General features: G+C 61.2%; 104 protein-coding genes and 1 tRNA gene (2 of these 105 only partly in view). 71 read left to right on the plus strand and 34 right to left on the minus strand.

Annotated elements, in window-relative coordinates; genetic code table 11:
- Window positions 1-331: the start of an EAL domain-containing protein gene (locus HT585_RS04875; protein WP_176351853.1), read on the minus strand. 1,292 nt of this gene lie to the left of the window's left edge; the window shows 331 of its 1,623 coding nt (coding positions 1-331); the start codon lies at window positions 329-331; its stop codon lies off the left edge, out of view.
- Window positions 332-826: 495 nt separating this feature from the next.
- Between HT585_RS04875 and HT585_RS04880 the strand changes: the two genes are divergently transcribed.
- From HT585_RS04880 to HT585_RS31670, 9 genes are all read left to right on the plus strand, one after another.
- Window positions 827-3,187, plus strand: a complete 2,361-nt coding sequence (locus HT585_RS04880) for a putative monovalent cation/H+ antiporter subunit A (protein WP_176351854.1) — start codon at window positions 827-829, stop codon at window positions 3,185-3,187.
- Window positions 3,184-3,603, plus strand: coding sequence for a Na(+)/H(+) antiporter subunit B (locus HT585_RS04885; RefSeq protein ID WP_176351855.1), 420 nt, complete (start codon window positions 3,184-3,186; stop codon window positions 3,601-3,603). The genes HT585_RS04880 and HT585_RS04885 overlap by 4 nt, the downstream gene beginning before the upstream one ends.
- Window positions 3,603-3,980 (plus strand): Na+/H+ antiporter subunit C, encoded by a 378-nt coding sequence (locus HT585_RS04890; RefSeq protein ID WP_176351856.1) that lies wholly within the window; start codon window positions 3,603-3,605, stop codon window positions 3,978-3,980. The genes HT585_RS04885 and HT585_RS04890 overlap by 1 nt, the downstream gene beginning before the upstream one ends.
- Window positions 3,981-3,987: 7 nt before the next feature.
- Window positions 3,988-5,550, plus strand: a complete 1,563-nt coding sequence (locus HT585_RS04895; protein WP_176351857.1) for a Na+/H+ antiporter subunit D — start codon at window positions 3,988-3,990, stop codon at window positions 5,548-5,550.
- Complete coding sequence (locus HT585_RS04900) at window positions 5,550-6,023, plus strand: Na+/H+ antiporter subunit E (RefSeq protein ID WP_176352187.1); 474 nt, start codon at window positions 5,550-5,552, stop codon at window positions 6,021-6,023. Before HT585_RS04895 ends, HT585_RS04900 begins: the two co-directional genes overlap by 1 nt.
- Complete coding sequence (locus HT585_RS04905) at window positions 6,020-6,403, plus strand: cation:proton antiporter (protein WP_176351858.1); 384 nt, start codon at window positions 6,020-6,022, stop codon at window positions 6,401-6,403. Before HT585_RS04900 ends, HT585_RS04905 begins: the two co-directional genes overlap by 4 nt.
- Window positions 6,403-6,762, plus strand: a complete 360-nt coding sequence (mnhG, locus tag HT585_RS04910) for a monovalent cation/H(+) antiporter subunit G (protein ID WP_176351859.1) — start codon at window positions 6,403-6,405, stop codon at window positions 6,760-6,762. The genes HT585_RS04905 and mnhG (HT585_RS04910) overlap by 1 nt, the downstream gene beginning before the upstream one ends.
- Before the next feature lie 403 nt (window positions 6,763-7,165).
- The gene (locus HT585_RS04915; protein WP_065782210.1) at window positions 7,166-7,597 is read left to right on the plus strand and encodes a Ros/MucR family transcriptional regulator; all 432 of its coding nucleotides are present in this window, start codon (window positions 7,166-7,168) and stop codon (window positions 7,595-7,597) included.
- A 249-nt stretch (window positions 7,598-7,846) separates the two neighbouring features.
- The gene (locus HT585_RS31670; protein WP_246707569.1) at window positions 7,847-8,296 is read left to right on the plus strand and encodes a helix-turn-helix domain-containing protein; all 450 of its coding nucleotides are present in this window, start codon (window positions 7,847-7,849) and stop codon (window positions 8,294-8,296) included.
- A gap of 208 nt (window positions 8,297-8,504) precedes the next feature.
- Here HT585_RS31670 and HT585_RS04925 read toward each other — a convergent pair whose 3' ends face one another.
- From HT585_RS04925 to HT585_RS04935, 3 genes are all read right to left on the minus strand, one after another.
- The gene (locus HT585_RS04925; RefSeq protein WP_176351860.1) at window positions 8,505-8,927 is read right to left on the minus strand and encodes a SufE family protein; all 423 of its coding nucleotides are present in this window, start codon (window positions 8,925-8,927) and stop codon (window positions 8,505-8,507) included.
- Window positions 8,928-9,120: 193 nt separating this feature from the next.
- Window positions 9,121-9,855 (minus strand): hypothetical protein, encoded by a 735-nt coding sequence (locus tag HT585_RS04930; RefSeq protein WP_176351861.1) that lies wholly within the window; start codon window positions 9,853-9,855, stop codon window positions 9,121-9,123.
- Between the two features lie 209 nt (window positions 9,856-10,064).
- Window positions 10,065-10,520, minus strand: a complete 456-nt coding sequence (locus HT585_RS04935; RefSeq protein WP_176351862.1) for a DUF5330 domain-containing protein — start codon at window positions 10,518-10,520, stop codon at window positions 10,065-10,067.
- A gap of 636 nt (window positions 10,521-11,156) precedes the next feature.
- Here HT585_RS04935 and HT585_RS04940 point away from each other — a divergent pair.
- From HT585_RS04940 to HT585_RS04950, 3 genes are all read left to right on the plus strand, one after another.
- A complete protein-coding gene (locus tag HT585_RS04940; RefSeq protein ID WP_176352189.1) occupies window positions 11,157-12,734 on the plus strand; it encodes a sensor histidine kinase in 1,578 nt (525 codons plus the stop codon).
- A complete protein-coding gene (locus tag HT585_RS04945; protein ID WP_176351863.1) occupies window positions 12,706-13,671 on the plus strand; it encodes a peptidoglycan-binding domain-containing protein in 966 nt (321 codons plus the stop codon). Before HT585_RS04940 ends, HT585_RS04945 begins: the two co-directional genes overlap by 29 nt.
- Before the next feature lie 158 nt (window positions 13,672-13,829).
- Window positions 13,830-14,189 (plus strand): DUF1491 family protein, encoded by a 360-nt coding sequence (locus HT585_RS04950; RefSeq protein ID WP_176351864.1) that lies wholly within the window; start codon window positions 13,830-13,832, stop codon window positions 14,187-14,189.
- A gap of 79 nt (window positions 14,190-14,268) precedes the next feature.
- On the opposite strand, the gene HT585_RS04955 is transcribed toward HT585_RS04950, so the two are convergent.
- Complete coding sequence (locus HT585_RS04955; protein ID WP_176352190.1) at window positions 14,269-15,339, minus strand: DUF2336 domain-containing protein; 1,071 nt, start codon at window positions 15,337-15,339, stop codon at window positions 14,269-14,271.
- A 294-nt stretch (window positions 15,340-15,633) separates the two neighbouring features.
- Here HT585_RS04955 and HT585_RS04960 point away from each other — a divergent pair, with 294 nt between their 5' ends.
- The 3 genes from HT585_RS04960 to HT585_RS04970 all read left to right on the plus strand — a co-directional run bounded on the left by HT585_RS04960 (window position 15,634) and on the right by HT585_RS04970 (window position 17,300).
- Window positions 15,634-16,377 carry an SH3 domain-containing protein gene (locus HT585_RS04960; RefSeq protein WP_176351865.1) on the plus strand — a complete coding sequence of 248 codons (744 nt, stop codon included), beginning with the start codon at window positions 15,634-15,636 and terminating at the stop codon, window positions 16,375-16,377.
- 152 nt (window positions 16,378-16,529) lie between these two features.
- Entirely contained in the window at window positions 16,530-16,814 is a 285-nt protein-coding gene (locus HT585_RS04965; RefSeq protein WP_176351866.1) for a hypothetical protein, read from the plus strand.
- A 312-nt stretch (window positions 16,815-17,126) separates the two neighbouring features.
- Window positions 17,127-17,300, plus strand: a complete 174-nt coding sequence (locus HT585_RS04970) for a hypothetical protein (RefSeq protein WP_176351867.1) — start codon at window positions 17,127-17,129, stop codon at window positions 17,298-17,300.
- A gap of 264 nt (window positions 17,301-17,564) precedes the next feature.
- Here the strand turns inward: HT585_RS04970 and HT585_RS04975 are convergent, their stop codons facing one another.
- From HT585_RS04975 to HT585_RS04985, 3 genes are all read right to left on the minus strand, one after another.
- Window positions 17,565-18,110 carry a DUF1254 domain-containing protein gene (locus HT585_RS04975; protein ID WP_176351868.1) on the minus strand — a complete coding sequence of 182 codons (546 nt, stop codon included), beginning with the start codon at window positions 18,108-18,110 and terminating at the stop codon, window positions 17,565-17,567.
- Entirely contained in the window at window positions 18,103-18,690 is a 588-nt protein-coding gene (locus tag HT585_RS04980) for a DUF1214 domain-containing protein (RefSeq protein ID WP_176351869.1), read from the minus strand. The genes HT585_RS04975 and HT585_RS04980 overlap by 8 nt, the downstream gene beginning before the upstream one ends.
- Window positions 18,691-18,840: 150 nt before the next feature.
- Entirely contained in the window at window positions 18,841-21,045 is a 2,205-nt protein-coding gene (locus tag HT585_RS04985) for a PBP1A family penicillin-binding protein (protein WP_176351870.1), read from the minus strand.
- 266 nt (window positions 21,046-21,311) lie between these two features.
- On the opposite strand from HT585_RS04985, the gene HT585_RS04990 reads away from it, so the two are divergent.
- Together HT585_RS04990 and HT585_RS04995 are read left to right on the plus strand one after the other, a co-directional pair.
- On the plus strand, window positions 21,312-21,779 hold the full coding sequence (locus tag HT585_RS04990) for a YcgN family cysteine cluster protein (RefSeq protein WP_176352191.1): 468 nt from the start codon (window positions 21,312-21,314) through the stop codon (window positions 21,777-21,779).
- 108 nt (window positions 21,780-21,887) lie between these two features.
- Window positions 21,888-22,397, plus strand: a complete 510-nt coding sequence (locus HT585_RS04995; RefSeq protein ID WP_176351871.1) for a GNAT family N-acetyltransferase — start codon at window positions 21,888-21,890, stop codon at window positions 22,395-22,397.
- Window positions 22,398-22,441: 44 nt separating this feature from the next.
- Here the strand turns inward: HT585_RS04995 and HT585_RS05000 are convergent, their stop codons facing one another.
- Window positions 22,442-22,777 carry an MmcQ/YjbR family DNA-binding protein gene (locus HT585_RS05000; protein WP_077504029.1) on the minus strand — a complete coding sequence of 112 codons (336 nt, stop codon included), beginning with the start codon at window positions 22,775-22,777 and terminating at the stop codon, window positions 22,442-22,444.
- Window positions 22,778-23,100: 323 nt separating this feature from the next.
- Window positions 23,101-23,241 (minus strand): hypothetical protein, encoded by a 141-nt coding sequence (locus HT585_RS05005; protein ID WP_171986894.1) that lies wholly within the window; start codon window positions 23,239-23,241, stop codon window positions 23,101-23,103.
- 1,130 nt (window positions 23,242-24,371) lie between these two features.
- Here HT585_RS05005 and HT585_RS05010 point away from each other — a divergent pair.
- From HT585_RS05010 to HT585_RS05065, 12 genes are all read left to right on the plus strand, one after another.
- Entirely contained in the window at window positions 24,372-24,626 is a 255-nt protein-coding gene (locus HT585_RS05010) for a hypothetical protein (RefSeq protein ID WP_176351872.1), read from the plus strand.
- Window positions 24,627-24,668: 42 nt separating this feature from the next.
- Window positions 24,669-25,340, plus strand: coding sequence for a two-component system response regulator FeuP (feuP, locus tag HT585_RS05015; RefSeq protein ID WP_077504027.1), 672 nt, complete (start codon window positions 24,669-24,671; stop codon window positions 25,338-25,340).
- Window positions 25,330-26,715: an ATP-binding protein gene (locus HT585_RS05020; protein ID WP_176351873.1), complete on the plus strand. Its 1,386-nt coding sequence runs from the start codon at window positions 25,330-25,332 to the stop codon at window positions 26,713-26,715. The genes feuP and HT585_RS05020 overlap by 11 nt, the downstream gene beginning before the upstream one ends.
- Window positions 26,716-26,888: 173 nt before the next feature.
- Window positions 26,889-27,332: a hypothetical protein gene (locus tag HT585_RS05025; protein WP_176351874.1), complete on the plus strand. Its 444-nt coding sequence runs from the start codon at window positions 26,889-26,891 to the stop codon at window positions 27,330-27,332.
- Between the two features lie 91 nt (window positions 27,333-27,423).
- Window positions 27,424-28,572, plus strand: a complete 1,149-nt coding sequence (gene ccmI / locus HT585_RS05030; protein ID WP_176351875.1) for a c-type cytochrome biogenesis protein CcmI — start codon at window positions 27,424-27,426, stop codon at window positions 28,570-28,572.
- Window positions 28,569-29,021, plus strand: a complete 453-nt coding sequence (gene ccmE / locus HT585_RS05035) for a cytochrome c maturation protein CcmE (protein WP_065782179.1) — start codon at window positions 28,569-28,571, stop codon at window positions 29,019-29,021. The genes ccmI and ccmE overlap by 4 nt, the downstream gene beginning before the upstream one ends.
- A complete protein-coding gene (locus tag HT585_RS05040; protein WP_176351876.1) occupies window positions 29,018-31,006 on the plus strand; it encodes a heme lyase CcmF/NrfE family subunit in 1,989 nt (662 codons plus the stop codon). Before ccmE ends, HT585_RS05040 begins: the two co-directional genes overlap by 4 nt.
- Window positions 31,003-31,458: a cytochrome c-type biogenesis protein gene (locus HT585_RS05045; RefSeq protein WP_176351877.1), complete on the plus strand. Its 456-nt coding sequence runs from the start codon at window positions 31,003-31,005 to the stop codon at window positions 31,456-31,458. The genes HT585_RS05040 and HT585_RS05045 overlap by 4 nt, the downstream gene beginning before the upstream one ends.
- Before the next feature lie 218 nt (window positions 31,459-31,676).
- The gene (locus HT585_RS05050; protein ID WP_176351878.1) at window positions 31,677-33,236 is read left to right on the plus strand and encodes a Do family serine endopeptidase; all 1,560 of its coding nucleotides are present in this window, start codon (window positions 31,677-31,679) and stop codon (window positions 33,234-33,236) included.
- Between the two features lie 136 nt (window positions 33,237-33,372).
- Window positions 33,373-34,074, plus strand: a complete 702-nt coding sequence (locus HT585_RS05055; protein WP_176351879.1) for a response regulator transcription factor — start codon at window positions 33,373-33,375, stop codon at window positions 34,072-34,074.
- On the plus strand, window positions 34,071-35,477 hold the full coding sequence (locus HT585_RS05060; protein WP_176351880.1) for a sensor histidine kinase: 1,407 nt from the start codon (window positions 34,071-34,073) through the stop codon (window positions 35,475-35,477). Before HT585_RS05055 ends, HT585_RS05060 begins: the two co-directional genes overlap by 4 nt.
- 33 nt (window positions 35,478-35,510) lie before the next feature.
- A complete protein-coding gene (locus HT585_RS05065) occupies window positions 35,511-38,468 on the plus strand; it encodes a bifunctional [glutamine synthetase] adenylyltransferase/[glutamine synthetase]-adenylyl-L-tyrosine phosphorylase (RefSeq protein ID WP_176351881.1) in 2,958 nt (985 codons plus the stop codon).
- Here HT585_RS05065 and HT585_RS05070 read toward each other — a convergent pair.
- Window positions 38,447-40,807 (minus strand): PAS domain-containing sensor histidine kinase, encoded by a 2,361-nt coding sequence (locus HT585_RS05070; RefSeq protein ID WP_176351882.1) that lies wholly within the window; start codon window positions 40,805-40,807, stop codon window positions 38,447-38,449. The two genes, HT585_RS05065 and HT585_RS05070, sit on opposite strands and share 22 nt — an antisense overlap.
- A gap of 184 nt (window positions 40,808-40,991) precedes the next feature.
- On the minus strand, window positions 40,992-43,640 hold the full coding sequence (gene pepN, locus HT585_RS05075; RefSeq protein ID WP_176351883.1) for an aminopeptidase N: 2,649 nt from the start codon (window positions 43,638-43,640) through the stop codon (window positions 40,992-40,994).
- A 421-nt stretch (window positions 43,641-44,061) separates the two neighbouring features.
- Between pepN and HT585_RS05080 the strand changes: the two genes are divergently transcribed.
- Entirely contained in the window at window positions 44,062-45,000 is a 939-nt protein-coding gene (locus HT585_RS05080; RefSeq protein ID WP_176351884.1) for a DMT family transporter, read from the plus strand.
- Between the two features lie 9 nt (window positions 45,001-45,009).
- On the opposite strand, the gene HT585_RS05085 is transcribed toward HT585_RS05080, so the two are convergent.
- The 5 genes from HT585_RS05085 to HT585_RS05105 form a co-directional block, all read right to left on the minus strand.
- Entirely contained in the window at window positions 45,010-46,302 is a 1,293-nt protein-coding gene (locus tag HT585_RS05085) for an MFS transporter (protein ID WP_176351885.1), read from the minus strand.
- 212 nt (window positions 46,303-46,514) lie between these two features.
- Complete coding sequence (locus HT585_RS05090; RefSeq protein WP_176351886.1) at window positions 46,515-46,670, minus strand: hypothetical protein; 156 nt, start codon at window positions 46,668-46,670, stop codon at window positions 46,515-46,517.
- A gap of 66 nt (window positions 46,671-46,736) precedes the next feature.
- Entirely contained in the window at window positions 46,737-46,913 is a 177-nt protein-coding gene (locus HT585_RS05095; RefSeq protein ID WP_112807130.1) for a hypothetical protein, read from the minus strand.
- 142 nt (window positions 46,914-47,055) lie between these two features.
- The gene (locus HT585_RS05100; RefSeq protein ID WP_176351887.1) at window positions 47,056-47,949 is read right to left on the minus strand and encodes a uracil-DNA glycosylase; all 894 of its coding nucleotides are present in this window, start codon (window positions 47,947-47,949) and stop codon (window positions 47,056-47,058) included.
- Between the two features lie 41 nt (window positions 47,950-47,990).
- Window positions 47,991-49,289 (minus strand): Hsp70 family protein, encoded by a 1,299-nt coding sequence (locus tag HT585_RS05105; RefSeq protein WP_176351888.1) that lies wholly within the window; start codon window positions 49,287-49,289, stop codon window positions 47,991-47,993.
- A 482-nt stretch (window positions 49,290-49,771) separates the two neighbouring features.
- Here HT585_RS05105 and HT585_RS05110 point away from each other — a divergent pair, with 482 nt between their 5' ends.
- Window positions 49,772-51,436, plus strand: coding sequence for an electron transfer flavoprotein-ubiquinone oxidoreductase (locus HT585_RS05110; protein ID WP_176351889.1), 1,665 nt, complete (start codon window positions 49,772-49,774; stop codon window positions 51,434-51,436).
- An 89-nt stretch (window positions 51,437-51,525) separates the two neighbouring features.
- Here the strand turns inward: HT585_RS05110 and HT585_RS05115 are convergent, their stop codons facing one another.
- Window positions 51,526-52,425: an alpha/beta fold hydrolase gene (locus HT585_RS05115; RefSeq protein WP_176351890.1), complete on the minus strand. Its 900-nt coding sequence runs from the start codon at window positions 52,423-52,425 to the stop codon at window positions 51,526-51,528.
- 95 nt (window positions 52,426-52,520) lie between these two features.
- Here HT585_RS05115 and HT585_RS05120 point away from each other — a divergent pair, with 95 nt between their 5' ends.
- The 3 genes from HT585_RS05120 to HT585_RS05130 all read left to right on the plus strand — a co-directional run bounded on the left by HT585_RS05120 (window position 52,521) and on the right by HT585_RS05130 (window position 55,361).
- Window positions 52,521-53,093 (plus strand): CGNR zinc finger domain-containing protein, encoded by a 573-nt coding sequence (locus HT585_RS05120; RefSeq protein ID WP_176351891.1) that lies wholly within the window; start codon window positions 52,521-52,523, stop codon window positions 53,091-53,093.
- A gap of 263 nt (window positions 53,094-53,356) precedes the next feature.
- The gene (locus HT585_RS05125; protein WP_173419392.1) at window positions 53,357-54,355 is read left to right on the plus strand and encodes an ABC transporter substrate-binding protein; all 999 of its coding nucleotides are present in this window, start codon (window positions 53,357-53,359) and stop codon (window positions 54,353-54,355) included.
- Between the two features lie 118 nt (window positions 54,356-54,473).
- The gene (locus HT585_RS05130; protein ID WP_173419393.1) at window positions 54,474-55,361 is read left to right on the plus strand and encodes an ABC transporter permease; all 888 of its coding nucleotides are present in this window, start codon (window positions 54,474-54,476) and stop codon (window positions 55,359-55,361) included.
- A gap of 69 nt (window positions 55,362-55,430) precedes the next feature.
- On the opposite strand, the gene HT585_RS05135 is transcribed toward HT585_RS05130, so the two are convergent.
- Entirely contained in the window at window positions 55,431-56,342 is a 912-nt protein-coding gene (locus HT585_RS05135) for a DMT family transporter (protein WP_176351892.1), read from the minus strand.
- Window positions 56,343-56,492: 150 nt separating this feature from the next.
- Here HT585_RS05135 and HT585_RS05140 point away from each other — a divergent pair, with 150 nt between their 5' ends.
- Both HT585_RS05140 and HT585_RS05145 read left to right on the plus strand, forming a co-directional pair.
- Window positions 56,493-56,960, plus strand: coding sequence for an Lrp/AsnC family transcriptional regulator (locus HT585_RS05140; protein ID WP_053246850.1), 468 nt, complete (start codon window positions 56,493-56,495; stop codon window positions 56,958-56,960).
- A gap of 153 nt (window positions 56,961-57,113) precedes the next feature.
- A complete protein-coding gene (locus tag HT585_RS05145; RefSeq protein WP_176351893.1) occupies window positions 57,114-58,025 on the plus strand; it encodes a diacylglycerol/lipid kinase family protein in 912 nt (303 codons plus the stop codon).
- 206 nt (window positions 58,026-58,231) lie between these two features.
- On the opposite strand, the gene HT585_RS05150 is transcribed toward HT585_RS05145, so the two are convergent.
- The 5 genes from HT585_RS05150 to HT585_RS05170 all read right to left on the minus strand — a co-directional run bounded on the left by HT585_RS05150 (window position 58,232) and on the right by HT585_RS05170 (window position 61,321).
- Window positions 58,232-59,734, minus strand: coding sequence for an AMP nucleosidase (locus HT585_RS05150; RefSeq protein ID WP_176351894.1), 1,503 nt, complete (start codon window positions 59,732-59,734; stop codon window positions 58,232-58,234).
- 77 nt (window positions 59,735-59,811) lie between these two features.
- On the minus strand, window positions 59,812-60,132 hold the full coding sequence (locus HT585_RS05155) for a YnfA family protein (protein WP_176351895.1): 321 nt from the start codon (window positions 60,130-60,132) through the stop codon (window positions 59,812-59,814).
- A gap of 93 nt (window positions 60,133-60,225) precedes the next feature.
- Window positions 60,226-60,402 (minus strand): hypothetical protein, encoded by a 177-nt coding sequence (locus HT585_RS05160; protein WP_176351062.1) that lies wholly within the window; start codon window positions 60,400-60,402, stop codon window positions 60,226-60,228.
- A gap of 13 nt (window positions 60,403-60,415) precedes the next feature.
- Window positions 60,416-60,589, minus strand: a complete 174-nt coding sequence (locus HT585_RS05165) for a hypothetical protein (protein ID WP_115420674.1) — start codon at window positions 60,587-60,589, stop codon at window positions 60,416-60,418.
- A gap of 390 nt (window positions 60,590-60,979) precedes the next feature.
- Window positions 60,980-61,321, minus strand: a complete 342-nt coding sequence (locus HT585_RS05170; RefSeq protein ID WP_176351896.1) for a DUF2147 domain-containing protein — start codon at window positions 61,319-61,321, stop codon at window positions 60,980-60,982.
- Between the two features lie 594 nt (window positions 61,322-61,915).
- On the opposite strand from HT585_RS05170, the gene HT585_RS05175 reads away from it, so the two are divergent.
- Window positions 61,916-62,182, plus strand: a complete 267-nt coding sequence (locus tag HT585_RS05175; RefSeq protein WP_065787316.1) for a sel1 repeat family protein — start codon at window positions 61,916-61,918, stop codon at window positions 62,180-62,182.
- 66 nt (window positions 62,183-62,248) lie between these two features.
- On the opposite strand, the gene HT585_RS05180 is transcribed toward HT585_RS05175, so the two are convergent.
- From HT585_RS05180 to HT585_RS05190, 3 genes are all read right to left on the minus strand, one after another.
- Entirely contained in the window at window positions 62,249-63,373 is a 1,125-nt protein-coding gene (locus HT585_RS05180) for a pyridoxal phosphate-dependent aminotransferase (protein ID WP_176351897.1), read from the minus strand.
- 237 nt (window positions 63,374-63,610) lie between these two features.
- Window positions 63,611-63,985 (minus strand): PilZ domain-containing protein, encoded by a 375-nt coding sequence (locus HT585_RS05185; RefSeq protein ID WP_176351898.1) that lies wholly within the window; start codon window positions 63,983-63,985, stop codon window positions 63,611-63,613.
- A gap of 202 nt (window positions 63,986-64,187) precedes the next feature.
- Window positions 64,188-64,544 carry a hypothetical protein gene (locus HT585_RS05190; RefSeq protein WP_176351899.1) on the minus strand — a complete coding sequence of 119 codons (357 nt, stop codon included), beginning with the start codon at window positions 64,542-64,544 and terminating at the stop codon, window positions 64,188-64,190.
- 317 nt (window positions 64,545-64,861) lie between these two features.
- Between HT585_RS05190 and HT585_RS05195 the strand changes: the two genes are divergently transcribed.
- The 6 genes from HT585_RS05195 (at window position 64,862) to HT585_RS05220 (ending at window position 73,478) form a co-directional block, all read left to right on the plus strand.
- Window positions 64,862-67,081: a caspase family protein gene (locus tag HT585_RS05195; RefSeq protein ID WP_176351900.1), complete on the plus strand. Its 2,220-nt coding sequence runs from the start codon at window positions 64,862-64,864 to the stop codon at window positions 67,079-67,081.
- Between the two features lie 205 nt (window positions 67,082-67,286).
- Window positions 67,287-67,376 (plus strand) — tRNA-Ser (locus HT585_RS05200).
- A gap of 672 nt (window positions 67,377-68,048) precedes the next feature.
- Window positions 68,049-68,309, plus strand: a complete 261-nt coding sequence (locus HT585_RS05205; protein ID WP_173419408.1) for a YMGG-like glycine zipper-containing protein — start codon at window positions 68,049-68,051, stop codon at window positions 68,307-68,309.
- A 326-nt stretch (window positions 68,310-68,635) separates the two neighbouring features.
- Entirely contained in the window at window positions 68,636-70,183 is a 1,548-nt protein-coding gene (locus HT585_RS05210) for an AbgT family transporter (RefSeq protein WP_176351901.1), read from the plus strand.
- A gap of 53 nt (window positions 70,184-70,236) precedes the next feature.
- The gene (locus tag HT585_RS05215) at window positions 70,237-71,439 is read left to right on the plus strand and encodes a M20/M25/M40 family metallo-hydrolase (protein WP_425513715.1); all 1,203 of its coding nucleotides are present in this window, start codon (window positions 70,237-70,239) and stop codon (window positions 71,437-71,439) included.
- 203 nt (window positions 71,440-71,642) lie between these two features.
- Window positions 71,643-73,478, plus strand: a complete 1,836-nt coding sequence (locus HT585_RS05220) for an SLC13 family permease (RefSeq protein WP_176351903.1) — start codon at window positions 71,643-71,645, stop codon at window positions 73,476-73,478.
- A 247-nt stretch (window positions 73,479-73,725) separates the two neighbouring features.
- Here the strand turns inward: HT585_RS05220 and HT585_RS05225 are convergent, their stop codons facing one another.
- Window positions 73,726-75,450, minus strand: a complete 1,725-nt coding sequence (locus HT585_RS05225) for a hypothetical protein (protein WP_176351904.1) — start codon at window positions 75,448-75,450, stop codon at window positions 73,726-73,728.
- Between the two features lie 621 nt (window positions 75,451-76,071).
- On the opposite strand from HT585_RS05225, the gene HT585_RS05230 reads away from it, so the two are divergent.
- Genes HT585_RS05230 through HT585_RS05260 form a run of 7 tightly spaced genes read left to right on the plus strand, consistent with a single transcriptional unit; the run spans window position 76,072 to window position 81,618 of the window.
- Window positions 76,072-76,602: a Na+/H+ antiporter subunit E gene (locus HT585_RS05230; protein WP_176351905.1), complete on the plus strand. Its 531-nt coding sequence runs from the start codon at window positions 76,072-76,074 to the stop codon at window positions 76,600-76,602.
- Entirely contained in the window at window positions 76,595-76,855 is a 261-nt protein-coding gene (locus HT585_RS05235) for an MrpF/PhaF family protein (protein WP_077503993.1), read from the plus strand. Before HT585_RS05230 ends, HT585_RS05235 begins: the two co-directional genes overlap by 8 nt.
- 2 nt (window positions 76,856-76,857) lie before the next feature.
- On the plus strand, window positions 76,858-77,106 hold the full coding sequence (locus HT585_RS05240) for a hydrogenase subunit MbhD domain-containing protein (RefSeq protein ID WP_176351906.1): 249 nt from the start codon (window positions 76,858-76,860) through the stop codon (window positions 77,104-77,106).
- Window positions 77,099-77,443: a monovalent cation/H(+) antiporter subunit G gene (gene mnhG, locus HT585_RS05245; RefSeq protein WP_176351907.1), complete on the plus strand. Its 345-nt coding sequence runs from the start codon at window positions 77,099-77,101 to the stop codon at window positions 77,441-77,443. Before HT585_RS05240 ends, mnhG (HT585_RS05245) begins: the two co-directional genes overlap by 8 nt.
- Window positions 77,440-78,138: a hydrogen gas-evolving membrane-bound hydrogenase subunit E gene (gene mbhE, locus HT585_RS05250; protein WP_176351908.1), complete on the plus strand. Its 699-nt coding sequence runs from the start codon at window positions 77,440-77,442 to the stop codon at window positions 78,136-78,138. Before mnhG (HT585_RS05245) ends, mbhE begins: the two co-directional genes overlap by 4 nt.
- A 22-nt stretch (window positions 78,139-78,160) precedes the next feature.
- Window positions 78,161-78,529: a sodium:proton antiporter gene (locus tag HT585_RS05255; RefSeq protein WP_176351909.1), complete on the plus strand. Its 369-nt coding sequence runs from the start codon at window positions 78,161-78,163 to the stop codon at window positions 78,527-78,529.
- Window positions 78,523-81,618, plus strand: coding sequence for a complex I subunit 5 family protein (locus HT585_RS05260; RefSeq protein ID WP_176351910.1), 3,096 nt, complete (start codon window positions 78,523-78,525; stop codon window positions 81,616-81,618). Before HT585_RS05255 ends, HT585_RS05260 begins: the two co-directional genes overlap by 7 nt.
- 57 nt (window positions 81,619-81,675) lie before the next feature.
- Here the strand turns inward: HT585_RS05260 and HT585_RS05265 are convergent, their stop codons facing one another.
- A complete protein-coding gene (locus HT585_RS05265; RefSeq protein WP_176352192.1) occupies window positions 81,676-82,818 on the minus strand; it encodes an alpha/beta hydrolase in 1,143 nt (380 codons plus the stop codon).
- A gap of 729 nt (window positions 82,819-83,547) precedes the next feature.
- Here HT585_RS05265 and HT585_RS05270 point away from each other — a divergent pair.
- The 7 genes from HT585_RS05270 to HT585_RS05300 all read left to right on the plus strand — a co-directional run bounded on the left by HT585_RS05270 (window position 83,548) and on the right by HT585_RS05300 (window position 93,906).
- Window positions 83,548-84,654 (plus strand): efflux RND transporter periplasmic adaptor subunit, encoded by a 1,107-nt coding sequence (locus HT585_RS05270; RefSeq protein ID WP_176351911.1) that lies wholly within the window; start codon window positions 83,548-83,550, stop codon window positions 84,652-84,654.
- A complete protein-coding gene (locus tag HT585_RS05275) occupies window positions 84,651-87,740 on the plus strand; it encodes an efflux RND transporter permease subunit (protein ID WP_176351912.1) in 3,090 nt (1,029 codons plus the stop codon). The genes HT585_RS05270 and HT585_RS05275 overlap by 4 nt, the downstream gene beginning before the upstream one ends.
- 211 nt (window positions 87,741-87,951) lie before the next feature.
- Window positions 87,952-88,449, plus strand: coding sequence for a DUF1269 domain-containing protein (locus tag HT585_RS05280; RefSeq protein WP_077503985.1), 498 nt, complete (start codon window positions 87,952-87,954; stop codon window positions 88,447-88,449).
- A 177-nt stretch (window positions 88,450-88,626) separates the two neighbouring features.
- Window positions 88,627-89,670, plus strand: a complete 1,044-nt coding sequence (locus HT585_RS05285; protein WP_176351913.1) for an AI-2E family transporter — start codon at window positions 88,627-88,629, stop codon at window positions 89,668-89,670.
- A 563-nt stretch (window positions 89,671-90,233) separates the two neighbouring features.
- Window positions 90,234-91,271, plus strand: a complete 1,038-nt coding sequence (locus HT585_RS05290) for a helix-turn-helix domain-containing protein (protein WP_343213930.1) — start codon at window positions 90,234-90,236, stop codon at window positions 91,269-91,271.
- A gap of 547 nt (window positions 91,272-91,818) precedes the next feature.
- On the plus strand, window positions 91,819-92,199 hold the full coding sequence (locus HT585_RS05295) for a hypothetical protein (RefSeq protein WP_176351914.1): 381 nt from the start codon (window positions 91,819-91,821) through the stop codon (window positions 92,197-92,199).
- A 654-nt stretch (window positions 92,200-92,853) separates the two neighbouring features.
- Entirely contained in the window at window positions 92,854-93,906 is a 1,053-nt protein-coding gene (locus HT585_RS05300) for a porin (RefSeq protein ID WP_176351915.1), read from the plus strand.
- Between the two features lie 225 nt (window positions 93,907-94,131).
- Here the strand turns inward: HT585_RS05300 and HT585_RS05305 are convergent, their stop codons facing one another.
- A complete protein-coding gene (locus tag HT585_RS05305) occupies window positions 94,132-95,013 on the minus strand; it encodes an alpha/beta fold hydrolase (RefSeq protein ID WP_176351916.1) in 882 nt (293 codons plus the stop codon).
- Between the two features lie 545 nt (window positions 95,014-95,558).
- Window positions 95,559-97,631, minus strand: a complete 2,073-nt coding sequence (locus HT585_RS05310; RefSeq protein ID WP_176351917.1) for a lytic transglycosylase domain-containing protein — start codon at window positions 97,629-97,631, stop codon at window positions 95,559-95,561.
- A gap of 297 nt (window positions 97,632-97,928) precedes the next feature.
- On the opposite strand from HT585_RS05310, the gene dapA reads away from it, so the two are divergent.
- Window positions 97,929-98,813: a 4-hydroxy-tetrahydrodipicolinate synthase gene (gene dapA / locus HT585_RS05315; RefSeq protein ID WP_176351918.1), complete on the plus strand. Its 885-nt coding sequence runs from the start codon at window positions 97,929-97,931 to the stop codon at window positions 98,811-98,813.
- Window positions 98,813-99,292: an SsrA-binding protein SmpB gene (gene smpB / locus HT585_RS05320; RefSeq protein WP_065787308.1), complete on the plus strand. Its 480-nt coding sequence runs from the start codon at window positions 98,813-98,815 to the stop codon at window positions 99,290-99,292. The genes dapA and smpB overlap by 1 nt, the downstream gene beginning before the upstream one ends.
- 70 nt (window positions 99,293-99,362) lie before the next feature.
- On the opposite strand, the gene HT585_RS05325 is transcribed toward smpB, so the two are convergent.
- A complete protein-coding gene (locus HT585_RS05325; protein ID WP_176351919.1) occupies window positions 99,363-99,944 on the minus strand; it encodes a LabA-like NYN domain-containing protein in 582 nt (193 codons plus the stop codon).
- Between the two features lie 470 nt (window positions 99,945-100,414).
- Between HT585_RS05325 and rpoZ the strand changes: the two genes are divergently transcribed.
- The 9 genes from rpoZ to HT585_RS05370 all read left to right on the plus strand — a co-directional run bounded on the left by rpoZ (window position 100,415) and on the right by HT585_RS05370 (window position 108,628).
- The gene (gene rpoZ / locus HT585_RS05330; RefSeq protein WP_077503976.1) at window positions 100,415-100,822 is read left to right on the plus strand and encodes a DNA-directed RNA polymerase subunit omega; all 408 of its coding nucleotides are present in this window, start codon (window positions 100,415-100,417) and stop codon (window positions 100,820-100,822) included.
- Between the two features lie 103 nt (window positions 100,823-100,925).
- Window positions 100,926-103,151, plus strand: a complete 2,226-nt coding sequence (locus HT585_RS05335) for a RelA/SpoT family protein (RefSeq protein ID WP_173419504.1) — start codon at window positions 100,926-100,928, stop codon at window positions 103,149-103,151.
- Window positions 103,152-103,354: 203 nt separating this feature from the next.
- On the plus strand, window positions 103,355-103,507 hold the full coding sequence (locus HT585_RS05340) for a DUF3563 family protein (RefSeq protein WP_065787305.1): 153 nt from the start codon (window positions 103,355-103,357) through the stop codon (window positions 103,505-103,507).
- 284 nt (window positions 103,508-103,791) lie between these two features.
- Window positions 103,792-104,256, plus strand: a complete 465-nt coding sequence (locus HT585_RS05345) for a DUF2062 domain-containing protein (RefSeq protein WP_246707571.1) — start codon at window positions 103,792-103,794, stop codon at window positions 104,254-104,256.
- Window positions 104,253-104,672: a holo-ACP synthase gene (gene acpS / locus HT585_RS05350; RefSeq protein WP_176351921.1), complete on the plus strand. Its 420-nt coding sequence runs from the start codon at window positions 104,253-104,255 to the stop codon at window positions 104,670-104,672. Before HT585_RS05345 ends, acpS begins: the two co-directional genes overlap by 4 nt.
- Window positions 104,673-104,836: 164 nt before the next feature.
- Window positions 104,837-105,580, plus strand: coding sequence for a signal peptidase I (lepB, locus tag HT585_RS05355; RefSeq protein WP_176351922.1), 744 nt, complete (start codon window positions 104,837-104,839; stop codon window positions 105,578-105,580).
- Window positions 105,580-106,296 carry a ribonuclease III gene (gene rnc / locus HT585_RS05360; RefSeq protein WP_176352194.1) on the plus strand — a complete coding sequence of 239 codons (717 nt, stop codon included), beginning with the start codon at window positions 105,580-105,582 and terminating at the stop codon, window positions 106,294-106,296. The genes lepB and rnc overlap by 1 nt, the downstream gene beginning before the upstream one ends.
- Window positions 106,293-107,234, plus strand: coding sequence for a GTPase Era (gene era / locus HT585_RS05365; protein ID WP_176351923.1), 942 nt, complete (start codon window positions 106,293-106,295; stop codon window positions 107,232-107,234). Before rnc ends, era begins: the two co-directional genes overlap by 4 nt.
- Before the next feature lie 347 nt (window positions 107,235-107,581).
- Window positions 107,582-108,628, plus strand: coding sequence for a glutathione S-transferase family protein (locus tag HT585_RS05370; RefSeq protein ID WP_176351924.1), 1,047 nt, complete (start codon window positions 107,582-107,584; stop codon window positions 108,626-108,628).
- A gap of 34 nt (window positions 108,629-108,662) precedes the next feature.
- On the opposite strand, the gene HT585_RS05375 is transcribed toward HT585_RS05370, so the two are convergent.
- The gene (locus HT585_RS05375) at window positions 108,663-108,812 is read right to left on the minus strand and encodes a hypothetical protein (RefSeq protein WP_176351925.1); all 150 of its coding nucleotides are present in this window, start codon (window positions 108,810-108,812) and stop codon (window positions 108,663-108,665) included.
- A 111-nt stretch (window positions 108,813-108,923) separates the two neighbouring features.
- On the opposite strand from HT585_RS05375, the gene HT585_RS05380 reads away from it, so the two are divergent.
- The 3 genes from HT585_RS05380 (at window position 108,924) to HT585_RS05390 (ending at window position 113,219) form a co-directional block, all read left to right on the plus strand.
- Window positions 108,924-110,180 carry a cyclopropane fatty acid synthase gene (locus tag HT585_RS05380; RefSeq protein ID WP_176351926.1) on the plus strand — a complete coding sequence of 419 codons (1,257 nt, stop codon included), beginning with the start codon at window positions 108,924-108,926 and terminating at the stop codon, window positions 110,178-110,180.
- A 199-nt stretch (window positions 110,181-110,379) separates the two neighbouring features.
- Window positions 110,380-112,692, plus strand: a complete 2,313-nt coding sequence (locus HT585_RS05385; protein WP_176351927.1) for a Tex family protein — start codon at window positions 110,380-110,382, stop codon at window positions 112,690-112,692.
- 209 nt (window positions 112,693-112,901) lie between these two features.
- Complete coding sequence (locus tag HT585_RS05390; RefSeq protein WP_176351928.1) at window positions 112,902-113,219, plus strand: hypothetical protein; 318 nt, start codon at window positions 112,902-112,904, stop codon at window positions 113,217-113,219.
- Window positions 113,220-113,291: 72 nt separating this feature from the next.
- On the opposite strand, the gene rkpK is transcribed toward HT585_RS05390, so the two are convergent.
- Window positions 113,292-114,588 carry the 3' portion of a UDP-glucose 6-dehydrogenase gene (rkpK, locus tag HT585_RS05395; RefSeq protein WP_176351929.1) on the minus strand. 17 nt of this gene lie beyond the right edge of the window, so 1,297 of the gene's 1,314 nt are visible here — the last part of the coding sequence; the start codon falls outside the window, past its right edge; the stop codon is at window positions 113,292-113,294.

Consider the following 114,588-nt stretch of genomic DNA (forward strand, 5'->3'; position numbering starts at 1 on the left):
GTTTGCCCCAGGAGGTGCACTTCAGCTGGTCGTTCTCGAAATAGCCGATGTCCTCGATAGAGCGCGTGGTGACGACAAGTGTGCGCATCGCCGAGATATGCTCCTGCGAGCAGGGCGCGAATGCGAAACCGTCGGCGGTCTTGAGTGCTGTCGTCGCTTCACCGAACGCCGCATCGGCGCGCTTGATCGCATACTCGGCGAGGCCGGTAAGGCGGGCCTCCTCCCTGCTGGTGGCGACCGACCAGGAGAGATAGAACGCGGCGGCGATCGGCAGGATCGCGCCCAGCGCCGCGAGCACACTGGTCACCGCCACAATGTAGGACCGTTCCAAGCCAGACCTCGTGAGCTCGAGAGAAGCGCTGTGCAATTCGTTGCGTTAATCAATCAGCGATAGCGACCGATCTAGACCAAGACGTGCACGCCAGGAAGCAGGAAGTATGGCCTTGGCCCCCGAACAAGGCCGCACGTGACGATCTCTCAAATGCGCACGCCAGAGGTGTCGGCCGTTGCATCACGATGAAATACCAGATGCGGTCCATGTCTTGCGACCGATACCGCCGGACGTTGCCAACAACACGTTAATCGTGGTCGGCGGCGATGACCGGTACCGTACAGGTGCCTTGCCAGGCGTCGGATGGTTTTGCCCTGGCGAGCGACCGCGGCCACAAATCTCGCAAGGAAAACGGAGGTTTCCCGGGCCTTTGCCGGACTTAACGGCGCATAACGTCGATTTTACCCGAATAAGGCTTGAGGCGCGTGTACCCATCTTTTATGTCGGGTATTCGTTTGATCCGACAATCAAATCGCAAAGGAGCGCGCCCGGACGATGGATGTTGCCGCCCTGACATTGCTGGCCTTATCGCTTCCGTTCGTCGGTGCGCTTGTTGCGCCGCTGCTCACCCGCCTGCTTGGACACAACGCCGCCTGGATTCTCGCGCTTTTTCCGGCGGCGATCGTCCTGCACTTCATGCGCTTTTGGCCTGAAGTCTCGCGTGGCGAGATCGTGACCGGTGGCTATGAATGGATCCCCTCGTTCAATGTCAGCTTCTCCTGGCTGATCGATGGCCTGTCCCTGACCTTCGTCTTGCTGATCGCCGGGATCGGCACGCTGATCGTGCTCTACTCCGGCGGCTACCTGAAGCGGCATCCGCAGCAAGGTCGGTTCTTCTCCTTCATCCTGATGTTCATGGGATCGATGCTCGGGCTCGTCGTGTCCGACAGCTTTCTGATGCTCTTCGTTTTCTGGGAACTGACCTCGATTACCTCCTTCCTGCTGATCGGTTTCGACCATTCGCGAGAGGCCGCCCGGCGTGCCGCCCTGCAGGCGCTTGTGGTTACCGGGGGCGGTGGGCTGTTTCTGCTCGCAGGCCTGCTGGTCATCTGGAATGTCACCGGCGTCACCCAGCTTTCGCTGTTGATGTCCTTCGGTCCGGAGATGCGCGCGAGCCCCTTCTATCTCGCGGCCCTGCTGCTGGTGCTCGGCGGCGCGTTCACCAAGTCCGCCCAGTTTCCCTTCCATTTCTGGTTGCCCAACGCGATGGAGGCGCCGACGCCCGTCTCGGCCTACCTGCACTCCGCGACCATGGTGAAGGCCGGCGTGTACCTGCTGATGCGCCTCAACCCGGTCCTCGGCGGAACGCCGGAATGGCAGCTGTTGCTACCGCTTTTCGGCAGTGCCACGCTCGTCATCGGCGCAGTTCTCGCCTGCCGCCAGACCGATCTGAAGCTGATGCTCGCCTACACGACCATGGCATCCCTTGGTCTGCTCGTGATGCTGACCGGGCTCGGCTTCCCGCATGCGATCGAGGCGGCGGCGCTCTATCTGGTGGCGCATTCGCTGTTCAAGGGCGCGCTGTTCATGGTCGCCGGCATCATCGACCATGAAACCGGGACCCGCGACGTCACCAAGCTCGGCGGACTGCGCTCCGCTATGCCGCTGACATTCGTGATCGCACTCGCCGCAGCGTTTTCCATGGGCGGCCTGCCGCCGTTTTTCGGTTTCCTCGCCAAGGAGGAGATCTACTACGCGCTGCCTAGTCTTGACAGGCGCGCGATGGTTTTCGCAGCACTCGCCATCCTCGGCAACGGGTTGATGTTTGCCGTCGCGTTTGCCGTCGCGCTCAAGCCTTTCATCGGAGCGAAGATCGAAACGCCGAAGTCAGCGCATGAGGCGCCGCTGCTCCTCTGGCTCGGGCCGGCACTCCTCGCCGCAAAGGGACTGTCGGCTGCGCTGTTGTCCAACCTCACCCACCAGTTGGTGTCGTCGCCGATGGCGACGGCGATTGCCGGCGAGCCCAGGCAGATCACGATCTCGGCGATCCCCCATATCGGTATGCCGCTGGCTTTGTCCTGCGTCACCATTGCTCTCGGCGTGATCTTTTATCTCAACCTTGCCCGCCTGCGCGCCTTCATCGCCACCATTCTCAGTGATATCGGCTGGGGACCGGATCTTGGGTTCGACCAGTTCATGCGCGGGCTTGTACGCTTTTCCGTCGCGCTGACCCGCCGGCTGCAATCCGGTCGGCTCGACGTCTATATGACGGCGACATTCGTGCTGGTCGCCGCCGTGCTGCTGGGCGCACCGCTCTATTACGGCGAACTGCCGCGCGCACCGTTCTTCGCCGCTGATGTACCGGTGCACGAGCTTGCGATCATGGCGATTGCCGTCATCGGCCTTTTCGCCGTCGTGCTCGCTTCCGACCGGCTGACCGCGATCGTCTCGCTCGGTATTCAGGGCTTTGCCGTCGCCGTCATCTTCCTGCTCTATGGTGCGCCGGACCTCGCCTTTACCCAGTTCATGATCGAGACCCTGTCGGTCGTCGTGCTGGCACTGGTGATGACGCGACTGAGGCTCTCACCCTCCGACCACCGGCCGCTCGCGCAGACGGTGCCGGATCTTACAATCGCGCTCGCCTGCGGCATCGGCTTCGGGCTGATGCTCTTGAAAGTGACCGGCGTGCCCTTCGACGCCACGTTGACCGACTTCTTCAATCTCTATTCGAAGACGGTCGCGCATGGCGCCAATGTCGTCAACGTCATCATCGTCGACTTCCGCGGCACGGACACGCTCGGCGAAATCGCCGTCGTCATGGTGACCGGTCTCGCCATCCTGTCCTTGGTTCGCCTCAGGGCGGGCGCGTTGCGACGGATCGCCGACAATGACCCGGATGCGGAGGAACGCGCATGAGATCGGTGATCTTCCGGACCGTCGCACCGTTTCTGACCAGCCTGATGGTGCTGTTTTCGATCTTCGTGCTGCTGCGCGGCCACAACGAGCCGGGCGGCGGCTTTATCGGCGGACTGATCGCCGTGTCGGCATTGGCGGTCTACGGTATCGCCTGCGGCGTCGAGACCGTGCGTCGAGCGATCTACTTCCACCCGATGGCGATCGCCGGTGCGGGGTTGTTTGCGGCCACTATCGCCGGATTGATCTCGATCGCAGCCCGCGTTCCCTTCATGACCGGGCTTTGGATCTATCCCTCCTTGCTCGGCGTGGAAGTGCCGCTATCGACAGTGATGCTGTTTGATTGCGGCGTCTATCTCGTCGTCGTCGGAGCCATCAGTTCGATCGCCCTGTCGCTCGAAGAGCGGGGAGGCGAATGATGGAGGCTTGGTTTGCGCTGCTGGTCGGCACCTTCTTCACCGTCGCCATCTATCTGCTTCTGTCGAAGTTCATCATTCGCGTCCTGCTGGGCGTGGCGATCCTCGGCAATGGCGTCAACCTTTTGATCTTTACCGGCGGCCGGCTGACGCGCGGCGTGCCGCCCGTCATTGAGGAGGGCGCCGATGCGCTCGCTGGACCGGCGGCGAATGCGCTGCCGCAGGCTCTCATCCTGACGGCGATCGTCATTTCGTTCTCCTTCTTCGCTTTTCTGCTGGTTTTGGCCTGGCGCGCCTACGAGGACCTTTCGACCGACAATACCGACGAGATGCGCGTCGCCGAGCCGGAAGAAGAGCCGGCTCCGCCGCTTGGATACTGACAGACCCATGGCCGTTTCAACTTCACCCCCCGCCGATCTTTCTGCTGCCCTCGTTCTCGAGCCGGTTGCGGCAGCCGATTGGCTGGTGATCCTTCCGGTTGCCTGGTGCCTGGCGATCGGCGCGTTGCTCGTCATGCTGCGCCGGCCGATCGGCCTGCATCCGTTCATCGCCATTGCGGGCCTTGCGGGCCTGGTGGTGATCGACGCGTTGCTTTTGCACCATGTGATCGTGAGCGGCCCGGTGACGATGGTGATGGGGCGTTGGCTGCCGCCTTTCGGCATCGCCTTCACCGTCGATCTCACCGGCGCACTGTTTGCACTTGCGGCGTCCGTCGTGGCGCTCGCCGGCGGCGTCTACTCGCTCTGCGACATCAATGACAGCGGCCGGCGATACGGTTTCTATCCTTTCCTGATGCTGCTGATGGCCGGCGTCTCCGGTGCGTTTCTGACCGGCGACATCTTCAATCTCTACGTCTGGTTCGAGGTGTTGCTCATCTCGTCCTTCGGCCTGATCGTGCTCGGCTCCGAGCGCGAGCAGATCGATGGCGCGGTGAAGTATGGTTTCCTCAACCTCGTCGCAACGACGCTGTTCCTGGTCGCCACCGGCTATCTCTATGCAAGCTTCGGAACGCTCAACATGGCCGACATCGCCCGCAAGGCGGAAGGCCTGCGCGGTACCGCGCCGTTGATGACACTGACAGCATTGTTTCTGCTGGCCTTCGGGATGAAGGCGGCCGCATTCCCCGTCAACTTCTGGCTGCCGGCGTCCTATCACACGCCGCGCGTCGTCGTGTCGGCACTCTTCGCCGGTTTGTTGACCAAGGTCGGCATCTACGCGCTGATCCGCGTGACAGTGATGCTTTTGCCGATGGAGCGGGAAGAACTCAGCTTCGTCATCGCGGTGGTTGGGGCGTTGACAATGCTCGTCGGTGTGTTCGGAGCGCTCGCACAGTCGGATTTCCGCCGCATGCTCGGCTATCTCGTGATCTCCGGCATTGGTTCGATCCTTGCGGGCATCGCCGTTGGCGGGCCGGGAGGCATCGGCGGCGCGATCTTCTATGCACTGCATTCGATGCTCGTCATGACCGCGCTCTACTTCGCCTCGGGTGTCGCAGCGAAGCTTGGCGGCAGCTTCTCGCTGTCGTCGCTTTCAGGTCTTTACCGCCGCCACGCGGGCTTTGCCGCGATCAGCCTGATGCTCGCCTTTGCCGTGTCCGGCCTGCCGCCGTTCTCGGGCTTCTGGCCGAAGGTCATGCTGGTCAAGGCAGCACTCGACATCGGCGCCTGGTGGCTTGCAGCGGCATTGCTCGTCACCGGCTTCCTGACGACGATCGCGACCGGCCGCTTCTTCCTGCTTGCTTATTGGCGGGACACGGCCGGAGGGCAGGGGGCAGCGGACGAGGCGCAGATCCCGGTGGCCATTCTCCTGCCGTTGGGCGTGCTGACGCTGCTGACGCTTGCGATCGGCCTTTATCCCGAACCACTGCTGGCAACGATCCAGAGCGCAGCCGCCGGCCTCTCCGAACCGTCATCATATCTGAACTCGGTCTTCCCGGGAGCCGCCCGATGATCAAGTTCCTCTGGATCAATCTGGTCTTCACCGCGATCTGGGCCGCGATCAGTGGCAGCCTCAGCGTGCCGAACCTGTTGCTTGGCTTTTCCGTCGGCGCACTGTCCCTGTGGCTGATCCGGCGCGAGTTGCGGCCTGTCACCTTTCCGGTTCGGCCGCTGAAGATCCTGCTGTTGACCGCGTTGTTTTTCAAGGAACTGGCGGTTTCGGCGACCAAGGTCGCGTTCATGGTCGTCCAGCCGAAAATGCGGCTGAAGCCGGGCATCTTCTCCTACCCGCTGACCGTCAAGAGCGACTTCGAGATAGCGCTGCTGGCCAACCTCATCACGCTGACGCCGGGTACACTTTCCGTCGACGTCTCCGAGGATCGCAAGACCCTCTATGTTCACGCCCTCGATTGTGCGGATCCCGGCGGCCTCAGGCGCGATATTGCCAATGGTTTCGAACGTCGGATCAAGGAGGCATTCGAATGAAGCTGCCGGACCAGATACTTTCGGCCGCCACCGGCTTCGCACTTGTGCTTTTGTCCATGGCGCTGCTGGTGACCGTCTGGCGCATCATCCGCGGCCCGACGCTCCCCGATCGCGTTCTGGGCCTCGATATGCTCGTGGCAATCGCCATCGGTTTGATCGCGGTCGTTGCCATCCGCACCGGCTTCAATCTTTACATCGATATCGCCATTGCCCTCGGGCTGGTCGGCTTCCTTGCAACCATCGCCTTTGCCCGCTTTGTTCTGGCGCGCGGTCTGTCGCCGGAGAAGGGCGCGCTGGAGCAGGCTGCGCCAGATGCAGGCAAAGGGCCCCGGTCGTCGAAGGCGAAAGGTACCAGGCGCAAACGCAAGGGGGCACGCTGATGGAAGCGACCTTCGAGACGATCATCACGCTTTCCGTTGCCGTACTGCTTGTCGGCGGCGCCGTCTTTTCCTTGCTCGCAGCGATTGGCATCGTGCGCTTCCCAGACCTATACACCCGCATGCACGCGGCCTCCAAGGCCGGGACAGTTGGCTCGGGCCTGCTGCTTTTGGCCGCGGGACTGCACTCGCTCGATGTGGCAATACTGTTTCGGGCGTTGGCGGGATGCTTCTTCTTCGTACTGACAGCCCCCATTTCCGCCCATCTATTGGCAAAGGCCGCTCATCAGTCGGGTTACAGGCTGACAAAGCAGTCGGTCATAGATCAGCTTCCACAAAGGCAAGAGCCGCGCCGGCATTGAACGGCAACGTTTCTGGTTTTGTATTTCAGAACATTGCGATAGAACCCAACCACGTTAGCAATTTCGAAATAAAGTTGCTAACGACGGCCAAATTTATGTTTGGAATTTTCGCTGATCAGTGTTAATCGAGTAAATGTAAAGTGTCGTCGTGGAAAATACTTAGAGCTGAAATTCCAGCTTGAGTTGTGAATATTGGCTGTTGCTTTGAGAGGTTGGCTGTTCCAACGACTCGGCAATAGGTTTCGTGATCAAAATTCCAACTCTTGATATTGCGGCAAGAATTTGTCCTTGCTGTGCGATTGATGGTCTATCCCAAGGCAGCGAAGGCTTCCCGACGGCATTTGCATGTATTCCTCCCCCTGAATCATTTCGGGCTTGTGCTGAATTCCGATAGGAGAAAGAAATGACTGAAACAACGCTTGGCGCGAGCCATGAACTTCTGGTTGAACTGACGGCCGAGATCGTTTCCGCTTATGTCAGCAACCATGTCGTTCCGGCCGCCGAGCTCTCCACGCTGATCGCCGACGTCCATTCGGCTCTCAACAACACGGCGGCACCTGCACCGGTAGTCGTCCCCGTTGAAAAGCCGAAGCCGGCCGTCTCGGTCCGCAAGTCCGTTCAGGACGACCAGATCACCTGCCTCGAATGTGGCGGTACGTTCAAGTCGCTGAAGCGCCACCTGATGACGCACCACAGCCTGTCGCCGGAAGAATATCGCGAGAAGTGGGACCTGCCGACCGACTACCCGATGGTTGCTCCTGCCTATGCTGAGGCACGTTCGCGCCTTGCCAAGGAAATGGGCCTCGGCCAGCGTCGCAAGCGTCGCGGCAAGTAAGCAGGCCGCCGCCCATCGCCGTGATCACGCTTGGCGCTGGTTTGGTTTGAGGGGCGGAGCGTAAGATCACATAAAGGCCGGGCTGTTGCCCGGCCTTTATGTTTTTTGGCCTGGGAAAATGTGCCTATTCACGAAGCTCGGCTCTCGGAGCTGCGGCGTGATAGCGGGCCGAAAAGTGAGCGGAAAATTTCGTTGTCCCCCTTTCGATAAATGAGTATAGGAATTAGTTCCTATACAAGGGGTTTTCATATGGCCATTATCAAAGGCGATGCGCGAAATGAATATTGCCGCGGCGTGGTCCATCATCTCAAGACGGCCGCTTTGCCGACACGGCGCGTTGCGGCGATGCCGACCGGGCAGGGCGGCGCACGTGCGATGTGCACGCGGTTGACCTGCCGCCTCGTGCAAGATCTGACGGCGGACGCCGTGCTCCTGTCAGCCGACAGGCTGCCGCTATTTCGCGATGCAAGGCGTGCCAGGTGTCATGTGCGCCAGATCGCCATGTATGTTTGCCATGTCGTCCTGCAAATGCCGCAAAGCGAGATCGCCAACGCCTTCGAGCGAGACCGGACGACCGTCCGCCACGCCTGCTGCGTTGTCGAGGATCGACGGGATGTCGCCGATTTTGATGTATTCCTCGAGGCGATCGAGCGCTCGGTGGCATCTGCGTTTGCCGCGCAAATGGAACGAGACGAATAACTTATGCAAGCATCCACCGGTCGCGACCAGGGAGCGAGATGCATCCTGCGGCCGGGTGATTGCGCCGCGCGTCACGTTCAGTGTCCACAGGGCAATGTCAGCGAGTGGGCGCGACAAGGGCCGCGCTACCGACGCCTGTCGGTCGGCGGCGGCTCCTTATTCGTGCAAGGTTCGGCACTTGCTTGAAGCGATGGGAACGACCGTAACCTCAAGCGGCAAGGCGCGTTTCGGCTTCATTCTTGATCCGCCGGATCATCGAGCGCAGTCCGTTCGCGCGCTGCGTCGACAGATGCTCGATCAGGCCGATCTTGCTGAAAGTATCGATCGCATCCAGCCTGGCGATCTCCGAGGCATGCTTGCCGGAATAGATCGTAAGCACGATGGCGACCAATCCGCGCACGATGTGCGCATCGGATTCGCCTTCGAAAATCAACACCGGATCTTCCGGGTCGCCGGTCGCCTGGGTGGCGAGCCAGACCTGGCTGGCGCAGCCTTGCACCTTGTTCTCGCTGGTGCGCTTGGCTTCCGGCATCTCGGGCAGAGCCTTGCCAAGTTCGATCACATAGCGGTAGCGATCCTCCCATTCGTCGAGGAAGGCGAAGTCATCGATAATCTGGTCAAGCGTGGTCATGGTCCGGTCCGATTGTCGGCACCATCAGGCGGCGCCCGTCGCCGCTCGAGAGCGATGCCTCTACCGCGCGATCCTCGCCAGCCCTGAAGGCATCGCGATCGGCGTGACGTTCATATAGGCGATGGTAGCACAGATGAGAACCGCGAATCGCCACTCGGATGCATCAATGCGCAATTCGCTCGAAACTGCTGCGCTAGATCGAAACGCTTGTGGGAATTGTGACGGCACCGGCAGTCGCACCGGCTGTGCCTGCCGCGTCGAGAGATGCCATCGAGGTGGCGAGGGCATTGCTCGCCTTTCTCGCGTCATCCGCATCGTCGCCGGCGCCCTTGGCGCGCAGATCCTGCTCCGCCTTCCTCAGCACTTGCTTGAGCTGCTCGGCGAGCGCCTTGAACTCCGCCATCGTGCTTGCGTCGGAACGGTCCTGCGAGCCGTCGGAGCTGAACTCGCGATAGGCGCGCTCGGCAAAGGACGAAGGCTCTGTCTTGTCGTGGTCGTTGCCTTCTGCGCCTTCGGCGTTTGCCGCCTCGGCTGTACTTGCCTGCATCGCAGCCGTGGCGGCCGTTGTTGCTGCGGATGCAGCCCCTGCGGCAGCGTCGCCGCCTCCGCCCATCATACCGGTCGAGCCGCCACCGGCGAATTGCTGGGCGGCTGCGCCAAGCTGCCGCGCCAGCTGTTTTGCAAGCCTGGCGAGCGTCTCCGGGTCCGAAGCCCAAAACCGCAGCATTCGCAGCTGTTCCTTCAACTCGTCCAGCTTCTTCTTGGCCACGGCCTTGCGGCTGGCAGCGGTTTCGTCATCTGCGCGCAATAGATTGAGAAGAGGAGAGCCGTTCTTTTGCGCCAGCGGTGCCGCGTCGGTGGCGACTGGAGATCCGTTTGTGGTCGCACGTGTGGCGCCCACATTTGAAAAGAACCCGTATATCTGCATCGGGGCAGTCTCCGCTGAATGTGCGGGGACCTAAACAGCCATGTCTTGTGCGAGCCTGTCTCTGGACCGCTCTTCGGTTGCAGCCCGAAAAAGAAAACGCCGCGAGGGGATGGGTTCCTCGCGGCGGCCGCAAGAAGGCGGCAAGTCAGGCAGTGTCAAAGGATGTCTCGGCGGCGGTCGGGTCGACCCGCTGTCACCGGAAGAAATGCTTACTGGACGTGTGACGCCTTGGGGTCGAGGCGCTTTTCCGGAACCGGGGTGCGCTTGAAAACTGGAGCTGCATCCGCAGCGGTCTGCTCGATGGGAGCCGCGAGTTGGTCGGCGACCTCGGCCGCTTGGCCCACGGTTCCGGTCGTTACCTTGGCGTCGGGCTTGATCGCATCGGTTTCGGCGAACTGCGTGTCGAGGAACTCATAGGCAATGCGGGCGCCTTCACGAGCCCGATGGCCGAGAGCGACGAAGGTTTCAGCACCTTTCTCGCAGACCTCGGGCTTCTGGATGCAGATCGCACTGATATACTGGAAAGCCTCGTTGGCGGCAGAAAAAGTATCGCCGAGCTCGACCTTCGGTCCGTGCTCCAGCTTCTGCGCGCTCGACGGATCGAGGAACGGCAGCAGCACCAGTACCATCGAAAACCAGAATGTCGCCTTGATGAGAAACCACATGTTCTGCCCATCCTGTATTCGGCTGCCGCGCCCGCCGGTCTTCTAGCCGGTTTTTCCGCCTTCGGCATCCTGGAGCGCCGCGGTATCCCCTGATACCCGTTCACGCCCGCCGTCGTTTCCATGTGGACCGCCGTCTTTCGTCGTCCGGCCCTTTGTTGAGACAGACATTAGGCAGGGAATCACAAGACCGCTTTTCAAAAACCCGCAGCATTTGTTTCGAATTTTAATGAAATTCCCGATTTTGAGGATTTGCCGGGCATTTGTGTCGCATTTTAGCTTTTGCCGTTAAGGATCGTGGCGACGGGCCGCCGGCAAAGCCTGCAAGCGTGGGCAACGGCACCAGGTCGCCCTGCCCAAATCCTTAACAAGAGGCGGAAAATGCACGAAAATCCGTTGCTTACGCCCCGTTAACCACAAGAAATGAAGGTCGCACGAATTGCCTCAAAACGGGATTTTTCGAGGGTTTGGCGCCGTTTCGAGACTGTCCCGTTTATTCTTTCATTAAGCCGGGGATGCGAGATTCCGACATGTCACGAGGCAGTTCGAATGGCGGCCCGCATGAAGCGGAAAACGGTCACGCTCAGTCTCGCAAGAACAACAAATGTGGCAGGGTAAGGCGTGAGCGTATTGCGTGACATGGTTGGCAGATGGACGTCCCGCGTGGACGAGGCCGCTGCCCTATGGCTGCCCCGCCGCGAGGCCGGCTCCGCCGTCGGCCGCCGGGACCTCAAGCGTCTGCGCACGGTGGCTGCAGTGTCTCTGACCACGCTTCCGGCAGTCCCGCTTGCGCTCGCGCTCGCCATGCCCGTTTCTTCCGCATTGCCGCTCGGCACTGCGCTGTGGGCGTCCGCCTCGCTGCTGGCCGCTGCGGCTGCCATTGCGCGTGGGCGTGGCAAGCAAGGTGCCGAGACGCTTGATCTCGATGCGGCGACATACGAGCTTCCCGATCTTTCAGCCGCCTACGATCTTTTCGCCGGTCTCGTCACCGTGCACGACCTGCGCGGCAATGTTCTCTCCGTGCATGGCCGCGATGCCGCCGAACATCTGACGCTGATGCGCGACCCCGCTGGCCGCGGCTTCATCGAGCAGATCCACGTCTCCGACCGCATCACGTTCGTGAGCGCGATCGACATTCTGCGCCAGGGCGGCGAGCGGGCGACTGTCAACATTCGCATCGAACGCCGGTCGCAGCCGACGGAAGGCGAGCAATTCGTCCATATGTGCTGTGAGCTCGCACCGCTTCTCGATCGCGACGGCGGTCTGAAGGCGATCCTTGCGCAGTCGCGCGATGTCTCGCAGGAAGCGCGGCTGCGCGCCGAAGCGGCGGCGAGAACGGCGGAAGCGGAATCGGCAAACGATGCCAAGACCCGTTTCCTTGCCGCCGTCAGCCACGAGCTGCGTACGCCGCTCAATGCCATCCTCGGCTTCTCCGACGTCTTGACCGGCGAATACTTCGGCCGTCTGGAGAACGACCGCCAGCGCGAATATGTCAGCCTGATCCACCAGTCGGGCGAACACCTTCTGTCCGTCGTCAACACCATGCTCGACATGAGCAAGATCGAGGCGGGCCGCTACGAACTGGTTCCTGAACCCTTCCGCGTGGTCGAAGCGGTCTCCGCCTGCGAAGCAATGCTGTCGCATCAGGCGCAGGAGAAGGGCGTCAAGCTGGCAAGCCGCGTGACCCGCAACGTCGGCGAGATCAATGCCGACCAGCGCGCCTTCCAGCAGGTTCTCATCAATCTTGTCGGGAACGCCATCAAGTTCACCGATCAGGGCGGCATGGTGACGATCGACGCCGAGCTTGACGGTCCTTCCCTGAAGCTGACAGTCAGCGACACCGGTATTGGCATCGCCGCCGACAAACTGCAGATGTTGGGGCAGCCCTTCGTCCAGATCCAGAACGACTACACCCGCCGCTACGAGGGCACCGGCCTCGGTCTGTCGCTGGTCAAGGGGCTTGTGGCGCTTCACGGCGGCGAGATTTCGATCCGTAGCCGTGAACGCGAAGGCACGGTGATTACCGTCACTCTGCCTTGTGACGGCTCCGGCATCGTCGAGGCCAACCGCGAAGAACAACGCTCGGCCGTGACTGTCGAATTTCCGCCGCGGCTAAGAGATAACGACACGCAGGCGGTTGCCGATGGCGACCGATTCGAAAGGACCGGTTTGAACGAGGAACGGGGATATGGCGCCGCGCAAGCGAAAACAGCCTGAACGCAAGAAGGCGGCGCGTCCCGCGCCAGGCCTTGCCATGCGTGGGCTGGCTCTCGCCGGCCGAGGTGTTGCGCTTGCCGGTCGGCTGGTCGCCCGCCACCCCTTGAGTGCCGGCGGTACGGCTGCCTTTGCCGTTGTGTTCTCGTTCGTTGCCGCCAACGCCATGTGGTATCAGCACGGCTCACATCCATCACCTCTGCTTCGCACCCGCGTACCGCTTGTCAGCCCCGAGACGGCCGAGCGTATCGCCGTCGCCAAGGGCGCCGAGATCGAACCGCGCAATGTCACGACCTTCGTCATCAAGCGCGAGGGCGACAAGGACACTGATAACGTCGAAGACGTGATCGCAGCCGCCTCGTCCGAAGCGCCTGCCGAAAAGCCGTCGCCCGAACGGGTCGCCTCGGTACCGGACACGTCGGCTTCGCCGCTGGTAGCCGACATCCAGAAGGAACTGAACCGCATCGGTCTCTACGATGGCGTGCCGGATGGGCGCCCGGGTCCGCGCACGTCGGCCGCCATCCTGCGGTTCGAGAAACAAGCCGGGCACCCGCAGACGGGGATCGCGAGCGCTGAACTGCTGCGCACGCTGCGCGCCACGTCGGGCCCGAAGCTGGCAGCCGCCATGCCTGCAAGCCGGCCCTACGCCGACCCGAAACAGGCCGGTGCCGATGTCGATCCGGTTGCAGCCGCCATCCGTTCAGCCGAGACGGACAAGATGCTGATCCCGCGGGCCGAAATCCCCGTTTCCAGCGAACTGGTGCTGAACATCCAGAAGGGTCTGAGCAATCTCGCCTATGCCGACATCGTCGTCGACGGCGTTGCCGGCGATCAGACACGCGCGGCGATCCGCCATTTCGAGAAGCACTACCGCCTGCCGCAGACGGGCGAGCCCAATCCCAAAGTGCTGAAAAAGCTCAAGGAAATCGGCGCCCTCTGACGAGCCGTCGCAAGCAAAGTCAGGCAACCCAGGTGCCCGTGGCACGGCGTCTTCGATGTGTCGCACAAGCGTGCCAGCCAAGGACTTGGGAGGTCGCGGTGCTTCCTCGCCGCTCATCCCGGTTTGCAAGCCCGCCGCCGCACGTGTACAGCCTCTCCATGCGCCTCAAATCCCACATCTTCGTCTCTGCCTTGCTGCGCCGTGCCTTCGCGCTCGGCGGGTATGCGGCCGTCCTGCGCAAAGGGGCGGAGGACGCCGGCGCGATCTTCATCCGCCAGCGCACACGCATGGGGACCGAGACGCTGTTTGCGCCGGCACCGCAGAATTTTTTCGAAGACGACGCCGATACCGGCCGCAAGTTCGAGACGCGGCTGAAGGATCGCGACGGCGATGCGGTGGAGGATGCACTTGCCCGCGAAATCCGCTTCGATCCGGATTGCTGGATCGTCGAGATCGAACTGGATGATCGTGCCGATCTGTTCGATGTGGTGCCGGACGAGGGAAGAAGCCTCTCTTGAAGCAGCCGTCAGAGGCGCTAGGCTCTCCACTTGGAATGGAGTTCGCTCGGTCGCGCGCAGAGCTGGCTGCGACTGAAAACTATCGGCGGCCGAACACGCGTTGCGCTTTGGCGCCGCCGATGGCCTGGGCGACCTTGCGGATGGCGGGCTGACGGGCATCATTGGCGTGGTCGTCGGCGAGATAGCTCTGGTGCCGCACGGCGGGCGCCTCATCCCGCGCGTCCGACTGCAGCCATGCGTCAAGCCGCTCTCTGCTCGACTTCGGATCCATGGTGCCGGTCAAGGCTTCCGCACGGCTGACCCCGCCGATGCCCTCGGCGAGATGCGGATAGAGCGATTGCAGGACGAAGATGAGATCTTCGGTCGGGAGCGAAAGGGCAATCAGGCTCGTCGCCAGCTGTTGCCCGGAAACGTCGAGAAGAATGCGCTCGACCAGAGGGCCGCCTGCATCGAGCGCCGTCGCCAGCGCGCGCGAGAACAGAATGATCTCACCGCTCCTTGCAAAGCGCACCAGCAGGGCGCTGTGCAGTCCGCTAATCGGTACGATGGTGGACGCGATTTCGCGCGCACCAGCACGCGCAAGTGCCTTGATCTCGGCGCGCAAGCTCTCTTCCCGCGCGGTCCGATCTGCCTGGGCCTCGGCCTCCGGTTCGGCCGGAGCCGAGGGCGCCGCGGCCGGTCGTTGCTGTACGTCAGGGCGGGCGGAAAGGCCGGCGGGATTGTGGTGTTCGACCAGGGCATCGATGACGGACGGGGACAGGGCGGCGCGTCGCGCAATCGCGCTGGCATGCGCCGGGCTCTGCTGGCGTATGATGCCGATGAGCGTTCGATCCGAGAGCGCTTGCGAGCGGGTCAGGAAAATGGCGGCGATCGAGATCGGCATGCTGCCGATCAACGCTGCGACCGGCTCGGGAACATGGGGGCATTGCGACAGCGCGGCGGCGGCCTGACGACGCGCTTCGCTGCTGGAGCCGAGGAACAGCGGTTCGAACAATTCGGAAAACTGCTTCATGTCGGATTTGCGCGGAATTCGCAGGCTCTCGAAACCGCTGACGGTTGCCATCAGGACCACGTCCTTCAAGCGGCCCGTCTGTGGCCTTTCCAACTCACGAAAGCGATCCGTCACGATAAATCCTTGCACGCAAAACATGATTGCCATTGCCGGCGACCCGGAACGGCACACGTCACTAAAAATAAAAGAAAAGCGTTAGCGCACTGTTAACTATGGAGGTTGGGGCTTTATTCAGGCTTGCGGCGCGCAAGCGGCCGACGATTTTGTGCGGTTTCGACGGCAAAGCCCTGCTTGCTGTGGGTTCGACCGCCTCCAGCCTTAAAAAATCCACAAGCGGCTTTAAGTGATCGCGGTGACGGTGAAGGGTTCCGGACGCCCGCCGACGCAAGAAGGCTTAGTGAAGAGGGGCCTTCCGATGGGAGACAGCTTACTGTGAAGAAAATAGTGTTGCGCGCGGCCGCCATATGCGCGCTTTTCCTGGCGCCGGCGATCGCCGAGGCTGCAGAGGGATTTGCAACTGCCAACGTCAATATGCGGTCCGGTCCCAGCACGCGCTATCCGGCGGTGTCGATGATCCCGGCCGGCGAAGCCGTTGAAATTCACGGCTGCCTTGCCGATCTGCCCTGGTGCGACGTTTCCTTTTATGGTGGCCGCGGCTGGGTGGCTGGGCGCTATGTGCAGGCGAACTATCGCCGCAACAGGGTCTATGTCGAACCGCAATATTACCGACCGCTCGGTATCCCGACGGTGGTTTTCCAGTTTGATCGCTACTGGGACCGAAACTATCGCGGCCGTGATTTCTATCGCGACCGTGACCGGTGGCGCCGTGGGCCGGATTGGGTCGACGATAGCCGCCGCCCGCGGGACTGGGAGCGTCAACGCGACCGTGATCGCCGCGATTGGGAACGCGACCGAGCCCGGCAGGAGCGCGAGTGGACGCGCGACCAGGCGCGCGAGCAGCGCGAGCGGGATCGGGATCGCCAGAACTGGGAGCGGAACCGAAGAGATGGTGAACGTTGGGATGACCAGGCAGGTGGCGACAACCGCCGCGAATGGGAGCGTCGCCGCGATCGCGACGGCGTGCGCGTCCGGGAAGATTTCGAGGATGGTTATGGTGTCGTGCGCCCAGCCCCGGCCATTCGATGCCAGGCGATGGACCCATCCTGCGTAGAGTGATGTGCGTGATATCAAGAGCGCGGGGGGGTGCCCTCCCTTCGGACGGGCGGCCCTTCGGTCGCCCGTTTTCTTTTTCGCACGGGCTTTCGGCTTGCCGTCGGAACCATTGTTGTTTCGATGCGTTGAAACCGGGCAAGAGAAGGAGCGTTGCAATGGTAGAAAAAAAACTGCAGGCGGTGGCTGACACGGTCGAAAGTGAAGTGGAAGCATCGGCTGCCCGGGTCGAACTGGAGGCGCAGATTGCCGAGTTGCGCGCCGAGATTGGCCGACTGACCGAAACCGTTTCGGCGATCGGCACGGGTGCCAAGGCGGTGGTGCAGGGTGAAGCGGAATTGATGACGGAGCGGGTGCGCGAGCGGGTCCGCGAAGAACCGATTTCGACACTTCTGACCGTTGCCGGTGTTTCGTTCCTCTTCGGCCTGCTGTCCAGGCGCTAGCCGTCCCCCGTCCGCCGAAGCTGTTACCCCGGATACAGTGTTTTGTTTTTCCGGGGGACATACTGCCCCTAGGTTCGGGGCGCGGATGCGGCGTTAACCATCTGTTAACCAGCCTATGGCTCAATCGAAGCGGACCGTCTATGATTGGTCTGTACCACTCGAGCAAGCCGCAACCTCCGGGCGACCGGAAGAAGGAGAAGATGAGAAAAGCGCGCCTGTCCGGGTTATGCCTGGGAAAATGCGCTGGCCCCGAAAGGGCAGGGTGAAATCTGTACGGTAGTTCATCCGTCTCAAGCCTTTATGGAGACGAGCATGGCAGACGTGATCAGAATGCAGGACCGCAAGGTCCAAATGCCACCACGCAGGCCTCCGGTCATATCGGGCGGAGCGCAAGTGCTTTTGTTTACCGGCATCCGCTACGAGCGCCTCGACGGCCGCGACCCGCAGCCAACCGCGCCTGACGGACGTCGGATCAAGAAGCAGTAGGCTTCCAGCCACCGCCCATGTGTCGGCCCCATCGGCCGGCCTAAGCACGGCTTTGTTCGTGCCGACAACGCTCCGTATGTGCGGACGCGATCATCTTCTTCACGACATTTGAATAGAAGCGGCAAGGTTGAAGGTCGGATCTTCTGACGACCAGATTACGCGGCCCGATGCGTGATCGCTCTGGTTCGCTTGTTGCGATTTAGGGTCGCGTTTTTACATGACGTCGTTGTCGCGAAAATGCTGTCAGCTTTTGCGTGGCATGCGTCAGCGCCGGAACGGCTCGCAGCTTGATTCCGCCAGGAAATTCCGCACCTGGTCCTCGAAGCTGTCAAGCGGCGCCATGGCGCGCAGCACCGCATAGCCATCCTCTTCCTTCATCTCCACCATGATCGATTGCGCCAGGGCTTCCGGCGGCGCCTTGCGCAACTCCACCAGTTGGATCGGCGTCGCGACGACAAGATCCAGCCTGCCATTGACGGCGGTATGGTCGTTCATGCTGAAGACTTCGTTGGAACTGCTGTCGAAAACGGCGAGCGACCAGAAGGGAACGGAGCCGCTGGCGAGGAAACGCGCCGGTCCATCGGCGATGGAAAAGCTGCAAACCGCCGTTCGCAGGTAAGGATCGTCATTGCTGAGACCCGTCGGCCCAGGGGTGCTCGTCAAGGAAAAGAAGCTGTCCATCTCGAGAAGGCCGAGCACACGGGTGTAGGCGTCACGACCGGTAAACTGCGGCAGCACCAGCACGATGATGATGTGCAGCAGAGCCGCGCCCACGAGGCCGAGGATGGAAGCGAACAGAACACTACGCATCGCCGCATCCCGTTTTCACGATCTTCGGCATGGCGAGATCGATGAGGCCGGAGGAGCCTGCAGTTGGTGTATCGAGCAGTGTCAGGACGAGCCGGAAGGTGCCGGAATGTCGCAAGGCCAGCCAATTGTCCGGTTTGGCGTTCGGCGAGACATGGATGGTGAAGGAGCTGTCTTCGGCGCGCAGCACCGTCCAAGAATTGAGCGCTGCAGGCAGATCCGAGCCGGGGCGCAACGGGACGCCGTCGGCATTCGCGGCATAGAGCGTCCAGAACCGTGCCTGCGGCGTCATCCCCGAGACATCGTAGGAGCAGGCCGCGGAGAGCTTGTCCCCCTTGTCATCGACCTGGGCCATGAACATCAGCCCTTCGGCGCCGCCGTAGAGCAGGTCGCCGGCCCGGGCGCGGTGCGCCTTGGCATAGGGGTCGGCCTTCTCGGTCTGTGCCTCGGGAAAGGCAATCCACGGACCGATCGATATGGCACCGAAACCGACCGTCGCTTTCAGCGCCCAGACGGCCGAAGCGATGCCGCCGCCGAAGGCGATGGCAAGGGCAAGGGCGACGAGGAGGGGAATTCGGAACAATGGCGGCTCTATCGAATACGGTTGTGCATCGCCACGCGACGCAGCGCAGCCCATGTCTCGCCCATACGAGCGCGCGACGCAACGGCGATCATTGCGTCTACCTGGCCGCCAGCATCGATCCGGTCTCTCAAATAAACGGTTCGAGCGCGTTCAGTTGCTGGCGGCATTCGGGAGACCCTTTTGGGCAGACCCACCGTCGGCGGCGCCGAGGACGGCCACTTTGCCGCCATTCTTCTCCGGCGCCTTCAAGGCGGGGGCTTTTTCGAAGGTCTCGCCCACGGAACGCAGCAACCGCGTGACATCAGCCGAAAGAGAGCGTGGTCGCACAAGTGGCGGCAGGGCGTTTTCATCCGGCTTGGCGTTGGCGACCTCTGGTTGCTTGCTCGGGGCAGGCGCGGGGTTGGTTATTCCGGGAATCTGGCGGTGCTCGATCCCCTGTTCGGCGTAGTCCATCAGCCTCTTGAAGGTCATGGCCGGCAGCGACCCGCCGGTCATATTGTTGGTCGAGGTATAGTCGTCGTTCCCGAACCAAACCGCCGTCGTATAGTCGCCGGTGAATCCCACGAACCAGGCATCGCGGTAGGCCTGGGTGGTGCCCGTCTTGCCGCCGGTGACGATGCCGTTGTCGAGTGCTGCCTTGCGGGCCGTGCCGATCACGGGGATCTGCGTCAGCATCGAATTCATCGAGGCGTTGGCTTGCTCGGACAGGATGCGCTTGGCCGGCGGTTCGTCGCGGGAAAAGTCGTAGAGGATGTCGCCGTCGTAGTTCAGGATCTGGCTGATGCCGTGCCGGCGCGATTGCAGCCCGCCCGCCGGGAACACGGCATAGGCGGTCGCCTGGTCGAGCACAGTTACTTCGGAGGTGCCGAGCGGCATCGTCTTGTCGGCGCGAAGCGGCGTCTCGATACCCATGTTCTTGGCGGTCTCAACGATCAGGTCGGTTCCGAGCTTGTCTTTCGCGAGACGCACCGGGATCGTGTTGATCGATTTGGCAATCGCCGTCAGGATGGTGATGCGCCCGGCATAGCTGCGGCCATAGTTCTGCGGCGACCAGCCGCGCCAGGTGATCGGCGCATCGACGACGATGGTTTCCGGCGTCATGCCTTTTTCCATCGCTGCCGCGTAGGTATAGACCTTGAAGGAAGAGCCCGGCTGACGCAGCGCCCGGGTCGCGCGGTTGAACTGGCTCTCGCCATAGTCGCGACCGCCGACCATTGCCCGGACAGGTCCGCCGTTTTCGACCATCACCAGTGCACCCTGCTTCACATGGAAGCTCTCGCCATATTGCCGAAGGCTGGACTCGACCGAATCCTCTGCTGCGTTCTGCAGCCCCATGTCGATGGTGGTGCGCACGATCAGCGAATGCTGGGCAAACGGCCGGGCGATGCGCTGCACTTCGTCGAAGGCCCAGTCGAGGAAGAAGTCGGGCGCCTTCACCTGGGCGCGGTCGATGACAGTTGCCGGGTTGAGACGTGCGGCAATCACCTGTCCCTCGGTCATCAGTCCGCCCTGGACGAGGTTCGTCAAAACCTCGTTGGCGCGGCCGCGGGCGGCCGGCAGGTTGACGTGCGGCGCGTAGCGGGCCGGCGCCTTGAACAGGCCGGCGAGCATGGCGGATTCCGCTAGGTTGACGTCGGTGATCGCCTTGCCGAAATAGAACTGTGCCGCTGCTGCCGCGCCGAAGGTGCCGCCGCCCATATAGGCGCGGTCGAGATAGAGCCGCAGGATCTCCTTTTTCGACAGGTTGGATTCAAGCCAGATCGCGAGGAACGCTTCCTTGATCTTACGCTCGATGGTGCGCTCGTTCGACAGGAACAGGTTCTTGGCGAGCTGCTGCGTCAGCGTCGATCCACCCTGGACGACACCGCCGGCGCGCGCATTCTCGGTCATGGCGCGGGCAAGGCCGAGAAAATCGATGCCGTAATGGTCGAAGAAGCGCCGGTCTTCGGTGGCAAGTACCGCCTTGATCAGATGATCCGGCAGCTCGTCGATCGGGACGGAATCTTCGTGAATGATGCCGCGATGGCCGATTTCATTGCCGTAGCGGTCAAGGAAGGTGACGGCGAAATCGCTTTGCGCCCGCCAGTTACCCTTGGTTTCCTCGAAGGCCGGAAGCGCCAGCGCCAACATCAGCACCGATCCGACAGTGCCCCAGGTCATGCCTTCGCCGAGCACCTCGAAAACCACTTTCTTCCAGCCGGTGACGCGAAAGCGGCGGAAGAAAATCGTTGTGTCTTCCCACCATTGTGAGAGTTTGAATCCGGCATTCCAGACCGTCGAATCGATCCAGGAATCGATTCTCAGAAAGATGTGCCGTTTCTTCGGCCGGTTATCGTCTTTCCTCGGTTCCCGCACGGTCGCAACGTCCTGAAGGCTTTTGGCATCATGCCGGCGCCCCGCGATATTTGCACGGCGCCAAATTTCACTCTACTTGCATATCGCGCCGGTGGCCTTAAAAAACCGGCAATTTTCTGCGAAATTTCTCTTCTGCAATGTTTCCATCGATCGTCGCCGATTGAAGGACAGAGCAGGGAGCAACTCAAATCGCTACTGCGACCTTTGCACGTCTGATAAGAACTGCGGCGCAGTAGCGCGACCGATTTGACGAAAGTGTGATGATGATGGGCGAAATGCCTTTCTGGAAGGCGAAGAGCCTTGACGACATGGATGACGCGGAGTGGGAAAGCCTCTGCGACGGCTGCGGGCTCTGTTGTCTCAACAAGCTTGAGGACTGGGAGACGGCCGAGATCGCCTGGACCTCGATCCGCTGCACGCTGCTCGACGGTGAGAGCTGTCGATGCAAGGACTATCCGAACCGTCAGGCGACGGTGCCGGATTGTATTCAGCTGACACCGGATGCGGTGCGCGAGATTACCTGGTTGCCGCCGACCTGCGGCTATCGGCTGGTGGCAGAAGGTCGCGACCTCTATTGGTGGCATCCGCTGCTCTCGGGCGATGCCGAGACGGTGCACGCCGCTGGCATTTCCGTGCGTGGCCGCACCGTCGCCGAAGACGGCATCGACATTGAGGACTACGAGGATTATCTGGTGACCTGGCCGCTGGAAGTCGGAGAGAAAAGCTCAGGTTAACAGCTGCTTAGACGTTCCACCGGAATCGATCTGACAGAGTTGCGCCATTGCGGGTGCCATTAGGAACGACTAGAGATCGGTGACCCTCCATCGTTCCTAGGCATTCCGATGATCAGCACCGACCGTCTCATTCTCCGCAGACCGCAACTGGAGGATTTCGAGCCCTATCGGCAGATGTGGCTCGATCCCGAGATCCTTCGCCATATTGCGCCGGGCCCCTTTTCCGACGAGCAGATGTGGACGCGCTTCCTGCGCCAGGAAGGCGGCTGGCAGTTCTTCGGCTTCGGCTATTTCGTGATCGAAGAGAAAAGCTCCGGGCGTTTTGTCGGGCAGATGGGCTTCCAGGAATTGCGCCGCGAGATTTCGCCCCCACTGACCGGCACGATGGAGACAGGCTGGACGATCGCGCCTGAGGCCCAGGGGCGCGGCTATGCCAGCGAGGCGGCGCAGGCGGCATTCGGCTGGGCCAGGGACCATCACGCCGGGCGTCGCGTCACCGCTATCGTCAGTCCGACCAATTTGGCGTCCATCCGGATCGTCGAGAAGCTGGGAATGCAGCTGTTCGCGCAGACGGAGTATCACGGCAAGCCCGTCACGCTGTTCGACCATATTCTCTAAGGCGGTATCCGCCCGCGGCTCTGGAAGCCACTACGCCAGTTGTGTCAATGGCGGCCGTTCTTCTTCACCAGGCTTTTAGGTGCAACGTTGCGCCAGGCGGTTTCCATCGACTGGCGGATGAGATCCTCGTCGGCCTCCACAAAGTAGAGCGAGGTCCAGCCTTTGTCGCCCCAACCGCCGGGTACCGCGGCACAGACGCCTGGCTCCATTTCCAAAAGCATGCGCTGCTGGTCCGGCGTAAACTTGAAGACCGCCCGACCCGCCTCTGGCAGGGACATGAAGATGCGCTTGCCCACGCGGAAGTCCCGCGTGCCGAAATGGGCATTTTCTTCCGTTCCCGGCAGGCTTAGCGCCAGTTTTTCAATCTCGTCGGTCAGCATGAAAAAAAGAGTAACACGGTTTTTCCGATTGGCCAAAAGGCAGGAAATCGCCACACCCAGAGGCTGAACGGAGCGGTTTTGCACGGTGTCCTGGCGACAAGGTCACGACGCTATTTCACCTCCGGGTGGCCGTCAATTTCTGTCTCGGAGCGCGAGTCGGATGCGGCTTGATCACGCACTGAGTGCGAGAACGCCCCAAGGACCCGGCTGCATTTTTTGCCCACGGCGAATGACAAAGAAAAGCCGCCCGCGGCGCTAACCGTGGGCGGCTCGAAGCTTGATGTGCTGCATTATCGACGGGCGGTGCTCGCCCATCAGCGCGCTTATTCAGCCGGCTGAACGGGCTTCGGTGTCGTCTGGCTGGCGGTGCGCATTTCGCGCCATTCGCTTTCGAAACGGTCCAGCAGCGACTGCGGTACCTTGGACTGCTGCGATGCCTGCTGGTTGTTTACGAGCGTCTGCATCCGATCCTCCCGGGCCTGTTGCAATTTCATGACAAGTTGATGAGCGGACAATTTCACATCGTAAACGCTTTGTAAATCAGTAGGTTAAATCATCTAAACGATTTAAAAATCTTTAAATCGATTTATTTTCAGCTGATCCACAGTTGCGTTCAGGCGGTTGGGGGCGGCGCGGCATTTCGGCGCCGGCTGAGTAGGAGAGGCGCTCCTTTGGTCGGACGAAGCTGTCGAGCGACAGCTGTCTTTCACTCACAACGGCGGGCACGAGTTGAGCGGGGGGGCAAGTTCCTGAGGCAATGGCGTTCAGAGGGCTGCGATAGGAATGCGTAACGAGACAACGCTGTCCGACCGACACGGCCGAACGCCTGCGGTTCGCGCTGCAACGCCAAACAAATGCAGAGGCTTAGATGAGGGAACAGACTCCTCGCCTGACCGCGCTCACTCAACCTCACAGGGTTCGGACTCAACTTTGGAAGATGTGCGGGCAAGCGATTCAAAGGACTCGGATATTCGAGCCCACTTCAAGTCCCGCCGTAAGTCGAGCGAAGCAGCCTGCGCCCATCTCGTCCTCGACCCATTATCGGACGATAGCAAAAGGGCCTTAACAAATGACTGATCGCCCGAGACAGCGGCTGTGTCGCGGCAGTTCTCGTGATCTGTTGCCGAGTTCGTCGTGCGTAAGTAGAGTCTAATATTTCCGTCGACGCTGGACCTTTTCCAGCACCGCCCGAGATATTTGCACAATGCCATCGCGCAGGCGCGCTTTGCTGCCGCCGCGCGACGGGCGGACGCGGTATCCCTCCCACCGCGTCCGCCTGCCTTTTTGCGTGCGGGGGAATATCCGATCACGATGAAAATCACCGACGTGGAGAGGCGCGAACATCGACGCGTTCGTCCGGTTGTCGCCTCCGCACGGCGCGGATCAGGGTTTCGCACGGCTGTTGTCAGGCGATGGATTGATCCCACCCGGGTTTCGTCTTTAAGGGAATCATTGCAATTTGCGGTCGGTTCGCCGTGGATACCGGCATTCACGGATAGCTGATCGCCCGGCTGGGCGGCCGACATTCATTTGCCATTCAGCCTCTATCCGTTATTGCTTTTGCCATGATGCTTCCCAAGTCGAAAGTGCGTTCATGTCTTCACCAGTGATCATAGCCGCGCTTGCCGCAGGCCTTGCGGGCTTTGCTCCGCCTGAGGTCAGCAGGCCCACGGACCTTGTCGTCCGTGTGGCCGGCGATTGCAGCGCCGCTGCACAGCAAGTCGTTTCGGAAACCGGCGGCGAACTGCTTTCGGCGCAACCGACCTCCGACGGCCAATGCGTGATCACGGTGCTTGTGCCAGGCAATGGCGGGCGACCGAAAAAGGTGACCGTAAGGGTGCCGATGTAATTCGCGCGTGACGACGCTGCGAAAGAGGGGAAGTGGGTACGAATGCGCATTCTGATAGTCGAGGACGACGTCAACCTGAACCGGCAGCTCGCCGAAGTGCTGAAGGAGGCCGGCTACGTCGTCGATCAGGCCTATGACGGCGAAGAGGGACACTATCTCGGCGAAGCCGAGCCCTATGACGCCGTCATCCTCGATATCGGCCTGCCTGAGATGGACGGCATCACCGTTCTCGAAAAATGGCGTGGCGGCGGCAAGACCATGCCGGTGCTGATCCTGACGGCACGTGATCGCTGGAGCGACAAGGTGGCCGGCATCGACGCCGGTGCCGACGATTATGTTGCAAAGCCCTTTCACGTCGAGGAAGTGCTTGCCCGCATCCGCGCGCTGATCCGCCGGGCGGCAGGCCACGCCAGCTCGGAGATCGTTTGCGGTCCCGTGCGGCTCGACACCAAGGGGTCGAAGGCAACCGTCGACGGGACCGCACTGAAGCTGACGTCGCACGAGTTCCGGCTGCTCTCCTATCTCATGCACCACATGGGCCAGGTCGTATCGCGGACTGAACTGGTCGAACATATGTACGACCAGGACTTCGACCGCGATTCCAACACGATCGAAGTGTTTGTCGGCCGTCTTCGCAAGAAGATCGGCAACGACCTGATCGAGACGGTGCGGGGCCTGGGATACCGCATGCAAGCGCCCGGCAATGGCAATTAGATCTCTTACGGCCCGCGTATTGGCGGTTTCGACCGTCTGGGCCGTCGTCGCCCTTGTTGTGATCGGGGTGGTCATTTCCGCCCTCTATCGCCAGGGATCGGAGCGCGGTTTCAAGGACCTGCTGCGCGCCCAGCTTTTCAACGTCGTCAATTCGATTTCGGTCAATGAGAAGACAGTGCTCGCCGGCAGCCCCCAGCTCGGCGATCTGCGCTTTTCCCAGCCGCAGACCGGATGGTACTGGATCGTCGATCCGATCGGCGAGTTTGACACGCCGCCGCTGATCTCGACCTCGCTCGGCAATGCGAAGCTGCCGATCGCCAGCGTCGATGAGGTCCCCTTCGATACCGGCTATGTCCGCTTCTACACCACCAAGGATCCCTTCGGAAACGAGGTCGAAGTGGCCGAAACAGAGGTCGTTCTCGACATTCAGGGCCACACCGCTCGTTTCCGTGTTGCCGGCAACCGCGACGTGCTGGAAGCGGACATCAATCGCTTCACCCGCAATCTGACGATCGCTCTTTCCATTTTCGGTTTGGGTGGGCTCGGCATGAACGCGCTGACTATTCTCTTCGGCCTCCGCCCGCTCGACCAGGTTCGCCGTTCTCTCGAGAAAATTCGGGCCGGCGAAAGCGAGAGGCTCGATGGTGCCTTTCCGCGCGAGATCCAGCCGCTTGCAAACGAGGTGAATGCGCTGATCGACAGCAATCGGCGCATCGTCGAGCGCGCACGCATGCAGGTGGGCAACCTTGCTCATTCGCTGAAGACTCCGATCGCGGTCCTGCTCAACGAGGCCCGGGTGCTCGAGGCGTCGCACGGCGAACTCGTTCGCACCCAGGTCGACGCAATGCAGATGCAGGTCCAATCCTATCTGAGCCGCGCCCGGATCGCCGCGCAACGCGAGTCTGTTCTTGCACGCACCGAAGCCCAGCCGGCTCTGGAGCGGCTGGTCAGGGTGATGCGCAAGCTCAATCCGGAAAAGGAAGTTCATCTGTCGATCAACCCACCGGGCCTGGTGCTTGCGATGGAGCTCCAGGATGTCGAGGAAACCGTTGGCAATCTGCTCGAAAATGCTGCCCGCCATGCCAAGGGCGAGGTGTGGCTCAATGTTCGCCCGGCGACGAACGAACAGCATGCGAAGGAGACCGGGCGGCAATGGATCGTGCTTGACGTGGACGACGACGGAGCTGGCCTTGATCCCGATCAGATCGCATTGGCGTTGAAACGCGGCAAGCGGCTGGACGAAAGCAAGCCGGGAACGGGCCTCGGACTGTCGATCGTCAGTGAAATCGTGCGGGAATATCAGGGTACCCTGACGCTGTCGCGTCGGGACGAGGGCGGGCTGCGTGCAGAGCTGGTGCTGCCGGCTGCGGTTTAGGTGTCACACTGGCGCGCGAAAGTATCGCGCCAGCGGCCCTGGCCGTTGCCTCTGTCAACAGGGGATGCCAAAAGAAAATCAAAGGGAAGTCTTCACTCGACCTTGACGGTCGGTACAGTCGGGGCGCCCACAGTAGAGAGTACATGTCGCGGATCATGAGGAACCAGGCAGAAATGACACGAACTATTGTCGTCAGCGGCAGGATCGCGGTGATCGCGTCGGCGATGGCTCTTGCCGGTTGCAGCACCACGTCGGGCGGACAGACCGCGGCGGCGGGGCTCGGCACGACCGCAACCCGCAGCGTGTCTTCGACGACGTACATCGCCGCCCTTCAGGGGGGCGTGATCGGTCGGCTCAGCAATCTCGATATCGGAGCGTCGGACCGCCAGCGCGCGCTCGAAGCCGAGTACCGCGCGCTGGAAGCCGCTCCGGGCGGTCAGCCGGTCAATTGGCAGGGGCGGAGCGTCTCCGGATCGGTCGTTGCCAACGCACCCTATCAGGTGGGTTCGCAGAACTGCCGGCAGTACAGCCACACCGTAACCGTCAAGGGACAGCCGACGACGGCGCGCGGTGCCGCCTGCCGCAATCCCGACGGCAGCTGGACGCCGCTGAGCTGACAGGATTTCCAGTTGCGGCGAAACGCCTCAAATATCTGTCATTGCAGGTTTTCGAGTTGGAATGGCATGGGTGCCATAGTATTGAGCATCCATGTTGTTCTGGATCCTCGTCGCCACGCTGACGGCGGCTGTCGCCGTCGTGCTCATCCTCCCGCTGTTGCGGGCGGCCGCGCCTGCATCGTCTCCCCATAGCCACGATATCGAAGTCTATCGCGACCAGCTCGATGAGCTGACGCGCGATCAGGAGAGCGGCTTGATCAACGGCGACGATGCCGAGCTCGCCCGCGCCGAGGTCGCCCGCCGGCTGCTCGCTGCCGGCGCGATCGACAGTGCCGAGGAGCCGGTCGCAACGGAGCGCCGCGGCGTCAACTTCCTGGCGCAAGCCTTCGTGCTGCTCTGTCTTCCTGCCATCGGGCTCTGTCTTTACTTGTTCACCGGCAGTCCGGGTGTTCCGGCGCAGCCTTTGGCCGCACGCCTTGCCGATCCCGGCGCCGATATCAACATTCTGATCGCGCGCGCGGAAAACCATCTGGCGCAGAACCCGAACGATGGCGCCGGCTGGGAAGTGCTTGCACCGATCTACATGCGCAACGGTCGTGTCGAGGAGGCGGTGGCCGCCTATGACAGTGCGGTCCGCCTGCTCGGGCCGACGCCGGCCAGGCTCGGCGGATATGCCGAAGCTCTGATCACGCTGTCGGGCGGGCTGGTGACGACCGAGGCGCAGGCAGCGTTGCGCAGATCTCTCGCCATCGACCCGAACGATCCGCGATCCGAATACTATCTTGCCCTCGGCCTGAAGCAGGAAGGAAAGAAGAATGAGGCGCTGGCTGCCTTCAACCGGCTCATCGCCGGTTCTCCGGCGGATGCCCCGTGGGTGCCGCTGGTCAGGCAGCACGTGGCCGAGCTATCGGGTGGCAATGCCGGAAATGTTGCTGCCGCTGCACCCGGAAATCCGAGCGCCGACGATATCGCCGCCGCCCAGGACATGAGCGCAGGCGACCGCCAGGAGATGATCCGCGGCATGGTCGAGAGCCTCGCAAGCCGCCTCAAGGAAGATCCTGCCAACCCCGAAGGCTGGGCGCGGTTGATCCGCTCGCATGTTGTGCTCGATCAAAGAGACCAGGCCGCTGCCGCCCTAAAGGAAAGCCAGAAAACCTTCCCGGCGGACGGCGAACAGGGAAAACAGCTGCTTGCGCTGGCCCGCGAACTCGGGATCACGACCGACGGAGAAACGCAATGACGCGCAAACAGAAGCGATTGGCGATCATCGGCGGTGGTGTCGGCTTTCTGACGCTCGCTGTCCTCCTGGTGATGTTCGCCTTCAGCCAGGCGATCGCCTATTTCTACGTGCCGAGCGATCTCGCGAAAGCCGATGTGCCGCCCGGAACCCGCATTCGCCTCGGCGGCCTGGTCGAGGCCGGCTCGGTCAAGCGTGGCGACGGCAAGACCGTGACGTTTACCGTCACCGATACGCTCGGCCAGGTGCCCGTGACCTATACCGGCATCCTGCCGGACCTGTTCCGCGAAGGGCAGGGCGTTGTCACCGAAGGCACTTTCGTCGCCGGCAGCTCCGTCTTCGTTGCGGATTCCGTGCTTGCCAAGCATGATGAGACCTATATGCCGAAGGATGTCGCCGACCGCCTGAAGGCCCAGGGTGTCGAACTCAGCGGGAAGGAAACCGTTCGATGATCATCGAGCTTGGACACTATGCACTGGTTCTGGCGCTGGCGACCGCATTCGTGCAGGCCGCCCTGCCGATCCTTGGCTCCAGGCTCAATGATCGCGCCCTGATGGAGCTTGCCTCAAGCGCGGCGGTTGCCTGTTTCCTGCTCGTTGCCTTCTCCTTCGCGGTCCTGACCTTCGCCTACGTGACCTCGGATTTCTCGGTCCGCAACGTCTGGGAGAATTCGCACTCGCTGAAGCCACTGATCTACAAGATCTCCGGCGTGTGGGGGAACCATGAAGGATCGATGCTGCTCTGGCTCTTGATCCTCGTGTTCTTTTCGGCGCTCGTCGCTACCTTCGGTCGCAATCTGCCGGAAACGCTGAAGGCGAATGTGCTCGCCGTCCAGGCCTGGATTGCCGTGGCCTTCACGCTGTTCATCCTGCTGACGTCGAACCCCTTCGCGCGCCTGATCCCGGCGCCGGGGGAGGGCAAGGATTTGAACCCGATCCTGCAGGACGTCGGCCTCGCCATCCATCCGCCACTGCTTTACCTGGGCTATGTCGGCTTTTCCGTCTGCTTCTCCTTTGCCATCGCCGCCCTGATCGAGGGGCGCATCGACGCCGCCTGGGCACGGTGGGTGCGCCCCTGGACCCTTGCTGCCTGGACGTTCCTCACGGCCGGCATCTCGATGGGCTCCTATTGGGCCTACTACGAGCTTGGCTGGGGCGGCTGGTGGTTCTGGGATCCGGTCGAAAACGCCTCCTTCATGCCGTGGCTTGCGGGCACCGCGCTGCTGCACTCCGCGCTCGTCATGGAGAAACGCGAGGCGCTGAAGATCTGGACCGTGCTGCTGGCGATCATGACCTTCTCGCTGTCGTTGCTCGGCACCTTCCTCGTGCGCTCCGGCGTGCTGACTTCGGTTCACGCGTTTGCGACTGACCCGACGCGCGGCATCTTCATTCTTGCCATCCTCGTCTTCTTCATCGGCGGCGCCTTTTCGCTGTTTGCCTTCCGCGCATCGCGACTGAAGGCCGGCGGCATTTTTGCGCCGATCTCGCGTGAGGGCGCGCTCGTCTTCAACAATCTCATCCTGACGACGGCGACGGCAACCGTGCTCACCGGCACGCTCTATCCGCTGGTGCTCGAAGCGCTGACCGGCGACAAGATTTCGGTCGGGCCGCCCTTTTTCAACATGACCTTCGGGCTTTTGATGCTGCCGCTTCTGTTTGCGGTGCCCTTCGGCCCCCTGCTTGCGTGGAAGCGCGGTGATCTGATGGGCGTCGCCCAGCGGCTGTTTGCAGCCGTTGCCGTCGGCCTCGTCGTCGGCTGCATCTATTATTACGTCATGAACGGCGGGCCTATCCTCGCTCTCTTTGGCATTGCTCTCGGTGTTTACCTGATCGTCGGCTCGCTGACGGATCTGGCCTTGCGATCAGGGCTCGGCAAGGTGACGGGCAACGTCGCCTGGCGACGTTTCTCCGGCCTTCCGCGCTCGGCCTTCGGCACGGCACTTGCGCATATCGGTCTTGGCGTCACGCTGATCGGCATCGTCGCCGTCACCGCGTTCGAGACCGAAACTGTCGTCGAGATGAAGCCGGGCATGACGGTGGATGCCGGCGGCTACACCCTGCGTTTCGATGGCATGCGCAACGGTAGCGGTCCAAACTACTCCGAGGAGTCAGGCCATTTCACCATCATGAGCGGTGGCGTCGTTGTCGCCGACATCTGGTCGTCGAAGCGGCTCTATCAGGCGCGGCGCATGCCCACGACCGAAGCCGGCATCCGCACATTTGGCCTCAGCCAGCTCTATGTCTCGCTCGGAGACCAGATCAGCGAAGGCGGTATCGTCGTGCGCATCTGGTGGAAGCCGATGATCCTGTGCATCTGGGGCGGCACGCTGTTCATGATGGCGGGCGGTTTCGTCTCGCTCAGTGATCGCCGCCTGCGCGTCGGTGCGCCGACCCGCGCCAAGCGACCGAAGACGGTTCCCGTGGGGGCGGCCGAATGAACCGGTTGCTGCTCGCATTCTTTCTGTTTCTGGCGACGCTCGGCCCGGCTTTCGCAGTCAATCCGGATGAGGTCCTGCCCGATCCGGCGTTTGAAGCGCGCGCGCGGGCGATCTCGGCGGAACTTCGCTGCATGGTCTGCCAGAACCAGTCGATTGACGATTCCAATGCCGAGCTTGCCAAGGACCTCAGGGTCCTCGTGCGCGAGCGGTTGGCAAATGGCGACAGCGACGAAGCGGTGATCGACTATGTGGTCTCGCGCTACGGCGAGTTCGTGCTGCTCAAACCCCGGCTCGAAACCAAGACGATGATCCTGTGGGGCATGCCGATCCTGCTTCTGTTCATCGGCGCGATGACGCTGCTGGTGGCCGCGCTCAAGCGTAGCCGCCAATCGCGCGGCACGCCGCTTTCCGACGACGAGAAGGAAAAGCTGAAGAAGCTGCTTCAGCCCTAGAACCGACGGGCAACCTGCCGCTTTCGGTGCCCTTTGCCAACATTACCAAATATTCATTCTCCGGACAGAACTCAGTAAGGTCCCATCCGTTACATCTTTCGTCATCGGCTGTTCCTCCAGTCAGCCAGTAGCGAGATCGCCACCCCCGCGGCGATTTTCGAAATCACGATGTCGAAGCTGCTTGTCTGCGGCTTCAAGGAAGAGAAAAGGCAAAACGGATGTTTACGACCAAATCCCTGCGTCCCTCCATCAAGACTGTGCTGAAGACCTCGACCATTGCGGGTCTTGCAGCTGTCATGCTGACCTCCGGCCTGCCGGCGACGATCAGCCAATCCTTCGCCGAAGCCGTGAAGGTCGATGCGCCCCAGGTGCCGAGCTTTGCCAATGTCGTCGACGCGGTGTCGCCGGCCGTCGTCTCCGTCCGCGTCCAGTCGCGTGCCAACCCTGTCTCCGACGATGGCAACGGCTTCAGCTTCGACTTTGGCGGTCGCGGTTTCGATGAGCTCCCGAACGATCACCCGCTGAAGCGCTTCTTCAAGGAATTCGGCGGCCCGCGCGGCGATGAGCGTGCCGAGCGTGGCCCCGGCCGTCGCGGCCCGCATGGCGAAGGTCGCCTGCGCCCGACGTCTCAGGGCTCCGGCTTCTTCATCTCTGAAGACGGCTACCTCGTCACCAACAACCACGTCGTTTCCGACGGTTCTGCGTTTACGGTCATCCTCAACGACGGCACCGAGCTTGACGCCAAGCTGATCGGCAAGGACAGCCGCACCGATCTCGCCGTCTTGAAAGTCGACGACAAGCGCAAGTTCACCTATGTCAGCTGGGCAGACGACAACCAGGTTCGCGTCGGCGACTGGGTCGTTGCCGTCGGCAACCCCTTCGGTCTCGGCGGTACTGTGACCTCCGGCATCATTTCGGCCCGTGGCCGCGATATCGGCTCCGGCCCCTATGACGACTACCTGCAGGTGGACGCTGCGGTGAACCGCGGCAACTCCGGCGGCCCGACTTTCAACCTTTCGGGTGAAGTCGTCGGCATCAACACCGCGATCTTCTCGCCGTCGGGCGGCAATGTCGGTATCGCCTTCGCCATCCCGGCATCGGTCGCCAAGGACGTTGTTGCCGACCTGATGAAGGACGGCTCGGTATCGCGTGGTTGGCTCGGGGTTCAGATCCAGCCGGTGAGCAAGGATATTGCCGAATCGCTCGGCCTTTCGGAAGCAAACGGCGCCCTCGTCGTCGAACCGCAGGCCGGCTCGCCTGGCGAAAAGGCCGGCATCAAGAAGGGTGACGTCGTCACCGCGCTCAATGGCGACACCATCAAGGATCCGCGTGATCTTGCCCGCAAGGTCGCCGGCATTCGCCCGGGTACCACGGTCGATGTCGCGCTGTGGCGCAACGGCAAGTCCGAGACCGTCAAGCTCGAGATCGGGACGCTGCCGAAGGACGACAAGGAAGCGGCCAAGGATTCCGGTACGCAGTCCGAGGAAGCCCAGCCGTCGAGCGAGCAGGCCTTGGCCGACCTCGGCATGACCGTGGTTCCGTCGGACGACGGTCAGAGCGTGACGATCGCCTCGGTAGACGAGGACTCGGATGCCAGCGATCGTGGCCTGAAGCAGGGCGAGAAGATCGTTTCCGTCAACAATCAGGAAGTGAAGTCGGCGGACGATATCCTCAAGGTGATCAGCACCGCCAAGAAGGACGGCCGCAGCAAGGCGCTCTTCCAGATCGAGGCCGACAGCGGCAGCCGCTTCGTGGCACTTCCCATCGATCAGGGCTGATCGCGGCAGCGAATGAATGACCGGGGCGCCGCGATATCCGAGCGATTTCGCGGCGCTCGCCGTTTGGGGCGAAGTGATCGCCATTCCGGTTATCAGAAAACTCGAAACCGGTTGAGACAGACAGAGGTCCGGGACTATGGTCACGCGTATGAAGATTCTTATCATTGAAGACGATATCGAGGCTGCTGCCTATCTCGCAAAGGCGTTCCGGGAAGCGGGCATTGTCTGCGACCATGCGAGCGACGGCGAAAGCGGTCTCTTCATGGCCAGCGAAAACAGCTACGATGTTCTCGTCGTTGACCGCATGTTGCCGCGCCGCGATGGCCTGTCGGTCATCACTGAGCTGCGCGGCAAGGGTATTCACACGCCGGTGCTCATCCTGTCGGCGCTCGGACAGGTCGATGATCGGGTGACTGGTCTTCGTGCCGGCGGTGACGACTATCTGCCGAAACCCTATGCCTTCAACGAGCTTCTCGCGCGCGTCGAAGTGCTTGGCCGCCGCAAGGGCGCGCCGGATCAGGACATGGTCTACCGGGTCGGCGATCTCGAGCTTGACCGCCTTTCGCACTCGGTTCGTCGCCAGGGCAAGGAAATCCCGCTGCAGCCGCGCGAGTTCCGGCTGCTCGAATATCTGATGAAGAATGCCGGCCAGGTCGTGACCAGAACCATGCTGCTCGAAAACGTCTGGGACTATCACTTCGATCCGCAGACCAATGTCATCGACGTGCACGTTTCGCGGCTGCGCTCGAAGATCGAGAAGGACTTTGACCTGCCGCTGCTTCGGACCGTGCGCGGCGCCGGCTATATGATCAAGGATGACCGGACCGCCAGCGCATGAGCAAGCTCGGCGTCCTGTTCCGGACGACAGCCGTCCGGTTGTCCGCGCTTTACCTCATCCTCTTTTCGCTCTGCGCCGCCTTTCTGGTCTTTTACGTCACCGGCATGTCCGAGCGTCTGTTGCAGCAGCAGACACGCGACGCGGTGACCGCCGAGGTGACGCAGATCGAGCAGGTCTATACTCGCGCCGGGATCAATGGTCTCTTGCGCTCGCTTGAGAGACGCGCGCGCCAGCCTGGTGCCAATCTCTATGTAATCGCCGGGCCGAGCGGCGAAATCCTTGCCGGCAATGTGGCGAGCCTTGAGCCAGGCCTTCTCGATCGCGAAGGCTGGACGGAGAAGCCGTTCGCCTATCAGCGCTATACCGACGAGAGCCGCAAGGACAGCCACGTGGCGCTCGCCCACGTGCTGATGCTCGACAACGGTCTTCGCATCCTCGTCGGCCGTGACCTTCAGGAACCGCAGAAGTTCCGTGCCCTGGTGCGCCAGGCGTTGATGGTGGCGCTCGGCATTATGGGCCTTGGCGCGCTTATTATCTGGTTTGCCATCGGCCGCAATGCGCTGAAGCGCATCGACCGCATGTCGGAGGCGAGCACCAAGATCATGGCGGGCGACCTGTCGCAGCGTCTGCCGACGAGCGGCTCCGGCGACGAATTCGACCGGCTTTCCGAATCATTGAACGCAATGCTCGGGCGCATCGAGAAGCTGAACGAAGGCCTGCGCCAGGTCTCGGACAACATCGCCCACGACTTGAAGACGCCGCTGACGCGGCTGCGCAACAAGGCGGAAGCGGCCCTGGCGCGCAAGGGCACAAGTCAGCGCGGTGCGCTTGAAGAAATCATCGGCGAGTCGGACCAGCTGATCCGCACCTTCAATGCGCTTCTGATGATTTCGCGTGTCGAAGCGGGCTCGGCCGCCGCCGAGATGAGCGAGGTCGACCTTTCGCAGATCGTGTCGGACTGCGTTGAGCTCTATGAGCCGGTCGCGGAAGATGTCGGCCTGCGGCTCGAAGCGGATGTCGCGCCGGGCATGGTCATTTCCGGCAACCGCGAGCTTGTCGGCCAGGCGCTCGGCAACCTCCTGGACAACGCAATCAAGTACGCTGAAGGCGGCGCCGATCCGCTGATCAAGGTCTCGCTCGGCAGGCGCGATGGCAAGGTCGTTCTTTCGGTTGCCGACCACGGCCCGGGCGTTCCCGAAGACAAGCGCGAGGAAGTCGTCAAGCGGTTCGTCCGGTTGGACGAGAGCCGTTCCAAGCCGGGTACCGGCCTCGGACTGTCGCTTGTGGAGGCCGTGATGGAGATGCACCATGGCGCATTGAATCTGGCCGCAACCGATCCTGAGGGCGGCGATAACGGCAAGGGACTGACGGTACATATGGTTTTCCCGGCGTCCGCGACCTGATAGACCGGTTTGCGGAGAACAGGGGGAAACGGCATGCAGGACACGATGGCAGGGCACTGGTGGGGCATGGAGACGGCGCCGATCAAACCGGCAAGCCAGGCCGACGCCAAATCCGCGCTGTCGGTGCTGAAGGACATGGCCAAGGGGCATGACCAGATCAGCCGACTGCTAGCGTCCGAAACACCGTTCAAGGCCTTTATCGTCTCTGCCTTTGCCTTGTCGCCGTTCCTGCGCGACACCGGCGGCAGCCAGCCCGGCATACTCGAACAGATCCTGACCGAACCGCTGCAAGAATTTCTGACCGAGCGGGTTCGGCGGGCTCGGGACGCCTGGGTGCCGGCTGAGCCGGGCGTCGCGTTGCCCGATACCGAGGTCATGACGCGACTTCGAAAGGCCAAGCGAGAGCTTGCTTTTGCCGTAGCGCTGGCGGACCTCTCCCGGCATTTCGATGGTCGCGAGACGACGCGCTGGCTGAGCGAATTTGCCGGTGCCGCGGTTTCTGCAACGATCGATCATCTGTTGCTGAGCGGCCATCAAGCCGGCAAGCTTGCACTCAAGGACGTCACTGCGCCAAGCGCCGGCTCCGGCGTCGTCGTTCTCGGCATGGGCAAGCTCGGCGCCTTCGAGCTCAACTACTCCTCCGACATCGATCTCGTGGTGTTCTACGATCCGCAGTCCGGCATCGTCGTCGATCGCGATGACGCCTCAGAGACCTTCGGCCGGTTGCTGCGACGCCTCATTCGCATCCTCCAGGAGCGCACTGGCGACGGCTACGTCTTTCGCACCGACTTGCGCCTGCGCCCGGATCCCGGCTCGACACCACTCGCGATCCCGGTCGAGGCGGCCATGCTCTATTACGAAAGCAGGGGGCAGAACTGGGAGCGCGCCGCCTTCATCAAGGCGCGTCCCGTTGCCGGGGACGTCGCTGCCGGCGATGCATTTTTGAAGGAACTGACGCCGTTCGTCTTCCGCAAGTATCTCGACTACGCGGCAATCTCCGACATCCATTCGATCAAACGGCAGATCCACGCGCACAAGGGTCACGGCGAGATTGCGGTGAAAGGTCACAATATCAAGCTCGGTCGTGGCGGCATCCGCGAGATCGAGTTCTTCGTTCAGACCCAGCAGCTGATCGCCGGCGGGCGCATGCCCGAGCTGCGGCTGAAGGCGACGGAGCCGATGCTGCATGCGCTGGTCAAGGCCGGCTGGATCGACGAGACGACGGCGGACGAACTGGTCGAAGCCTACTGGTTCCTGCGCGATGTCGAACACCGGATCCAGATGGTGCGCGACGAACAGACTCATGTCTTGCCGGAGACCGAGGCTGAGTTGAAGCGCATCGCCTTCATGCTCGGTTTCGAGGATACGGCCAGCTTTTCCAAGGCGCTGTCCAAGGTCCTGCGCACAGTCGAGCGGCGCTACGCCCAGCTCTTCGAGCAGGAGGCGAAGCTTTCGAGCGAGACCGGCAACCTCGTCTTCACCGGCCAGCGCGACGATCCCGATACGCTCGAGACCCTAAGGAAACTCGGTTTCCAGCGGCCGTCCGACATCTCGCACACGATCCGCACTTGGCATTACGGCCGCTACCGCGCGACGCAGTCGGTGGAGGCGCGCGAGCGGCTGACGGAACTGACGCCGCAGCTCCTGCGCGTTTTCGGCGAGAGCCGGCGGGCCGATGAGGCGCTCCTGCGTTTCGATCACTTCATTTCAGGCCTGCCGGCCGGCATCCAGCTGTTTTCGCTGCTCGGCAACAATCCGCGGCTCCTGTCGCTGATCGTCAACATTATGTCCTCGGCGCCGCGGCTGGCCGAGATCATCGCGGCGCGGCCGCATGTGTTTGACGGCATGCTCGATCCCGGCCTCCTGGCGGAGTTGCCGACCAGGGACTATCTGGCGCCGCGCATCGCCAACTTCGTTGCCGGCGCCCGTCACTATGAAGAAGTGCTCGACCGTCTGCGCATCATCGCTGCAGAACAGCGTTTCCTGATCGGCATTCGCCTGCTGACCGGTTCTATCTCTGGCGCCCAGGCGGGCCGCGCCTTTACCGATCTTGCCGACCTGATCATCGCTGCGGCGGTGGACGCGGTGCTTGCAGAGGTGCGCTCGGTCCACGGTGATTTTCCGGGTGGGCGCATTGTCGTCGTCGGTATGGGGAAGCTCGGCAGTCACGAACTGACGGCGGGCTCCGACGTCGACCTGATCCTGCTCTACGACTATGACGACGCCGCCGCGGAATCGGACGGCGGCAAGCCGCTCGATCCGACGCGCTACTTCACCCGGCTGACCCAGCGCCTGATCGCAGCGCTCTCGGCGCCGACGGCCGAGGGCGTGCTCTATGAGGTCGACATGCGGCTCCGGCCCTCCGGCAACAAGGGCCCGGTCGCCACCCGCATCAACGCCTTTGCCAAGTATCAGCGCGAAGAGGCCTGGACCTGGGAGCATCTGGCGTTGACCCGGGCGCGCTGCATCTGCGGTGACGACAGCCTGAAGAAACAAGCCGACGCCATCTTCGCCGAAGTGCTCGGCCAGAAGCGCGATGTCGCCAAGATCAGCGCCGACGTGATTTCGATGCGCGAGATGATCGACAGCGAGAAGCCGCCAAGCGACATCTGGGATTTCAAGCTAATCCCCGGCGGTCTCGTCGATATCGAGTTCATCGCCCAGTATCTGGCGCTGATCGCACCCGCCAAGGGCGTACCACCGCTTGCAGCCGGCGCTCACACGGCCGATGCCCTGAAGGTGCTTGGCGGCGCGATGATGAATCCGAACGATGTCGATACCACGATGGAGGCGCTGAGCCTCTTCACCGAGCTGTCGCAGATCGTGCGGCTGTGCATCGAGGGAGAGTTCGACCCCAAGGAAGCGCCGGCCGGCCTCGTCGACCTTGTCTGCCGGGCGGGTGACTATCCCGACCTGAAGACGCTGGAGGCCGATATCAAGCGGCTGTCGAAGTCTGTCAGGCGTATTTTTCAGTCGGTGGTTTCGGCGTAGGGCTGTGGGTCGCTGTTGCGATCTGGCATGCGCAGAGAAATGATGGTGCCGACATTCTCGGCGGAATGGATCTTCATCGTTCCGCCGTGAAGGCGCGTCAAAGAGCGCGAGATCGCCAGTCCGAGGCCGGAGCCGCCCTTGCTCTTGGCGTACTGGCTCTGCACCTGCTCGAAAGGCTGGCCGATCTTCTGCAGGGCGTCGCGCGGTATGCCGATGCCGGAGTCTGCAATCGTCAGCGTCACCGCGCCGGTGACCTTGCGGGCGCGCAACGAAATGCGCCCGCCTTCATTGGTGAACTTGACCGCGTTCGACAGGAGATTGAGCAACACCTGCTTCATCGCCCGTCGATCCGCGACCACGGTCAGGCCCGAAGCGATATGCTGCACGACATGGATGTTCTTCTGCTGCGCCGGGATTGTGGTGAAACGTATCGTCTCCTCAATCAGCGGTGCGAGATCGATCGTCTCGCGGCTGATGCGCATGTGACCGGCTTCGATCTTCGACATGTCGAGGATGTCGTTGATGACGTTCAAGAGGTGTTTACCGCTCTCGTGGATGTCGCGCGAGTACTCGTCATACTTCTCCGAGCCGAGCGGTCCGAACATCTGGGTCTGCAGGATTTCGGAAAAACCGAGAATGGCGTTGAGCGGCGTCCTCAGCTCATGGGACATGTTGGCCAGGAATTCCGACTTGGCGCGGTTTGCTGCCTCGGCCCGCTCTTTTTCTGCCTGGTAGTTGGCGTTGGCGATCGACAGTTCGGTCTTCTGTCGTTCCAGGGTCATCCGCGAAGCCGAGAGATCGCCGATTGTCGCCATCAGCCGGCGCTCGGATTCGCGCAGCCGCACCTGGTGGCGCTTCAGAAGCGTGATGTCGGTGCCAACAGAAACGAGACCGCCGTCGCGCGTGCGCCGTTCGTTGATCTGCAGCCAGCGCTCGTCGGCAAGCTGCACCTCGGTCGTCTGAGAATGGTTGCTTCGATCCGGATCCGCGATGCGGCGCTCCACCACCGGGCGGGCTGCTGCCGCATGAACGGCGATGCGCTCCGTGCCCGGCACCAGCACATGGTCCGGCAGCTTGTAGGCTTCCTGATAGTGCGTGTTGCACATGACCAGCCGATCCTGCTTGTCCCAGAGCACGAAGGCCTCGGACGTGCATTCGATGGCATCGGCCAGGCGCTGGTCGGCTTCCGCATAGCGCTGCGCCAACCGATGCTGTTCGGTGACGTCCATGGCAATGCCGATGAGATGGGCGCGGCCGGACACAGTTCGAATGATCTCGGCGCGGGCGCGCAGCCAGACATAGTGGCCGTCCGCATGGCGCATGCGGAACACCTGGTCGATCTGGCGCACATCGCCGCGGGCGATCGTACGGGCAACGCCGTAGATGCCGCGATCGTCGGGATGCATCAGCCTTGCGGCATCGCCGAAGGAAAGCACGCTGCTTTCGCCGGGCATCCCCAGCATTTCATACATCGATCGCGACCAGAACAGCCGACGGTTGGCAAGATCGAAATCCCACAGACCACATCGGCCGCGCGACAGCGCGGTCTCCACCCGCAGGTTGGATTCGACAAACACCGAGTCGGCGTCGCGAGCACGCTTGGCCTGGATGTAGTAGGCGTAAAGCACCACCAGGAGGATCGCCGAAATGCCGGCAAACAGCGTCACGTTCAGCGAAACCTCGTCGCGCCACGCCGTTTCCAGCTGGGTGACCGGCGTTGCCGCCAGGATGACGCCCGCTGCTTCGGGCAACTGCGCGAGCGCGACGATATGGTCGATGCCGTCGATCGCCGTCTTCATGACGCTGGAATGCTCGCCGTAATACTGCAGCGTGGCGATATCGGGTGCGACAGAGGCAAGCGTCCGACCGATCAGCGGCACGCCATCCGGCGTGCTTGCGAAGATCCGGCCGTCCTTGCGCACGGTGAGAAGGAACATGCCGGGATCGAGCATGGCCGCGGGCAAATACTGCGTCAGACGCTGCTCGGCATCAAAACGGCGGCCCTCGTCGAACAGCGTCATGCCATCGGCCTGAAATGCTGCGACAGCGGTGGCGGCTGCGAGCCCGACGGTCTGGCGTGAGCTGTCCTCCATCCGGCTGTGCTCGTCCATGATGCCGGACATGCGTGACACGGCGACGATGATCAGGAACGCGATGATGAGGATCGGGATGGAACGCTTGAGAATAGGCTCAGCACTCGCCAGACGCTGCGACGTCGGCTCGGCGAAAATCTTCGCCTGCGAGATGAACTCGCGGTCCAGGCTGCCAAAGCCTGGAAACCTGAGTCGCAACCGCCCGTCGGCTGCGCTCGCTGGTCGCGCGTCCGCCATCTTACCCAATGTGTAACCCTCTGATGATTCGCCGCGCCGCTCGCCCGAATCTGACTCAATGAATCACAGGGCGATTCGCCTTGTCCAGAGGAAAGGGTAAAGATTTCTTAACCATTTCTTATCGTTGGAAAATAATAGGCCGGGTCGCACAAGCGGCCCGGCCCCTCGATAGCAGCTGTTTTTCCCAGGCTTTTCAGGCCTTGAGCATACGCTCGACGATGTCGCTGACATCGGCTGAAAGCTTGGTTGCGCTTGCAATTTCCTTCAACGCATTGCGGGCGTGGCCGGCGCGCACGTCTTCGAGCGAGCGCCAGGAACGCATCGAGGTCAGGATGCGCGCTGCGAGTTGCGGGTTGCGCGGATCGATGTCGAGGATCTGCTTGGCGAGGAAACGATAACCCTCGCCGTCGGCGCGGTTGAAGCCTGTCGGATTGGCGAAGGCATAGCTGCCAACGAGCGACCGCACGCGGTTCGGGTTGTTGCCATTGAAAAGCGGCTCCGTCATCAGGGTCTTGATGCGATCGAGCGTGCCGGCGCCCGGGATCGTCGCCTGAACCGCAAACCACTTGTCGATGACGAGCGCATTGTCGGCAAACCGCTGACGGAACGTCGCCAGCGCTTGCGCCGTCTCGGTTGCGTCCGGGAACCGGTGCGCAAGCAGTGCCAGCGCATGGCTGAGGTCGGTCATGTTGTCGGCGGCCGCGAAGGCTTCGGCCGCCCGCGCCGGCTTGTCTTCGCCATGGACGAGATAGGTGAGGGCGGCATTGCGCAGAGCGCGGCGTCCCGCACTTTCCGCGTCCGGGCTGAAGGCAGCCTTTGAGGCCATTTCGTCCGCAAGCCGAAGGAAGGTCTCGCGACCGGCAACGGCGATCGCCTTGAGGACCTGCTGCCGGGCGGCATGGATAGCGTCAGGATCGTTGTCGGCGCCGATCTCGCGGGCGATGTCGGCTTCGCTCGGCAGCGACAGCGCCTGCGAGCGGAATGCCGGCTCCAGCCTGTCGTCGGCGGCCGCGCCGATAAGGCCATCGATGAGGGCTCTTTCGACAGTGACGGATTTGCCAGCACGAACGTCGGCCGTCGCTGATACCAGATTGGCAAGCGCAATGGCGTTGAGGGCCTGCCAGCGAGCGAAGAGATCGCTCTCGTGCCGGGCGATCAGCGCCAGATCGTCGTCGGACTGCTCGATATGCAGGTTGATCGGGGCAGAAAAGCCGCGGTTGAACGATGGAACCGGGCGCGAGGTGATGCCGGAGAACACCACCGTCTGCTTGCGCTCCGTGAGATGGAGCACGTCGCCGGTGATATCGGCGCCCGACACGCTCGAAAGGTCGGCTTCCGCACCGTTATCGAGCAGCAGGCCCATGCGCAACGGAATATGCATCGGCTCCTTGGCGCTCTGCCCCGGCGTCGGCGGCAGGGTCTGTTCGAGCGACAGAGTGAAGGTCTGCTTGGCGGCGTCATAGGCGCCGGAGGCGGTCACCAGCGGTGTTCCCGCCTGGTGATACCAGAGCGAAAACTGGCCGAGATCGCGGCCGCTGACCTCAGCGAAGCAGGCGACGAAATCCTCGATCGTAACTGCCTGGCCGTCGTGGCGGTCGAAGTAGAGGTCCATGCCCTTCTTGAACAGGTCGCGACCCAGAAGGGTGGCGAGCATCCGGGTGACCTCGGAGCCCTTCTCATAGACGGTTGTCGTGTAGAAGTTATTGATTTCGCGGTATTTGGTCGGCCGGACCGGATGGGCGAGGGGGCCTGCATCCTCCGGGAACTGTTCCGATTTCAGGTGCCGGACCTCGGCAATGCGCTTGACGGCGCGCGAGCGCATGTCGGCGGAAAATTCGTGGTCGCGATAAACCGTCAGGCCTTCCTTGAGGCAGAGCTGGAACCAGTCGCGGCAGGTGATGCGGTTGCCGGTCCAGTTGTGGAAGTATTCGTGGGCGATGATCGCTTCGATGTTGGCGTAGTCGGCGTCCGTCGCCGTTTCCGGGTCGGCCAGCACGTACTTGTCGTTGAAGACGTTAAGGCCCTTGTTCTCCATGGCGCCCATGTTGAAGTCGGAGACAGCGACGATCATGAAGATATCGAGATCGTATTCGCGGCCGAAGACCTCCTCGTCCCACTTCATCGAGCGTTTCAGCGCATCCATGGCGTAGGACGCGCGCGGCTCCTTGCCATGTTCGACGTAGATCTTCAGCGCGACTTCGCGGCCGGACAGCGTGGTGAACGTGTCTTCGACCACGCCGAGATCGCCGGCAACCAGCGCGAAGAGATAGCTGGGCTTCGGGTGCGGATCGAACCAGGCGGCAAAGTGCCGGCCGTCGCCCATGTCGGCGCCGCCGAGATAGTTGCCGTTGGAGAGCAGCAGCGGAGCGGATTTCTTGTCGGCGATGATGTTGACCGTATAGACGGCAAGAACATCGGGACGATCCGGGAAGTAGGTGATGCGGCGGAAGCCTTCCGCCTCGCACTGCGTGCAATAGACGCTGTTGGTGCGGTAGAGACCCATCAGCTTGGTGTTGGTCTCGGGCGAGAGCATCGTGGTGATGGTCACTTCGAACGGTGCGGTCTCGGGCAGGCCGCGGATCGTCAGCGTGTCGTCTGTCACGTCGTAGAGGGCCGCTGCAAGCTCTTCCTGGTCGACGAGCAGGCCAGTCATGACGAGTTCGTCGCCGTCGAGCACCAGGGGAGCCGATGCGTCCACGCCTTCCCGCCTGTGCAGGATCAGCCGCGCTTCGACCTTCGTTTCCTTCGGGTCGAGTTCGAAGGTCAGATCCACTCTTTCAAGAACGAAGTCGGTCGGCCGGTAGTCTTCCAGATGAATGATCTGGCCAGTATTTGTCCGCATGGTCAGTCCCGCTCGCGCCTTGCTACTGGTGGATTTGTAGAGGGCGCTTGTGATGGTGAAAAGGCCAAAGGGCGAAAAGCCGGATATGCCACACGATTGTGATGCCGGCGACCGCACTTCCGGCAGAAAAGACATGGTGTCCGGTATTCTTCCCGCTCCCTTATCGCTTTGACGTGTATCGAAGTGGGACTAACAAGAAATAAACCGGAAAGGTTTTTTTCGACCTCGCTAAAGAAATCTTTGCGGTTGCCGCAACGACTGCGAATTCATCAAGAAAAAACACAAGTCATCAAGAAGTTTGATCCGACTTTCGCGGGCAGCACGGCTACAGTGACACGGTTCTCCGGTGAGCTCCTCACCCAAATCTCCCAAACTGTCGCCGCTGCGGTCCTTGCCCGCGCAGGCCCGAAAAGTGCTTTCCATGGATGCCGAAGTCGAAAACCCGATGAAAGGGATCCTGCTCAAGGTCCTTTCGGTCGTCATTTTCGTTTGCATGTCGACCCTGATCAAGGCCGCGGGAACCGATATCGCCACCGGCCAGATCACCTTCTATCGATCCGCCTTCGCCATGGTGCCGATCCTCGGTTATCTCGCCTTTCGCGGGCAGTTGCGCGATGCTTTCAAGACGAAGGATATTGGTAGCCACATCGCACGCGGCTTCGTCGGCATCCTGGCGATGAGTTTCGGATTTTACGGTCTTGTGCATTTGCCGCTGCCCGAAGCCATCGCCATCGGCTATGCGATGCCGTTGATCGCGGTTGCCTTTGCCGCGATCTTTCTCGGCGAGACCGTCCGGCTCTACCGCTGGTCTGCTGTCGTCATCGGCCTGGTCGGCGTCATGATCATCACCTGGCCGCGGCTGACGCTGTTTCGCGATGGTGGTCTGGGATCATCCGAGGCGCTCGGGGCGGCGGCGGTCCTGCTTTCGGCGGCCCTCGGCGCGATCGCCATGGTGCTGGTGCGCAAGCTGGTAAAGGCCGAGCGCACCCACACGATCGTGCTCTACTTCTCGCTCTCAGCCTCGGTCTTTTCTCTGGCCACCCTGCCGTTCGGCTGGCCGAGCATCTCGCAGGAGGCGTTCCTCTTGCTGATGGTCGCCGGTTTTTGCGGCGGCGTGGCGCAGCTCCTGTTGACCGAAAGTTACCGCCATGCGGACATGTCGACGATCGCGCCGTTCGAATACACGTCGATCGTGCTCGGCCTGATCATCGGCTACTTTCTATTCGAAGACATTCCAACGGGAACGATGCTGATCGGCACCGCCATCGTCGTCGGCGCCGGCATCTTCATCATCCTGCGCGAACATCGTCTTGGATTGGAGCGCAAGGGCGCGCGCAAGCACGTCACGCCGCAGGGCTGACGCTCGCGCCTATTCAGGCTGGCGTTCCCAGGCCGGCACCGTGTCGTCCGCGATCAGCCCGTCCTGCGATGCCTGCTGCGCGGTCGGGCTTGTGACGTCTGGTCCCGGTGTCGGCACCACCGTGGTCGCCTGGAAGTCGGTCTTGGCGACCAGTCCCTCGTGCTGGCCGCGCCGCAGGATGCGCCAGGCGGCATAACCTCCATAGAGAGCGAAGTAGAACGCAAGCACGATGAACAGGGCGGCCGGTCCGAAACGGTCCATCACGGGCCCGACCATTAGCGGGCCGGAGATCGTGCCAAGGCCGTAGGTGATCATCAGGCCTGAGGAGATCTCGACATATTCGTCCGGTTTGGCGAGGTCGTTGGCATGCGCGACGTTGAGCGCATAGATCGGGAACAGCACCGAGCCGACGAAGGCGGCGATGACATAGAGCACCGTCGGGCTGCTGCCGATGGACGCGGACATCACCAGGCAGGAGATCACGCCGACAATGCCGCAGCCGGCCATGACAATGCGCCGGTCGATGCGATCGGAGGCGCGGCCGATCGGGATCTGCGAAATGGCACTGCCGGTCAAAAGCGACGCCAGCAAGGTGGCGCCTTCGGCCGTCGACAGGCCGATTTTCTGTGTGAACACGCCGCCGAGGTTGAGCCAGGCGCCCGAAAGGGCGCCTGCGAGAAAGCCGCCGACCACGGCCACCGGCGAGCGGCGAAACAGCCCGGGAATGTCGAACCGCGCCTGTGCCGGTGGTGCCGGCATCGGCGACGAGGACAGCGCCGTCGGCAGCAGCGCCAATGAGAACAGCACGCCGCACAGGATGAAGAGCGACGTGTTGGTCGGGTCTCCGAGCGGCACCATGTATTGCCCGCCGATGGTGCCGACCATCGTGGTGATCAGGTAGAGCGAAAACAGCATGCCGCGGTTCTCGTTGGTTACCCTTTCGTTGAGCCAGCTTTCGATGACGAGATAGCTGCCGGAAATGGCAAAGCCGGAGATGGCGCGAAAGACGATCCAGAGACGCCAGTCGACGACAAGGCCGCACAGCAGGATGGCAATCGAAAGCAGGGTGATCAGTGCGGTGAAGACGCGGACATGGCCGACACGCAACACGAACTTCGGCGTAATGATGCAGGAGAGCGTGAAGCCGACCGTGTAGCCGGTGGCAATGACCGAAACCGTCAGTGTCGACCAGTTCTCGGCGACGGATCGGACCGGGATGACATAGCTCTGAAGACCGAAGGCCACCATCATCAACAGGGTGGACAACATCAGGCTGAGGACGGAAGCGAGACTGGCCAGCATCGGCGCTCCTGAAAACAAATACGCGCCGAGTTGACCAACCGGATGGCTGGCAACGAAGGCGCGATGTGGAGCGAGGGCAGTCAGGCGGTGATGCCGGATGGACCGATCGCTTCAAACTCGAAACGAGTGTGGCTCTATCCAGTTTTCAAGGCGCTGTCGATTGCGACAGCCGATAGCAAAAAGACGGTAACGGTCCGTCCCCCGTGGCGCTATCAGTTCGGCAACAGCGGGCTGATTGCCGAGCGATGGGCGCGGCGGGCGTCCTTGGTCGTGCTGAGCGCGGTGAATTCCCGCGAGGCACGAACGGCTGTGCCGATATCGGCGATCGAATCGAACAGGACCCTGAGGCTTGCGATGGGCTTCGTCATGATCGTGTTCCTTGGTCTTTGCGTCGTCTCATTCACGCGGGCACGCCTCGGCGCACCGCGTGGGGATCAGCGCTGGATGAAGTCGGCGAAAAGCTGCGACGGACGCGTGGTCCGGGCAAGGCCGATTGCAGTCATCTGCTCGTTGGCTGCCGTGCCGAAACGGTTGAACGGCGTCCGCAGAGCAGCGCCCGTGTGACGGAGCGTCTCGAAGCTGCTGTGGATCGGGCGAAAGCGGGCAGTCATGGTTCTTGTTCCTTATTCCATTCCTCCCGTTCCGATATATTGCGCTGCAACATGGATTTTGCAATGCATCAGAACGCTGCGCAGATATGCGCAAACCGCATGGCTTTCTTCACACTTTGTTCATGAAAGGGGAGGCCGGCCGTCAGCCGTTGATACGGGCCTTGAAGGCAAGCATATCCTGCCAGGCAAAACGCTTGTTGATCGGCGCTGACACCAGGTCCTGCGGGTGCAGGGTCGCAAGGGTTTGGACCGTGTGTCCGCCCATCTGCAGGTCGCGCCATTCGCCGCGCAGATGGTGGATGGTATCGCTGCCCCCGAAGAAGAAGCGCGCTGTGAAATTGCCGAGCAGCAACAGGTGCTTGGGCTCGGCGAGCGCAACCTGGCGCTCGATGAAGGGGCGGCAGATATCGGCTTCGCGCGCGGTCGGCACGCGGTTGCCAGGCGGGCGCCACGGCACGACATTGCTGAGCAGGACGCCCTCGCGCGACAATCCGATGCCGGCGAGCATGCGGTTGAGCATGTCGCCAAGCCGGCCCGAGAAGGGCTGGCCGTCGCGATCGTCGTCCGCATAGGGCATGGGACCGACGATCATGACGCCGTTCGACGGGTCGCCTTCTGCAAAGACGAGATTGCGGGCGCTGTTTCTGAGATTGCAGCCGACGAAGCCTTCCATGGCGAGCCGCAGCTCGGCAAGCGAGCGTGCCGATTCGGCGGCAAACTGCGCTTCCTTGACGGCCTGGGCATCCGGAATGGCGACCGCCGGGGCATTTGCGGTGGGCGCAGGCGCGCGGGATTCGCGGGCGTGGCCACCGGCTGCGCTGGCCGGTTGCCGCGTTGGAGGCGCAGCCTCCGAACGGGCCGGCGGCTGGCTCGCACTCGCCTGCTGGCGCGATTCGGATCGCGCGGCCTTCATCGCCTCGAACTCGGCCAAGCGATCGACCGGCTCCTCCTCCATCAACCACTCGACGCCCGCATCCGCATGGAAGGCGAGCAGGGCGGCGAGTTGGCCGGGGGAGAGGTTGTCGGCAGAGATCATGGGCGCCAACCTAGCACGTCAGAAAAGTCGGTCCAATGGCTTCATGCCGCATTCGCGGTCCAGTGGCCGATATCGTCATGCTCGCCGATCAGCGCCAGACCGTGGGCGATCGACAGCAGTTCCCCGCCGCTTTCGATCCGGTCCTTTTCGAAGCGGCGCTCGAACAGGTTGCGCACGGCGGGCACGAACGAAGTGCCGCCGGTGAGAAACACCTTGTCGATGCTTTCAGGCGGCGTCTCCGTCGTCGTCAGGACTTCGTCGAGCGCCTCTTCGATGCGGGCAAGCTCAGGGGCGATCCAGGTTTCGAAATCGGCGCGGCGCACGGTTCGGCGCGACATCTCGCCGAGCGGCGAGAAGTAGAACTCGGTCTCCTCCTCCTTCGACAGGCGCATCTTCGTTGCGGAGATCGCCTGGTAGAGCGGGTAACCCTCGTCATGCTCGATCAGGTCAACGAAGGCCTCGAGCTTTTCCGGCTCCAGGCTCTGTCGCACCAGCTTCTTCAATTCCGTGAAGTCTTTCAACGTCTTGAAGATGGAAAGCTGATTCCAGCGGCCGAAATTCGCATAGTAGTTCGACGGCACTTCAAGCAGCTTGTCGAAGCTCTTGAACAGACTCCCCTTTCCAATGAGCGGCGAGATCACATTGTCGATGATGCGGAAGTCGAAATGATCGCCGGCGATGCCCACGCCCGAGTGACCGATCGGCGTCGCCGTCAGCCGTCCCGCCTTGGTCTCGAACCGGATCAGCGAATAGTCGGTGGTGCCGCCGCCGAAGTCGGCCACCAGCACCGTGGCGTCACGCTTGAGGTTCTGGGCAAAATAGAATGCCGCCGCCACCGGCTCGTAGACATAATGGATCTCGGGAAAGCCGAACTCGGCAAGGGCAGCGCTGTAGCGCTCGAGCGCCAATGCCGGGTCGGGGCTGGAACCTGCGAAGCGAACGGGCCTTCCGACGACGATGCGGCTGTATTGGCTCGCCCAATCGTCGCCGGCATAATCCTTCAGCTTCGTCAGGAACACCCGCATCAGGTCTTCGAAACTGTGGCGCTTGGCATAGATCTGCGTGCCCTGGAACAGTGGGCTTGCGGCGAAGGTCTTGATCGACTGCAGGAAGCGACAGTCGCCGGGGTTGTCGATGAACGAGCGGATGGCCGCCTGTCCGGCTTCCACCTTCAACGCTGACGCGCCGAGGTTCGCATCCTTCATGAAGGAGAGTGCCGTGCGCATCGCGTCGGTGCTGCCCGCCAGGCTGTCGAAATTCATCGAATGGGTGGTGTCGCCTGCCGAAACAGCGAGGACCGAGTTGGTGGTGCCGAAATCGAAGCCCAGTGCTCTGGCCATTTGATGTCTCCTGACGTCTTGTGTCTTTGGTGTCGTTGCGCCATGCCCTGTCCAGGGCTGCGCAAAGCGACACGGCTTTTTTCCGTACGCCGTTTTCAAGGCTCTTGCCGGGGAGGTCGGCGACGCCTGGAATGCAGCGAAAGGCATGCCGTTCCGGCGCCGTGGGCGCCTTGCCGAAATGCCGGTTGCGGTTGGGATTGCCGGCGTCTTCCGCCGGAAAGTCGAATGACCGGCCTCGTGACATGGCTATTCGGCAAAAGCAAGGCTGCAAGCCCGGCAGCCCACAATGACATCGGCAAAATGACATGTTTACGTTTACGTTCACGTCATATAGACATTTGTGCTAAACTCATGACCTCATGCGCAAAAGCGGGCATCGTCTGTCGCATCCCGGCTCGACAAGCCAAACGGCATTTGCCATGACGAGATGATATGGCCTGGGAACTGAGCTGGCAGAAGACCGGCGGGACTGGAGAAACGGAATGAGCGAGCGACAAGAGCTACCCGAGCGCGAGAGCATGGAGTTCGACGTGGTGATCGTCGGCGCGGGGCCCGCGGGTCTTTCAGCCGCGATCCGATTGAAGCAGATCAATCCCGAGCTTTCCGTGGTGGTTCTGGAAAAGGGCGCCGAAGTCGGCGCGCATATCCTGTCGGGCGCCGTCGTCGATCCCATCGGCATCGACCGGCTTTTGCCAGGCTGGCGCGACGAGGCGGATCATCCGTTCAAGACAGAAGTCAAGGACGATCATTTCCTGCTGCTCGGCCCCGCGGGCTCGATCCGCCTGCCGAACTTCGCCATGCCGCCCTTGATGAACAATCACGGCAACTACATCGTCTCGCTCGGCAATGTCTGTCGCTGGCTTGCCGGCCATGCCGAAGCGCTCGGCGTCGAGATCTATCCGGGCTTTGCCGCAACCGAAGTGCTCTATAACGACGAAGGCGCTGTGATCGGTGTCGCCACCGGCGACATGGGCATCGAGCGGAGCGGCGAACCGGGCCCGAACTTCGCCCGCGGCATGTCGCTCCTCGGCAAATACACGCTGATCGGCGAGGGCGTGCGCGGCTCGCTCGCCAAGCAGCTGATCTCGAAATTCGATCTCTCCAAAGACCGCGACGTTCCGAAATTCGGCATCGGCCTCAAGGAGCTCTGGCAGGTCAAGCCGGAGAACCACAAGCCGGGTCTGGTGCAGCATTCGTTCGGCTGGCCGCTCGGCATGAAGACGGGCGGCGGCTCGTTCCTCTACCATCTTGAAGACAACATGGTCGCCGTCGGTTTCGTCGTGCACCTCAACTACAAGAACCCCTATCTCTTCCCGTTCGAGGAGTTCCAGCGCTTCAAGACCCATCCGGCCATCCGCAGCACCTTCGAGGGCGGCAAGCGGCTGTCCTACGGCGCCCGCGCCATCACCGAGGGTGGCTACCAGTCGGTGCCGAAGCTGTCGTTCCCCGGTGGCGCACTGATCGGCTGTTCGGCCGGCCTCGTCAACGTGCCGCGCATCAAGGGCAGCCACAATGCGGTGCTGTCGGGCATGCTGGCGGCCGACAAGCTGGCGGAAGCGATCGCATCCGGTCGGGCCAACGACGAGCCGGTCGAGATCGAGAACGAATGGCGCCAGACCGACATCGGCAAGGATCTGAAGCGCGTCAGGAACGTCAAGCCGCTGTGGTCGAAGTTCGGTACGGCGCTCGGCGTGGCGCTCGGCGGCTTGGACATGTGGACCAACCAGCTTTTCGGTTTGTCGCTGTTTGGCACGCTGAAGCACGGCAAGACCGATGCGCAGAGCCTGGAGCCGGCAGCTCAACACAAGAAGATCGATTACCCGAAGCCCGATGGCGTGCTGACCTTCGATCGTCTGTCCTCGGTGTTCCTGTCGAACACCAACCACGAGGAAGACCAGCCGATCCACCTGCAGGTGAAGAACCCGGAGCTGCAGAAGACGTCGGAACTCGACGTCTTTGCCGGCCCGTCGACGCGCTACTGTCCCGCCGGGGTCTATGAGTGGGTGGAGAAGGACGGCAAGCCTGTCTTCGTCATCAACGCGCAGAACTGCGTGCACTGCAAGACCTGCGACATCAAGGACCCGAACCAGAACATCAACTGGGTGCCGCCCCAGGGTGGCGAAGGGCCGGTCTACCCCAACATGTAAGCATGGATTTTCGCGCGACTGTGCGAAACTCAACCTCGGAACAACAAGCATCTGGAGGCGCCGCGCACTTGCACGGCGCCTTTTTCATGTCAATTGCGCGCCGATATCCGATCGACGAACTCGGCAATCAGCGGCGCGATCTCGGGCAGGCGCTCCTCAAGAGCGAAATGCCCGGTATCGAACAGATGAAGCTCTGCGTCCGCCACATCAACCAGAAAGGCGCGGGCACCGGCTTCGGTGAAGAACGGATCATTGCGCCCCCACGTGATGAGGACAGGCGGACGAGCGTCGCGCAACCACTGCTGCCATTCCGGATAGCGTGTCAGATTGCTCTTGTAGTCGAAGGCGAGATCGATCTGCGGCTGGCGACGATCCGGCCGGTCGAGGAAATGCTGGTCCATCATCCAGCCGTCAGGTGCGACCAGTTCCGGATCGGATGTGCCGCCTTCATATTGCGCGCGCGTCATCTCCAGCGACAGCAACTGCCGGATCTGATCTGTTGCGCCGTCATCTTCAGGCCTGAGCGCGATGAAATCGCGCGCCGCGTCCGAAAGACCTTCGTAGTAGGCATTGCCGTTCTGGACGATCAGCCCGGCGATCAGCTCAGGGCGCCGGCTTGCCAGCCGGAAGCCGACCGGTGCGCCGAAATCGAAGGCATAGAGGAAGAAGTGCCGGAGCGAGAGGGTATCGACAAAACCTTCGATCAGGTCGGCGAGACGATCGAAGCTGTAGACGAAACTGCCGCCTTCGTTCGTCGAGGTGGGTGCATCGCTGTGGCCGAAGCCCGGATAATCCGGTGCGATCAGGCGATAATGGCCGCCAAGCACATCCATCAATCGACGGTATTGATGGGAGGAAGACGGAAACCCGTGCAGCAGGAGCAGGGTCGGCGCATCCTCATTCCCCGGCGCGCTTTCCCGGTAGAAGATCTTGACGCCGTCAACGACCGCAAAGCGATGACGAAGGACGGGGACGCTGATCGCACGCATTCAACACTCCTGTTTTTAAAACTTATGCATTAGAATTGCGCCGGAAAAACTAATGTGTCAATGTCGAAATCACGCATTATGTGAATGGACTTGAGATGGAAACGACCCCTTTCGTTGGAGAACCCCTGGCGCTGGACCTCGTCAACACGCGTCCGTTGATGGGGGAGCAGCGCGTGGACTTGATCGGCAATACGCAAGGGCTTGCCGGGTGGCTGCGGCAGCAGGCCGGGCGGTTGCCGAAGTCCTTGCCCGTCGGATTCGACCAGTTCGGTGCGGAGCAATTGGAGCCCGTTCATGCTGTACGTGACCATGTGGCCTCGGCAATACGGCACCTGATGGAAGGTCGGGATGTGCCGGCCGGCGATATCGCCGGACTTAACACGGCAATGCGCTCGGCATCGGTCACCCGGCAGCTCGAATGGGGCGATGCACCTGCTGTGGTCAGCGAAAGGGCGGGGTCGCCGGGTGTTCAGCTCGCGGGATTCCTGGCGGAGGATGCAGCCCTGTTGCTGGCGGGGCCGGATACCAGGCTCATCCGCAAATGCGAGGCCGATGACTGCGTCATGCTGTTCATCGGCAACAATGCCCGTCGACGCTGGTGCTCGGCCGCCCGCTGCGGCAACCGCGTCCGCGTCTCGCGCTACTACAAGCGCAGCAAGTCGTCCTGATCGGACGTGGTCTTTCCTTCCCCCATGCGCCGGCAACGGCGGGAACATTAGGAAAGGCAATCGTTGACGCAAATGGGAAAGTCCTTGCCGGAAAGACCCGATAGCCTGGAGGTGTCGTTGTCGTGCCAAGCGCGTCGACGGATCTGCAGGCCATTCGGTCCCTGTTGTTTTTGCGTTGGACCGGAGCCTGTTGACACGCGGCCGATCACTGCGGTGAGATCGGTCGTCCGACGGGACGTACCGCCAGAACAGAGGGAACAGAAATGAACAAGCTTCTTGCAACGACTTGCCTGGCCGCCGGCCTTCTTGGCCTTGCCGGCACGGCCTCGGCAGCCGAATGCGGCGACGTGACGATCGCCAACATGAACTGGCAGAGCGCCGAGGTTCTGGCGAGTGTCGACAAGATCATTCTGACGGAAGGCTATGGCTGCAACGCCGAGCTTGTCGTCGGCGATACCGTGCCGACGATCACCTCGATGATCGAAAAGGGCCAGCCCGACATTGCGCCGGAAGGCTGGGTGGATCTGCTGCCTGATGTTGTCAATCGCGGCCTTGAAGAAGGCAAGCTGGTCGGTGCCGCCGTGGCGCTTTCCGATGGCGCGGTGCAGGGCTGGTGGGTGCCGAAATATGTCGTCGACGCCAACCCCGATATCAAGACGATCGACGATGTGTTGAAGCACAAGGATCTCTTCCCGGATCCGGAAGACGCCAGCAAGGGCGCCGTCTTCAATGGCCCGCAAGGATGGGGCGGCACGGTTGTCACGACCCAGCTCTACAAGGCCTATGGCGGCGAGGCGGCCGGCTTCACGCTGGTCGATACCGGCTCGGCTGCGGGCCTCGATGGCTCGATTGCCAAGGCCTACGAGCGCAAGCAGGGTTGGGTCGGTTACTACTGGGCACCGACGGCACTTCTCGGCAAGTACGAGATGGTGAAGCTCGGCCACGGCGTTGAGGCTGATGCTGCAGAATGGAAACGCTGCAACACGGTTGCCGATTGCCCGGATCCGAAGAAGAACGACTGGCCGAAGGACAAGGTCCAGACGCTGGTAACCAAGACCTTTGCCGATCGCGCCGGTCCGGCCATGGACTACTTGAACAAGCGCGCCTGGACCAACGACACTGTCAATAAGCTGATGGCCTGGATGACCGACAATCAGGCAAGCGGCGAGGAAGGTGCGAAGCACTTCCTCCAGGAAAACCCTGATATCTGGACCACCTGGGTCTCCCCGGACATTGCCGAGAAGGTCAAGGCCGCGCTTTGATTGCCATCGACTGATTAAATCGGGCGGCTCACTGTTCCGTGCGCCGCCCTTTGGTTGATGGTTGGTGGACGCAAAACAAAAACAAGGTCGCCACCGTGGAAGAGTGAAGGGGAATGAAATGGAATGGTTGACCCAATTTCCACATATGGATGACGACCGCCTGCGGGCATTGAAAAAGGCGATCGACGAGGGGTTTCGCACCTTCACGCGCGCCTATGGCGACGGCATTGAAGCGTTCTTCGAGCCGTTACAGTTCTTTCTGATCCAGTCGGAGCGCTTCATGACGCGCACACCCTGGCCGATCATCATCCTGCTGATTGCTGCTCTCGCCTGGTTTGCCAGCCGGAACTGGAAGATCGTCGCTGGCTGCGTCGGCACGCTGCTGCTCATCGGCTATTTCGACATGTGGGACGATACGATGAAGACGATCTCGATGATCTTCGTCTGTACCGTGCTGTCGATCGCCATCGGCATACCGCTCGGCATTGTCATGTCGCGCTCTGACCGCGTCCAGAATGTGGTCAATCCGATCCTCGACGTGATGCAGACCATGCCGAGCTTCGTCTATCTGATCCCGGTGGTCATGTTGCTCGGCATCGGAAAGGTGCCGGGGCTGATCGCGGTGGTAATCTATGCGATCCCGCCGATGATCCGGTTGACCAACCTCGGCATCCGCCTCGTCGACAAGGATGTGCTGGAGGCGGCTGATGCCTTCGGCTCTTCCGGCTGGCAGAAACTGAAGAACGTGCAGATGCCGCTGGCATTGCCGACAATCATGGCCGGCATCAACCAGACCATCATGATGGCTCTGGCCATGGTGGTCATCGCTTCGATGATCGGGGTTCAGGGGCTTGGGCAGCCGGTGCTGAAGGCGATCGCCAACCAGTATTTCACGCTCGGCATTTTCAACGGCCTGGCCATCGTCGGCATCGCGATCATCTTCGACCGCGTCAGCCAGGCCTACGGCCACCGGCTTCAGAAGCATCGCGAGATCGTTCACGGCTGAAAATGACGGCGCCAACAAACAAAATGGCCCGGAAGCTGTCGCTTCCGGGCCATTTTTCGTTCCGCCCTTTTACGGCTTGCGCGGTGAAAGGATGCCGGTCGAGAGCGCGACGCCGGCTGCCGTGATGATCGCGGCAACGATCTCGAATGGGCCGATCTCTTCGCCGAGAAGGACGGCGCCGCCGATCATCGCCAGCACCGGGGTCAGCGCGGTGAAGGCGGCGGCCTGGGTTCCGCCGAGGCTGCGGACCGCCACACCATAGGCAAGCATGGCGACGAGGCCCGAGAGAAGGCCCTGGCTGGTGATTTGCAGGGCGATCTCGTTCAATGGAACGCTGGCAAGCGTGCTGCCGAAGATGCCGGCAAGTGCCAAATGAATCAGGAACGACCAGACCGCGATCAGCGCACTCCCTTCGAGCGGGCTGAGGCCGGAGCGCCGGAAGGCGTGGGTATAGATTGCCCAGAGTGTGGCTGCGGCCGGAAGCAGCGCGTAACCGGCCCAGCCGGTGCCGGTGATGCCGGCCAGGCTCCGGGCAAGCAGAAGAGCGACGCCGGCGACGATCGCGGCAAAGCCGACGATACGCATGCGGTCGGGCCGCTCACCGAAGACGGTGATGCCGATCAGCGCCGTTGCCAACGGCATCGAGCCGCCGAGCAGAACGCCGACCGAAGAGGCGGGCGTGGCATGAATGGCAAAGGCTGCGACCTGGAAGAACAGCGCGCCGGAACCCGCGACCATCAGGATCAGCAGAAGCGCCGGCAGCTTGGCCGGTAGAAGACGGGTCTTCAGCCACACCGGTGCGAGTATCAGCGCCGGGATGCCGTAGCGGATAAGGCCAAGGTCTATCGTGCCGAGCGCGGTGCCGGCGGTGTGTCGTGTCGCAAGAATCCACCCGGCCCAGATCAGCACTGTGATGAAGGCACCGGCATAGCCCGTGGCGACGGGTGCGGCGCTGCCGCGATCGAGTGTGAGCGCAACCATCTGATTTTCCTTCCCGAATTGGATGCCCGTAGTTGTCGGGGCTGGGAAGAATATTACTGCCCGGGGGCAGGGCATGTCCTTGCGATTTGTGCTTGGAATGGCCTATTGTGCGCAATCATATGCCAATATGGCCTCAATGGAATGTCGTCTATGCCAAATCTGGATAAATTCGATCTCGCGATTCTCAAGATCCTACAGGAGGATGCGCGGGCAACGAACGTGGAGATTGCCGAACGTGTCAATCTGTCGCCGTCTCCATGCCTGCGGCGCATCCGCAATCTGGAGAAATCTGGAATCCTGCGTGGCTATCGGGCTGATATCGACCGTAAGGAGGTTGGGCTTGGGCTGACCGTTTTCGTGGAGATCAAGGTCGGCCAGCACAGCCGGGAGAATGCCCAGCGCCAGCAGGAAGCACTGCTTGCCATTCCAGAGGTCGTGTCCTGCTTCCTGATTTCAGGAAATGCCGATTTCCTGGCCGAGGTGGTCGTGGAAGACCTCTCGGCCTATGAGACGCTACTGACCGAGACGTTGCTGGCCATGCCCGGCGTGACGGACATTCGCTCCAATTTCGCCATCCGCTCGATCAAGACGGGCGGCCCGCTGAAGCTGCCGGAGTAGGGCTGAAGGCAGGTCGGCGCTGGCGGAGCCGGGCTCCCGTCTCCTGCAGGCGGCAGGTTAAGTTTTTGTAAGGGACTGGAAACGGCGCCGATTGCGCTTATCTCATCGCGGTGGCCGCCCCCGTGTCACGGCAATGGAGCCAGCAAGCCTTTCATGAAACTCAAAGCAATCTTCAATCGGGACGGTGGAACCTTCCGAACGACGGACATGACGGCCTACGGCGATAGGGTTGAGGCGATTTTCCGCGATGCCGGCCACCAGATCGAGATCGCGACGGTCTCGGGTGCCGAGATGCAGGAGGCGCTCGAAAAGACCTGCAGGCGCGACGATCTCGACGCGATCGTCGCTGGCGGCGGCGACGGTACGATTTCCGCAGCCGCCGGTGTCGCCTGGAAAACCGGCATGCCGCTTGGCGTCGTCCCTGCCGGGACGATGAACCTTTTTGCCCGCACGCTGAAATTGCCGCTCGATATCTGGAAGGCGCCGGAGGTTCTGGCGCAGGGCACCATCATCGATGGCGACATCGGCAGCGCCGACGGCCGCGCCTTCGTGCACCAGTTCTCGATGGGGCTGCACGCTCGCATGGTGCGCTACCGTGAGTCGTTCAGCTTTCGATCGCGTCTGGGTAAGATTACGGCCAGCACCCGGGCAGCCGTCGGGGTCATCCTCAATCCGCCGGATTTCGAGATCGAGTTCGACGTGGATGGCCATCATGAAAGCCGCCACGTCTCGGCGGTGTCGGTGTCGAACAATCCGTTCGGACGCGACACACTGATGTATGCCGATGATGTGACGGCCGGCCACCTCGGTTTCTACACCGCGCCGCCTCTAAGTCCGCCCGGCGTTGCCAAGCTGGCGCTCGACGTCCTGCGCGGCAAGTTCCGCGACAACCCTGTCATCACCGAAATGCGCGGCCATGCACTGGATCTGCATTTCCCCAAGGTCGATCGGAAGATCAACTGCGTGATCGATGGTGAGCTTCTGCCGATGGGGCGCGACGTTGCGCTCAGGATCCATCCGGGGGAGCTCAAGCTGCTCGTCGGTGCCGATAGGCCCGGTTCCTAAGCCCGGGTCAGTCCGTGTGATCCCAGGCCAATCGATCGATCCAGGGTTCGGCCGACGCGGCTGAGACAGCCGATGCTGTCGTCGTTCTTGTCCTTGCCGTATGGCGCAGGAGCAATTGGCCAGCGCCAACTCCCACCTGCCATGCCTCGCGTCCGCTGTCGCGGACACGATGCAACTGTGGAGAAAGCCGGAAGCGTCGTTGCCGTTTACTGGAACGACGTCTCGTAAAAGCTTCTGAGCTTGCGGGAATGCAGCTTTTCGGGCGGCATCGAAGCCAGCTTCTGCAGGGCCAGGATACCGATCTTCAGATGCTGGCTGACCTGCGTCCGATAGAACGCCGTGGCCATTCCTGGAAGCTTGAGCTCGCCGTGCAGCGGTTTGTCGGAAACGCAAAGCAGCGTGCCGTAGGGCACCCGGAAGCGGAAACCGTTGGCAGCGATTGTCGCCGATTCCATGTCGAGCGCGATGGCGCGCGCCTGCGACAGACGCTTGACCGGTCCGCGCTGGTCGCGCAGTTCCCAATTGCGATTGTCGATGGTGGCGACGGTGCCGGTGCGCATGATCTGCTTGAGGTCATAGTCGCGGTAGCCGGTGACTTCGGCGACGGCGTCTTGCAGCGCCACCTGAACCTCGGCAAGTGCCGGCAGGGGAATCCAGACCGGCAGGTCGTCGTCCAGCACGTGGTCTTCGCGCATATAGGCATGGGCAAGCACATAATCGCCGAGGCGCTGGCTGTTCCTGAGGCCGGCGCAATGCCCGAGCATCAGCCAGACATGCGGGCGCAACACGGCGATATGGTCCGTGATCGTCTTGGCGTTGGACGGTCCAACGCCGATGTTGACCATGGTGATGCCGCCATGGCCCTTTTTCTTCAGGTGGTAGGCGGGCATCTGCGGCAGACGGGCGAGCGTATAATCCGTTTCGGGCTTGTCGGCGCCGGCAGGCGTGATGATGTTGCCGGGTTCGACGAAGGCCGTATAGCCGTTGCCGCCTTCCGCCATCTGCTGGCGAGCCCAGGCGCAGAACTCGTCGATGTAGAACTGGTAGTTGGTGAACAGCACGAAGTTCTGGAAATGCGTCGCACTCGTTGCCGTGTAGTGGCTGAGGCGGGCCAGCGAATAGTCGATGCGCTGGGCTGTAAACGGTGCCAGCGGCGATGGTTCGCCCGGACCCGGTTCATAGGAGCCGTTGGCGATCTCGTCGTCAGTCGTCGTCAGGTCCGGTGCGTCGAACAGGTCGCGCAGTGGAATATCGATGGAATCGCCGGCCGATGCTTCGACATGTGCGCCTTCCCCAAACGCAAAATGCAGCGGGATCGGGGTCGACGATTCGGACACGGTGACGCCGAGGCCATGATTGCGCATCAGGTGCCCCAGCTGTTCCTTCAGATAGTGCCGGAACAGTTTCGGTCGCGTGATCGTCGTGGTGTAAACGCCCGGCGCGCTGACATATCCGTATGACAGGCGGGAATCGACATGGCCGAAGCTGCTGGTTTCGATGCTGACCTGCGGGTAGCAGGCGCGATAGCGCGTCATCGGAACGCCGTTCTTGCCCAGCCCCTCGAAAGCCTCTGTGAGGAACCGGGTATTGCGATCGTAAAGCGCCTCCAGGCAATCGACCGCGGCCGCCGGATCTTCGAAGAACTGCGGCTCGAACGGGTCGGGTGTAGAGACGGAAAGGACGGAGTGTGAAGAGATTCGCTTGTTCATGTCGCATTATAGGCTGAGGCTTCTGACAAGCAAACGACAAGATGCGGGCATGCACAACCGCGCCAATCAGAACAACTTTAGCGCGGTCCGGCGAGAATGATGGCGCTGCCGACGAGGGCGACGGTCATTCCGGTCAAATCCCAGCGATCGGGCTTGATGCCTTCTGCGAGCCACAGCCATAGAAGCGACGCGGCGATATAGACCCCGCCGTAGGCGGCATAGGCGCGGCCGGCCGCCTCGCTGTCGATCAAGGTCAGCAGCCAGGCAAACAGCGCCAGCGACGCCACGCCCGGGATCAGCCACCAGATCGGCCTGTCGAGTTTCAGCCAGCCCCAGAAGGCGAAGCATCCGGCAATCTCGGCAAGGGCGGCAAGCGAGTAGATGGCATAGGCTGGCATGGAGGGCGGATCCTTTCACGCGTGAAAGGACAGGAAGGCGCTTGGCGATGCAAGAGAGGAAGGCAAAATAAAAGGCGCCGGCGGCGCCTTGGGTCAGCTCATGGATTGACGCTGCAGCGTCACGAAGAGAACGAGGCCGGCGCCTTGCTTGCCGATGCCGAGGCCGTTGGCCTTGCTATAGGCGAGTGCCCCAACCGGCGTCATCAGCAGGCTGGCAAGTGCAAGAACGCGCAGCGAGAGAAAGGCGGAAGTGGAAAGGGCGGCCAGCATGTCGGTCTCTCCGTTAGAGCTTGGCTTGGCAGTATTGCGCCGTATGCGCGGTGCAATCGGTCAGCGAGCCGAGATAGGTGTTGGTGCGGCGACGTTCGGTGTCTGCACTGACCGCGGCGGCAAGGGTCATGGCGAAAACAACCATCAGGAGGCTGATAATGGTGAGGCGCCGAGCAAGAATGTCCATGGTTCTTTCCGTTGGTCTGGAGGCGGTTCAAATCGATTGAGTGGGTTTTCGCACAACCAAACTGAACTCTTGCTGATATCGCCGTTCATCTGGCGTTCATCTTGCGATTGATGTCGCCGTCATTCTCGCGGGTAGGGCGCGGCAAACTCGGTAGTCAGGCAGTGGGTGGCGTTGGGTTGACGGCTCGATGGGCCCGTCCTTGCAAAAACAAAACCCGCCGAAAATCTCGGCGGGCTTGTCGATGATCGGAGGGCATCTGAGGGGCACCCATTTTAGAAGGATCGTTCCTGGAGAATCCCGCTCTTCAATAGATTCACCGAGGGCCGATCGGGTATTCTGGAATTCAAGTACCGGAGCGTGCTTTGTGCGCCCTTCTGAAGGCCCGGCGGTCTAGAGGCGCGACCAGGTCTGCGTTTTGCAGAGAACCTTGAGCACGCATCCCTTCATCTTTAGCGAGTTGCCGTCGACCGCACCGGAACCGCTATAGGTCTTGTCGGTTTCCGGATCGGTGATTTCCCCGGAATAGTTGCCGCCCGTGCCGGTCAGGTTGCCGATCCGCTTGCCGACGAATTTGCCGGTCTTCAACGTGACGCAGTAGGCGCCGCCGCAAGGGGCGATTTCGGCCGTCGCGCCGGTTGCGGTCTTCCAGTTGCCGACGATCGGTTCGGCGGCAGCAGCCGTTCCGGCAACGCCGACAGCGAGAGCCGCTGTCATGATCAAGGTACGTATCATTCATTCCTCCAGATAGAAGTCGCCGGCGCGGTCCGCTTCGCCGGCATCTCTGCACATATCCTCGTTTGAAAGGCAGTCTCCTCACCGCCGCGGGCAAGATAGCTTACGCGTACGTAAAGGTAAACTGGCTTGAACGCACCCATTTATGCTTTTTCTTTGCCGGTTTCCGGCGGAGAAAAATCGAGGAAACACAGCATCTGCGGGTTGGGTCCTTTTTTCGTGGTTACCATTTGGTTGAAATCGGCGGTTGAATATTTCGTAAATTTTTATGCGAATGCGCCGAATTTCCGGCCTTTCGATGTTTAACAAAAACTCAAGTTTACCAAGTGTTTGAACTTTGTTTGTCTCAAATTAATCATGCATTTTAAGCGCGTATTGAAGCCCGTGCCGCATAGTAAGACCCATAAGACGAGCGGAGAAATTCACCCCGCCGAATGACCGAAGATGACGCTGCAAAAGACGGCGCGGTTCGGAAAGGCCCTTAAAGAGGCACGGTCGAACAGGGACCAAAAACAAATGCTGATCTGGAGCATGGTCCGCCTCTAAAGGGCGGGCCGCTTCGGAAAACCAACCAGGCAAAACAGGGACAATAAAATGGCACGCTTTGATATGCAGGTTGCTTCGAATACCGCGATGGGTGGTGAAAACCAGGCGGACGTCTTCTGCGAGATGGGTCTGGCCTATGCGACCGGCCGCGGTCGTCCGGTGGATTTGGTGGCCGCCCACAAATGGCTGAACATCGCCGCCATCAAGGGCTGCGATCGCGCCGTCGATCTGCGCGCCGACCTTTCGATGACCATGAGCAAGGCTGATCTGGCGGCCGCTCTTCGCGCCGCCCGCGAATGGATGACGGTTCACTGAGAAACAGGCGGGGCTTGCGCTCCCCTCCAGCGGCGCCCGCGGGCGAGCAGGCGCCGGATATATGACCTACTGGCCGCCAGCCAGTTTCGCCAGAACGTTCGGCAAGGCTGCCTCCAGCAAATCCATCTCCGCTTGCGGGCCGGTGCTGACGCGAATGCAGCGGTTGAGCGGGGCGACGCCGGGCATGCGGATGAAGATGCCGTGGTCGCTCATCAGCGTGTCGACGATCGCGCGCGCATAGACCGCGTCGCGCCCACAATCGATCGCAACGAAATTCGTTGCCGACACGAGCGGCGACAAGCCGTTGCTTTGGGCGATCTCGGCGATGCGTTCGCGCGAATGCGCAATCCGTGCCGTGACCGTTGCCAGATAATCCCGATCCGCGAGTGCCGCGACTGCCGCCGCAACGCCGATCCTGTTCATCCCGAAATGATTGCGGATCTTGTCGAACGCCTGGGCGGTGCCGGGCGTGGTGACAACATAGCCGACCCGCGAGCCTGCAAGCCCGTAGGCTTTGGAGAAAGTCCGGGTTCTCACGACATTGGGCATGTCGATGAACGCGTCGATCGCCGGCAGAGCTTCGGCCGGCGCCGTCTCGCAATAGGCCTCATCCAGAATGAACAGCGTGGTTTCGGGCAGCGCCTTGGCGAATTCGACGATACGCTCGGCCGGCCACCAGCTTCCCATCGGATTATCGGGGTTGGCAAAGTAGACGAGCGGAGCGTTTTCCTTCTTGACGGCAGCAAGCAAGCCGTCGAGATCCTCGCGATCACCGACATAGGGCACCGTCACCAGCCGCCCGCCGTGACCGACGACGTGGTAGTTGAACGTCGGATAGGCGCCGAACGAGGTGACGACCGGCATGCCGGGTTCGATCACAAGCCGCACGATCTGTCCAAGCAGCCCGTCGATGCCTTCGCCGATCGCAATGTTGGCGGCAGAGACGCCAAGCCGAGTGGCCAGCGCCTGCTTCAGATCATGGTTTTCCGGGTCCGCATATTTCCACGTGCCGGTCGCCGCTTCCCGCATCGCCTGCACGACGCTTTCGGCAGGCCCGAAGCCGCTTTCGTTTGCGCCAATACGGGCCGCAATGGCGCGTCCGCGCTGGCGCTCGATGGCTTCGGGCCCGACAAACGGAATTGTGGAGGGAAGGGATTGGATGAGTGGCGTGAAACGAGTAAAGGCGGACATGCTGGATATAGGGCCCCGTTCGAACAAAGTTCGCGGAACTTACTGCATAATTTCCTAAATCGGAATCGATTTGAGGGCGAAACGATGCCGCAACACAAAGTGGTTGCAGCGCCGTTTGCCCGCCAAGGCAGACACGCAGCTCTGCAACGCACGCTCTGGCGAGGCGGAAGGCCTTGATTAAAAAAGGGCGAGGCAGACTGTGGCGCTTTGACGGGCGACAAGCCGGCAGGGCAAGAGCTAGCGGCGCTTGGGTGCTTTGGCGTTCTGGCCGGTAAAGAATTCCTGGCGGATGATTTCGCGCAGCAGGGTCTGTTCGATCGGCTTGATGAACTGCACCCCGATGCGCTCGCCATTGCGATAGACCTCGGCGCAGCCGATGCGAAGCGACGTGCCGATGATGTGGAGATAATAGTGCTGCGGCAGGCCGATCGTGGTCTGCACGGCAAAGCTGGCGCCGCCGCGGGAGATGTCGATCATCCGACAGGTGCGGACCGACACGCTGCCAAGCCCCGGCTGTACCGTTGTCAGGGTGGCGGCATGGCCGATGGAAAAGCGTTCGTAGCGACGCTCGTAGAACGGCGAGGGCACGCAGGAATACATCGTCTGCTGCATCTGTCATTCTCCGCCTGCGCCGGATCGCGAAATGCGATCATTCGGCCTTAGATCGTGGGCAATTCATTTGTCCACGCTTAATCCTCGCGTGAATGCCGAGGTAAGTCGAGTGCAGTCTCGGTGCAGAAGTTTGCAATCCCCTGAAGGAGATCGATAAAAATCTAACTTCGGTTGTTTTCTTTGAGGGGGAAGGTGGTCGCGCTCAAAAACCGCCGCTTGAAAATTGCATGCGGATCAGTCGGCTGACGAAGTCGGGAGCGAGGAGCATGTTGAAGCGCACGCCGAGCTCAGCGCCGTTGCGGTGAACCTGAGAGCAGCCGATCTCTTCCTTGAATCCGTCAATCTCGAGGAAGAAGTGTTTCGGCACCATCAGCGCGGCATTGAAGTCGAGCATGGCGCCGGCGATCGAAATGTGACGCAGCAGACATTGATATTTGGTCTTTGCCTTGAGGTGCTGGCCAATGATCAGAATTCGGCAGGGACGCTCAATGAAGTAATGTTGATACGTGGTTGCCAGCTGCCCTGGCTTCGCTTCCGCGACGTGCATTTTCATCGACATGGCAAGCTCCGAGAACGCATAGCCTTTCCTTGGCGCAGGCGACGCATCGAGCCCGCCCGGAATCACCCTGCGCAAGAGATGCGGCGTCTGAGTTAAGGTTGCCGACTTGCTTCGACCTTGCGGCGCAGGCCGAAAGACGAGGCTCAAAAAATATGGCGATCGGAGACATTGAAAGCCCTTGGCTCATACGTAATAGTTTCATCAGGGCATGACTGTGGGGCGGTGGCATCGTCCCGAAGTGCCGGCAATGGGGTTGTGCGCCTCCCGTCTCCTGCTCCCGAAGAGCCAGGATGTAAGGCAGCGCCGGAGGGAAGAGCATGATTACGGGGCAACTCTCGCGGTGGCGGTCATTCGTCATTCTTTTCGTGGCCGTGCTGGCCTTTGCGCCGACCGATGTCCTGGCCGCAAAACGCGTCGCCCTGTTGATTGGCAACGAGAAGTATGAGGCGACATCGCAACTCAACAACCCCGCCAATGACGTCGAACTGATGAAGGCTTCATTCGAGGAGGCCGGTTTCGATTCCGTCACCACGGTCCACGATGTCGGGCGCCAGGATATGGTCAAGGCGCTGCGGGATTTCGAAGACCTGGCCACGGGCGCCGATGTGGCGATTGTTTACTATTCCGGCCACGGCATGGAAATGAACGGCCAGAATTTTCTGCTGCCGACCGACGTAAAATTGCAGACGGACAAGGACATAGAGGACGAGGCGGTCGGGCTCGATCGGGTTCAGCGATCGCTCGAGGGCGCGACCAAGCTCAAGTTGGTGATTCTTGACGCCTGTCGCAACAACCCGTTCGAGCAGAGCATGACGCGCTCGATCTCGACGCGCGCAGTTTCGCGAGGTCTCGCGCGAGTTGAACCGGAATCGGCCGACCTCTTGGTCGCTTTTGCCTCCAAGGCCGGCACAGTGGCCCTTGATGGCGAGGGCAAGAACAGCCCCTTTGCCACTGCACTTGCCAAATATCTCACCGAGCCGGGCGTCGACGTGCGCATCGCCTTGGGCAAGGTGCGCGATGAGGTGGTTTCGGTCACCAACCGCGGCCAGGAGCCCTTTGTCTATGGATCGCTCGGTGGCGCGCAAATCTTCCTGAACATAAAGGAAGTCAACATCAGCATCACCAACAACGGCGAGCAGCTCTCGCCGAACAGCCAGTCGGCCGCTGCCGCCGACTGGCAGAATATCCGCGATCTCGCCGACAAGGATCTGATTGCCGCCTTCCTCGCCAAGCATGGATCCGATCCGGTCTACAAGATGCTGGCGGAGAAGAAGCTGAAGCTTCTGACGGAGGCCGAACAGACATCGAGCGTGACGCCTGACGAAATCGCCTGGGACGCCCTGAAGCAATCGACCGATGCCGCAGCACTCACACGGTTCCTTGAGCGCTATCCCGATAGCAAGCACAGGCGGGAAGCGGAGCAGCAGATCGCGGCCCTCGAGCCGCAAAAGGGCCTCAACATCTCGCAGACCGGCAAGGACACGCAGGCCTCGCGCGACTGCTATCTGCTGGCAGGCGAACCGCAGTCCATGCCCGGTTTCGTTGGTGTGAATTTCCTGAAGCTCGATTCGGCCCGTGCCCTGACGGCCTGCGCCCAGGCGGTCAACGAGAACCCCGACGACATGATGCTCGTCAATATGCTGGGACGGGCGCAGGACGCCGGACGCGATTACATTGAGGCGCGCCGCAATTACCAAAAGGCCGCCGACGGCGGCAATATGTATGCGTTGACCAACCTGGCCTGGTTCTCCGTCTACGGCACCGACGGGGCCGTCGATGTCGATCAGGGCAAGCGAATGTTCGAGCAGGCGGCAAAGTCCGGCAATGCCTATGGCCAGGCGTCGCTCGGCTGGCTTTATCGCGAGGGTTACGGCGGCATTGCCCAGGACTACGAGGAAGCGGCAAGGTGGTATCAACTGGCTGCCGACCAAGGCTACGCCAATGCCATGGCGACCGTCGCATGGTTCTATAGAGAGGGGCTTGGCCTGTCGAAGGACCTGGCGCAATCGCTCGCCTGGTACAAGAAGGCAGCCGAAAGCGGCGACGTCAACGCGATGTCGTCACTCGGTTGGGCCTATCAGAACGGGCTTGGCACCGAGCAGAACTATGTGGAAGCCAAGACCTGGTATGAAAAAGCAGCCAATGTCGGTGATTCCTATTCGATGGCGTTGCTCGGCTGGTTCTATGATGTCGGCACCGGCGTCGCCCAGGACTATGCTCAGGCGCGCATATGGTACGAAATGGCAGCGAATGCCGGCAGTGCCTACGCGATGGGAAATCTGAGCCGTCTTTATGACTATGGGCTCGGCACCAAGGCGGATGCGAGGGAGGCTGTGCGCTGGGCGGCGGCCAGCGTCGAGGGTGGTGATCCGGCCAAGCTTCAGGAATTGAAGTCCCAGCCGAGCAATTTCACACCTGCCTTCCGCAAGGAAATGCAGGCGCTGTTGAAAGACCGCGGCTTTTACAGCGGTCCCGTCGATGGGGACTTTGGAGCGGCGACGCTCGATGCGATCGACAGGCTCTCTCGGAAGTCATGAATTGATCCCCGGCAGCAGGTCCCTGATCCTGATCAGGTCACCGCTCGCGTTGCCCGCGTCGGTGGGGCGCTGCCGGCGAAGAGGCGTCTCTTCAGGCCGTGACGAGGTCCATTCTTCGGGTGCCCACATGAAAATTCGCTCATTTCCCGGAAACCGACAAAAAAATCTTGCATTGCCCGCGGTCTGACACTAGTCAGGCGCTAACGGAGAGGTGGCCGAGTGGTCGAAGGCGCTCCCCTGCTAAGGGAGTATACCCGGAAGGGTATCGAGGGTTCGAATCCCTTCTTCTCCGCCACTGTTCTTTTGGGTCACAGATGACCCCAATTTCCCCCGCCTTTGCAGAGCTTTAAAATAGTCCCTAATGAAAGGGCTTGTTGTCGCTGTGACCCAGTCGTGTGACCCGGAAATGTTTTGGGACACATTCGGCTAAGATTCCAGAAGACGATAAAGGCTGTTGGCCAGATGTCTGCCCTTCCGAGTCAGCCGCTCGAGACCGCGTGCATTGAACACACCACCCAGTCGCGCACGATCTGCGGGGTCACACTGCCCGATCGGGCGGCATCTGAGCGTGAACCGCCGCATGGATCGAGGCAAGCGCAAAGAGCCGACGAGCTTGGCTGGCATCCTTGTCTGTCGTGCCAAAAGACGCAGCCTCTGCCCATCAAAGTCCGCCCGTAACGAAACCGCTGAACCCATCGCAAACCTCCCGTTTGCATCATCGGTTCAGATTCACCGGCATTTGCGAGCCCCGTCAGTCAACAGCAGTGAGGATTGGTATTACGCGCCAATTCCTTCAGTATCTGCAGTCCGTTAGCTCTGTGGTGCAGCCAAGAGATTTGAACTCAGAGCGTAGTTTTGGGATTCTATGCCGATCACAGGCGGTGTTGAGCGACATAATGCTTTAGTGATGGCGTGTATGGCTTCTGCCGCGACCTTCAGATCTGTGGGCGTTACATAGGGGAGTGTGATGAAGAAGTTGCTGCTGTGCATTTTGGCAGGTTTGGCGCTTGCTGGCTGTTCATCGACTCAACAGGGTGCCGGTATCGGTGCAGCAACCGGTGCAGTCGTTGGTGGTGCTGTGAGAAACGACGTCCGTGGTGCGGCCGTCGGCGCCGCAATCGGTGGCGTGTCAGGGGCGATCATAGGAAATGTGGCTGGCCAGCCGGGCCAATGCCGGTTCCAAGATCGTAATACCGGCCGTGTATATGTTGCGCCCTGCCCACGTTGAACCGGCGTGTCGCGATGACGATCAATCGTGCTCCGCGGCTGCGGAGCACACTTCGAGGATCGTTCAAACCGGTTCTGTGACGCGGGCTCTTCCCGCGCGGCTCCTGTCGTCGGCTTCCCTGAAAAGTGATTGGTGCGGAATGATGGCCTTCAGGCCGGGGAGCCTAGCCGGGCGTTCCGGATAAGACATCAGGTCGGCGGCCGCGGCTGTCGGGCTGGGGTGCATGCCAAATCGGTGTCCAACCACCGCCAAGAGAGCACGCGACCCGAAATGCTAGATTCCAGCGTCCTCTCGGGACGCGCCCTTTGGCTCAACGGAGGCACGATATGGCCACTGCCAATGCCGCATCAAAGACCACGATGCAGAGATTTCTCGACGCCGTCGAGAAGGTGGGCAACATGGTTCCCCACCCTGTGGTCATCTTCCTCATTCTCATCGGCATTGTCATCGTCCTTTCGGCCGTGCTCGGCGCTTTCGGAGCGGCGGTCACCTACGAGCGCATCAACCCGGATACGCACGAAATCGAACAGGCATCGACGGCGATCCGCAGCTTGCTGAATGTGGAAGGCATCCGCTTTCTCTACTCCTCGCTCATTCCCAATTTCATGAGCTTCACCGCCGTGGGGCTGATGATTGCAGCCATGATCGGCGCGGGCGTCGCCGAGGAATCCGGTCTGGTCACCGCGCTGATCCGCAAGCTCGTCATTGTCTCGCCGCGGTGGGCGCTGACCTATATTCTGGCCTTCGTCGGCATCCTTGCCAGCATCGCGGCTGACGCCGGCTATCTGGTGCTGATACCGCTTGCCGGCGTTGCCTATCTGGCTGTCGGTCGACATCCGCTTGCAGGCCTTGCGCTCGGCTTTGCCGCCGTGGCCGGCGCCTTCACGGTTAACATGCTGATCAAGCCTCTCGATGCCGTCCTCGTCGAATTCACCAACGATGCGGCTCATCTCGTCGATCCCAATCGGTCGATCGGCCTGGCATCCAATCTTTGGTTCTCAATCGCTTCGGTGGTGTTCCTGACGGTCGTGATCGCTTTCATCACTGATCGGATCATCGCGCCGCGGCTGGGAGAGTATAATCCTGAAGCCGCCGAAGGCGGTGTTCAAAACCAGGGGGCGACGCTCTCCGAGCAGGAATCGCGCGGCCTGCGGTTTGCTCTTTACGGGCTCCTCGCCCTCCTTGCGGTGTTCCTCCTTCTGACCATCCCAAGCGGCGCGCCGCTGCGCAATCCCACCACCGGCGAACTCATCGGCAATTCACCGTTCATGAACGGTCTGATTGCCCTGATCATGCTGATCTTTCTGGTGACAGGATGGACCTACGGCATCGGTGCCGGAACGATGCGAACCTTGGCGGAGGTGATTGCGGCGATCGAGAAATCGATCAAGAACATGGGCGGAACCATCTTCCTCTTCTTCGTTCTCAGCCAGTTCGTTGCCTATTTCACCTACACCAACATCGGCACGGTCATGGCATTGAGCCTGTCGGGCGCCCTGCAGGCTGCCAATATCGGGCCGCTGCCGCTCTTGATCGGCTTCATCGTCGTGGTCGCGATCATCGACCTGCTGCTGACAGGGGCGATTGCAAAATGGGCAATCTTCGCTCCCGTCTTTGTGCCGCTGTTGATGAAGCTCGGCGTTGAGCCGGAAGCCGTGCTTGCCGCCTATCGCGTCGGCGACTCTCCGATGAACGCCATCACCCCGCTCAACGCCTATTTCGCGCTCGTTGTCGGTTTCGCCCAGAAGTATGACAAGTCTGCCGGTGTGGGCACGATCGTCTCGATGATGCTCCCCTATGTCGTGCTGATGTTCGTGCTTTGGACGGGCCTCTTTGCGGTCTGGAAGGCACTTGGCCTGCCGTGGGGCCTGTAAGGGGGCTTCGGAAAGTCTGATCGAAACACTATGCAAACAATCGGATGGATATCATGAGCAACATCTCAATTCCTCTCGACGTCGCCGCAGCGGAAGAACATCTGATGCGATTCCTCTCGGTAGAGGGCGTTACCGGACAGGAAAAGAACATCGGTCTGGCTGTGTGTGACGCCCTGAAGAAAATCGGGGTGCCGGAGTCTGCCATTCGCTTCGATGACGTCAACAAGCGCATTCCGCTGCCGACCGAAACGGGCAATCTGATCGTTGATATTCCGGGAACACGGCCCGGACCACGGCTGCTCTTTTCCACGCACCTCGACACGGTGCCGCTTTGTGCCGGCGCCAAGCCGCGGCGTGAGGGTGACCGCATCGTATCTGACGGCACAACCGCGCTCGGCGGCGACGCCCGCACCGGCGTTGCCCTTCTTGTGGTTGTTGCGGAGACATTGATCAAGCACAAGCTGCCGCATCCACCGATCACCCTGCTGTTCACCGTGCGTGAAGAGAGCGGGCTCCATGGTGCAAGGGAACTCAACCCCGCTGATCTCAATGGCGCGGTCATGTGCATCAACGTCGATGGCCAATCGGCTTCGGATCTGATCGTGGGTGCGGTCGGGCAGGAGAATTGGGAAGTCGAGATCACGGGCAGGGCGTCGCATGCGGGCGTTGCGCCGGAGAAGGGTATCTCGGCGACGCTGGTCGGAGCGATGGCGCTCGCCGAGGCGAAGCGCAACGGTTGGTTCGGCAAGGTGGTCAAGCCGGACGGCCGAGGCACGAGCAACATCGGCATCTTCGGCGGCAAGAACGACAAGCCTGCCGGCGACGCCACCAACGTCGTCACCGACTATGCTTTCCTCAAGGGCGAGGCGCGCAGCCCCGAAGCTGCTTTCGCGACGAAAATCGCCAACGGCTATAAGGAAGCCTTCACGAAGGCGCAGAGCGAGGTGACGGACGACAAGGGCGACACGGCCGAGGTGAAATTCAGCCACAAGCCGTCTTACCCGCCGTTCGAACTGGGTAAGGACACACCCATTGTAAAGCGCGCGACCAAGGCGATGGGAATCCTCGGCATCGAGCCGGTTTACGTCTTTTCCAATGGCGGCCTGGACGCCAATTGGCTCGACAAGCACGGCGTGCCGACAATCACGATCGGTGCCGGCCAGGCCGAGATTCATACCATCAAGGAGTACGTCAATCTCAAGGAGTACGAGAAAGGCTGCCGCTTGGGTATCCTTATGGCGACCTTGGATGACTAGCTGTTTCGATGGGCTGTTCGCCTGTGGACGAGGGCGCCCTGCGGCCGATCCTTGACCTGACAGTCATCACGGCCACGTCAGGTTCGGAGGCAGATGGCTTCTCGAGGCGAACTCCCCGGACGCATTGCGTATGTCGACGTTGCGTGGTCAGCGCGGCTGTGTGGTTTGGACGGCCCGAAGGGGCCAAATGAGGAGCGGAGCGATTGAGCCCGATAGCATACACCGCCACCATCATCGCCGTTGCCGTCGTTCTGTTCGTCTGGAACAAGCTACCGGTTGTCTTCGTGGCGATGCTGACCGCATTGGCGCTGTGGGCGACTGGCGTTCTCACACTTGGTCAGGCGCTTGGCGGATTTGGTGATCCGGCCGTCATCTTTATCGCATCGCTCTTCGTCGTCAGCTCGGGGCTAGAGGTCACCGGTGTGACGGCCTGGGCCGGGCAACTGCTGATCCGCGGCGCCGGCGAAGAAAGCCGTACGCGCCTCCTGCTACTGACCATGGTGCTCGTCTCGCTTCTCACTGCGCTTATCAGCGTCAACGGTGCCGTCGCGGCGCTTCTGCCCGTGGTGGTCGTCATCGCTGTCCGCCTTCGGCGGAATTCCTCGCAGTTGCTCATGCCGCTCGTCTTTGCGGCGCACGCCGGCTCCATGCTCGCGCTGACGGGAACGCCGGTAAACGTGCTGGTGTCGGAAGCGGCCATCGATGCGGAAGGGCGTGGTTTCAGCTTCTTCGAGTTCGCCCTTGTGGGCGTTCCGCTTCTGGCCGGGACGATGGCGATTATCGTGCTTTTCGGAAAGCAGCTTCTGCCCGAGCGCAACGGTGCAACCATGCCTGCCGACTTCAGTCAGCATGCCAAGACGCTCGTCGAGCAATATGGCCTGGCGAGCGGTATCTATCAGATGCGGGTGCGCGCAAGCTCGCCCTTCGTGGGCGCATCATCGTCCGGGATTGATCTTTCTGCCTACCCAGGACTGCAACTCGTTGCCGTTCAGGAGGGCGAAACGGCCGGTCCGATCAGGCGGGAGCAACTGGCCGAGGGGGATCATCTCCTTGTACGCGGCGAGGCTGAAAGTGCGGCCGTATTCGCCGCCGAGATGCATCTCGCCTTTCGCGACGAGAAGGTGGCAGGTCAAGGCGAGGAAACGCTCTTCAATCGCAGTTCGGGCCTGGCTGAAGTCGTCATCCCGCCACGCTCGGGGCTCATTGGCGAAACGGTCTTTCCGGGCATGGTTACCGACAGCGGCGACTTGATCGTTCTGGCGGTGCAGCGCGCCGGGGCGCAAATCGCAGCCGGAAGCGCGACCAAGGATGCAGGCGGCATGGTGCTGCAGGCCGGTGACACGATGCTTCTGCAGGGAACCTGGAAGGCGCTCGACGTTCACCTGGATGATCCGGACGTGCTGGTGGTCAATTCGCCGGAGCTCGTCCGCCGTCAAGCTGTTCCGATGGGACCGGGCGCACGCCAGGCGGTCATCATCCTGTTCGCTATGGTTCTGCTTCTCGCGACGGGCCTTGTGCCGCCCGCAGTGGCCGGCCTGCTCGCCGCCGGTGCGATCATCTTGTCGGGGATCATGAGTGTCGAGCAATCCTATCGCGCTGTCGGCTGGACGACTGTGATCCTCGTTGGCGCGATGATGCCGCTGTCCACTGCCATGGTGCAAACGGGAGCAGCAAAACTGATGGCCGAGCATTTGGTCAACCTCGTCGGGGATGCCGGCCCTATCGCACTGCTCGCCGGCTTGTTCGTCCTGACGGCGATCATGGGACAATTGATCAGCAACACCGCAACCGCACTAATCGTTATCCCGATCGGCGTGGCGGCAGCGACGGCCATGGGCATTTCCCCGCGTCCGGTGCTCATGAGCACCGCTGTCGCGGCCGCCGGCGCGTTTCTCACTCCCATTGCAACGCCGACCAACCTGATGGTGATGGGGCCGGGTGGTTATGCCTTCACCGATTATTGGAAGCTCGGATTGCCTCTGCTGATCTGGTTCTTCGTCGTTTCCGTCTTCATCGTACCGTTGATCTGGCGCTTCTGATCTTCGGGGGAGCAACCTCGGGCGACTGATCTGCCGTTCGCTCGCTGCAGCCCGCTTGAGTTACCGTCGCTGTTTCAGGGACAGAACATGCCGCAATCAAAGCGCTGCCGCGCCCTTTGCGCATCCAGAAAGGCGCGCGGCGCTGCAGCAGGACGGGGGGTGTTCGCCGCCCGTCTTGTTCGGCTCGAGAGCGGCGAGCGGCGTCGGCCTGAAGCGGGCCGCATCGATCCGCTTGCCCGCGATCAGCCTATTTCGATTTGACCAGCCCTGAGAACCCGGCCACGGCCAGAAGGCTCAAGGCCCAGCCTATGACCGATTGGAAAAAGTAGTATCTCAAGGTGAATGTGCCTGTCGGCTTCAACGAGTTCGCTCGCCAGAATTCCTTTTGTCCGATCGACAGCACCGGCAGGAGAACATCCAGCGAATACATTGTCGGATTGAATTCCGGGTAGCTGGCAGCTTCCGGCTGCTTGCGAAAACAGGAGAGCTGGTTCTCCCCGGCATCCGCACGTCCGGCCAGGACCTGTGCACTTGACGGCATATAGCGGCTTTCGCTCCGCTCGATATCGCACATTGTCCATTCAGGCGACCGCAGGATAACCGGACTGTTCGGTTTCATCGCGCCATTCTGGAAGGCGACAGCAAACACGCCCGTGCCGATCGCCCAGAAAAGCGTAAGCCAGACGAGTGCCAGCAGTGGCTGGCGCCCATAGCGGAGTGTTCCTGCCAGTATGGCGTCTATGGTGGCCAGCATGGCGCGCAACACCGGACTTCGGGTGCGTGCCCGGCGCGCGCGCCGTTGCAGGCGCTCCTTGGTGATCAGAACGGCGCGGGCCTCCTCGTCATGGCCCATCTCTCGCAGCACCATTGAAAGCTGCTCGTACGGCTGCGGCCAGAAATCCGCCTTCCATCGATCCGGGGTTTGCCGTGACAGCCAGTCGAGCCGACTTGCCGCATCGACTGGGCCGCCGATGAAGGCGCCGTATTGGCAACGGTTCAGCAACAGATCACCGCGCTGCGGCCAGCTTGCCTGTTCGTCGTCGATCGCTCCCATCGTCGTGGCCGTCAGGTCGAGCGTACCGACAACGGACGCGTTCTGCCGCAGGAAGAACGCGCCAGCGATCGTCGTGCGGTTGAGGCTCAAGGCATAGCCGCCGGGCTGCGAGAGCGACGTCGCGGTGCAATCGACGTCTCCACCGAAGCGGGCGCCCAGCACGCGAACTTCACCGATGATGGTGGCGCCTCGAAGGGCAAGGTCGCCCCCTGCCACGATCCCGTCGCCGTTCAAGGCAATTTCGCCGGGGCGCTCGATGTTAGCCCCCATCGCGTTGACGTCGCCGTCGAGGCGAGCCGCCGAAAGGTTGATCCCGCCGCGCACATTCGCGCCGCGCAGGAGAATGCCGCCTCGGGTTTCCAGTCCACCAGCGTCAAGCGCGATTCCTGAAGATCCCGAAATCGACGCGCCGTCCGCCTCGATGTTGCCGCCGATGCGCGCGCCCGGGATCCGGATTTCGCCGGTTATCGTTGCGCTGCGCAGGGAGAGGCAGCCACGTGCTTCGAGCCGCTCGGCCTGCAATCCAGGCAGGGCCGAGCCATCCAGGAACAGGTTGTCGATGATGGCGGAGCGCAGCACCGGGGATGCTTCGAAGTGGCAATCCTTAAGACCGATGTCGCGGGGAATTCGGCATCCCTCGAGGTCGAGAATGCCGGTGATCCAGGCTCCGCTCAACCGCAGCCCCTTCTCGTGCAGACGCAGGCCGTCCTTGCCAAGAATGAGCAGTCGCAGAAGATCCGCGCGCACGATCCGCTCGGGGTCCTCCCGCTCCGGCCGCAAGCCGTCACCCAGCCTGTCGAAGTCGCCGAGCTGCAGGTGCGCAACGACCTTGGCTTCGGCTGCGCTAAGGGGATGGAAACTGGCAGCGGTCGGGGCGACGGGAACGGCAGAAGCATTCTCCGGGGCTTTTTCGTTCATGAGCCTCGCATCCGTGTTGCGCAACCTGTGGAGGCTTGCCGCTCGGTCGGCCGACGCGAGCCCGCTTGTGGCATTCGCTCCGGCTGGCAGGCAGTCATGACGCGTCTGTTCATGCGATCGTTTCCTCCGCCATGGCGCTTGCCCTATCCCCTATCACCTATCCCTACCGGATCCCGGGCGCGGTCTTGCCGTAACGCAGACCGCATCGATGCAGGCGATGCGAACCGCAGTTGTCCCGAACAGGCCCTCCAACGCAGCGGGCTGCGACGACCGAACCATTTGATCGCGCGGCGCGTTGCCGGTTCGCTGCTGGTATTGTCAGCGATTGATTTCCCCGTTTTGAGGGCGGGTCAAGAGGTGTTGGCTGCCGCAGGCGACCTTGGGTGTCGAAAAGCGCAAGGATGCGGCGGCGTATCGGACCAGAAGCAAAGTTTCTGGATTCAGTGCCGATCACAGTTCGACCCAGGCGATGCTAAGCTACCGAAATAATGCATCAATGCCCATCCGGACCGCCTCATGCGCGCCATTCGGATTAAGGCCAGCCGGTAGGGGAGCGTGAGTTGAGTTGCCTGCCTTGAGTGCGCGCTACCAATCCTTCATCACCTGCCGAAAGCCTGCGCGATGCAAGAAGACCAAGGAACAACGCAGCGACAACCAGTGGGATTTCCGGAGAGCCTGATCGTTCTCTGGGGCTTTCTGTTCGTTGTCTGGCTGGTGATCAATTCCTCCGTCGAGCCGCCGATCGTCGTCACCGGCGCGCTGGCCTCGCTGGCCTTGGCCGCGATATTCGTGCGCCGCGGCGATGTCTGGAGAATTGGGCTGACGCCGCGCAAGGCTTTCCATTTTCTCGCTTACACCGGCGTCTTCCTGGTCGAGCTGGTCAAAGCCAATATCGAGATGCTGCGCTACGTCTACTCGCCGCGGATCGATATCCGCCCCGGCATCGTCAAGGTCAAGATGCCGCTCAGGTCGCCGATAGGCCGCCTGGCTTTGGCCAATTCGATCGCGCTGACACCCGGCTCGCTTGTCATGAACCTGCAGGGCGATGCGTTGTTCATTCACTGGCTTGACGTGAAGACCACCGACCCGGATGAGGCGACCCGAATGATCATCGGACCCTTCGAGAAGCACCTGGGAGCGGTTTTTGGCTGAGATCATCCTGCAGATCGCTGTCGTTCTGATTTTCTTCAGCATCGTCTTTGGGGTGGTGCGGCTGGTTGTCGGGCGGACCACGATCGACCGGGTCGTTGCCATCGATATGCTGTCGGTGGTGACGATCTCGCTGATTGCGCTCTACGCCCATATTTCGGGGCGCTTCGTCTACATCGACGTCGCCCTTGTCTATGGGTTGCTGAGCTTCCTCGCGGTCCTCGCCATTGCTCGCTATCTGGAGAAGGGGCCCTGATCATGCTCGAAACGCTGATCCTTTTGGTCTGTGGCAGCATTCTGGTGAGCGGCGTTCTTGCAGTCGTGCTCAACAACCTCATGGCTGCGATGGTCAGCGCCGGGCTCGCAAGCCTGTTTGCTGCCGCCTCTTATGTTCTCCTTGCCGCGCCTGATGTCGCCATGGCCGAGGCCGCAATCGGCTCGGGCCTTGCGACCTTGATTTTCCTCTATGCGATCCGCAAAACCGGCGGGGACGTGACGGATGAGTGAACTGATCGGCAGTATCGTGATCCTCGCCGGCGCATTCTTCCTGTTCTCCGCGGGTGTCGGCCTTTTGCGCATGCCCGATGTCTTCACACGCATCCAGGCGGGAACCAAGGCTTCGACGCTGGGCAACATCCTGGTTCTTGCCGGTCTCGGCATTTACCACCCCGACTGGTCTCTGAAACTGCTGATCATCGCGTATTTCGTTCTGATGACGAATCCATTGTCGTCGCATGCGCTGTCACGCGCCGCCCATTCGATCCGCACGCCGATGGCTCGCACAACAGTCGTTGACGCGCTGCGGGACGAGAATGACGCCTCCGCGGCAAAGGGTTCCTCATGAGGCGCCTGTTCATCCTGTTCGTTGTCGCCGGGTTTGGCGTCATCTTTGCCGGGCTGGTCGCCGGTTATAGTGAGCGCCAGACATTGTCGGCTCTGGCGACGTTCTACCTGACCGAGGTTCCGGCAGACCTCGGTGCCGCCAATGTCGTCACCGGCATTCTGATCTCGTTTCGGGGCTTCGATACGCTGGGTGAGGTCGCGGTACTTTTCATGGTGGCGGCGAGTGTCGGCGTCATTCTGGCAAGCGAACCGGGTGACAAGCCGCACTTGATGTCCGCAATGGGCGGCAAAGGGCAGGGGCCGAGCGAACTGGTGCGCAACGGTGCCGAGGTGGTGCTTCCGCTCATCTTCCTTTTCGGTATCTACGTGATCATGAACGGTCACCTTTCGGCAGGCGGTGGCTTCCAGGGAGGGGCGGTGGTTGCCTCCGGCGTGATGCTCATGATGCTCGCCTATCCCACTGGGCCTCTCCACCATGGTTTTCTCAGCATCACGGAAACGCTTGCCGGCGTTTTCTATGTCTGCATCGGTATCCTGGGCATGGTCTTCGCCGGTGGCTTTCTCGACAGCCATATTCTGCCGCTTGGCGACTTCGGGACACTAGTGAGTGCCGGGGCTATCCCGCTGATATCGATCCTTCTCGGTATCAAGGTCGGCGCGGAATTGAGTGTCATCATCGACCGGTTCCGCAACTGAGCCATGGGAGGCAAGGGTCAGCATGGGAGTGCCGATATCACAGATACTTCTCACGACCGGGTTTCTCCTCGTGCTGATCGGCTTTTGGGGCATACTGAGGCATCGCAACATCCTGCGCATCATCATCGGCTTTTCGCTGATCGATACCGGCATGCACATTGTTCTGGTGGCGACAGGCTACATCACCGGCGGCACCGCACCGATCATCGATGAGGCGCTCGGCATAAAGGAAGCGGCCACGCGCACGGTCGATCCAATCCCCGCCGCCCTGGTCGTGACCGCCATCGTCATCGGCTTTTCGGTGACGGCGATCATGCTGTCCTTCGCGATCCGGCTTCACGCCACGCGAAAAACCCTTTCGATCGACGCGCTGACGGAGTCGAAATGGTAGACAGCCTGTTCCAGCCGCTGAACATTTTTCTGCTTGGCCTCGGCGGCGGCTTTCTCATTCCCCTTCTGTACAAAATCGCCAAGCCGCTGCCGGCGGTCGGGTTTATCATCGCCCTGTTGGGAATGACGGTCATATCAGGCGTCTGCCTGTGGAGCGTCCATCATGGCGGATCGACAATCGAGGTGTTGACCGCCGGCAGCGTGCCGCCGTTCTCGATCAACTTGCGTTTCGGTCCGTGGGAGGGATTTTTCTCCGTCTGCGTCAACGTCGTTGCAATGCTTGGCGCCTGGCATCTTTGGGGACGTCTGCACGCGAGCTATCCGGCCCTGCTGCTGTACCTGATCCTGACCATGGGCATCAACGGCATGGTCATGACCCGCGATCTGTTCAACCAGTTCGTCTTTCTGGAGATCGTATCGATCGGCACATATGGGCTTCTCGGATTCGAGCGGACGCCGGCAGCGCTTGCTGCGAGCTTCAAATACATCATGGCGACGGTGCTCGCCTCGTCCTTCTTCCTGCTCGGCGCGGGTCTGCTCTACCATGTGACAGGTACGCTCAACATCGATGACATGATTGCGAACCGAGCATTGATCATCGGCCCCATCGGGGTAACGGCGCTGCTGCTTGTTCTTTCCTGCCTGGTGCTCGAGCTGAAGCCATTCCCGGCAAATGGTTGGGGGCTCGATGTCTACGAGACTGCGAACAGCGGGATTGCGGCACTTGTCTCCGTTGGGGTATCGGCCGGCGTGTTCTTCGCGCTCTTCAAGCTGCTGCCGCTTTTTGAAGACCATCTCGGAATGCTCGCTCTGTCTGGCGGGATAACCTTCCTCTTCTCCAATCTTGTCGGATTGAGGCAAACCAGCGTCCAACGGATGCTCGGTTATTCCTCGATCGCGCAAATGGGCCTTCTCACGCTTGCACTCGCGTTGCTGCAACAGCTTGGCGCTGAACAGGCGTTGCCGCTGGTCGTCGGTGGCCTTTTCATCAACCATCTCATTGCCAAGGCCGGCCTTTTCTGGCTCGCCGGGATTGTCGAGAGGCGCGAGGTCGACGGCTGGTCCGATGTCGCAGGCAATCCCGTCCTGCTTTCCATCCTTGCGGTGTTCGTAGTCGCGATTGCCGGCTTGCCGCCATTTCCCGGCTTCTGGGCGAAATGGGAACTCGTGATGCAGGCAGCGGCGGGCGAGCGATACATATGGATTGCCGTCATCCTGGTCGGGTCGTTGCTCGAGGCAGCCTATATGTTCCGCTGGTTCAAGCAGGCAACGCGCCCGCTGCCGGGCGAAACGAAGATCAGTCCGACGCCGGGTCGGCTGGTGCCCGTGCTGGTCTGCGCGGCTTTGCTGTTTGCGGGCGGCTATGCTGCGGCGAGCCTGGCCGGTGCGGCGTCGCTGCTGCTGGTTGCTCCGCTTGTCGTCGGGGTGGGTCTCTACATGCTCGATTGGCTTCCCGGGCGGGCCAAGTGCGTGCTGATGTTGGCGGCCGTGCTGGTTGTCGGCTGGTGGATCGTTCGTGATATCGACGGTTTGCGCCGGCTGTTTGCCGTGCTCCTTCTTGCCGGCGGGCTGGTCATCGCCTTCGCAAGCCTCTATCGCTCCGATGCTCGTGGCGGGTTCTATCCGATGATGGCCATCCTGCTGCTGTCGATCGCCAGCCTGCTGCGCGCCGCCACCAGCCTGGAATTCTTCTTCCACTGGGAATTGATTACGCTTTCCTCCTATTTCCTGATCGCGCAGAGGCGCGAGGCGCATCCCTATGTATTGCAGTTCCTGCTGTTCTCGCTGGTGTCGGCCTTCTGCCTGCTCGCCGGCTTTGGCATTGCCGCCACCGCCAACGGCACCACCGCGCTCGCGGCTTTTGCCACGGCCGGCCCGGATGCGGCTCCGGCCTTCATGCTCCTGGCAATCGGTTTCCTGATCAAGGCCGGCGCCGTCGGCGTTCATGTCTGGCTGCCGGGGGCCTACGCCGAGGCCGATGATGATCTGTCGGCAATGCTGTCTGCCGTCATCAGCAAGGTCGCTGTCTTCGGCCTGTTCATGGTCACCTATCTTGCCATTCGCTCGCAAGTCGGGCTCGAGATGGCGCATGTGATGGGGTGGATCGGGCTTCTGACGACCATTGCGGGTGCCGTCATGGCGCTTCAGCAGAGCGACATCAAGCGCATGCTCGGTTATTCCAGCATGAGTCAGATCGGCTATATCATCACGGCGATCGCGCTGATGAGTCACCTCGGCTGGGTAACGGCGTTCTATCTCGTCGCCAACCATCTGATGGTGAAGGGCATCCTGTTTCTCGCCGCCGCCGGCGTCATCCTGGCAACCGGCACCAGGTTGCTCGATCAGACCGGCGGCCTTGCCCGAAAGATGCCACTCACTTTTGCAGCCGTTGTCATTGCCCTGATCTCGATGTCCGGCCTGCCACCACTGGCCGGCTTCGGCGGCAAATGGTTATTGTTGAGCGCGATGACGGACAGGGGCTGGTATGGCTTGGCAATCGTTGGCGTTCTGGCGACGTTTATCGGTTTCCTCTACATGTTTCGCTTGGCCTATTCGATCTTCCTCGGACCGCAAAAAACCGCTTATGAGGAGGTGCGGGAGGCGCCGTGGCCGTTGCTCGTCCCGCAGTTCGTCCTGATTTTGGCAATTTTCGTGCTGTCCTTCTTCCCGAAGCTGCTGATGGATCCCGTGTCCGCGGCCATTGACCCCTATTTTGCTTCAACGCTGGTTTGGCAGGGCATGTCGCTCGAGACGATCTATGGCTACTGGAACCCAGTTCCCGTCATGGCGTTCAGCGTGGCGGCCGCTGTCGTTCTGCTCGCGCTGTTCCTGTTGATCTACAGAGCCGGTTGGGGGCGCTCCATTCCGGTGAGCACCTCGCATTTCTACGGCTTCTATCGGCTCGTCTTTGCGCCGCTCGTGACACCGGTTGCCAACTTCGTGTGGGACGGGGTCTGCAGTCTAACCATCGGTTTGGCCGGACTGGTCCGCAGGATCTACACCGGCAATGGCCAGACCTATGCGCTTCAGGTGCTCTGCTACGTGATTGTTCTGTATCTGCTCGGCACTCTGCGACTGACGGCGGGCTGAAAGGCAAGGGCTCGTCGTAAGGGCGGAGCCGCAGCGAGCCAATTGCACAAAGTTCGGTTACTGCCCGGCGGCGGCTTGCGCCATCCCGCCGAGAAGTCGGCTCGGAAGAAAGATCACCAGCCTTGCTGCGCCCTCGATGACGGATGCGCCGTCGGCGAGCATGGTCTGTCCCGCCGGAGCCCCTTCCTCCCTGAGCACGTTGCGCATCAAGGCATCGTTGTTTACGACATCCATCAGCGTCTGCGACGTGGCAAAGACGCTGTGCGTGCCGCCGTCGACGTCCGAAACATCGATTACCGCGATCTCCTTGTCCTGCAGCATTTCGATATCGGCACCGCTACCGACCCGTGGGTGACCGCCTGCCAAGCGCCGCGAAATTCCAAGCGCGCGATCACGCCGTGAAACGACGATCGTGAACGGCCGGGGGATGTCGCCGATGTCTTCAAGCTGGCTCTGAAACACATCGACGTCGATATCCGGCCCTGCCAGGACCACGCCGCCCAGGCGCTTCAAAGTGCTGGTGCGGCCTCTGAGGGCCAGATCGCGCAAGGCTTCGGTGACGACATAGGCACCCATCGAATGACCGACCAGGATGATCCTCTTGGCATTGGTCTGTGCAGCGATCTCGATTGTTTCGGCAAGTCCGCGCCGACCGACCAGGGCGCTGTCGCGGTCGAACACATACAGAGGGATTGCCGCTCCCGATGGCCAGGCGTAGTGGAGCGAAACCGACTTGATGTTGTAGTCGTAGATGATCTGAGCATTGCGGAAGACGCTGTCGGCGAAGTTGTTGTTGTAACCGTGGACGAAGATGAAGATCTCGCGGTTTTCGGGCGCGCGCCGCGCCAGCGCCACGTTCAATTGTCTGACGAATTCCTGGCGCTGGTCGATCGGCTGGAACGTCCTTGCCGAGAAATGCTGTTTTGGATCCGGGACGCGGCCACTTTTCTCGACGTTTCCGGCAACATGGTTTTGTGGAATTCCGATATCGAGCTTCGCAAAATTCAGCTTCTTCGACCGCTCGGCGGAAAAGGGCAGCGAAAGATTGCCGGATGGCGCGCGTGTGGTTGCGACGAAGATCGGCACGATTGCCTTGGGCTCTGCACCGGATGAAGCTGCCACGGGAAGACCGAGCACTGCACGTGGTCCGCCACAGCCGGCGAGGGCCAAAAGCATGATCACGATGACGGAAAATCGCATCGAGGACACGGCTCGTCTCAACTCCACCGGCAAGCTCTCCAGATCTGTGAACAGCAAAGCGCCTCGCAGACAATTGGTTCGGATCGCTCTCGCGCGGGCTATGCGCACGGGGCGAAGCAGTTCGTAGTTCTAAGCTATCCGCGCCGGGTGCGGAAGATGAGTTCCGTGTGCATTCTCCGTATCCGGCGTTTTGTGTCGTTCGGATGAAAAAATTACAATGTTTCAATCCTGTGCGAGACGAACTCTTCTCCGCAGGCGACCCGAATATCTGGACGGCATGCCTGTTTGCGGGATTCTATGCTGATCACTTCGCTTCTTGATGCGCACTATAGTTCTGGACGGAACAGTGCGCCTTCGGCCTCCAGGGAGAGGGGCGAGCGGATCCGGGCGTTTAAGGGAGCATCATGACTTGGGTTCCTACTCACGACTTCCACCTTTCGCATTGATCACCATGACAGACGCATTGATGAACGACGGGCGCGGTTTCTCGCAGCCTCGTTTCTTCGCAAATGCGGCTCTGCGGGCCAGGTCGTTCCTGGCGCGGGTGATCGCCGGCTCCGGCCCTCCGCTGCGATCTCAGTCGTCGAACGGTTTCAACGCTCACCGCGTAAGACATGATGCATCCCGCTCTATGAGCCGCCATTATCAAATTGGTTTTATTTTATTTCTTCAATCATCCACGCGTGGCGGCGAACCGTCGCGCCAGTAAAGCATTCGGGGAAATAGCGCATGAAAATACGTCCTGCTGCATCGAGATCTCGCGCTGCGTTCGGAGTGTCTGCCGCGGTGCTGGCTGCCTTTTTTCTGGTCGGCTGCCAGGGCGAGGACGACGTCGCGGAGCGGCCGCCACGGCCTGTCAGAACCGTGGCCGTTTCGTTCAATCCCGAAGATACGTACGGATCGCTTGTCGGCGAGATTCGGCCACGCACCGAAACCAGCTTCAGCTTCCGGCAGGGCGGCGAGATCCGGGAGCGCGACGTTGAGGTCGGCGACCTTGTCGATGTCGGGGCCGTTCTCGCGCGCCTTGATGCCGAGGATGCTCAGGACGCGGTGCGCAAGGCCGAAGCGAACCTGTTCTCGGCCGAGGCTCAGTTCCAGAATGCCGAGGCCGACCGGGCACGGCAGCAGCAACTTTACCCGCGCACCACGACCCGGCAGGTCCTGGAGGCCGCGACTGCTCGGGCGAGCATGGCACAGGCTGGCGTCGATGCCGCGAAGGCTGGCCTGCGGATCGCCCAGACCAATCTCGACAACCGCATACTGAAGGCAAACGCTGCCGGCGTCGTCACCGCGGTCGGCGGCGAAGTGGGACAGGTTGTCGGCGGTGGGCAGATGGTGGTGCGCGTTGCGCAGCTCGGAACACGCGATGCCGTCTTCCAGGTGCCCGAGGCCACGATCCAGTCCACCGGAGGCGACGCGCGCGTCAACGTGCAACTGCTGAGCAATCCCAACATCAAAGCAACGGGAACGGTTCGGGAGATCTCGCCGACAGCTGATCCAATCACGCGCAACTTCACGGTGCGCGTCGGGCTTGACACCGCGCCAGATGAATTCCGTTTCGGTAGTGCCGTACGCGGTTCGATCCGGCTTTCCGGCGAGCCGGCGGCGCGGCTGCCGATCTCGGCGCTGTTCAGCGAGGGCAACCAGAGCGCCGTCTGGATCGTCGACGACGCAAGCAAGACGACCAAGCTTGTGCCGGTCGAGGTGCATCGTTTCGACACGAAGGATTTCCTCGTGACCAAGGGTCTTTCAAGCGGAGACCACGTCGTCGTTGCCGGGGTGCAGCAGCTTCGTCCCGGCATGCCTGTCCGCTTGCTTGAAGGAAGCGCAGAATGAACGAGGGCTTCAACCTATCGGGCTGGGCGATCCAGCGGCAGAGCCTTGTCATCTTTCTCGTGCTTCTGAGCGCTCTTGCGGGCATTCTTGCCTATGTCAATCTGGGTCGCGACGAAGACCCGGAGTTCACATTCAAGACGATGATCGTCTCCGCGGCATGGCCGGGCGGGACGATCGAACAGACCATCGACCAGATTACCGACCGTCTCGAGCGGACGCTGGAAGAAGTGCCGAACCTCGACAATCTGCGCAGCATGACAGCGGCCGGCCAGTCGGTCATCTACGTCACGCTCGACGATGCGACACCGCCTGACCAGGTGGGCGAATCCTGGTATCAGGCCCGAAAGAAAGTCGGTGACATGGTGTCGACGCTGCCGGCTGGCGTGCGGGGGCCATTCTTCAACGATGACTTCGGCGATACGTTCGGCATCATCTACGGCCTCACCTCGGAGGGCTTCAGCGATCGCGAAGTGCGCGATTGGGCCTATGAGGCTCGCAATCGCTTGCTCAAGCTTGAAAATATCGGCAAGGTTCAGCTCATCGGCACGCAGGACGAGACGATTTACATCGAGTTCTCGACCGAGCGGCTGGCAAGCCTCGGCCTTAGTGCGGCAACTGTGATCGGTACGATCCAGGCGCAGAACGCGGTTCTGCCTGCCGGCCTCATAACCTCCCCTCAGGATCGCACCATTCTCCAGGTGTCCGGCAGCCTTGCCGACGAGGCCACTCTCCGCCAGTTGAACATACCGACGACGTCTGGGTTCGTGCGCCTGGGCGATATAGCCAGCGTGGTACGGGGAACGGTGGACCCGCCGCAGCCACGCTTTCGCGTCAAGGGCAAGCCGGCAATCGGCATCGCCATTTCCATGGCGTCGGGCGGCGACATTCTGCAACTCGGCCAAAACATCGATGCAACGATGCGAGGGTTGGAGGACGATCTGCCGATCGGTATCAACCTTTCGCATGTGGCGAGCCAGCCAACCGTGGTCAAGACGGCTATTCGTGGCTTCACCACATCGCTGGGTCAGGCGGTCGTGATCGTTCTCGGTGTCAGCTTCCTCGCTCTTGGCGTGCGCGCCGGCATCGCGGTTGCCGTCTCCATTCCGCTTGTCCTGGCCTTGACCTTCCTGTTCATGGATATTGCCGGGATCGCGCTGCAGCGCGTCTCGCTCGGCGCGCTGATCATCGCTCTGACGCTGATGATCGACGACACCATGGTGACCGTCGAGACGATGATGGCGAAGCTCGAGCAGGGCTATGAGCGCATTCAGGCAGCGTCTCACGCCTATACGTCGACCGCATTTCCAATGCTTGCGGGCACCCTGGTGACGATCGCCGGCTTCATTCCAGTCGGCTTCGCAAGCAGTTCTTCGGGCGAATATGCGCGATCGCTGTTCCTGGTGATCGGCTTCGCGCTCATCGTCTCCTGGCTGGTGGCCGTGCTTTTGACCCCGATCATCGGTCTTGCCGTTCTTAAATCGGGAACCGCAACCGGTCCCAAGCCCGATGGCGCGGTGCTGCGAGGCTTCAAGAATTTCCTCTATGCCTGCATGAAGATGCGCCTTGTGGTGGTCCTTGCCACTGTCGCAATGTTCGTGGTGGCGCTGATGGGATCGTCTGCCATGAAGCGGCAGTTCTTTCCGGCGTCCGACAGGCCCGAGCTTATCCTGCAACTGACGCTGCCGCAGAGCGCATCGCAGGAGGCCACTGCCGACTACGTGTCGAAGGCCGAGGAGATTCTCGCCGCCGACGAGGATGTGGCAGACTGGAGCTTTTACATTGGCTCCGACCCGGTTCGTTTCTATCTGTCTATGGCGCTGCAGCCTCCGGCGCCGTCCCGCGCCCAGGCCATCGTCATCGCCAAAAGCGTTGGCGCACGCGAGGCGTTGCAGGCACGCCTGCAGGAGGCACTCGAAGAAAGGCTGCCGGATATCCTGGTGCGCGTCTCGCCGCTGGAAATGGGGCCGCCGGTCGGCTGGCCCGTTCAGTATCGCGTGATCGGACCGGATATTCCCGGTGTCCGCAACGTCGCCTGGCAGCTTGCCGATGCGCTCAGCAAGGTGCCTGGTGTGGTTCAGCCCAATCTCGATTGGAATGAACCGATCCGCAAGATTGTCATCGATGTCGACCAGGACCGCGCCCGGCTGGTGGGGCTCAATTCCTCCGTCATTGCCCAGACCCTGTTTGCGACGGCCTCCGGCCTTCCGATCACACAGGTGCGCGACTCGATCTATCTCATCAACGTCGTTGCCAGGGCAACGGAAGAGGAGCGCGTCGATATAGGCACGATCCGGTCGCTACAGATCCCGGTCGGCCCCAATCATACGGTGCCGCTCTCCAGCATCGCCACGATCGACTACCAGACGACACAACCGATCATCTGGCGTCATGACAGCTCGACCAACATCACCGTCCAGGCGGACACGGCCTCGGGCGTGACGGCCGCCAGTGTCGTTGAGGCTGCGGCAGGCAAGATCGAGGAGTTGCGCCAGGCCAATCCGCGCTACCAGATCGAGGTCGGCGGGGCGGTCGAAGGCGCAGACGATGGGCTTGCGTCGGTCGTCGAGATGCTTCCGGTGATGGGGGTCATCATCCTGATCGTGCTCATGTTCCAGTTGCAGAGCGTTCAGCGGCTGCTGCTTGTCATCAGCGTCGTGCCTCTGGGGCTCATCGGCGTGGTGTTGATCATGCTGTTGACGAATACACCGGTAGGCTTCATCGCCGTTCTCGGGATGATCGCACTCATCGGCATGATCACCAGAAACTCCGTGGTGCTGATCGACCAGATCGACCTTGCGATCGAAGAAAAAGGCCGGACCTGGCAGAGTGTCATCGACGTCACTGGGCAGCGTTTGCGGCCGGTCTTCCTGACGGCAGGTTCGACCGTCCTCGGGATGCTGCCGATCATCCGCGATCCGTTCTGGTCGCCCCTTGCCTTTACCGTCATCGGCGGTCTGGTGGTGGCTGCGGCGCTGACACTGATCTTTCTGCCGGTGCTCTACGTCTTGTGGTTTCGCATTCCCGCCGAGGCTGAGCCCGACCGGGCAGAGCCTGCCAAGGCCGAGCCGGTTGCGGCCGGGGCGTGACGGTAAGTGGGATGTTGACCGGCCTTGGTGCAAGTATGGACCCTCCGTCGGTTTTGTGCCCGGTGCGATGAGCGCCGAGGCGCAGCCACGAGGGCAAGAGAAAGAGACGCAATGCCAAGCCGCGGGATTTTATGCTAATTCCGTCGATACATTCCCGGCTATGATTTGATTTCATTTTTTCTTTTAAGAGTGTTGTTTAAGGGGAGTAACCATGTCGGATTTGATTGCAGTTGTTTACCCAACCGAAGCGAAAGCTGAGGAAGTGCGCCAGCGCTTGTTCGAACTGCAGAAGGAATACTTGATTAAGGTCGGGGATGCTGTCATCGCCACGAAGACCGAAGGCGGTAAGATCAAGCTGAACCAGATGGTCAACATGACCGCCGCCGGCGCAGCGTCGGGGAGTTTCTGGGGGCTGCTGATCGGTGTTCTGTTTCTCAATCCTCTGGTGGGCGTCGCGGTCGGCGCTGCATCCGGCGCCATTGGTGGCGCCTTGACCGACGTCGGTATCAACGACGCCTTCATGAAGGATCTCGCTGCCAATCTTCAGCCCGGCAACGGGGCGTTGTTCGTGCTGATCAAGGAGATGACCGCGGACAAGGTGCTGAAGGAACTGGCACCCTACGGCGGTGTCGTGCTCAAGACCTCGCTCGACGAAACGAAGGAACAGGTCTTGCGCGACGCGCTGGAAAAGACCGCCGCGGCCGGCTAGTTTTCATTGATCGAATTTATCGCGCGTTCCGCGGGGGCGGGTCAGGACACTGGCGCGGTTCCCGCGGGGCGGGATTTCTGTCGCGCCACGCCTGCTCTCTGGGTCGGCTCGTGCGACGACAACCTCCTGGTTCCCTGAAGCGGACTCGGGAAATCGGAACAAGTTTTAGGGGCGGGTATGGTGGAAGCAGGTGGCAGTCGCACGATCGGTTCGGCAACGACCGGTATCCTGGTACTTGCTTTGCTTTATTTCGCGCAATCCATCTTTGCGCCGCTCATCTTTTCCTTGCTGACCATTGCGCTGGTCTGGCCGTTCCAGGCCACGTTACAGCGCTGGTTGCCAAAGCTTCTGGCCCTTCTGATCACACTTGTCGCAACGATGGTCGTGATCGTCGTCATCGGGTCTTCGGTGGCGTGGGGGTTCGGCAAGCTTGCTCAGTGGCTCTTCGTCAACGCTGACCGCTTCCAGGCGATCTATGTCGACTGGACAACATGGCTGGAAGGGCATGGCGTCGCCGTCGCCGGCCCCTTGGCAGACCGTTTCGATGTCACCTGGCTGGTCCGCTTTGTGCAGGGTATGGCCGGGCGACTAAACAGCTTCGCCGGTTTCGCCTTGCTGGTCTTCATCTTCATCATGCTCGGCCTGCTCGAGGTTGAAGATTTCAATGCACGCCTGCTCCAGCCCGCCGCTCAGCCTTACGGAATGCGCATCCTGGCTGCCAACCGGGTGATCGGAGCAAAGCTGCGCCGCTTCATGATCGTCCGGACGTTTGCCAGCATTCTTACCGGGTTGGTGGTATGGCTCTTTGCGCTGGGCGCGGGACTTGAGCTTGCCACTGCGTGGGGCGCGATCGCATTCGCTCTCAACTACATCCCTTTTCTCGGGCCGTTCGTTGCCACAGCACTTCCGACGCTGTTCGCCATCGCCCAATTTGACTCGTGGCAGACCGCGGCGGTCATCTTTGCGAGCCTCAACGTCATCCAATTCATCATCGGCAGCTACCTGGAGCCGAGGCTGACGGGAGCTTCGCTGTCAATATCCCCGTTTGCCGTTATTTTCGCGGTATTTTTCTGGAGTTTCATGTGGGGTATCGCAGGTGCCTTCATAGGCGTGCCGATGCTGATCGCGTTCATCGTCTATTGCGCGGGCACGCCGTCTGGAAAGTGGATCGCGACATTGCTGTCGAGCAGTTCAAAGGCCGCAACGGAGAGTGGGTCGTGAAGGCGCGCGCGTGATCGATTTGTCGCGAACAAAGCCACGTCGTAGCGATGCTAATAAAGTAACCCTGCATCTGACGGTTGAGAAGCACGGCCGAAAAGGTTAGGTTACAGGGGGGAGGCAAAGCGACTGCCGGAGAGGGGCACGTCCAATATGCGGAGACGTCGGCTGAGAGCCTGGCGGGGATATCTGTCGCGGGTAAATGACAAATCGCCTTAGACACCCGTGGAAAACAAACAGCCGGCTCGACGACCTCAGCGCGATGAGCCGAAATCGATGGTGTAAAATGCTAGGCAGGCAGGCTGCGTACCAACTGCGCTTATGAGGCGGGCGAAAATTGGCTGCAGCACCATGATGTAGCGACGGGGGGTGGGGTCAAAGACGACTTATTTTCAGTAATCGAGAGTTCTTCGACGTTCTGCGGCCGATCGCGTCTTGCCATCGGCCAACTGGAAGGTGACGCGATGACAACTGAAAGTGCCATGACGTATGCCCCGTTGCTTGAGAGACGACTTGACGACGAGCGGCACGAGACATCCGCTTGCGAAACGGTTAGCGCGAAACCGGTGAAGAAGAAGGCACAGTTTTTACCGTCCTTCGAATTTTCGACCGCTGGCCTACCACGATCGGATCAATTTGCCGCGTGGCGCAACAGCTTCTCGCCCATGCTTGAACTAACCGAGATCGACGAAACGACGAGCGACTTCCAGGGGCGACAGAAACTTTGGGACCTCGGCAGTCTTGTCCTTGCAGAAATCAGCACCGACCGCCTCGCATTTTCCAGTCTGCCTGGACATGTTCGGCGGGATCCCGTCGACCACTGGACAATGACCGTCCTTTTGTCCGGATCGATCCGGACCGACGCGGCAAGGAGTGCGTTTACGGCGGGTCCGGGTGAAGTACAGATTCATTCGCTTGGTCGCTCCTTTGCCGGTGTGGTCGACAAAAGCGAGATGCTCATGCTTTTTGTGCCGCGCGACCATTCCCTTGAGACGGCGGCCATCCTTGGCTCGGCAGAATTTTCCGCGGTTGGGACCGGCATGGGGCGGTTGCTCTCGGACTATCTTGTCGATGTGGCCAAGCGTCTGCCGATGCTCACTGAGGCCGATCTTCCTGGACTTGTCGCAGCCACGCGCGCGATGATCCTTGCTTGTGTGTCGCCATCCGCCGAGCATATCGAAGCGGCGGAGGGGCCGATCGCCAATGTCCTTCTCGAAAGAGCGCGGCAACTGATACAAAGCCGGTTGCTCGACCCGAAACTCGGTTGCGAGATGGTGCGCAGGGAGCTCGGCATTTCGCGCACGCGGCTCTACAACCTTTTCGAGCCCTTCGGCGGGGTGATGCATTTCATTCAGCACCGTCGGCTGCTCAGCGCCTGTGCCGCGCTGACCGATCCCAACGATCGGCGCCTCATATTCCAGATCGCTGAAGAGCGTGGTTTCAGCGACGGGGCGGAGTTCAGTCGTGCATTCAAGCGAGCCTTCGGCTCCAGCCCGAGCGAGGTGAGAAACCGAGGCGGAGGTAGCGTCCCTATTCGGCGATTCCTTGAGGATTGCCCGTCGGCCGAACAATTGGGTGTGCTTCTGCGCCGATTGCAGGGCTAACCTGAAACGAAGATTGCCTACCCCGGTATTGCCCGAGGCATTCAATAAGCGCGCGCGAGCTGGAATCTGGTCGCAGAAGCTGTGGAAGAATTTGGCGACGTAATCGTCTCCTAATCCGCTCACGCCATCGGCTCAGCGAGCGGAGTTATCAGCGCGATTATTATGCCCCTTGTGGAGACGGGGTCCGGCGCCGACGCGATATCCCGCTTGGCGGCATCTTCGTATCGATTCTTGAGCGGAAGCGGCGCGTACGATCTGCAGTAACCACGGATATTACCAAACCTCACTGCTATTGACTGACGGGATTCGCAAAACCCGACGAATCTGAAGCGGCAGTGCAAACGGGAGGATTGCGAAGGGTTCAGCGGCTTCTTTGCGGGCGGACTTTGATGGAGGCTGCGTCTTCTGCCCGACAGACAAAGGATGCCAGCCAAGCTCGTCGGCTCTTGGCTCTCGCCTCAATCCATGACGGCGGTTCGCGCTAAGACGCCGCCCGATTGGGCAGTGTGACCCTGCAGATCGTGCGTGACTGTGGGGATGTGCTTCAATGCACGCAGTCTCGACGGGTTGGCCAACGGGCAAAGCTCCCGACAAGTCGTCGCTGTTGAACCACGATCAGCGTGCGGCTTTGGCTCAAGCCATCGAACGCTGCCCCACACGACCAGCCTCCATCCCAGGTGCGATCTGCCCGAGGCCCGGCAAGGCCGCAGCCCTGGTCACGCCTTGGTGTGATGCCCACGCCATGAACCAGCATCTGGTCGAGATATCCCGCCATGGCGCCGACAATGCCTATGCTATCCTCATTATGGACAAGGCGGGCCGGTATGCGTCGGCAAAGCTCGTCGTGGTCGAGCGCATGGCAAAAGCTCCAGAACCAGCCATCCAAAATCATGTGCATCGGCATGTGGGCCTGGGCGCATGGGTCTGACCAATGAGCTTTGGTATAAGTGAGCGGCTTGTTGCTTCGACGCATCCCGGACTTCTCGTGTGGCATCTGCTCGATCATCAGCCGGCATGAATTCCTGGTGCGCTATGCGTTCGTCTTCATGAAACTTCTTCTTTCGGTGAGCCCGTCGCTTCCGATCGAGAATCAGACGTCGCGAGTGGTTGCCAGCGAATCTCGCTTTTGATTCTTGTGAATTCGGTCGCGGCCAGAGCCGTCGGCAACCTCGATTCTGAAAAATAGGACGACGCAGCACGGGGTCTATTCCAAGCAAATTGATGCCCGGATGGGCCTTTCCCCTTAATTTCGGCCGCATTCTGCCTCTTTCTGAAACAGGCAGTGTTCCTTTCGCATAGGCTAAACCCAAGGGAATAAAGAGCTTTCTTAATCCTTTGTTAATTTCCTCGGGCCGCCTGCGGCGATTTTGTGTCGTTTCAGCAACAGGGTTCTGCGAAGGGCGATGCAAAGCACCTGATCTCGCCAGTTGGACGTTGCGCCGATGACCGCGTCTTGTATTTTCAACTCCGGAAGCAAGGGCGGTTGATCGTCCGACTTCTTGAACGTTGGGGATGGGGCAGGGAACGCTGTCCTTCAGCAAAATACCCAGACCCGTTTGAAACTTTTGACTGGAGGTCAGAAATGAACATCAAGAGCCTTCTTCTCGGCTCCGCTGCAGCTCTCGCAGCAGTATCCGGCGCACAGGCAGCCGACGCAATCGTCGCAGCCGAGCCGGAGCCCATGGAATACGTTCGCGTTTGCGACGCTTTCGGCACTGGCTACTTCTACATCCCGGGCACCGAAACCTGCCTCAAGATCGGCGGCTTCGTTCGTTTCCAGACCGACTTCGGTCGTGACAAGGTTACGAGCAAGTGGAACCCGGCAAGCGTGCCTGGTAACCAGGCAACCTCTGACTGGGATGCATTCTCGCGCGCTTACATCTCGTTCGATGCCAAGAGCGACACCGAGTACGGCACGCTCACCGGCTTCTTCGCTGCTGAGTTCAATGCTGATGCAGACAGCGACGCTGGCGACAGCCTGATCGACGTTGATGAAGCCTACATCCAGCTCGGCGGCCTGAAGGCTGGCTTCTTCTACAGCTGGTGGGATAAGGGTCTGAACGGCGAAACCGACACGCTCGGCAACAACACCGAGTTCAACTCGATCGCCTACCTCTATGACGGTGGCTCGTTCCAGGCTGGTATCTCGCTCGACGAACTCGAAGCTGCTACCACCAAGGCTAACGGCCTCGGCGTTGCAGGTATCGTTTCGGCTTCGGTTGGCGGCGTTTCCTTCGACCTGCTCGGCGGCTTCGACACCGAACTTGAAGAAGGCGCGATCCGCGCTCTGCTTTCGGCAGACCTCGGTCCGGGCACCTTCCAGCTCGCTGGTATCTGGGCTTCCAACCCGAACGCTTACTGGGCTGAATCCGAGTGGACCGTTGCTGCGTCGTACGCCTTCAAGGCAACCGACAAGCTGAAGATCACCCCCGGTGCCCAGTACTTCGGCGATCTGCAGAATGGCAACGACTTCGACAGCGGCCTCGACAAGTGGCGCGCTGGTCTGACCCTCGACTACGCGATCACCGAAGGTCTGGCGACCCGCGTGTCGGTTCAGTACGAAGACAAGGACACCATCAACGGTGGTTCCGAAGACCAGGTATTTGGTTTCGTCCGCCTGCAGCGCGACTTCTAATCTGATCTGACCTCGGTCAGATTAGAGAAGCCCGGCTTTCGAGCCGGGCTTTTTCATTTTTGTGCAAAGGTCGGTGGAGCCGGCTTCGTTGCGATGAATGTCACGACCCTCCTTGAGCACCGCCTACATTACAGCGCCGCGCGTCAAGTATGACGCGCAAAGGACGCTGTAACGCTTTACATTTGCTGCATAATTTTCTCCGTAAATCGATTCCGATTTATGGAGTTATGCAGTAGTCTCCAGAAATTCAGCGATGTCTTGCTTGAGGTCGCCGACATGCAGCAGTGGTGCGTGTCCCTGACCAAATGCGGTAACCAAAGTCATTTTTGGATGCCGACGGTGCATTTCGGTGGCTGTTTCTTCGGCCAGCAACCGCGTATTTTCTCCTCGGATGAGTAACAAAGGGTATTGGCCGAGCGCCTGAAAGGGCTCCCAGAGATCGGGCAGGGGAGTGCTGGCGTCGAGCGGCAGCAGCTGCTTTGCAATTGCCTGATCGAAGTCGGGGGCCGGATATCCGTTTTCATCGCGGTAAATGGCGTTCGTCATGTCGCGCCAATCGATTTCGCCAAGTGCCGGAAACTCGGTGCCGTGCAAGGCCCGAAGATGAGCCGGCGCATCTTCCCAGGTCTGCGGTCTGCTGCCGTTATTGAGGTAGTCGCGGATTGCCAGCAATCCGCCACGTTCGATCACGGGGCCGATATCGTTTAGCACGACGGCTGCAATGAGCGACGGCATCTGTTGTGCGAGCAGATGCAGTATCAAGCCGCCGCGGGAAGTTCCGATGAAAACCGCTCTCTCAATTCCGAGCGCATGGCAGGCCGTGATAACGTCGTTGGTTTCGACGGGAATGCTGTAGTGGCTCTTGTCCGGATCGCGCTCCGATTGTCCACGGCCGCGGTAGTCGAGGCAGACGACAGTGCGCGAGCCGCCGACCGGGGATGAGAGATGCAGTGCGAGGCAATGGAAATCGCGACTGTTGCGCGTGAGGCCGGCAAGGCAAACGACGGGCAAAGAGCCGCCAGCTTCGAGTGATCTGTGACCATAGATACGCCCGTAGAGCCGCAAGCCGTCGTTCGATGGAAAAAAGTGCTCGCTAAAACTGTCCATGCCCGATGGCTCCTGACCTTTACTCTGTCGTCAAAGGAAGAATAGAGCGCTTTTGGGGAAAGTGCGAAGAGCTTTCTCGTCAGAAAATTCGTGAAAACAAAGAGATAGAGTTGTTTCGGTGACCCCGTTTGAGCCTAAAACACTTTAAAGCATGTCGGGCAAAGTGTGCCGCAGTTTTGCGGTAGCGACATGCGTAACAACAAGAGCCTAGAGCGCGACAAGCGAACCCTAGAGATCGCTACACGCAATAGTGTCCGGGCTTGGGTCGCCATGCCATGATGGCACGACCTTTGTCAGTGCGGCGGGCGTAAACAGGGGGGCCAAAAATGGCGCGCCCCCAGTTCGCCGAGCATGGATTTGACCGTGCAGATGTCTTGCTGCAGTGGCTTGAGTGCACGCCGGTCTTGGGCGTTTACCAGGGGGCACTGCCGTCTCTTGTTGCTAAAGCATATCGCGCAAAATTGTTCCGCGGTTTTGCGATAACGACATGCGTCAAAACAAGAACTTAAAGCGAGACAAGCGAATCTGAAAGATCGCGACGCGCTTTAAGACGGTGAACGTCCCATCCTGAGATCTTCGACGATATCAGCGCTTTGGCCGAGCCGCACCTTGTAGACCTGGTAGTTTTCCATGACACGCTGGACGTAGTTGCGCGTCTCCTGGAACGGGATGCGCTCGATCCAGTCGACGACCTCGTCGATTGGCTTGCCGCGGGGATCGCCATAGCGGCTTAGCCAGTCCGGGACCCGCCGCGGGCCGGCATTGTAGGCGATGAAGGTGAGAATGTAGGACCCGCCGAAGCTGTTGATCTGTTCACCGAGGTAATGCGCGCCGAGGGTGGCGTTGTATCCGGCATCGCTCGTCAACCGGTCCTTGGAATAGGCAAGACCGTAGCGGCTCGCCACGCCTTTGGCTGTTCCCGGCAGCAGCTGTAGCAGGCCGCGCGCGTTGGCCGTCGAGACGGCGGCGGGATTGAAGGCGCTTTCCTGGCGCGCGATCGCATAGGCGAGCGCCTTGCCCGAGCCGTCGATGTTGGCGGTCGGCGGGATGACGCCGACGGGAAAGGCAAGCGCTGCGACGTCGATGCCGCGGCCGAAGGCCGTCTTGCCGATCTGAAGGGAAAGCTGGTGATTGCGGGTTTTTTCTGCGCGGGCCGAAAGGATGGCCAACTCGCCGGGGCTCGTCAGTTCCTCAGCCAATGCTCGGTAGATACTGTCGGCGCGCCAGCTGTGGCCCGCGGCTTCGAGCCGTGAGATGGCGCGAACTGCTTCACGGCTTTCGAAACGGGCGCGGTCTTCAGCCGAGGGCGCGGGATAGGTCACGTTGAGGACCTTGCGGCCGAGCCGTGCGGCCGCGAGCTGGCCGAAGAACGTGCCTGGAAACCGGGCGGCATTGGCGAAATAGTCCTTGGCATTGCCCGGTCCACCGGCTTCCGCCGATCGTCCAAGCCAGTACCAGGCGCGCGATGCGGAAAGCGGTCTGGTGGAAACATCGAGAATGCGTCGGAAATGCCGCGCGGCGGCCGCCGGGTTCTCGTTGCCACGCAGTGCGTACCATCCGGCATGGAACTCCGCATCGACGATATCGGTCGCTTCGGTTGCTCTGTGGTTGGCGGCAACCTGATAGGCGCCACGGAAATCCCCCTTGTCCAGCAGCCCGCGGCTGATAATCCGCTGCTCGGTCCACCACTCTCCGGGATTGATCAGCGCGTCCTGCTCGCTCGGCATCGTCGCCAGCAGCTTGGCGGCCTCGGCATAGTTATCCTGCTTGCGGAGGTTCTCGATGCGGATGAACAGATAGGATGGGTCCTTATGCCAAGAGGGGTCGACCGCCGATATCAGCGCCGTGGCATCGGCGCTGCCACGGTTGACTGCCGCCCAGGCGTGATAGAGCGACTGAGCCTTGCCGAGATCGCTGAAGCGTTCGGCCTGCTCGACGCGATTGCGATAAAGCAGCATCGCCATTCGCCGTCTGTGGTCGCCGACTGTCAGCAAGCCGGAAAATTCGGAAAGGATCTGGGTCTCCACATCCTTGTCGAGGCCTTGCTTGAACCAGAGCGTGCGCAAGCGCGTGGCAGCCGCCGCACTTTCCCCCTGGGCCACAAGCGCGCGGGCAAGGATGATCGTGCCTTCCGTGGTCTCAGGCTGTGTCTGGCCGAAGGCAGCAAGAACGTCTGCTGGCCGCGGGTTCTCGCGATAGAGCGCGCGTTCGGAGTTTGCACGCAGCGATTTGAGGCCGGGCCACCCCTGCAGTTCACGCTGGGCACTGGCGATTTCGAAGGAGGGGATGTCGCGTTGACCCGAGACGGCGATCGCCCAGGTCAGAATGTGACGGTCGAGCGTGCCGTCAGCGATGCGGTTTCGAACGGCGATTGCCGTGGCGGGGTCCTTGTTGGAAAGCGCATCCAGCCCGAGTTTCAGCTCACCTTGGATCGGCGATGCCGTCGCGGGGATCGCGCCGGTGATGTCCTTGCCGGATACGCGCTCAGCCTTGTCGGAGATAGCCGGTTTGGCGCCTGGTACCGGCACTTTGTTCGGGGGCTCGGAAGAAAGGGCCGACGAGGCCAGAAGCGCTGCGCCGGTCATGGCGGCGACAGGCAGAAGAATTAATCCGCGCATCAAGAGCCCCGTGTTTCCCCGTGTCTCGCATTCATTTGCCGCCGGATTGCCTAACGAAAGGTTACCGGGATTTACCGATCATCGCAATTGCACCTCCCGGCACCTTCACCACCGGATGGCAGGCTACAAGGATTATGCGGCTTGAACGTCAAGCTTTTACGTGAAAACCGGCATGAAATGCCGTGTCACGGCGCTTGCCGCAGCCCCCTCACATGATTATGGTGCGGCAGTTTTTTAACCGTCGATTACGGCCAAAGCGTGAGTGTGCTTGCGTCTTTGAGCCGTCAGGAGTTGTGCATGTTCAAGGGTTCCATTCCCGCTCTCGTAACACCGTTCACCGCCTCTGGCGCTGTGGATGCGGAAGGTTTCGTCGCGCATGTGGAATGGCAGATAAAAGAGGGCAGCACCGGCCTCGTGCCCGTCGGCACGACTGGTGAATCCCCGACCCTTTCGCATTCCGAACACAAGCAGGTCGTCGAACTCTGCATCAAGGCGGCCGCTGGGCGCGTGCCGGTGATTGCCGGCGCCGGCTCCAACAACACCATCGAAGCCGTCGAGCTTGCGCAACACGCCGAAAAGGCGGGTGCGGATGCGGTGCTTGTCGTCACGCCTTACTACAACAAGCCGACGCAGAAAGGCCTGTTCGCCCACTTTTCGGCGATCGCTGAAAGCGTGAAGCTGCCGATCGTCATCTACAATATCCCCGGCCGCTCTGTCGTCGACATGAGCGTCGAAACGATGGCAGCCCTTGCCAAGGCCTACCCGTCGATCGTTGGCGTCAAGGACGCGACCGGCAAGATCGAACGCGTATCCGAGCAGCGCATGGCCTGCGGCAAAGATTTCGTACAGCTTTCTGGCGAGGACGCCACCGCGCTCGGCTTCAATGCCCATGGCGGTGTCGGCTGCATCTCGGTGACGGCAAACGTCGCGCCGCGGCTTTGTGCCGAATTCCAGCAGGCCACGCTTGCCGGCGACTATGCGAAGGCGCTTGACTATCAAGACAAGTTGATGCCGCTGCACAAGGCCATCTTCATGGAGCCTGGCCTTTGCGGCGCCAAGTATGCGCTTAACCGTCTCGGACGCATGAGCCGCGCGGTTCGTTCGCCGTTGCTTTCGACACTCGAGCCAGCCACGGAAGCCGCAATCGACGCGGCGCTCAGGCATGCAGGATTGATGAACTGATGGCACCCAAGGGAAGCCAGCGCACGGTCAAGAAAATCGTGGCGGAGAACCGAAAGGCCCGCTTCAATTACGAGATCGTCGATACCTACGAGGCCGGTCTGGTTCTGACCGGCACCGAGGTCAAATCGCTGCGCGAAGGCAAGGCAAACATCGCTGAATCCTACGCCACCGACGAGGGCGGCGAGATCTGGCTGATCAATTCCTATCTACCGGAATACCTGCAGGCGAACCGCTTCAACCATGAGACCCGTCGTCGTCGCAAGCTGTTGCTGTCCAAGCGCGAGGTTAACCGGCTGCAGGGTGCCGTCAACCGTGAAGGCATGTCGCTCATTCCGCTCAAGATCTATTTCAACGATCAGGGCAGGGCCAAACTTGAGCTGGCGCTGGGCAAGGGCAAGAAGCTGCATGACAAGCGCGAAAGCGCCAAGGAACGCGACTGGAACAGGCAGAAGAGCCGGTTGCTCAAGGACCGTGGCTGAACGCAGCCCCGCGCTCGTCAGGGCGCGGACGCGGCTCATTCTTCACTGATTGGCGGGTGGCGGGGTTCGCTCAGCTCTCGACGGGGTCTGCCACTGGCTCGATATGCTGGCGGGGGGTGCGCTCGGACGGGTCGCGGCCGATTTCCGCGCGCAGCGTGACAAGGTCGATGAAGTGATCGGCCTGGCGGCGCAGGTCATCGGCGATCATTGGCGGCTGGGTCGACATCGTCGACACGACCGAGACTTTCCGACCCTTGCGCTGTAGGGCCTCGACAAGGGTGGTGAAATCGCCATCGCCCGAGAAGATCACCAGATGATCAACGGTTTCCGATTGTTCCATCGCGTCGATCGCGAGTTCGATGTCCATGTTGCCCTTGATCTTGCGGCGGCCGAGCGAGTCGGTGAATTCCTTGGCGGGCTTGGTAACGACCTTGTAGCCGTTGTAGTCCAGCCAGTCGATCAATGGACGGATTGAAGAATACTCCTGGTCCTCGATGAGGGCGGTATAGTAGTAGGCGCGCAGCAGGTAGCCGCGTTTCTGAAATGCCTTGAGCAGTTTGCGATAGTCGATGTCGAAACCGAGGCTCTTCGAAGCGGCGTAGAGATTGGCGCCGTCGATAAAAAGAGCGATCTTCTCGCGTGGATCAAACATCGTTATTCCTTTTTAGTGCGCATCTCGCTCGGCTAAGCGACCCTTCGGCGAATGCGCGAAAATACGTCGATTACATTAATAATTGCTGATATTGCAAATAATGTAGTTAACCACTTGCATTATTCCAAGCGGCTTCCCGCGAATATAGCTAGTTTTAGCAGTTGCTGCAGTTCGTCCACATCGCAAGTCTGCAGTTTCTACCAGACGTTTCCGGTCGGCATTTGGAAGTGCAACCAGGATATGTATTCGCGAAGTCTAGCCCGTCCGCGTGGCATTTTACCATGCAACACGGGGTGATGTGAGCGCTCAGTGCAGGAAAAACTTGAACTCCTGTTGTTTTGATTGTATCCGAGCGGCTAATTCCAGAAATCGGAGCCGATGAGGCCGTCATCCGGCGGCCGTTCCGGTCTCGTGTCGTTAATCCGTGCTGCGGCGATGATCGCCGCGCTTTGAGCCCAAAAGGACAGGCAATGGCCCGCGTCACCGTCGAAGATTGCATTGACAAGGTCGACAACCGTTTCGAACTCGTGCTGCTCGCCAGCCACCGCGCCCGCCTGATCTCGCAGGGCGCAGCGATCACCATCGATCGCGACAATGACAAGAACCCCGTGGTCGCACTGCGCGAAATCGCCGACGAGACCCTCTCGCCCGGCGACCTCAAGGAAGACCTGATCCATTCGCTGCAGAAGCATGTCGAAGTGGACGAGCCCGAGCCCGATCCGGCTTCGCTGGTTCAGGCCGACGCCGATACGACGTTTGCCGCGACGGCGGAAGACGACGATCAGCCGGAAGCAATCACCTTCGACCGCATGTCGGAAGAAGAGCTGCTGGCCGGCATCGAGGGCCTCGTGCCCCCGGAAAAGAGCGACGACTACTGAGATCCGTAACGGAACAAACGTTCCCGCGTGTTATCAAAGCAGTGCGCCACTCGTATGATTGGCGCACTTTTTTTATTGTCTTTTCCCACGGAGCCGCCCGCGAATGATGCGCCAATACGAGCTCGTTGAGCGCGTTCAGAAGTACAAGCCCGACGTCAATGAAGCCCTGCTGAACAAGGCTTACGTCTACGCCATGCAGAAACATGGGCAGCAGAAGCGGGCAAGCGGCGACCCCTACATTTCCCACCCGCTGGAAGTGGCGGCGATCCTCACGGAAATGCATCTGGACGAATCGACGATCGCGGTCGCACTCCTGCACGACACGATCGAGGATACGACGGCGACCCGGCAGGAGATCGACGATCTCTTCGGCGAGGATATCGGCGCCTTGGTCGAGGGCCTGACCAAGATCAAGAAACTCGATCTTGTCACCAAGAAAGCCAAGCAGGCCGAAAACCTGCGCAAGCTGTTGCTGGCGATCTCCGACGACGTGCGCGTTCTCCTGGTCAAACTCGCCGATCGCCTGCACAATATGCGCACGCTCGACCATATGACGGCCGAGAAGCGCGCCCGCATCTCCGAGGAGACGATGGACATCTATGCGCCGCTCGCCGGGCGCATGGGCATGCAGGATATGCGCGAGGAACTGGAAAACCTCTCGTTCCGCCACATAAATCCGGAGGCCTTCGAGACCGTCACTCGGCGCCTGGAAGAATTGTCCGAGCGCAACGAGGGCCTGATCAAGAAGATCGAAGACGAACTGACCGAGTTGCTCCAGGCGGAAGGCTTGAAAGGCGCACAGGTCAAAGGGCGGCAGAAGAAGCCCTATTCGGTCTTCCGCAAGATGCAGTCGAAGTCCCTGTCCTTCGAGCAGCTATCCGACGTCTGGGGCTTTCGAATCGTCGTCGACGATATCCCGTCATGCTATCGCGCGCTCGGCATCGTGCACACGCGCTGGCGGGTCGTGCCCGGTCGTTTCAAGGATTACATCTCGACCCCGAAGCAGAACGACTATCAGTCGATCCACACGACCATTGTCGGCCCTTCGCGTCAGCGCATCGAGCTGCAGATCCGCACACGGCGGATGAACGACATCGCTGAATACGGTATTGCCGCCCATTCGCTCTACAAGGACGGCGAGGGGGCGTCGACAGAGACTGCCCTGTCGCCGACATCGAATGCCTATTCCTGGCTCAGGCGCACGATCGAGTCGCTGGCCGAAGGCGATAATCCGGAGGAGTTTCTCGAGCACACCAAGCTCGAGCTTTTCCAGGATCAGGTGTTCTGCTTCACGCCGAAGGGGCAGCTCATTGCGCTGCCGCGCGGCGCGACGCCGATCGATTTCGCCTATGCGGTCCATACCAACATCGGCGACACCTGCGTCGGTGCCAAGATCAATGGCCGCATCATGCCGCTGGTGACGCGCCTCAACAACGGCGACGAAGTCGAGATCATCCGCTCGGGCATCCAGGTGCCGCCGCCCGCATGGGAAGAGATCGTCGTCACCGGCAAGGCGCGCTCCGCCATCCGGCGCGCGACACGGGCCGCCATCCGCAAGCAATATGCAGGTCTCGGCTACCGTATTCTCGAGCGAACCTTCGAGCGCGCCGGCAAGACGTTTTCTCGCGAGGCCCTGAAGCCCGCACTGCATCGGCTTGGACATAAAGAGGTCGAGGATGCGATCGCATCGGTCGGGCGCGGCGAGCTGTCGTCGCTCGATGTGCTGCGTGCGGTGTTCCCCGACCACCAGGATGAACGCGTTACCGTCAAGCCGAACGCCGACGACGGCTGGTTCAACATGCGCAGCGCCGCCGGCATGGTCTTCAAGTTGCCTGGTCGATCCAAGGAAGCGGGCGAGCCGGCGCAGGCGGAAGGTCCGGAAGCGTTGCCGATCCGCGGGCTCTCGGGCAATGCCGGTGTGCATTTCAGCGCAGCCGGCGCCGTCCCCGGCGATCGTATTGTCGGCATCATGGAGAAGGACAAGGGGATCACCATCTATCCGATCCAGTCGCCGATCCTGCAGAAATTCGACGACGAGCCGGAACGCTGGATCGACGTGCGCTGGGACCTCGATGAGGCCAACAGCAGCCGTTTCATGGCGCGCATCGCCATCAGCGCGTTGAACGAACCCGGCACGTTGGCGGAGGTCGCGCAATCGATCGCAACGAGCGACGTCAATATCCGCTCGCTCTCCATGGGGCGCGTGGCGGCGGACTTCAGCGAGTTGCAGTTCGATCTCGAGGTCTGGGACCTCAGGCAGCTGAACCATCTGATTACCCAGTTGAAGGAACTGCCGAGCATTTCCACGGTCAAGCGCCTCTTCGAATGAAGGGGCGCTGGTCGTCGTCATCGCTCTGCCATCGGCTCGGCATGCGCGTCCGATTTGCGCAGTTGCCTTGAAATCAGGCAGGCCAAGGCTTGAAAAGCGGCAAGGCATGCTTGTTGCGCATGGCTGCCGTCTTTTCATGGCTCTGGTGGAACAGTGACCTCTAAACTATCTTCTGCATCGGGAGGTAAACGAAGAGGTTTGCCATGTTTAATCAGTTGAAGAAGATCACCCGCGCTCTGCGCGTTGCCACTCAGGAAGAGCGCGAGCTTGCCTATCTCAACGGTTCGGTCGATCGCATCGATCTCGAATACCGTCAGCGCCAGATCGATCGCGGCCTGTTCCGCAACGGCTACTAAGCCGTTGCCTGTTCCCGCATGAGGGTGGGAATGGCGAGCCATGCGTCAAGCGAATGGCTCATTCGTGATCGCTGCACCACACGCCACCGGGTTGCAAGCAGCAGGCATGACGCCTATCTTGCGGCCTTCAAACAGGCGGACACGCCGTCTTGTGCCGACTGGCGGTGTCAAGATGCGGTCATGACGGCATAATGTTATTCAGACGTAGAAAACCGGTAACGATTTCCGAAAGGCTTCGCGCGCTTGTTTGGCCGCGCAAGGGCTTTCGGCGCGGCCCGCGATACATGGCGCTGCGTATTCTGCGCCTGTCGTCGTCACCGCATTCGATCGCGGTCGGGGTTGCCGCAGGTGCGGCGTCGTCATTCACGCCCTTCTTCGGGCTGCATATCATCATTGCGGTCGCGCTTGCTTCCGTGTTCTCCGGCAATCTGCTTGCTGCAGCGATCACGACGGCGCTTGCCAACCCGGTGACGATCCCGATGATCCTGACGGCGTCCTACGAGCTTGGCAGCGTCATCATCGGTCAGCAGGCGGCAGAGGTGGCGACTGGCGCGGATGTCGCGCATATGATCGAACACCTGGAGTTTTCGGCCCTTTGGGGCCCCGTGTTCAAGCCGATGCTGATCGGATCGGTTCCACTTGCCGTCGCCGGCGCCCTGATCTTCTATCCCCTGGCCTATCAGGCCGCCCGTCTTTTCCAGTCCCGCCGTCGACGCGCACGCTCGCCCGGCGAAGGGTCCGCACCATGATTATCGGTATCGGCAGCGACCTCATCGACATCAGGCGCATCGAAAATTCGCTCGCGCGTTTCGGCGAGCGTTTTGTCAATCGCTGCTTCACCGAAGTGGAGATCGCCAAGTCCGAGGGCCGAAAGAACCGCGCCGCCTCCTATGCCAAACGCTTTGCGGCCAAGGAGGCCTGCTCCAAGGCGCTCGGTACGGGGATAGCGCACGGCGTCTTCTGGAAAGATATGGGCGTCATCAATTTGCCCGGTGGCAAGCCGACTATGCATTTGAGCGGCGGTGCTGCCGAACGGCTTCAGGCGATGGTGCCTAAGGGGCATCGCGCGGCAATCCATCTGACGATCACCGACGATTTCCCGCTGGCGCAGGCCTTCGTGATTATCGAAGCACTCCCCGTTGCCCCGCCAGAAGGAACGGTTTAGAGCATTCCGTTGACAAATCCTGAAGTGCCCGATTGCTGGGGCAGGGTGCCCTTGCGGCATGGACACGAAATCGCGCATCCGCCTTCAAGGCTGGAACCGAAAGCGTAAACGACAGTTGATTGAGCGGCACGCCGAGCGTGTCGATGACAAAGGAAGACAGCAGCGTGGCAGAAAAGACAGAAGCGAAGCAGAGCGGTCTCTGGGAGAATGTGAAGGTCATCATCCAGGCGCTGCTCCTGGCCGTGGTCATTCGCACCGTCTTCTTTCAGCCCTTCACCATTCCGTCCGGCTCGATGATGCCCACCCTGCTTGTCGGCGACTACATCTTCGTCAACAAGTTTGCCTACGGCTACTCTAAGTACTCCCTGCCGTTCTCGCCGGATCTGTTTTCGGGCCGAATCTTCGCCAGCGAGCCTGAGCGCGGCGACATCGTCGTCTTCCGCTTCCCGCCGAACCCCGATATCGACTACATCAAGCGTCTGGTGGGTCTGCCGGGCGATCGTATCCAGGTGCGCAACAGCATTCTCTACGTCAACGACAAGCCCATCGACCGGGTACCCGACGGTGTCTTCCGCGCGGACGACCAGTACGACACCGGCGGCGACGTACCGGTCTACCGCGAAACCATTGACAATGGCGTTTCCTATGACACGCTCGATCAGTTCCCGGATTCACGCGGTGACAACACCCGCGAGTTTATCGTGCCCGAAGGTCATTACTTCATGATGGGCGACAATCGCGACAACTCGGCCGACAGCCGCTTCGACGTCGGCTTTGTGCCCGCCGAAAACCTTGTCGGCCGCGCGAGCCTGATCTTCTTCTCGCTCGGCAACGACACTTCGTTCCGCGAGATCTGGAAGTGGCCGGCAAACCTGCGTTACGACCGTCTGTTCAAGGCGGTTGAATGATGAAGGCGCGGTCGCTAAGCGCGGAGGATCGGGCCAAGCTCGAGGCCGTGATTGGCTATCAGTTCAGCGAGAAGGAACGGCTTGACCGGGCGCTGACCCATTCCAGCGCCCGCAATGCCAAGGGCTCGAACTATCAGCGGCTCGAATTCCTCGGAGATCGGGTGCTGGGGCTTTGCATCTCCGAGCTTCTGTTCCAAACATTTCGCGACGCCAACGAGGGCGAGCTTTCGGTGCGGCTGAACCAGCTCGTCAGCGCCGAGAGCTGCGCCCTGGTCGCTGACGAGCTGGAACTGCACCAGTTTATCCGCACCGGTTCTGACGTGAAGAAAATCACCGGCAAGGCGATGATGAATGTGCGCGCCGATGTGGTAGAGTCGCTCATTGCCGCGATCTATCTCGACGGCGGGCTGGAAGCGGCGCGCAAATTCGTGCTGCTTCACTGGAAGGAGCGGGCGACCCGCGCCGACGGCGCCCGTCGTGATGCCAAGACCGAATTGCAGGAATGGGCGCATGCCAAGTTTGGTATCGCGCCGACATACCGGACGGATGACCGTTCCGGCCCCGACCACGATCCGCGCTTCACCGTGACCGTCGAGGTCGCCGGCGTTGCGCCTGAGACGGGGACGGATCGATCCAAGCGCGGCGCCGAGCAGGTGGCCGCGACGAAATTGTTGGAACGCGAAGGCGTGTGGCGGAAAATCTCCGCAGGAAAATGACGGAAGACATGACGGATATGGAAAAAGATACGGCCGCCGAAAGCGCGCCGACCCACTCGGGTTTCGTGGCGCTGATCGGCGCCACCAATGCCGGCAAGTCGACGCTGGTCAACCGCCTCGTGGGCGCCAAGGTTTCGATCGTCAGCCACAAGGTGCAGACGACCCGGGCGATCGTGCGCGGCATTGCCATCCACGACAACGCACAGATTGTCTTCATGGATACGCCCGGCATCTTCAAGCCCCGGCGCCGGCTCGACCGGGCCATGGTGACGACCGCCTGGGGCGGCGCCAAGGATGCCGACGTGATCATGCTGTTGATCGACAGCGAGCGCGGCCTGAAGGGCGATGCGGAAACGATCCTGCAGGGCCTGAAGGAAGTCCACCAGCCGAAGATCCTGGTCTTGAACAAGATCGACCAGGTCAGGCCGGAGGATCTCTTGAAGCTTGCGGCGGCGGCCAACGAGACGATCCAGTTCGAGCGCACCTTCATGGTCTCCGCGCTGACAGGCTCTGGCTGCACGGACATGATGGATTATCTTGCCGAGACGCTGCCGGAGGGTCCCTGGTACTATCCCGAGGATCAGATTTCCGACCTGCCGATGCGCCAGCTCGCGGCCGAAATCACCCGCGAAAAGCTGTTCCTGCGCCTGCACCAGGAGCTTCCCTATGCCTCGCATGTCGAAACCGAGAAGTGGGAAGAGCGCAAGGACGGGTCCGTCCGTATCGAACAGGTGATCTACGTCGAGCGCGAAAGCCAGAAGAAGATTGCGCTCGGCAAGAACGGCGATGCGATCAAGGCGATCTCTACCGCGTCGCGCAAGGAAATCTCAGAGATCCTCGAGCAGCCGGTGCACCTCTTCCTGTTCGTGAAGGTCCGGGAAAACTGGGGCGATGATCCCGAGCGCTTCCGTGAAATGGGTCTCGAGTTCCCGCGCTGATCGGCGCGTTTCACAAACTGCATTGACGCCGCTCGCCAGCCTCGCTGGCGAGCGTTTTCATTTGAAACGTGAACCCCGCTTCGCAGGCATTCTCCGGGCCATCAAGATGGAAGCCGTCCTTCTGCCAGCAGCGGCCCGATCGTCTCGGCACGGTTGGTCCAGACATAGCCTGAGAAACTCTCCCGCGCCAATTCAAGATCTTCGGCACTGTCGACCCCTGTGGTGACGCCGCTGCTCTTTGCACGTGGTCGTCATATTGCGAACGATCTGTCACCCCACGGTCGAATTGACCGGCTCGCGTGCGCGTGAGAGGGAAATGGCGTTCCCGCAGGTTCAGGAGAGAAGTCATGCCGCAGCTCGTCGATGGAAAATGGGTCAAGGGCGACGTCGCCGCGAGCGAGATGAAGGGTGGGGCCTTTCATCGCGAGCCGACCCGTTTCCGCAGCTGGATCACGGCCGATGGTGGCACCGGGCCGAACGGGCAGCCAGGCCTTCCGGCGGAAGCCGGTCGCTACCGCCTGTTCGTTTCCTATCTCTGCCCCTGGGCGTCGCGCACGATCGCCTTTCGCAATCTGAAAGGGTTGGAGGACGTCATCGGTCTGACGGTGTCCAGCCCCATTCTCGGCGACGACGGCTGGGTCTATGACGAGCCTGTCGATGCCGGCGCGCGCGTCGGTCTGATCCGCTACCATCACGAACTCTATACGGCGAGTGACGCTGCCTATACCGGTAAGGTATCTGTTCCTGTCCTCTGGGATATGAAGGAAGGGCGTATCGTCAACAACGAATCCGCCGACATCATCCGCATCCTGAACTCGGCCTTCGACGAACTCACCGGCAACCGTCTCGATTTCTACCCGGATGGGTTGCGCGCGAAAATCGATCGCTGGAATGGCCCGATTTACGAACGCGTCAACAACGGCGTCTATCGCGCCGGTTTTGCCAAAACACAAGGTGCGTATGACGAGGCGGTCGCGAACCTGTTCGAGATGCTGGATGAACTCGAGCGCCACCTGACGGCCAATCGCTATATCGCCGGCGAATATCTGACCGAGGCCGATATCCGTCTGTTCGTGACATTGGTGCGCTTCGACGCGGCCTATCACGGCGTGTTCAAGTGCAACATCCGACGGATCGAAGACTATCCAGTACTGTCAAACTATCTCAGAGAAATCTACCAATGGCCGGGGATCGCCGAGACGGTGCGCATCGACCATATCAAGCAAGGCTACTATGGCATCACGCATGTCAATCCGACCCACATCGTGCCCGCCGGCCCCTTGCTTGATTTCACCCGCCCCCATGATCGCCGTTCGCTACCAGGGCGTGGGATCGTCGGAGCTGATGCGATGCCGGCCGATTTGCTAAGCAAACAAATCTTTGAGGGCGCATAAAAGGCCCATTGCCAATCGATTGAAGCTTACTACGTTAGTGGAAGTTCTGATGGATTGGAGCCCGATGGCGGCTGGCATCGGCGGTTTCCGGCAACGCGCGCACGAGGAGCGCGGGATTGTTGCCGGGCGCCCTGAGGCCAAGATCGAACCGGCTTTCGTCGCTTCCGGACGTACGCCGCGTCATGCCCCGTGTTCCGCGCCATGCCGCATCGCCCCTCGGAAGCCCCGATAGAACCCGGCCACGCCGCCGTGCCCTTGCGCCAGGACAGATGTGTCGGTCTGGCAGGGGATGGATATGAATGCGGCATTGTTGAATTTGCTTCGCCGTCTGGTGCGTAAGGGCAATCTGACGGTGTTCTCTTCTTCCGGTGAACAGGTCATTCTGGGCGACGGCTCGGGAAAGCCGGCAACGGTCCGTATTGTCGATGCAGAGGCTGAAAAGGCGATCGCCGTCGATCCGAGCCTTCGTTTTGGCGAACTCTATATGGATGGAAGGGCCATCATCGAGCACGGCGATATCTTCGACGTGCTCTCGATAGCCAAGGTAAACGGCCTTGAGCATGCAGCGACCGTTTCCAACATGCTCGTTGCGCTTCAGCATGTGTTGCGCCAGCAGGTGATGAGCCGAATGCCGGTCAATCGCAACCGGCATAATGTTGCCCATCACTATGATCTCGACCGCAAGCTCTTCAATTTGTTTCTGGATCAGGACTGGCAATATTCCTGTGCCTATTTCGAGCCGCCGGGCATCTCGCTCGACGAAGCTCAACTGGCCAAGAAGCGCCATATCACTGCCAAGCTGCTGCTGGAGCCCGGTCAGAAGGTGCTTGAGATTGGCTCCGGTTGGGGCGGGATGGCCATGTATCTGGCGGAATCCTCCGGCGTCGAGGTGACGGGCATCACACTCAGCGAAGAGCAGCTGAAAATCTCGCGTGAGCGGGCAGCCAAGCGCGGCCTGTCCGATCGCGTCCGCTTCGAACTCCAGGATTACAGGACGGTGCAGGGGCGGCAGTTCGATCGCATCGTCTCGGTCGGCATGTTCGAACATGTGGGCATCGGCAACTACAGCCGGTTCTTTCGCAAGGTCAGGGAGCTGCTGAAGCCGGATGGTGTCATGCTGCTGCACTCGATCGGGCAAGTCTGCAAACCCTGGGCGACCAATCCTTGGATCGAGAAGTACATTTTCCCCGGCGGTTACATTCCCGCGCTTTCCGAAGTCCTGCCGTCGGTCGAAAAGACCCAGCTTCTCGTCAAGGATGTCGAGATCCTGCCGATGCACTATGCCTGGACATTGAGAGCGTGGCGGCAGCGCTTCCTAGCGCGGCGCGAAGAGGTGGTAAAACTGTTCGACGAACGCTTTTTCCGGATGTGGGAGTTCTATCTTGCCGCGTCCGAAGCGGCCTTCCTGTATGATAAACACTTCATCTTCCAGCTGCAGCTGTCGCCGTCGCTTGAAGCTGTGCCTTTCGCGCGCGGTTACATCGAGGCGAAGGAGCGGGAACTGATCGAATTCGAGAAGACCCGTCCGCCGCTCGAGCCGGTGGATATATAGGGCATGCCGCCCGAAGGCACCGCGCCTCCGGAAAGGCGACACGCATAAATGCCAATGTCCATGACACCTCGCATGGACCGTTTCATGGCCGGCGTGTTCTCTCCTGTGGAGTTCCGGTTTTGCCGCGCAGGCCTTCACTTGGCCTTGAAGGCCTGCGCCTTTATGGTCGCCCACTGAAAACAGGAAAGACGGATCCCCCATGGCCAGCCCAGCAAAACCCATCGCCGCCATCATTGCCAGCGAGATCAAGGCGACGATCCCTCAGGTCATCGCCGCCGTGGAGCTGCTCGACGAGGGCGCAACGGTGCCGTTTATCGCCCGTTACCGCAAGGAGGTGACCGGCGGCCTCGACGACACGCAGCTGCGAACGCTGGCCGAACGGTTGACCTATCTGCGCGAACTGGAGGCAAGGCGGGGTTCGATCATCGAATCCATCCGCGGACAGGGCAAGCTAACCGACGAACTCGAAGCCAAGATCGCCGCTGTCGAAACCAAGGCCGAGCTCGAGGATATTTATCTGCCGTATAAGCCGAAGCGGCGCACCAAGGCTGAAATCGCCAGGGAGCGTGGCCTTGGGCCGCTTGCCGAAGCCATTCTCGCCGACCGGACGATCGCACCGGCTGATCGCGCCGGCGCGTTCCTGACTGCGGAGGTGCCCGATGTGAAGGCCGCACTCGACGGTGCCCGCGACATCATCGCCGAAGGCATGACGGAGAATGCCGACCTGCTCGGGCGCCTTCGCAACCATATGAAGGGGGCGGCGTTCCTCAGGGCCAAGGTCGTCGACGGCAAGCAGGACGCGGGCGCCAAGTTCTCGGACTATTTCGACCATTCCGAACGCTGGGCGACGACGCCCGGTCACCGGGCGCTGGCCATGTTGCGCGGCTGGAACGAAGAGGTGCTGTCAGTCGACATCGTCGTCGATCAGGACGATACGTCCCCGATCAAGCCGGTGGAGCGTATGATCGCCGCCGCCTATGCAGTCGGCGGTCAACTGCCGGGCGACAAGTGGCTGTCGGAAGTCATCGGCTGGACCTGGCGCGTGAAGCTGTCCATGTCGCTCTCGCTCGACCTGATGCGCGAGCTGCGCGAGCGCGCCGAAGAGGAAGCGATCCACGTTTTTGCACGCAACTTGAAGGACTTGCTGCTGGCGGCTCCTGCGGGCTCGCGCGCCACGATGGGCCTGGACCCGGGTATTCGCACCGGCGTCAAGGTCGCCATTGTCGATGGCACCGGCAAGCTGCTGGAGACGACGACCGTTTATCCATTCCCGCCGAAGAACGACGTCCGCGGCACACAGGCGGAACTCGCATCGCTGATTCGCAAGCACAAGATCGAATTGATCGCGATCGGCAACGGCACCGGCAGCCGCGAAACGGAAAAGCTGGTCGCCGACATGCTCGTGCAATTGCCGGCGCCCAAGCCGACCAAAGTCATCGTTTCCGAAGCCGGTGCTTCGGTCTATTCCGCCTCGGAGACGGCAGCACTTGAATTCCCGGGCCTCGACGTTTCGCTGCGTGGTGCCGTCTCGATCGCCCGGCGCCTGCAGGATCCGTTGGCCGAACTCGTCAAGATCGAGCCAAAGTCGATCGGCGTCGGTCAGTATCAGCACGACGTCGACCAGTCGAAGCTCAGCCGCTCGCTGGATGCGGTGGTGGAAGACGCGGTGAACGCGGTCGGCGTCGATGTGAACACGGCGTCTGCACCGTTGCTCGCGCGTGTGTCCGGTCTCGGCAAGTCTTCGGCGGAAGCGATCGTTGCGCATCGCGATGCCACCGGACCGTTTGCCAGCCGCAAGGAATTGCTCAACGTGGCGCGCCTCGGCGCCCGCACCTTCGAACAGTGCGCCGGCTTCCTGCGCATTCCTGATGGCAAGGAGCCGCTCGATGCGTCCTCCGTCCATCCGGAAGCCTATGGGATCGCCAAGAAGATCGTTGCTGCCTGCGGGCGGGACGTTCGTTCGCTGATGGGCGACAGCGCGGCGTTGCAAAGGCTCGACCCGCGCGTCTTCGTCGACGACCGTTTTGGTCTGCCGACGGTCAAGGACATTCTGGCCGAACTCGAAAAGCCGGGCCGCGACCCGCGCCCGAGCTTCAAGACCGCAACATTCGCCGAGGGCATTGATGACATCAAGGACCTGAAGGTCGGCATGCAGCTCGAAGGAACGGTGACAAATGTTGCCGCCTTCGGCGCCTTCGTCGACATCGGCGTCCATCAGGACGGCCTCGTCCATGTCTCGCAACTGGCCGACCGGTTCGTGAAGGACCCGCACGAAGTGGTCAAGGCCGGCGACGTCGTAAAGGTGCGGGTGACCGAAGTGGACGTGCCGCGCAAGCGCATCGGGTTGACCATGCGCAAGGACGCAGGTGCCGACACGGGCCGCGAGGCGAGGGCACCTTCGCCCACCAGCGGCAATCGCAATGCACCGTCGCGGCCGCAGAAGCAGCCGCAACCGCAACCGTCACAGGGCGCGTTCGGCGCCGCGCTCATGGAGGCGATGAAGCGCAAATAATGCGGGTAGCCCGGAAGTCGTACGGACTACCGGGCTATTCTCTATAAATTAGGTAATTGTAATATATCGGGCGTGCCGCCATACTGATCTCGTGGCGGCACCTGTATCGTGTCGCGAGCAAGTGCCGATCATAACCATGCCGGTCTACGGCGGACGAGGTCAGCGGAAACTCCTTTTCCGCCGGGTTTCCCGGCGAAAGGAGGTGCGTCATGGGACGCAATGTGATCCGTGGCCTCGCTCGAGCCGTCATATTGGCGGCCGCAGTGACGGCACATCCAAACCCGGCAAGTTCGCAAGCTGTCGCGAATTGCGCACAGCGATCTGAAGTGATCGAATTTCTCCTGCGCCAGTATCAGGAAAAGCCTGCGGGGATCGGATTGATCAACCCGCACGCGGTGATGGAGATTTATGCCGCCGACAGCGGCACCTGGACCCTTATTGTCACCGACGTGACCGGCCGAAGCTGCGTCATCCTTGCGGGGAAAAGCTGGGAGGCGCTGCCGCCTCAGCCCGTACCGAAGGCGTGACGCTATTGCCGCCTGCCGGAGCTGGTCGCCGGGTGCAGTACCCGGCGAGATATGTCTTCTTGTCTGACGGTTTCAGCTCGGTCGCCCGATGCTGGCATAGGCAAAACCGTGCTTTGCCACTTCGTCCGGCCGATAGATATTCCTGAGATCGACCAGAACCGGTTCCTTCATCACGGCCTTCAGCCGCCGGAAATCGAGCGCGCGGAACTCGTTCCATTCGGTCACGATCACCAGCACGTCGGCGTCAGTGGCGGCCTCATAAGGATCCTTGGCGAAGTCGAGCCCGTCCATCAGCTTCTTGGCATTTTCCATGCCTTCCGGATCGTAGCCGACCACATGGGCACCGGCATCCTGCAGGGTCTGCACCACCGTGATGGCCGGGCTATCGCGCATGTCGTCGGTGTTCGGCTTGAAGGTTAGGCCAAGCACGGCGACCTTGCGGCCGCGCACGTCGCCGCCGGCAGCCGCGATCACCTTCCGACCCATGGCGCGCTTGCGGTTGTCGTTGATCGCGACGGTGGTCTCGACGAGGCGCACCGGGCTGTCGAAGTCCTGGGCGGTCTTGACCAGCGCCAGCGTGTCTTTCGGAAAGCAGGAGCCGCCATAGCCGGGACCCGCATGCAGGAACTTGCCGCCGATGCGGCCGTCGAGGCCAATACCGCGGGCGACGTCCTGCACATTGGCATCGACCTTCTCGCAGAGGTCGGCCATCTCGTTGATGAACGTGATCTTCATCGCGAGGAACGCGTTGCCGGCGTATTTGATCAGTTCGGAGGTGCGGCGCGAGGTGAAGACCAGCGGCGCCTGGTTGAGGTAGAGCGGACGGTAGACCTCGGTCATGACCTCGCGTGCACGCGCATCATCGTCGGCAAGGCCGATGACGATGCGGTCGGGACGCTTGAAGTCCTCGATCGCAGCACCTTCGCGCAGGAACTCCGGATTGGAGACTACGGCGAAATCCGCGTCCGGGTTGGTTTCGCGGATGATGCGCTCGACCTCGTCGCCGGTGCCGACCGGAACCGTCGACTTGGTCACGATGACGGTGAAGCCCTTGAGGTTGACGGCAATCTCGCGCGCTGCGGCGTAGACGTAGGAGAGGTCCGCATGGCCGTCACCGCGGCGCGACGGGGTGCCGACGGCGATAAAGATCACGTCGCTGTCGGCAACCGCCGAAACGAGATCGGTGGTGAACGATAGGCGGCCGGACTGTACGTTGCTGGCGACGAGATGGTCGAGACCCGGTTCGAAGATCGGGATCCGTCCCTGCATCAGGGCGTCGATCTTGCTTTCGTCCTTGTCGAGACAGACCACGTCATGGCCGAAATCGGCAAAACACACACCCGATACAAGGCCGACATAACCGGCGCCG

This window comes from Ensifer oleiphilus (genome assembly GCF_013371465.1).
Classification (GTDB): Bacteria; Pseudomonadota; Alphaproteobacteria; order Rhizobiales; family Rhizobiaceae; genus Ensifer; species Ensifer oleiphilus.

Coding starts and splice junctions, on each gene's coding strand:
- HT585_RS05370 (WP_176351924.1), top strand. CDS start 107,582: ATGCCGCAGCTCGTCGATGGAAAATGGGTCAAGGGCGACGTCGCCGCG.
- ccmE (WP_065782179.1), top strand. CDS start 28,569: ATGACGCGCAAACAGAAGCGATTGGCGATCATCGGCGGTGGTGTCGGC.
- dapA (WP_176351918.1), top strand. CDS start 97,929: ATGTTCAAGGGTTCCATTCCCGCTCTCGTAACACCGTTCACCGCCTCT.
- HT585_RS05280 (WP_077503985.1), top strand. CDS start 87,952: ATGTCGGATTTGATTGCAGTTGTTTACCCAACCGAAGCGAAAGCTGAG.
- HT585_RS05190 (WP_176351899.1), bottom strand. CDS start 64,544: ATGTCGATGAAAATGCACGTCGCGGAAGCGAAGCCAGGGCAGCTGGCA.
- HT585_RS05390 (WP_176351928.1), top strand. CDS start 112,902: ATGGGACGCAATGTGATCCGTGGCCTCGCTCGAGCCGTCATATTGGCG.
- HT585_RS05255 (WP_176351909.1), top strand. CDS start 78,161: ATGGGAGTGCCGATATCACAGATACTTCTCACGACCGGGTTTCTCCTC.
- HT585_RS04905 (WP_176351858.1), top strand. CDS start 6,020: ATGAAGCTGCCGGACCAGATACTTTCGGCCGCCACCGGCTTCGCACTT.
- HT585_RS05270 (WP_176351911.1), top strand. CDS start 83,548: ATGAAAATACGTCCTGCTGCATCGAGATCTCGCGCTGCGTTCGGAGTG.
- HT585_RS05100 (WP_176351887.1), bottom strand. CDS start 47,949: ATGATCTCTGCCGACAACCTCTCCCCCGGCCAACTCGCCGCCCTGCTC.
- HT585_RS05345 (WP_246707571.1), top strand. CDS start 103,792: ATGGCGCTGCGTATTCTGCGCCTGTCGTCGTCACCGCATTCGATCGCG.
- HT585_RS05055 (WP_176351879.1), top strand. CDS start 33,373: ATGGTCACGCGTATGAAGATTCTTATCATTGAAGACGATATCGAGGCT.
- HT585_RS05130 (WP_173419393.1), top strand. CDS start 54,474: ATGGAATGGTTGACCCAATTTCCACATATGGATGACGACCGCCTGCGG.
- HT585_RS04995 (WP_176351871.1), top strand. CDS start 21,888: ATGATCAGCACCGACCGTCTCATTCTCCGCAGACCGCAACTGGAGGAT.
- HT585_RS05060 (WP_176351880.1), top strand. CDS start 34,071: ATGAGCAAGCTCGGCGTCCTGTTCCGGACGACAGCCGTCCGGTTGTCC.
- HT585_RS05265 (WP_176352192.1), bottom strand. CDS start 82,818: ATGCGATTTTCCGTCATCGTGATCATGCTTTTGGCCCTCGCCGGCTGT.
- HT585_RS05150 (WP_176351894.1), bottom strand. CDS start 59,734: ATGAACAAGCGAATCTCTTCACACTCCGTCCTTTCCGTCTCTACACCC.
- rpoZ (WP_077503976.1), top strand. CDS start 100,415: ATGGCCCGCGTCACCGTCGAAGATTGCATTGACAAGGTCGACAACCGT.
- HT585_RS31670 (WP_246707569.1), top strand. CDS start 7,847: ATGGCCATTATCAAAGGCGATGCGCGAAATGAATATTGCCGCGGCGTG.
- HT585_RS05120 (WP_176351891.1), top strand. CDS start 52,521: ATGGAAACGACCCCTTTCGTTGGAGAACCCCTGGCGCTGGACCTCGTC.
- HT585_RS04955 (WP_176352190.1), bottom strand. CDS start 15,339: ATGTTTTGCGTGCAAGGATTTATCGTGACGGATCGCTTTCGTGAGTTG.
- mnhG (WP_176351907.1), top strand. CDS start 77,099: ATGAGTGAACTGATCGGCAGTATCGTGATCCTCGCCGGCGCATTCTTC.
- HT585_RS05085 (WP_176351885.1), bottom strand. CDS start 46,302: ATGCTGGCCAGTCTCGCTTCCGTCCTCAGCCTGATGTTGTCCACCCTG.
- HT585_RS05310 (WP_176351917.1), bottom strand. CDS start 97,631: ATGCGCGGATTAATTCTTCTGCCTGTCGCCGCCATGACCGGCGCAGCG.
- HT585_RS05300 (WP_176351915.1), top strand. CDS start 92,854: ATGAACATCAAGAGCCTTCTTCTCGGCTCCGCTGCAGCTCTCGCAGCA.
- HT585_RS05090 (WP_176351886.1), bottom strand. CDS start 46,670: ATGACGAAGCCCATCGCAAGCCTCAGGGTCCTGTTCGATTCGATCGCC.
- HT585_RS05160 (WP_176351062.1), bottom strand. CDS start 60,402: ATGCTGGCCGCCCTTTCCACTTCCGCCTTTCTCTCGCTGCGCGTTCTT.
- HT585_RS04940 (WP_176352189.1), top strand. CDS start 11,157: ATGGTTGGCAGATGGACGTCCCGCGTGGACGAGGCCGCTGCCCTATGG.
- HT585_RS05285 (WP_176351913.1), top strand. CDS start 88,627: ATGGTGGAAGCAGGTGGCAGTCGCACGATCGGTTCGGCAACGACCGGT.
- HT585_RS05180 (WP_176351897.1), bottom strand. CDS start 63,373: ATGTCCGCCTTTACTCGTTTCACGCCACTCATCCAATCCCTTCCCTCC.
- HT585_RS04950 (WP_176351864.1), top strand. CDS start 13,830: ATGCGCCTCAAATCCCACATCTTCGTCTCTGCCTTGCTGCGCCGTGCC.
- HT585_RS05375 (WP_176351925.1), bottom strand. CDS start 108,812: ATGACGCGGCGTACGTCCGGAAGCGACGAAAGCCGGTTCGATCTTGGC.
- HT585_RS05215 (WP_425513715.1), top strand. CDS start 70,237: ATGAGCAACATCTCAATTCCTCTCGACGTCGCCGCAGCGGAAGAACAT.
- HT585_RS05095 (WP_112807130.1), bottom strand. CDS start 46,913: ATGACTGCCCGCTTTCGCCCGATCCACAGCAGCTTCGAGACGCTCCGT.
- HT585_RS05335 (WP_173419504.1), top strand. CDS start 100,926: ATGATGCGCCAATACGAGCTCGTTGAGCGCGTTCAGAAGTACAAGCCC.
- rnc (WP_176352194.1), top strand. CDS start 105,580: ATGAAGGCGCGGTCGCTAAGCGCGGAGGATCGGGCCAAGCTCGAGGCC.
- feuP (WP_077504027.1), top strand. CDS start 24,669: ATGCGCATTCTGATAGTCGAGGACGACGTCAACCTGAACCGGCAGCTC.
- HT585_RS04895 (WP_176351857.1), top strand. CDS start 3,988: ATGGCCGTTTCAACTTCACCCCCCGCCGATCTTTCTGCTGCCCTCGTT.
- HT585_RS05240 (WP_176351906.1), top strand. CDS start 76,858: ATGCTCGAAACGCTGATCCTTTTGGTCTGTGGCAGCATTCTGGTGAGC.
- HT585_RS05025 (WP_176351874.1), top strand. CDS start 26,889: ATGACACGAACTATTGTCGTCAGCGGCAGGATCGCGGTGATCGCGTCG.
- HT585_RS05155 (WP_176351895.1), bottom strand. CDS start 60,132: ATGCCAGCCTATGCCATCTACTCGCTTGCCGCCCTTGCCGAGATTGCC.
- HT585_RS05295 (WP_176351914.1), top strand. CDS start 91,819: ATGCACGCAGTCTCGACGGGTTGGCCAACGGGCAAAGCTCCCGACAAG.
- smpB (WP_065787308.1), top strand. CDS start 98,813: ATGGCACCCAAGGGAAGCCAGCGCACGGTCAAGAAAATCGTGGCGGAG.
- HT585_RS04930 (WP_176351861.1), bottom strand. CDS start 9,855: ATGCAGATATACGGGTTCTTTTCAAATGTGGGCGCCACACGTGCGACC.
- HT585_RS05230 (WP_176351905.1), top strand. CDS start 76,072: ATGCAAGAAGACCAAGGAACAACGCAGCGACAACCAGTGGGATTTCCG.
- HT585_RS05105 (WP_176351888.1), bottom strand. CDS start 49,289: ATGGCCAGAGCACTGGGCTTCGATTTCGGCACCACCAACTCGGTCCTC.
- HT585_RS04990 (WP_176352191.1), top strand. CDS start 21,312: ATGGGCGAAATGCCTTTCTGGAAGGCGAAGAGCCTTGACGACATGGAT.
- HT585_RS05340 (WP_065787305.1), top strand. CDS start 103,355: ATGTTTAATCAGTTGAAGAAGATCACCCGCGCTCTGCGCGTTGCCACT.
- HT585_RS05275 (WP_176351912.1), top strand. CDS start 84,651: ATGAACGAGGGCTTCAACCTATCGGGCTGGGCGATCCAGCGGCAGAGC.
- HT585_RS04945 (WP_176351863.1), top strand. CDS start 12,706: ATGGCGCCGCGCAAGCGAAAACAGCCTGAACGCAAGAAGGCGGCGCGT.
- HT585_RS05170 (WP_176351896.1), bottom strand. CDS start 61,321: ATGATACGTACCTTGATCATGACAGCGGCTCTCGCTGTCGGCGTTGCC.
- HT585_RS05165 (WP_115420674.1), bottom strand. CDS start 60,589: ATGGACATTCTTGCTCGGCGCCTCACCATTATCAGCCTCCTGATGGTT.
- HT585_RS05175 (WP_065787316.1), top strand. CDS start 61,916: ATGGCACGCTTTGATATGCAGGTTGCTTCGAATACCGCGATGGGTGGT.
- HT585_RS04885 (WP_176351855.1), top strand. CDS start 3,184: ATGAGATCGGTGATCTTCCGGACCGTCGCACCGTTTCTGACCAGCCTG.
- HT585_RS05040 (WP_176351876.1), top strand. CDS start 29,018: ATGATCATCGAGCTTGGACACTATGCACTGGTTCTGGCGCTGGCGACC.
- HT585_RS05110 (WP_176351889.1), top strand. CDS start 49,772: ATGAGCGAGCGACAAGAGCTACCCGAGCGCGAGAGCATGGAGTTCGAC.
- HT585_RS05000 (WP_077504029.1), bottom strand. CDS start 22,777: ATGCTGACCGACGAGATTGAAAAACTGGCGCTAAGCCTGCCGGGAACG.
- HT585_RS04925 (WP_176351860.1), bottom strand. CDS start 8,927: ATGACCACGCTTGACCAGATTATCGATGACTTCGCCTTCCTCGACGAA.
- HT585_RS05385 (WP_176351927.1), top strand. CDS start 110,380: ATGGCCAGCCCAGCAAAACCCATCGCCGCCATCATTGCCAGCGAGATC.
- HT585_RS05185 (WP_176351898.1), bottom strand. CDS start 63,985: ATGCAGCAGACGATGTATTCCTGCGTGCCCTCGCCGTTCTACGAGCGT.
- HT585_RS05195 (WP_176351900.1), top strand. CDS start 64,862: ATGATTACGGGGCAACTCTCGCGGTGGCGGTCATTCGTCATTCTTTTC.
- HT585_RS05325 (WP_176351919.1), bottom strand. CDS start 99,944: ATGTTTGATCCACGCGAGAAGATCGCTCTTTTTATCGACGGCGCCAAT.
- HT585_RS05125 (WP_173419392.1), top strand. CDS start 53,357: ATGAACAAGCTTCTTGCAACGACTTGCCTGGCCGCCGGCCTTCTTGGC.
- mnhG (WP_176351859.1), top strand. CDS start 6,403: ATGGAAGCGACCTTCGAGACGATCATCACGCTTTCCGTTGCCGTACTG.
- era (WP_176351923.1), top strand. CDS start 106,293: ATGACGGAAGACATGACGGATATGGAAAAAGATACGGCCGCCGAAAGC.
- HT585_RS05050 (WP_176351878.1), top strand. CDS start 31,677: ATGTTTACGACCAAATCCCTGCGTCCCTCCATCAAGACTGTGCTGAAG.
- HT585_RS04890 (WP_176351856.1), top strand. CDS start 3,603: ATGGAGGCTTGGTTTGCGCTGCTGGTCGGCACCTTCTTCACCGTCGCC.
- acpS (WP_176351921.1), top strand. CDS start 104,253: ATGATTATCGGTATCGGCAGCGACCTCATCGACATCAGGCGCATCGAA.
- HT585_RS05305 (WP_176351916.1), bottom strand. CDS start 95,013: ATGGACAGTTTTAGCGAGCACTTTTTTCCATCGAACGACGGCTTGCGG.
- ccmI (WP_176351875.1), top strand. CDS start 27,424: ATGTTGTTCTGGATCCTCGTCGCCACGCTGACGGCGGCTGTCGCCGTC.
- HT585_RS04975 (WP_176351868.1), bottom strand. CDS start 18,110: ATGCGTAGTGTTCTGTTCGCTTCCATCCTCGGCCTCGTGGGCGCGGCT.
- HT585_RS05045 (WP_176351877.1), top strand. CDS start 31,003: ATGAACCGGTTGCTGCTCGCATTCTTTCTGTTTCTGGCGACGCTCGGC.
- HT585_RS04935 (WP_176351862.1), bottom strand. CDS start 10,520: ATGTGGTTTCTCATCAAGGCGACATTCTGGTTTTCGATGGTACTGGTG.
- HT585_RS05380 (WP_176351926.1), top strand. CDS start 108,924: ATGAATGCGGCATTGTTGAATTTGCTTCGCCGTCTGGTGCGTAAGGGC.
- HT585_RS05065 (WP_176351881.1), top strand. CDS start 35,511: ATGCAGGACACGATGGCAGGGCACTGGTGGGGCATGGAGACGGCGCCG.
- HT585_RS05005 (WP_171986894.1), bottom strand. CDS start 23,241: ATGCAGACGCTCGTAAACAACCAGCAGGCATCGCAGCAGTCCAAGGTA.
- pepN (WP_176351883.1), bottom strand. CDS start 43,640: ATGCGGACAAATACTGGCCAGATCATTCATCTGGAAGACTACCGGCCG.
- HT585_RS05225 (WP_176351904.1), bottom strand. CDS start 75,450: ATGAACGAAAAAGCCCCGGAGAATGCTTCTGCCGTTCCCGTCGCCCCG.
- mbhE (WP_176351908.1), top strand. CDS start 77,440: ATGAGGCGCCTGTTCATCCTGTTCGTTGTCGCCGGGTTTGGCGTCATC.
- HT585_RS05210 (WP_176351901.1), top strand. CDS start 68,636: ATGGCCACTGCCAATGCCGCATCAAAGACCACGATGCAGAGATTTCTC.
- HT585_RS04965 (WP_176351866.1), top strand. CDS start 16,530: ATGGTAGAAAAAAAACTGCAGGCGGTGGCTGACACGGTCGAAAGTGAA.
- HT585_RS04880 (WP_176351854.1), top strand. CDS start 827: ATGGATGTTGCCGCCCTGACATTGCTGGCCTTATCGCTTCCGTTCGTC.
- HT585_RS05205 (WP_173419408.1), top strand. CDS start 68,049: ATGAAGAAGTTGCTGCTGTGCATTTTGGCAGGTTTGGCGCTTGCTGGC.
- HT585_RS05010 (WP_176351872.1), top strand. CDS start 24,372: ATGTCTTCACCAGTGATCATAGCCGCGCTTGCCGCAGGCCTTGCGGGC.
- HT585_RS05115 (WP_176351890.1), bottom strand. CDS start 52,425: ATGCGTGCGATCAGCGTCCCCGTCCTTCGTCATCGCTTTGCGGTCGTT.
- HT585_RS04915 (WP_065782210.1), top strand. CDS start 7,166: ATGACTGAAACAACGCTTGGCGCGAGCCATGAACTTCTGGTTGAACTG.
- HT585_RS05260 (WP_176351910.1), top strand. CDS start 78,523: ATGGTAGACAGCCTGTTCCAGCCGCTGAACATTTTTCTGCTTGGCCTC.
- HT585_RS05140 (WP_053246850.1), top strand. CDS start 56,493: ATGCCAAATCTGGATAAATTCGATCTCGCGATTCTCAAGATCCTACAG.
- HT585_RS05080 (WP_176351884.1), top strand. CDS start 44,062: ATGGATGCCGAAGTCGAAAACCCGATGAAAGGGATCCTGCTCAAGGTC.
- HT585_RS05020 (WP_176351873.1), top strand. CDS start 25,330: ATGGCAATTAGATCTCTTACGGCCCGCGTATTGGCGGTTTCGACCGTC.
- HT585_RS04970 (WP_176351867.1), top strand. CDS start 17,127: ATGGCAGACGTGATCAGAATGCAGGACCGCAAGGTCCAAATGCCACCA.
- HT585_RS05135 (WP_176351892.1), bottom strand. CDS start 56,342: ATGGTTGCGCTCACACTCGATCGCGGCAGCGCCGCACCCGTCGCCACG.
- HT585_RS05145 (WP_176351893.1), top strand. CDS start 57,114: ATGAAACTCAAAGCAATCTTCAATCGGGACGGTGGAACCTTCCGAACG.